The sequence below is a fragment of the Serratia sp. BIGb0163 genome, assembly GCF_024809935.1.
Lineage (GTDB): Bacteria > Pseudomonadota > Gammaproteobacteria > Enterobacterales > Enterobacteriaceae > Serratia > Serratia quinivorans.
Map to the genome: position 1 here is coordinate 284,358 of NZ_JANUDZ010000003.1, position 115,343 is coordinate 399,700.

General features: G+C 55.3%; 108 protein-coding genes and 1 pseudogene (1 of these 109 only partly in view). 78 read left to right on the plus strand and 31 right to left on the minus strand.

The genetic code is table 11. The features are described from left to right. The 4 genes in view from gspK to M2406_RS14435 are tightly spaced (at most 15 nt apart) and all read left to right on the plus strand, a layout consistent with a single transcriptional unit that may run on beyond the window. Positions 1–592: the 3' portion of a type II secretion system minor pseudopilin GspK gene (gene gspK, locus M2406_RS14420; RefSeq protein ID WP_259190397.1), read on the plus strand. 365 nt of this gene lie to the left of the window's left edge; 592 of the gene's 957 nt are visible here — the last part of the coding sequence; its start codon lies beyond the left edge, outside the window; its stop codon occupies positions 590–592. Continuing rightward, a complete protein-coding gene (gene gspL / locus M2406_RS14425) occupies positions 589–1,683 on the plus strand; it encodes a type II secretion system protein GspL (protein WP_259190398.1) in 1,095 nt (364 codons plus the stop codon). Before gspK ends, gspL begins: the two co-directional genes overlap by 4 nt. Continuing rightward, positions 1,680–2,132: a type II secretion system protein GspM gene (gene gspM, locus M2406_RS14430; protein ID WP_259190400.1), complete on the plus strand. Its 453-nt coding sequence runs from the start codon at positions 1,680–1,682 to the stop codon at positions 2,130–2,132. The genes gspL and gspM overlap by 4 nt, the downstream gene beginning before the upstream one ends. Positions 2,133–2,147: 15 nt before the next feature. Continuing rightward, a complete protein-coding gene (locus M2406_RS14435; RefSeq protein ID WP_259190401.1) occupies positions 2,148–3,011 on the plus strand; it encodes an A24 family peptidase in 864 nt (287 codons plus the stop codon). 2 nt (positions 3,012–3,013) lie between these two features. On the opposite strand, the gene gspS is transcribed toward M2406_RS14435, so the two are convergent. Continuing rightward, positions 3,014–3,397 (minus strand): type II secretion system pilot lipoprotein GspS, encoded by a 384-nt coding sequence (gene gspS, locus M2406_RS14440; RefSeq protein ID WP_259190403.1) that lies wholly within the window; start codon positions 3,395–3,397, stop codon positions 3,014–3,016. A 255-nt stretch (positions 3,398–3,652) separates the two neighbouring features. On the opposite strand from gspS, the gene gbpA reads away from it, so the two are divergent. The 3 genes from gbpA (at position 3,653) to M2406_RS14455 (ending at position 7,170) form a co-directional block, all read left to right on the plus strand. After that, on the plus strand, positions 3,653–5,068 hold the full coding sequence (gene gbpA / locus M2406_RS14445) for an N-acetylglucosamine-binding protein GbpA (RefSeq protein WP_012146938.1): 1,416 nt from the start codon (positions 3,653–3,655) through the stop codon (positions 5,066–5,068). A gap of 66 nt (positions 5,069–5,134) precedes the next feature. After that, positions 5,135–5,665, plus strand: coding sequence for a cytochrome b (locus M2406_RS14450; RefSeq protein ID WP_012146937.1), 531 nt, complete (start codon positions 5,135–5,137; stop codon positions 5,663–5,665). Positions 5,666–5,739: 74 nt separating this feature from the next. Continuing rightward, entirely contained in the window at positions 5,740–7,170 is a 1,431-nt protein-coding gene (locus M2406_RS14455; RefSeq protein WP_259190404.1) for a DUF1996 domain-containing protein, read from the plus strand. A 13-nt stretch (positions 7,171–7,183) separates the two neighbouring features. On the opposite strand, the gene M2406_RS14460 is transcribed toward M2406_RS14455, so the two are convergent. Both M2406_RS14460 and M2406_RS14465 read right to left on the minus strand, forming a co-directional pair. Next, a complete protein-coding gene (locus tag M2406_RS14460; RefSeq protein ID WP_012146935.1) occupies positions 7,184–8,041 on the minus strand; it encodes an AraC family transcriptional regulator in 858 nt (285 codons plus the stop codon). 222 nt (positions 8,042–8,263) lie between these two features. Continuing rightward, a complete protein-coding gene (locus M2406_RS14465) occupies positions 8,264–8,821 on the minus strand; it encodes a tyrosine-type DNA invertase (RefSeq protein ID WP_259190405.1) in 558 nt (185 codons plus the stop codon). 568 nt (positions 8,822–9,389) lie between these two features. Between M2406_RS14465 and M2406_RS14470 the strand changes: the two genes are divergently transcribed. Next, entirely contained in the window at positions 9,390–11,555 is a 2,166-nt protein-coding gene (locus tag M2406_RS14470) for a YgiQ family radical SAM protein (RefSeq protein WP_112364157.1), read from the plus strand. 63 nt (positions 11,556–11,618) lie between these two features. On the opposite strand, the gene M2406_RS14475 is transcribed toward M2406_RS14470, so the two are convergent. Further along, a complete protein-coding gene (locus M2406_RS14475; RefSeq protein WP_041418756.1) occupies positions 11,619–12,224 on the minus strand; it encodes a transglycosylase SLT domain-containing protein in 606 nt (201 codons plus the stop codon). A gap of 38 nt (positions 12,225–12,262) precedes the next feature. Beyond that, positions 12,263–13,465, minus strand: coding sequence for an ROK family protein (locus M2406_RS14480; protein ID WP_259190407.1), 1,203 nt, complete (start codon positions 13,463–13,465; stop codon positions 12,263–12,265). 107 nt (positions 13,466–13,572) lie between these two features. Between M2406_RS14480 and M2406_RS14485 the strand changes: the two genes are divergently transcribed. The 11 genes from M2406_RS14485 to M2406_RS14535 all read left to right on the plus strand — a co-directional run bounded on the left by M2406_RS14485 (position 13,573) and on the right by M2406_RS14535 (position 27,600). Beyond that, positions 13,573–16,863, plus strand: coding sequence for a DUF5107 domain-containing protein (locus M2406_RS14485; protein WP_259190409.1), 3,291 nt, complete (start codon positions 13,573–13,575; stop codon positions 16,861–16,863). Positions 16,864–16,881: 18 nt separating this feature from the next. Beyond that, a complete protein-coding gene (locus M2406_RS14490; protein ID WP_017894013.1) occupies positions 16,882–18,303 on the plus strand; it encodes a sugar porter family MFS transporter in 1,422 nt (473 codons plus the stop codon). A gap of 157 nt (positions 18,304–18,460) precedes the next feature. After that, positions 18,461–19,450, plus strand: coding sequence for a substrate-binding domain-containing protein (locus tag M2406_RS14495; protein WP_242507566.1), 990 nt, complete (start codon positions 18,461–18,463; stop codon positions 19,448–19,450). Then, positions 19,450–20,988 (plus strand): sugar ABC transporter ATP-binding protein, encoded by a 1,539-nt coding sequence (locus M2406_RS14500; protein ID WP_259190412.1) that lies wholly within the window; start codon positions 19,450–19,452, stop codon positions 20,986–20,988. Before M2406_RS14495 ends, M2406_RS14500 begins: the two co-directional genes overlap by 1 nt. Positions 20,989–21,018: 30 nt before the next feature. Further along, positions 21,019–22,005, plus strand: coding sequence for an ABC transporter permease (locus tag M2406_RS14505; RefSeq protein WP_026142532.1), 987 nt, complete (start codon positions 21,019–21,021; stop codon positions 22,003–22,005). A gap of 47 nt (positions 22,006–22,052) precedes the next feature. Continuing rightward, on the plus strand, positions 22,053–23,111 hold the full coding sequence (locus M2406_RS14510) for a zinc-binding dehydrogenase (protein ID WP_012146925.1): 1,059 nt from the start codon (positions 22,053–22,055) through the stop codon (positions 23,109–23,111). A 14-nt stretch (positions 23,112–23,125) separates the two neighbouring features. Beyond that, a complete protein-coding gene (locus tag M2406_RS14515) occupies positions 23,126–24,013 on the plus strand; it encodes an aldose 1-epimerase (RefSeq protein WP_259190414.1) in 888 nt (295 codons plus the stop codon). 144 nt (positions 24,014–24,157) lie between these two features. Continuing rightward, positions 24,158–24,469: a PTS sugar transporter subunit IIB gene (locus M2406_RS14520; protein WP_012146923.1), complete on the plus strand. Its 312-nt coding sequence runs from the start codon at positions 24,158–24,160 to the stop codon at positions 24,467–24,469. Between the two features lie 85 nt (positions 24,470–24,554). Then, a complete protein-coding gene (locus M2406_RS14525) occupies positions 24,555–25,874 on the plus strand; it encodes a PTS cellobiose transporter subunit IIC (RefSeq protein WP_012146922.1) in 1,320 nt (439 codons plus the stop codon). Further along, positions 25,871–26,200 carry a PTS lactose/cellobiose transporter subunit IIA gene (locus tag M2406_RS14530; RefSeq protein WP_012146921.1) on the plus strand — a complete coding sequence of 110 codons (330 nt, stop codon included), beginning with the start codon at positions 25,871–25,873 and terminating at the stop codon, positions 26,198–26,200. Before M2406_RS14525 ends, M2406_RS14530 begins: the two co-directional genes overlap by 4 nt. Then, a complete protein-coding gene (locus tag M2406_RS14535; protein WP_012146920.1) occupies positions 26,197–27,600 on the plus strand; it encodes a GH1 family beta-glucosidase in 1,404 nt (467 codons plus the stop codon). Before M2406_RS14530 ends, M2406_RS14535 begins: the two co-directional genes overlap by 4 nt. Positions 27,601–27,620: 20 nt before the next feature. Here M2406_RS14535 and M2406_RS14540 read toward each other — a convergent pair whose 3' ends face one another. Further along, positions 27,621–29,117 (minus strand): PLP-dependent aminotransferase family protein, encoded by a 1,497-nt coding sequence (locus M2406_RS14540; RefSeq protein WP_012146919.1) that lies wholly within the window; start codon positions 29,115–29,117, stop codon positions 27,621–27,623. Between the two features lie 179 nt (positions 29,118–29,296). Here M2406_RS14540 and torC point away from each other — a divergent pair, with 179 nt between their 5' ends. Genes torC through torD form a run of 3 tightly spaced genes read left to right on the plus strand, consistent with a single transcriptional unit; the run spans position 29,297 to position 33,583 of the window. After that, complete coding sequence (gene torC / locus M2406_RS14545) at positions 29,297–30,430, plus strand: pentaheme c-type cytochrome TorC (protein WP_041418754.1); 1,134 nt, start codon at positions 29,297–29,299, stop codon at positions 30,428–30,430. Positions 30,431–30,444: 14 nt separating this feature from the next. Beyond that, the gene (torA, locus tag M2406_RS14550; protein WP_012146917.1) at positions 30,445–32,958 is read left to right on the plus strand and encodes a trimethylamine-N-oxide reductase TorA; all 2,514 of its coding nucleotides are present in this window, start codon (positions 30,445–30,447) and stop codon (positions 32,956–32,958) included. Then, positions 32,945–33,583 (plus strand): molecular chaperone TorD, encoded by a 639-nt coding sequence (gene torD / locus M2406_RS14555; protein ID WP_012146916.1) that lies wholly within the window; start codon positions 32,945–32,947, stop codon positions 33,581–33,583. Before torA ends, torD begins: the two co-directional genes overlap by 14 nt. Positions 33,584–33,634: 51 nt before the next feature. Here torD and dkgA read toward each other — a convergent pair whose 3' ends face one another. Next, positions 33,635–34,459 (minus strand): 2,5-didehydrogluconate reductase DkgA, encoded by an 825-nt coding sequence (dkgA, locus tag M2406_RS14560; protein ID WP_259190415.1) that lies wholly within the window; start codon positions 34,457–34,459, stop codon positions 33,635–33,637. Between the two features lie 202 nt (positions 34,460–34,661). After that, positions 34,662–35,825 (minus strand): alcohol dehydrogenase, encoded by a 1,164-nt coding sequence (yqhD, locus tag M2406_RS14565; protein WP_218216666.1) that lies wholly within the window; start codon positions 35,823–35,825, stop codon positions 34,662–34,664. A gap of 223 nt (positions 35,826–36,048) precedes the next feature. Between yqhD and M2406_RS14570 the strand changes: the two genes are divergently transcribed. Further along, on the plus strand, positions 36,049–36,936 hold the full coding sequence (locus M2406_RS14570) for an AraC family transcriptional regulator N-terminal domain-containing protein (RefSeq protein WP_405050628.1): 888 nt from the start codon (positions 36,049–36,051) through the stop codon (positions 36,934–36,936). Between the two features lie 21 nt (positions 36,937–36,957). Here M2406_RS14570 and M2406_RS14575 read toward each other — a convergent pair whose 3' ends face one another. Then, complete coding sequence (locus M2406_RS14575) at positions 36,958–37,986, minus strand: NAD(P)-dependent alcohol dehydrogenase (RefSeq protein WP_259190417.1); 1,029 nt, start codon at positions 37,984–37,986, stop codon at positions 36,958–36,960. Positions 37,987–38,094: 108 nt separating this feature from the next. Between M2406_RS14575 and M2406_RS14580 the strand changes: the two genes are divergently transcribed. Then, positions 38,095–39,015, plus strand: coding sequence for a LysR family transcriptional regulator (locus M2406_RS14580; RefSeq protein ID WP_259190418.1), 921 nt, complete (start codon positions 38,095–38,097; stop codon positions 39,013–39,015). A 27-nt stretch (positions 39,016–39,042) separates the two neighbouring features. Here the strand turns inward: M2406_RS14580 and M2406_RS14585 are convergent, their stop codons facing one another. Further along, entirely contained in the window at positions 39,043–39,705 is a 663-nt protein-coding gene (locus M2406_RS14585; RefSeq protein ID WP_012146912.1) for a DedA family protein, read from the minus strand. Between the two features lie 153 nt (positions 39,706–39,858). Then, the gene (gene metC / locus M2406_RS14590) at positions 39,859–41,055 is read right to left on the minus strand and encodes a cystathionine beta-lyase (protein ID WP_259190419.1); all 1,197 of its coding nucleotides are present in this window, start codon (positions 41,053–41,055) and stop codon (positions 39,859–39,861) included. Between the two features lie 255 nt (positions 41,056–41,310). On the opposite strand from metC, the gene exbB reads away from it, so the two are divergent. Next, complete coding sequence (gene exbB / locus M2406_RS14595; protein ID WP_012146910.1) at positions 41,311–42,282, plus strand: tol-pal system-associated acyl-CoA thioesterase; 972 nt, start codon at positions 41,311–41,313, stop codon at positions 42,280–42,282. Positions 42,283–42,285: 3 nt separating this feature from the next. Beyond that, positions 42,286–42,714 carry a TonB system transport protein ExbD gene (exbD, locus tag M2406_RS14600; protein ID WP_012146909.1) on the plus strand — a complete coding sequence of 143 codons (429 nt, stop codon included), beginning with the start codon at positions 42,286–42,288 and terminating at the stop codon, positions 42,712–42,714. A 67-nt stretch (positions 42,715–42,781) separates the two neighbouring features. Here exbD and M2406_RS14605 read toward each other — a convergent pair whose 3' ends face one another. The 8 genes from M2406_RS14605 to M2406_RS14640 all read right to left on the minus strand — a co-directional run bounded on the left by M2406_RS14605 (position 42,782) and on the right by M2406_RS14640 (position 53,818). Continuing rightward, positions 42,782–43,825, minus strand: coding sequence for a substrate-binding domain-containing protein (locus M2406_RS14605; RefSeq protein ID WP_012146906.1), 1,044 nt, complete (start codon positions 43,823–43,825; stop codon positions 42,782–42,784). A gap of 21 nt (positions 43,826–43,846) precedes the next feature. Then, the gene (locus M2406_RS14610; RefSeq protein WP_259190420.1) at positions 43,847–45,256 is read right to left on the minus strand and encodes a sucrose-6-phosphate hydrolase; all 1,410 of its coding nucleotides are present in this window, start codon (positions 45,254–45,256) and stop codon (positions 43,847–43,849) included. Then, the gene (locus tag M2406_RS14615) at positions 45,256–46,626 is read right to left on the minus strand and encodes a sucrose-specific PTS transporter subunit IIBC (protein WP_012146904.1); all 1,371 of its coding nucleotides are present in this window, start codon (positions 46,624–46,626) and stop codon (positions 45,256–45,258) included. The genes M2406_RS14610 and M2406_RS14615 overlap by 1 nt, the downstream gene beginning before the upstream one ends. A gap of 65 nt (positions 46,627–46,691) precedes the next feature. Beyond that, positions 46,692–48,101, minus strand: coding sequence for a carbohydrate porin (locus M2406_RS14620; protein WP_012146903.1), 1,410 nt, complete (start codon positions 48,099–48,101; stop codon positions 46,692–46,694). Positions 48,102–48,316: 215 nt separating this feature from the next. Further along, on the minus strand, positions 48,317–49,246 hold the full coding sequence (locus M2406_RS14625; RefSeq protein WP_259190422.1) for an aminoimidazole riboside kinase: 930 nt from the start codon (positions 49,244–49,246) through the stop codon (positions 48,317–48,319). 176 nt (positions 49,247–49,422) lie between these two features. Beyond that, a complete protein-coding gene (abgT, locus tag M2406_RS14630) occupies positions 49,423–50,949 on the minus strand; it encodes a p-aminobenzoyl-glutamate transporter (protein WP_017893995.1) in 1,527 nt (508 codons plus the stop codon). A gap of 104 nt (positions 50,950–51,053) precedes the next feature. After that, complete coding sequence (locus M2406_RS14635) at positions 51,054–52,505, minus strand: M20 family metallopeptidase (RefSeq protein WP_259190423.1); 1,452 nt, start codon at positions 52,503–52,505, stop codon at positions 51,054–51,056. Continuing rightward, positions 52,502–53,818, minus strand: coding sequence for a M20 family metallo-hydrolase (locus tag M2406_RS14640; protein WP_012146899.1), 1,317 nt, complete (start codon positions 53,816–53,818; stop codon positions 52,502–52,504). The genes M2406_RS14635 and M2406_RS14640 overlap by 4 nt, the downstream gene beginning before the upstream one ends. Positions 53,819–54,089: 271 nt before the next feature. Between M2406_RS14640 and M2406_RS14645 the strand changes: the two genes are divergently transcribed. Next, complete coding sequence (locus M2406_RS14645; protein WP_012146898.1) at positions 54,090–54,986, plus strand: LysR family transcriptional regulator; 897 nt, start codon at positions 54,090–54,092, stop codon at positions 54,984–54,986. Between the two features lie 36 nt (positions 54,987–55,022). On the opposite strand, the gene M2406_RS14650 is transcribed toward M2406_RS14645, so the two are convergent. The 8 genes from M2406_RS14650 to M2406_RS14685 form a co-directional block, all read right to left on the minus strand. Beyond that, positions 55,023–57,170 (minus strand): phosphocholine-specific phospholipase C, encoded by a 2,148-nt coding sequence (locus M2406_RS14650; protein WP_259190424.1) that lies wholly within the window; start codon positions 57,168–57,170, stop codon positions 55,023–55,025. Positions 57,171–57,292: 122 nt separating this feature from the next. Continuing rightward, the gene (gene queF, locus M2406_RS14655) at positions 57,293–58,135 is read right to left on the minus strand and encodes an NADPH-dependent 7-cyano-7-deazaguanine reductase QueF (protein WP_012146896.1); all 843 of its coding nucleotides are present in this window, start codon (positions 58,133–58,135) and stop codon (positions 57,293–57,295) included. Beyond that, on the minus strand, positions 58,113–59,009 hold the full coding sequence (locus M2406_RS14660; RefSeq protein WP_012146895.1) for a queuosine precursor transporter: 897 nt from the start codon (positions 59,007–59,009) through the stop codon (positions 58,113–58,115). The genes queF and M2406_RS14660 overlap by 23 nt, the downstream gene beginning before the upstream one ends. Continuing rightward, a complete protein-coding gene (locus tag M2406_RS14665; protein ID WP_012146894.1) occupies positions 59,010–59,624 on the minus strand; it encodes a helix-turn-helix transcriptional regulator in 615 nt (204 codons plus the stop codon). 547 nt (positions 59,625–60,171) lie between these two features. Further along, positions 60,172–61,467 (minus strand): cytosine permease, encoded by a 1,296-nt coding sequence (locus M2406_RS14670; RefSeq protein WP_012146893.1) that lies wholly within the window; start codon positions 61,465–61,467, stop codon positions 60,172–60,174. 19 nt (positions 61,468–61,486) lie between these two features. Continuing rightward, entirely contained in the window at positions 61,487–62,176 is a 690-nt protein-coding gene (locus M2406_RS14675) for a PAS and helix-turn-helix domain-containing protein (protein WP_012146892.1), read from the minus strand. 25 nt (positions 62,177–62,201) lie between these two features. After that, positions 62,202–62,612 carry a GNAT family N-acetyltransferase gene (locus tag M2406_RS14680; protein WP_012146891.1) on the minus strand — a complete coding sequence of 137 codons (411 nt, stop codon included), beginning with the start codon at positions 62,610–62,612 and terminating at the stop codon, positions 62,202–62,204. Between the two features lie 464 nt (positions 62,613–63,076). Beyond that, positions 63,077–63,202, minus strand: coding sequence for a hypothetical protein (locus tag M2406_RS14685; RefSeq protein WP_259190425.1), 126 nt, complete (start codon positions 63,200–63,202; stop codon positions 63,077–63,079). A gap of 357 nt (positions 63,203–63,559) precedes the next feature. Between M2406_RS14685 and M2406_RS14690 the strand changes: the two genes are divergently transcribed. The 6 genes from M2406_RS14690 to M2406_RS14715 are packed head-to-tail and all read left to right on the plus strand — an operon-like array spanning position 63,560 to position 70,870. Continuing rightward, on the plus strand, positions 63,560–66,094 hold the full coding sequence (locus M2406_RS14690; protein ID WP_259190426.1) for a DUF2169 domain-containing protein: 2,535 nt from the start codon (positions 63,560–63,562) through the stop codon (positions 66,092–66,094). Continuing rightward, entirely contained in the window at positions 66,091–67,161 is a 1,071-nt protein-coding gene (locus M2406_RS14695; protein WP_259190427.1) for a pentapeptide repeat-containing protein, read from the plus strand. The genes M2406_RS14690 and M2406_RS14695 overlap by 4 nt, the downstream gene beginning before the upstream one ends. Before the next feature lie 9 nt (positions 67,162–67,170). After that, positions 67,171–67,776 (plus strand): DUF3540 domain-containing protein, encoded by a 606-nt coding sequence (locus tag M2406_RS14700; protein ID WP_012146888.1) that lies wholly within the window; start codon positions 67,171–67,173, stop codon positions 67,774–67,776. Between the two features lie 10 nt (positions 67,777–67,786). Continuing rightward, positions 67,787–68,179: a DUF4150 domain-containing protein gene (locus tag M2406_RS14705; RefSeq protein ID WP_259190428.1), complete on the plus strand. Its 393-nt coding sequence runs from the start codon at positions 67,787–67,789 to the stop codon at positions 68,177–68,179. Between the two features lie 46 nt (positions 68,180–68,225). Continuing rightward, complete coding sequence (locus M2406_RS14710; protein WP_259190429.1) at positions 68,226–70,535, plus strand: type VI secretion system Vgr family protein; 2,310 nt, start codon at positions 68,226–68,228, stop codon at positions 70,533–70,535. Positions 70,536–70,546: 11 nt separating this feature from the next. Beyond that, a complete protein-coding gene (locus tag M2406_RS14715; RefSeq protein WP_259190430.1) occupies positions 70,547–70,870 on the plus strand; it encodes a hypothetical protein in 324 nt (107 codons plus the stop codon). Positions 70,871–70,933: 63 nt separating this feature from the next. Here M2406_RS14715 and M2406_RS14720 read toward each other — a convergent pair whose 3' ends face one another. Further along, a complete protein-coding gene (locus M2406_RS14720; RefSeq protein ID WP_259190431.1) occupies positions 70,934–71,815 on the minus strand; it encodes an alpha/beta hydrolase in 882 nt (293 codons plus the stop codon). Positions 71,816–72,147: 332 nt separating this feature from the next. On the opposite strand from M2406_RS14720, the gene M2406_RS14725 reads away from it, so the two are divergent. From M2406_RS14725 to M2406_RS14915, 39 genes are all read left to right on the plus strand, one after another. Next, a complete protein-coding gene (locus M2406_RS14725) occupies positions 72,148–72,717 on the plus strand; it encodes a MepB family protein (RefSeq protein ID WP_259190432.1) in 570 nt (189 codons plus the stop codon). A 129-nt stretch (positions 72,718–72,846) separates the two neighbouring features. Beyond that, positions 72,847–73,035 (plus strand): hypothetical protein, encoded by a 189-nt coding sequence (locus tag M2406_RS14730; RefSeq protein ID WP_259190433.1) that lies wholly within the window; start codon positions 72,847–72,849, stop codon positions 73,033–73,035. A 251-nt stretch (positions 73,036–73,286) separates the two neighbouring features. Then, positions 73,287–73,658 carry a helix-turn-helix domain-containing protein gene (locus M2406_RS14735; RefSeq protein ID WP_259190434.1) on the plus strand — a complete coding sequence of 124 codons (372 nt, stop codon included), beginning with the start codon at positions 73,287–73,289 and terminating at the stop codon, positions 73,656–73,658. After that, positions 73,648–74,988: a type II toxin-antitoxin system HipA family toxin gene (locus M2406_RS14740; protein ID WP_259190435.1), complete on the plus strand. Its 1,341-nt coding sequence runs from the start codon at positions 73,648–73,650 to the stop codon at positions 74,986–74,988. The genes M2406_RS14735 and M2406_RS14740 overlap by 11 nt, the downstream gene beginning before the upstream one ends. Positions 74,989–75,038: 50 nt before the next feature. Beyond that, on the plus strand, positions 75,039–75,176 hold the full coding sequence (locus tag M2406_RS14745) for a hypothetical protein (RefSeq protein ID WP_259190437.1): 138 nt from the start codon (positions 75,039–75,041) through the stop codon (positions 75,174–75,176). Between the two features lie 243 nt (positions 75,177–75,419). After that, entirely contained in the window at positions 75,420–76,337 is a 918-nt protein-coding gene (locus tag M2406_RS14750; RefSeq protein WP_259190438.1) for a ParA family protein, read from the plus strand. Then, positions 76,334–76,999, plus strand: coding sequence for a hypothetical protein (locus tag M2406_RS14755; RefSeq protein ID WP_259190439.1), 666 nt, complete (start codon positions 76,334–76,336; stop codon positions 76,997–76,999). The genes M2406_RS14750 and M2406_RS14755 overlap by 4 nt, the downstream gene beginning before the upstream one ends. Further along, positions 76,992–78,341, plus strand: coding sequence for an SPI-7-type island replicative DNA helicase (dnaB-PI, locus tag M2406_RS14760; protein ID WP_259190440.1), 1,350 nt, complete (start codon positions 76,992–76,994; stop codon positions 78,339–78,341). The genes M2406_RS14755 and dnaB-PI overlap by 8 nt, the downstream gene beginning before the upstream one ends. 2 nt (positions 78,342–78,343) lie before the next feature. Then, a complete protein-coding gene (locus M2406_RS14765) occupies positions 78,344–80,086 on the plus strand; it encodes a ParB family protein (RefSeq protein WP_259190441.1) in 1,743 nt (580 codons plus the stop codon). Beyond that, positions 80,086–80,805 (plus strand): DUF2786 domain-containing protein, encoded by a 720-nt coding sequence (locus M2406_RS14770; protein ID WP_259190442.1) that lies wholly within the window; start codon positions 80,086–80,088, stop codon positions 80,803–80,805. Before M2406_RS14765 ends, M2406_RS14770 begins: the two co-directional genes overlap by 1 nt. 4 nt (positions 80,806–80,809) lie before the next feature. Then, positions 80,810–81,439, plus strand: coding sequence for a DUF2857 domain-containing protein (locus tag M2406_RS14775; RefSeq protein ID WP_259190443.1), 630 nt, complete (start codon positions 80,810–80,812; stop codon positions 81,437–81,439). Next, a complete protein-coding gene (locus tag M2406_RS14780; protein ID WP_259190444.1) occupies positions 81,436–81,699 on the plus strand; it encodes a hypothetical protein in 264 nt (87 codons plus the stop codon). Before M2406_RS14775 ends, M2406_RS14780 begins: the two co-directional genes overlap by 4 nt. 134 nt (positions 81,700–81,833) lie before the next feature. Then, the gene (locus tag M2406_RS14785; RefSeq protein WP_259190445.1) at positions 81,834–83,114 is read left to right on the plus strand and encodes an STY4528 family pathogenicity island replication protein; all 1,281 of its coding nucleotides are present in this window, start codon (positions 81,834–81,836) and stop codon (positions 83,112–83,114) included. Positions 83,115–83,384: 270 nt separating this feature from the next. Beyond that, complete coding sequence (locus M2406_RS14790; protein ID WP_259190446.1) at positions 83,385–84,146, plus strand: PFL_4669 family integrating conjugative element protein; 762 nt, start codon at positions 83,385–83,387, stop codon at positions 84,144–84,146. After that, positions 84,143–84,718 (plus strand): hypothetical protein, encoded by a 576-nt coding sequence (locus tag M2406_RS14795; protein WP_259190447.1) that lies wholly within the window; start codon positions 84,143–84,145, stop codon positions 84,716–84,718. The genes M2406_RS14790 and M2406_RS14795 overlap by 4 nt, the downstream gene beginning before the upstream one ends. A gap of 14 nt (positions 84,719–84,732) precedes the next feature. Continuing rightward, a complete protein-coding gene (locus tag M2406_RS14800; RefSeq protein WP_259190448.1) occupies positions 84,733–86,772 on the plus strand; it encodes a DNA topoisomerase III in 2,040 nt (679 codons plus the stop codon). 713 nt (positions 86,773–87,485) lie between these two features. Then, complete coding sequence (locus M2406_RS14805) at positions 87,486–87,953, plus strand: STY4534 family ICE replication protein (protein ID WP_115058011.1); 468 nt, start codon at positions 87,486–87,488, stop codon at positions 87,951–87,953. Between the two features lie 71 nt (positions 87,954–88,024). Beyond that, positions 88,025–88,576, plus strand: coding sequence for a single-stranded DNA-binding protein (locus M2406_RS14810; protein ID WP_259190449.1), 552 nt, complete (start codon positions 88,025–88,027; stop codon positions 88,574–88,576). 15 nt (positions 88,577–88,591) lie between these two features. Beyond that, a complete protein-coding gene (locus M2406_RS14815) occupies positions 88,592–88,828 on the plus strand; it encodes a DUF4160 domain-containing protein (protein WP_012146806.1) in 237 nt (78 codons plus the stop codon). Next, positions 88,809–89,081, plus strand: a complete 273-nt coding sequence (locus M2406_RS14820; protein WP_259190455.1) for a DUF2442 domain-containing protein — start codon at positions 88,809–88,811, stop codon at positions 89,079–89,081. The genes M2406_RS14815 and M2406_RS14820 overlap by 20 nt, the downstream gene beginning before the upstream one ends. 146 nt (positions 89,082–89,227) lie before the next feature. Further along, positions 89,228–89,860, plus strand: coding sequence for a PilL N-terminal domain-containing protein (locus M2406_RS14825; RefSeq protein ID WP_259190456.1), 633 nt, complete (start codon positions 89,228–89,230; stop codon positions 89,858–89,860). Beyond that, positions 89,857–90,600 (plus strand): hypothetical protein, encoded by a 744-nt coding sequence (locus tag M2406_RS14830; RefSeq protein WP_259190457.1) that lies wholly within the window; start codon positions 89,857–89,859, stop codon positions 90,598–90,600. The genes M2406_RS14825 and M2406_RS14830 overlap by 4 nt, the downstream gene beginning before the upstream one ends. A 10-nt stretch (positions 90,601–90,610) precedes the next feature. Next, on the plus strand, positions 90,611–91,321 hold the full coding sequence (locus M2406_RS14835; RefSeq protein WP_259190458.1) for a TIGR03759 family integrating conjugative element protein: 711 nt from the start codon (positions 90,611–90,613) through the stop codon (positions 91,319–91,321). Further along, on the plus strand, positions 91,300–91,992 hold the full coding sequence (locus M2406_RS14840) for a transglycosylase SLT domain-containing protein (RefSeq protein WP_259190459.1): 693 nt from the start codon (positions 91,300–91,302) through the stop codon (positions 91,990–91,992). The genes M2406_RS14835 and M2406_RS14840 overlap by 22 nt, the downstream gene beginning before the upstream one ends. Before the next feature lie 2 nt (positions 91,993–91,994). Continuing rightward, entirely contained in the window at positions 91,995–92,519 is a 525-nt protein-coding gene (locus M2406_RS14845) for an integrating conjugative element protein (RefSeq protein ID WP_259190460.1), read from the plus strand. Next, positions 92,516–93,142: a restriction endonuclease gene (locus M2406_RS14850; RefSeq protein ID WP_259190461.1), complete on the plus strand. Its 627-nt coding sequence runs from the start codon at positions 92,516–92,518 to the stop codon at positions 93,140–93,142. The genes M2406_RS14845 and M2406_RS14850 overlap by 4 nt, the downstream gene beginning before the upstream one ends. Further along, on the plus strand, positions 93,126–93,656 hold the full coding sequence (locus M2406_RS14855; RefSeq protein ID WP_259190462.1) for a hypothetical protein: 531 nt from the start codon (positions 93,126–93,128) through the stop codon (positions 93,654–93,656). The genes M2406_RS14850 and M2406_RS14855 overlap by 17 nt, the downstream gene beginning before the upstream one ends. Then, on the plus strand, positions 93,649–95,763 hold the full coding sequence (gene traD / locus M2406_RS14860) for a type IV conjugative transfer system coupling protein TraD (protein ID WP_259190463.1): 2,115 nt from the start codon (positions 93,649–93,651) through the stop codon (positions 95,761–95,763). Before M2406_RS14855 ends, traD begins: the two co-directional genes overlap by 8 nt. Further along, entirely contained in the window at positions 95,744–96,502 is a 759-nt protein-coding gene (locus M2406_RS14865) for a TIGR03747 family integrating conjugative element membrane protein (protein WP_259190464.1), read from the plus strand. The genes traD and M2406_RS14865 overlap by 20 nt, the downstream gene beginning before the upstream one ends. Before the next feature lie 479 nt (positions 96,503–96,981). Next, the gene (locus M2406_RS14870; RefSeq protein WP_012146796.1) at positions 96,982–97,311 is read left to right on the plus strand and encodes an RAQPRD family integrative conjugative element protein; all 330 of its coding nucleotides are present in this window, start codon (positions 96,982–96,984) and stop codon (positions 97,309–97,311) included. After that, positions 97,311–97,553: a TIGR03758 family integrating conjugative element protein gene (locus M2406_RS14875; protein WP_259190466.1), complete on the plus strand. Its 243-nt coding sequence runs from the start codon at positions 97,311–97,313 to the stop codon at positions 97,551–97,553. The genes M2406_RS14870 and M2406_RS14875 overlap by 1 nt, the downstream gene beginning before the upstream one ends. 68 nt (positions 97,554–97,621) lie before the next feature. Further along, a complete protein-coding gene (locus tag M2406_RS14880; protein ID WP_259190468.1) occupies positions 97,622–97,987 on the plus strand; it encodes a TIGR03745 family integrating conjugative element membrane protein in 366 nt (121 codons plus the stop codon). Positions 97,988–97,998: 11 nt separating this feature from the next. Next, on the plus strand, positions 97,999–98,364 hold the full coding sequence (locus M2406_RS14885) for a TIGR03750 family conjugal transfer protein (RefSeq protein ID WP_259190469.1): 366 nt from the start codon (positions 97,999–98,001) through the stop codon (positions 98,362–98,364). Beyond that, positions 98,361–99,032, plus strand: coding sequence for a PFL_4703 family integrating conjugative element protein (locus tag M2406_RS14890; protein WP_259190471.1), 672 nt, complete (start codon positions 98,361–98,363; stop codon positions 99,030–99,032). Before M2406_RS14885 ends, M2406_RS14890 begins: the two co-directional genes overlap by 4 nt. Then, positions 99,029–99,946 carry a TIGR03749 family integrating conjugative element protein gene (locus M2406_RS14895; protein WP_259190472.1) on the plus strand — a complete coding sequence of 306 codons (918 nt, stop codon included), beginning with the start codon at positions 99,029–99,031 and terminating at the stop codon, positions 99,944–99,946. Before M2406_RS14890 ends, M2406_RS14895 begins: the two co-directional genes overlap by 4 nt. Then, positions 99,939–101,435, plus strand: coding sequence for a TIGR03752 family integrating conjugative element protein (locus tag M2406_RS14900; RefSeq protein WP_259190474.1), 1,497 nt, complete (start codon positions 99,939–99,941; stop codon positions 101,433–101,435). The genes M2406_RS14895 and M2406_RS14900 overlap by 8 nt, the downstream gene beginning before the upstream one ends. 149 nt (positions 101,436–101,584) lie before the next feature. Further along, positions 101,585–102,010, plus strand: a complete 426-nt coding sequence (locus M2406_RS14905) for a TIGR03751 family conjugal transfer lipoprotein (protein WP_259190475.1) — start codon at positions 101,585–101,587, stop codon at positions 102,008–102,010. Beyond that, entirely contained in the window at positions 102,010–104,877 is a 2,868-nt protein-coding gene (locus M2406_RS14910) for a conjugative transfer ATPase (RefSeq protein ID WP_259190476.1), read from the plus strand. The genes M2406_RS14905 and M2406_RS14910 overlap by 1 nt, the downstream gene beginning before the upstream one ends. Beyond that, positions 104,874–105,278 (plus strand): acetyltransferase, encoded by a 405-nt coding sequence (locus tag M2406_RS14915; protein ID WP_259190477.1) that lies wholly within the window; start codon positions 104,874–104,876, stop codon positions 105,276–105,278. Before M2406_RS14910 ends, M2406_RS14915 begins: the two co-directional genes overlap by 4 nt. A gap of 114 nt (positions 105,279–105,392) precedes the next feature. On the opposite strand, the gene M2406_RS14920 is transcribed toward M2406_RS14915, so the two are convergent. Further along, positions 105,393–107,963, minus strand: coding sequence for an AAA family ATPase (locus tag M2406_RS14920; protein WP_259190478.1), 2,571 nt, complete (start codon positions 107,961–107,963; stop codon positions 105,393–105,395). A gap of 209 nt (positions 107,964–108,172) precedes the next feature. On the opposite strand from M2406_RS14920, the gene M2406_RS14925 reads away from it, so the two are divergent. The 5 genes from M2406_RS14925 to M2406_RS14945 all read left to right on the plus strand — a co-directional run bounded on the left by M2406_RS14925 (position 108,173) and on the right by M2406_RS14945 (position 112,971). Next, a complete protein-coding gene (locus tag M2406_RS14925) occupies positions 108,173–108,577 on the plus strand; it encodes a TIGR03757 family integrating conjugative element protein (protein ID WP_259190479.1) in 405 nt (134 codons plus the stop codon). 67 nt (positions 108,578–108,644) lie between these two features. After that, on the plus strand, positions 108,645–109,580 hold the full coding sequence (locus M2406_RS14930; RefSeq protein ID WP_405050626.1) for a TIGR03756 family integrating conjugative element protein: 936 nt from the start codon (positions 108,645–108,647) through the stop codon (positions 109,578–109,580). A gap of 10 nt (positions 109,581–109,590) precedes the next feature. Continuing rightward, positions 109,591–111,075: an integrating conjugative element protein gene (locus tag M2406_RS14935; RefSeq protein ID WP_259190481.1), complete on the plus strand. Its 1,485-nt coding sequence runs from the start codon at positions 109,591–109,593 to the stop codon at positions 111,073–111,075. Positions 111,076–111,091: 16 nt separating this feature from the next. Next, positions 111,092–111,463 (plus strand): hypothetical protein, encoded by a 372-nt coding sequence (locus tag M2406_RS14940; RefSeq protein ID WP_259190482.1) that lies wholly within the window; start codon positions 111,092–111,094, stop codon positions 111,461–111,463. Beyond that, entirely contained in the window at positions 111,460–112,971 is a 1,512-nt protein-coding gene (locus M2406_RS14945; protein ID WP_259190483.1) for a conjugal transfer protein TraG N-terminal domain-containing protein, read from the plus strand. The genes M2406_RS14940 and M2406_RS14945 overlap by 4 nt, the downstream gene beginning before the upstream one ends. Before the next feature lie 39 nt (positions 112,972–113,010). Here M2406_RS14945 and M2406_RS14950 read toward each other — a convergent pair whose 3' ends face one another. Beyond that, positions 113,011–113,412 carry a hypothetical protein gene (locus M2406_RS14950; protein ID WP_259190484.1) on the minus strand — a complete coding sequence of 134 codons (402 nt, stop codon included), beginning with the start codon at positions 113,410–113,412 and terminating at the stop codon, positions 113,011–113,013. Positions 113,413–113,560: 148 nt separating this feature from the next. Between M2406_RS14950 and M2406_RS14955 the strand changes: the two are divergent. Beyond that, positions 113,561–113,674 (plus strand): annotated as a pseudogene (locus M2406_RS14955) (transposase); the annotation flags it as partial. A 584-nt stretch (positions 113,675–114,258) separates the two neighbouring features. Here M2406_RS14955 and M2406_RS14960 read toward each other — a convergent pair. After that, entirely contained in the window at positions 114,259–115,212 is a 954-nt protein-coding gene (locus M2406_RS14960) for a LacI family DNA-binding transcriptional regulator (RefSeq protein WP_259190485.1), read from the minus strand. Between the last annotated feature and the right edge of the window lie 131 nt (positions 115,213–115,343).

The following is a 115,343-nucleotide window of genomic DNA, read 5'->3' on the forward strand; positions in this document are numbered from 1 at the left end:
GCCGCCGGCCCCACCGTCCGAGGTTAAAATCGACAGAGATATTGCCCGTCAGGTGTTCGGTGCTCTGTTATCGAATCTGGCGTTCACCGATGATGAAATCAAAGGCATCGGCAGTGCGATAGAACAGCGGCTGATGCCGGAGAATTCGCTTTTTACTGACGTTTCAGAATTGCGCACATTTCCCTTCATTGGCCGCCAGCAGTATCTGCGTTTACTGCCCTGGTTATGTGCATTGCCTGAACGCAAGCCGGCAATCAACATCAACACGCTGGATGAGGCTCACTTACCTCTGCTGCGCGCCTTGTTTCTGAACCAGGCCAGCGACACTCAATTGAAGAAATGGCTCAATGCCCGTCCCGAGGCAGGTTGGCGCGCGCTGGACGATCAGGATTGGCAAAAAGCACTGGCCGGGTTGCGCCTGCCCTCGTCGGCGGGGGAGAAAATGTTGGTGACGGAGAGCCGTTATTTTAACGTCCTGCTGCTGACTCAAGATGCAGACGCCGGTTATTACCTGCGCAGCAAATTGCATTATGAAAAAGGAAGGGTGACGGTGAAAGGCCGTCAAACCGGGCAGGGAGAGAAGGTTCAATGACGTGTTCAAAACCCTTGTTGGTGCTGGCATTAGGGGAGGCCGGAGCGCCAATCCTATGGTGTCAGGGGGATCCGAGTGAATCGCAATGGCGGCATGCGGGGGCAGATACCTTGCCGCCGACGCTGCCGATAAAGGCATCGCAATGCAGAGTCGTGGTCTGCGTGCCGGGCCAGTCGGTGACATTGCAGAGGGTGACATTCTCTGGCCCCAGCCGCGCGGCAACGCCTCTGGCCCTGGCTTATCAGTGTGAGGATAGCCTGCTGGAGGAGGTTGAGCAGTTGTATTGGGTAATCCTGGGTCGGCAGGACGACGACTATGCTCTCGCCGGTTATCGTCATGTGGATATGCAGCGCTGGCTGTCGCAATTGGAACGCTGGGGCATTGTTCCCGACAGCCTGTTGCCAGACACGCTTTGCGGACCGGTCAACGACCGTCATTTCTACCGTTGGCGGGGAAGGTTGTTGCGCAGGACGTCGCCGTGGTCAGGCTATTCGCTGCCGTCACAGTGGCTTTTGGCTCCGTCCGACGTCGTCGACGCCGTTCCCCTGTCACCTTGCGATGTGTTGTGGGACCGGGTTCGGGGAGAGGCCGAAACGGCGGTTTCACTCCTGCAGGGTAAATATAAGGCGCCGCCACGCTGGCAACGAAACCCGTTCTGGCGCCACTGGCCCAGCATCGCTGGGGCGGTGTTAACGCTATGCGCCCTGGCGATCGGTGGAGCGCATTATCACCAGCAGGTTAAGCAGGCCAACCAGCAACGTGACGCTTTATATCAGCGGCTTTTTGTTGGCCAGCCGATACCGGCGGAACCTGTGAGTGAGAGCGCGCGTTATATCCGAGCGCTACAAGAAGCAAAATCTCCGCGCCAATTCTTCGAACTTGCCGCGCAGGCGCAACGGGCCCTGCAGGGGATCCCGAAACACCGGGTCATTGGCCTGACTTTCGACGCCGACAGGTCAATGCTGGCCATCAGATTACAGGCGCCTGAATTGCAGCCCTCCACGCAAATAAATGATGAAGGTAACACCCTGGAGCTGCAGGTTAACCCGGCCAAACAGCAGGGGACGCTTACCCTGAAGGAAACTCAATGATGTCTCCAACAATGCGGCAGCGTGCGGGCAAAAAGAGCACGGCGCTTATCTTTTGCGGCATTCTCGTCGCGGTCAGCATTTTAGCATTTTATCTTCAGCAAAAAGGCCAGGCTCAGCAGGCGAACGCTGAACTGGCTCAAATGCAACGCAATGCGCAGCGCATTGTCATGCTGCGGCACCCTTTACCCCCGCCGCCGCCTGAAGGCACATCGCTCCAGACCCTGCTTAAGACCAGCGCTGAAAAACTCGGGGTGCGATTGGGGACCGTCCGCTCAGACAAAAATAACCTGGATGTGGCATTGCCCCCGCAACCCGTCAAGCCACTGCTGTTGTGGCTGGAGAACCTGCAACAGGCATATGGCATGGGGGTCAATTCGATTGATCTCAGCCTGCATGGGGATGAGGTCAGGGTGCAGGCATTGACTCTTCAAGTCATCTCAGTTCATTGATCAATAGGAATGACCATGGCGTTTTACACGGATACCTCTCTTTGGCTGGCGTTCTCGGGGCTGGTGGGGTTGTGCGTCGGCAGCTTGCTTAATGTGGTGATCTATCGCTTGCCGCTGATGATGCAGCAGGAAGAAACAACCTTCGTGATGGATTATTTGACCCGACACCCCAGCGCCGTACCAACGCCCGCCGGAAAGAGCATTTTCCCCGATAAAAACCGTGCAGCCCTGAACCTGTTTTTGCCGCGTTCACATTGCCCCAACTGCAAACATACCGTCGCCTGTTACGATAATATTCCACTGCTCGGTTGGTTGCTTTTGGCCGGGCGTTGTCGCCATTGCCGGCAGGCTATCGGTTGGGCGTACCCGGCGGTTGAGCTGGCGATGGCGGTTATCGCCACCCTGTTGGCCTGCTTTCTGCCTCCCGGAGCCGGCTGGGTGATGATGATGGTTTCTAGCGCCTTGCTGCTCTCGCTGGCCATCATCGATTTTCGCCATCAAATATTGCCGGATATCCTGACTTTGACGTTGTTGTGGTGCGGCCTGTTTTGGCACTGGCTGGAGCAGCGTGATTTTCTGGGTGATGCGGTGCTCGGCGCTATCGCCGGTTACCTGGTATTGTGGTTGCTCTATTGGAGTCTGCGGCTGATGACCGGGAAGGAAGGGCTGGGGTATGGCGATTTCAAGCTGCTGGCGGCGCTCGGTGCCTGGCTTGGCTGGCAGAAGTTGCCGGAAATCCTGCTGATAGCTTCGACGGCAACGCTGTTTGTTATCCTGTTGTTCGCGAAAAAACGAGCAGATAGCTGGAGCCAGCCCCAACCTTTCGGTCCGGGGCTGTGTGTTGCAGGGGCGATTTGCCTGATCTTACAGCTGAAATAGCGTTATTGTCGGCGAGAGGCCTCAATAAAAGCGGCTAACGATGAGTTAAAATAGGCACACTTCTGGGCAACCGGCGTGGGGTCTTGGTTCAGCTTGTTAATAATTTCACGGGCATTCAGCGGTAATGCGTCAGACAGGGTTTCATTGACCGGCCATTTTTTATTTTTCGCTTCTAATATCGCCGTTTTTGTTAATGCCGAAATAGCAGGAATGTCATTGCGTTGGCAATTTTCTTTTAGATACTGACTTCCGGCGATTAATGCCGCCAACTGTTGTTGATGTTCTGCATCCAGCTTGGTGGTGGGGTTATTGTCAGAACTTGTCGAACAACCCGTTAATAATGTGTTGCACAAAATAAAAGATAATAAAATCTGTTTTTTTACCACTGATAGGCCCCATGAAATTTCATAATGTCTGCGTCTTCCATGTCGAAAGACACGGAGGTGGAAGGTATTTTACGTCAGGGGGTATTATGGGCCGTCAGCGGCATTATGTCACTTATACTCCCTTATATTCAGCCTTTTTAAGGTGCCCGTGGCAGAAGAATAACTATGATATCGGCAGAGTAAATGAGCGGTTATCGGTGTATGGGATATACACCGTTTAACCAGTTAAATTTGAATGATAACTCTGGTGATAAAATGGAATTGAAAAAAATCGCGCTGGCAGTAGCTGCATTAACTCTCTCCAGTGGTGCTCTGGCGCATGGTTATGTTGAATCGCCGCAAAGCCGGGCCTATAAATGTAATTTGCAGGAAAATACCGATTGCGGCGCCGTGCAATACGAGCCGCAAAGCGTTGAGAAAGACTCCGGCTTCCCGACCGGGCCTTTACCGCGCGATGGCGAACTGGCCAGCGCCAGCATTCCTCATTATTCCCCGCTTGATAAGCAAAGTATGAATATGTGGGCAAAAAATCCCATCAAGGCGGGAATGAATACGTTTACCTGGTTCCATACTGCCATGCACAAAACCAATAACTGGCGGTATTACATCACCAAACAGAATTGGGACGCCAATCAGCCGCTGACTCGCGCGGCATTCGAAGCGACGCCTTTCTGCCAAGCTGAGGGCCATGGACAGATGCCGGCCCAGCGGGCAGTTCATGAATGTAACGTGCCGCAGCGCAGTGGTTATCAGGTGATTTACGGCGTCTGGGAAATTGCCGATACCGTAAACAGTTTCTATCAGGTCATTGACGTCGATTTTGGCGGAGGTGAAGGCATCACGTCACCATGGAGTAAGCAGCTTTCAGGGCAGGTGTCTGGTAAGGATTTGAAAAAAGGCGATAAGGTTATAGCTCGATTCTTTGACGATCAGGGAGAGGTAACGTCTCTGCGCAGCGAAATGACCATTGATAATCAGAAGCAGACGGATAAAAACCGTTGGTCACACGATCTGGCGGTATTGATTAATGCGAAACATGATGATGTACGTATTGGCGTAAAGGACACACAAGGAAGTGTGAATCCGGTTTACGGCAACAACAGTGCTTTCGTCAAGGATGACAGCCGTTTGAGCAAGGTGGTCATGTCTTATGAAGAACAGGCCCCAGGCATTGAAGAAGAAGTGGAAATCTCCGGCGTTCAGGTGGATAAAATCCAGGATGGTCACGCCAACGTGAGTTTCAACGTTAACGTCAAGGGGGAAGTCACCTTTGAAGCCCGGGTGTTCGATCACCATGGCAGTGAGAAAGGCTACCTGAAGCAAAGCGTAACCGATGACCGCCTATCGATGACTCTGCCGCTGAACGACGTTACTGCCGGGCACCATATGCTGAAATACTTCGCGACCAATAAAGAAGGTCAGTTGGTTAAACAGGATGTGATTAACCTGCAATTAGAAGATGCTTCTTCCGGCAACTATCAATATATCTTCCCCGAAGGTCTCGATAGCTACACGGCAGGGACGGTGGTGTTACAACCTAAAAATGGCAAAACCTATCAGTGCAAACCTTTCCCTTACAGCGGCTATTGCACACAATGGGCTAGCGGTAAGGCGCAATTTGAACCGGGTATCGGTGAACACTGGCAACAAGCCTGGATATTAAAAAACTAATAGCAACACTACTTTTTTGTCGGCCTGCCCCGGGCCGACTTTTTTTTATCAGTAATAAGGATATTAATGACCATGCAGAATAAGGCACCTCGCTCCCGCTACGATCGTTTTTCTCGCATATTACACTGGGTGCTGGCCGTCGGGATTATCTACGCCTCGCTGGTGGGATATGGCCTGCACTTTATTTCGGACCCCAAGATTTTCACCTTCTTCTCTGAGCTTAATATGTCATTGGCAACGGTGATGACGCTGCTGATGATTGTGCGTTTTACCTGGCGTTTTTTCAGACCCTCGGTGCCCTACGGTGAGCATATTCAGGGAAATAAAAAAGGATTGGTTATTTTACTTCATGAAATTTTCTACCTGATCATCTTTGTTGTTTTGATCAGTGGCTTCTTAATGTTGAAAGATGGCTACCTCTTTTTTGGCCTGTTGCCTGTCCCTCAGCCGCTCAATAACCTTGAAGTGAACCTCTTCTTTTTCAACGTTCATCGGTACAGTTGCATTGCTCTGGGGCTGATGTTGTTAATGCATGTCGCTGCGGTGATAAAACATCAGTTATTTGATAAGAAAAACATTCTCTCAAGAATGGTCTGACTGCCCTCTATCCATTATTTATCCGGGTTATGTACAACAGAAAATATTGTTTGTTCATTTCAAAAGGAAAAAACATGTTTAGCAATAACCTCACTTACCTTATTCCTTTGACTTTATTTATCCCTTGTTTGTCCCTGGCTTCGCCTCTGACGCCCGAATACACCCCTACCCAGGTGATTGACGGTGGTGATGTTGGCATCTTTAACGTGGTGTGCGACTATTCTCATACGTTGGCCGATGACGCGATTGTCATGCCGGGCTTGCCAGGGTTCTCGATGATCCATGATTTTTTTGGCAATACCGAGGCGGATGCGATGAGCACGACCGAGTCATTGCAAAAATCCCCGACCACCACCTGTACCTCGCCCTATGACAGCTCCTCTTATTGGGCGCCGCAGCTAAAACTAGCGGATGACAGCGTTGTTACACCCAGCTATATCAAGGTTTATTACCGTAACAATATACCGGAGCAGGCCGTTGCGCCTATCCCGCCGGGGTTGCAACTGTTGGTAGGTAACCACCATAGGTCGCCAGACGATTATGATCCTTATATTTGGTTTTACTGCCGCACATCGCTTGAGGGCGGGGTGCATTCCAACGATCCACCGGAGAGCTGCCCGCAGATAGCCGGGTTTGACGAAGGCGCAGAATTCAATATTTCGCTTAACTTCCCGGACTGCTGGAATGGCACCAGCCTGACCACTAACCCGCACAAACGCAATGCGGCTTACAGCGATAAATTAACCGGTCTATGCCCTGCGGCATATCCGGTGAAGCTCCCGCAGCTGAATATGCGTATCCATTATGCTTTGGGTGAAAATAGCAATCTTAAAGGGGCCAAATTGTCCATGAACCCCGTTTTGCAGGCTGACGGCAGTTTACTCCCTAAATGGGGCGATCTATATGCTGCGCACGCGGATTTCTTTGCCGCCTGGAGCTCGCGCGCCACGCGTTACAGCGTGGAAGAGTGCCTTAATCGCAAGATTGCCTGCGATAAGGATATTCCGGGCGATTTCGAGCGTAGCAGCGATGATGCCTGGGTTTCGGTGACCGATGGGCGTCTTCATGGTGATGAGGCGGTGATCAAGGTCGGGGGAGAGCAAAATATCGGCTTAATCAAATTTGACCTGCCGGAGCGTCTCGACAACCTGAATATCACCAAAGCCGACCTGCGTCTCTATGGCCGTCAGGTTAGCGGCGAAACCGGGCAGGTACGGTTATATGCACTGCCGGGAGTGAATTGGGATGAAAATCAGGGGCAACATGCCATCAAGAACTGTCCATCGGCCCAATTGGATCACGCGCAGATGTGGACCGATTCGGTGCAGAAAACCTTTGACGTCACTGCCGCCGTCACGCAAGCCCTACAGGCCGGGCAGCGTGAGGTGAGTTTTTGTCTGAGCGGCAGTCAAGACGCGGATGCCGAATTCAGCAGCAAAGAGGGGCCTCGCGGGCCGGTGTTGCGTTTCTATTTTACCCCCGAAAATAGCCATCAAAACCCTTAACCTTTTGCCGTCGCTAGGGACGCAGGGACGAAGGAGACCGGCCGAACTGGCGACGGAAGTGGGTACTGAATTGCGCCGGGGCGCTGAAACCGCATTGGGCGGAGATCTCGGTCAGAGATAACCGGCTGGTGATGACCAGTTGATAGGCTCGCTCCAGCCTTCGATGCAGAACATACTGATAGGGTGGCAGGCCAAAAACCTGTTTAAAAACCCGGGAAAAATGGAACAGGCTCAGCTCGGTGAGTTGAGCCAGAGCCTGAAGAGTGATGGTCTCACCCAGGTTATCTTCGATGTAGCAAGTCAGTTGCTCCATCTGCGTTTTGGTGAGCGCCTGGTGAGCGAGCGCCTGCGAGGACAACACTTGCAGGTGATGTGAGGTTTCAGTCAGCATCGTCAACATCAAGGACGTTGCATGTAATTCATCCGTACTGGTTTTCAGGCTGGCGCACAGTTGTCTGATTAACGGGCTGCGGATATTGGCGTTAGGCTCAATATTCAGCCCAGTGGCACCACCCGGAAGCGACGCGATGAGCTCGGGGGAAACGGAAATAGCGGTGTATTTGAGCGTGCCGTCGATATAAGTCACCGCCTCAAAACCGCAGCCGCAGGGGACGATATCCGCGACCTGGCCGATTGTGCGTCTGCAGGGAACCCGTTTGTGGTCAAACCAAATGTCGCCATGGATGGTGCTACCGCCGTCAGCAGCGTGAAAACTGTCATAGACAATCAGCGTGTGGCTGGGACGGGAAAGTTGAGCTTGATGAGCCCCGCTGACCGCAACGTTATCCACCTGACCGTATTCCCAATGCGTAGAGCTAACGGTTAATTCTGTCTGGTGACGGTAAACAAGCCCATTGTTATCTTTAGTCATGGTGTCGGAGGCCCTGAAAATTTTAAAAGCGACGGGTTAATGGTGAATAATCCTGTATCGGATGAATAAGTCCTGCGGTTGATTCATCTAATCTATGGATGCGAACTCAGGATGCGTAGGGTAGTAATGTGTTTCTAGTCACTTTAGTTATTAATAGTTCAATTTGGAAATATACTTTATTTCTATTTGTGAAGCGTTGTTATTATTTCTTGGGGAAATGAATCAGAATTCAATAGCCTGAAATCGCATGGCATTACTGGCGGTATAGAGTACGGTGTGGTGAATGTTTCGATGCCCAAGGTAGTCCTGAATCAAGCGGGTGTCCATGCCCAGATTTGCCAGAAAGTAGCCGCAGGCATGGCGTAACATATGAGGATGTGTCGGAACCTGGATGTTGGCGTTTTTACCGTAATCACGGATCAGACGGTAAATTTGCTGGCGGGTTATTGGCCCGCCTTTTCGTGAAAGAAACAGCCAGGGCTGATCGGCATAGTGCCAGCTTTTCCTTATTTCCAACCAATGATTCAGCATGACTATCTCATTTTCATGTAAAGGGTGTTGTACGGAAAGACCATTCTTCAAACGAGGGATGTAGATCCTCTTCGCATCCAGCTCGATATTATCTAATGTCAACCCCCGCAACTCACTGGCGCGTAAGCCGTGAATAAAGCACATGCTGATCATGCACCTGTCGCGCCAGGCATTCAGGCCTTTTTTAATATTCTCGATCATGCTGTTTATTTCTGACTCATCCAGATATTTTCTGATGTTCGGTTTCACACAGACCTCCGTTGTACTTATGTGTGGTGAGATTAAATGATCGAGTAATTATAAAATTTTTCTTAATGAACGTTCCGACTTAAGATAAATCTTATGTCGTTATGTTTGCATAAATAGACTCCCATCTTCTACTTGATTATTGCTGTGGCATTGTGATTTTTGCCATGCTTCGACCCTTGTCATCTATGTTATTAAAAAACAATTAGTTATGTGTTATTTATTTTTGCTTAATTTATTTTTTAATTATTAACATTGCTTGTGTTGATTTTTTGTTTAATAAGAATGCCTTTTGTTAAGTGCGGTTAATTATTTAATTGTCAGTATTATTCAGCGTTTTTTATTAAAATTGAGTAATGCGTTACGAGAATGAAGCACAGTGTGAGGTCCATTGCGGCCATCAGTGGCCTTAAAGGCCACTCTGACAAACCTGAGGGCTCGTTCCGGCTTGCCTTTCACCGGCGTAGCCCGCGCCGTGATGTGACCGATGTGTGAAATAACCATGCTCTTTTTGCAACTAGTGCGTATAATCGCCGCCCGGCGATTAATTAACCTGTGAAAGAGCACCAGAATGAGCACTACCAGTCTGATCCAACCCGACCGTGAATTGTTTTCCTATAAGCCTTATTGGGCCGAATGTTATGGCACCGCGCCGTTTTTACCGATGTCGCGCGAAGAGATGGATCAACTGGGCTGGGACAGCTGCGATGTGATCATTATCAGTGGTGACGCCTATGTCGATCACCCAAGTTTTGGCATGGCGATCATCGGCCGTATGTTGGAAGCGCAGGGCTTCCGCGTCGGTATCATCGCGCAGCCGGACTGGAGTAATAAAGAAGATTTCATGCGTTTGGGCAAACCGAACCTGTTTTTCGGCATCACCGCCGGCAATATGGATTCGATGATCAACCGCTATACCGCCGACCGCAAGCTGCGCCACGATGATGCCTATACCGCCGGCAACGTGGGGGGCAAACGCCCGGATCGCGCGACGCTGGTTTACAGCCAACGCTGTAAAGAAGCCTATAAAGATGTGCCGATCGTACTGGGCGGCATTGAAGCCAGCCTGCGCCGCATTGCTCACTACGATTACTGGTCGGATACCGTGCGCCGCTCGGTGCTGGTGGATTCCAAAGCCGACATGCTGATCTACGGCAACGGCGAACGGCCGTTGGTGGAAGTGGCGCACCGTCTGGCCGCCGGCGAAAAAATCAGTGAGATCCACGATATCCGCAATACGGCAGTGATGCGCAAGGGCGCGTTACCAGGCTGGACTGGCGTAGATTCTACCCGTCTGGATAAGCCGGGCCGCATTGAACCCATTCCAAACCCTTACGGCGACGATCTGCCCTGCGCCGACGGCGGCAAGCCGGAACCGGAAGCCAAGCCGGTCACCGTGCGCGCCGCCAAGCCCAAGCCGTGGGAAAAAACCTACGTGTTGCTGCCGTCCTTTGAAAAGGTGAAGGCCGACAAGGTCTTGTATGCGCACACCTCGCGTATTTTGCACCATGAAACCAACCCGGGCTGTGCCCGCGCGCTGATGCAGTCACATGGCGATCGCTACGTGTGGATCAACCCGCCGGCTATTCCGTTGACTACGCCGGAAATGGACAGCGTGTTTGCCCTGCCGTACCAGCGTATTCCGCACCCGTCCTACGGTAAGGAAACCATTCCGGCCTATGACATGATCCGCTTCTCGGTCAACATCATGCGCGGTTGCTACGGCGGTTGTTCATTCTGTTCGATCACCGAGCATGAAGGACGCATCATCCAGAGCCGTTCGGAAGACTCTATCATTCGTGAAATCGAAGAGATCCGTGACAAGGTGCCGGGCTTTACCGGCGTGATCTCCGATTTGGGTGGCCCGACGGCCAACATGTACATGCTGCGCTGCACCAACCCGCGCGCAGAGCAGACCTGCCGCCGCGCCTCGTGCGTGTATCCGGAAATCTGTACCTACATGGACACCAACCACGAGCCGACCATCAAGCTGTATCGCCGTGCGCGTTCACTGGAGGGCATCAAGAAGATCCTGATCGCCTCTGGCGTGCGTTACGATCTGGCGGTAGAGGATCCTCGCTATATCAAAGAGTTGGCTACCCATCACGTTGGCGGCTACCTGAAAATTGCCCCGGAACACACCGAGGAAGGTCCGCTGTCGAAAATGATGAAGCCGGGTATGGGCAGCTACGATCGGTTTAAACAACTGTTCGACCATTACTCCAAACTGGCGGGCAAAGAGCAGTATCTGATCCCGTATTTCATCTCCTCGCATCCGGGCACCCGCGATGAAGATATGGTGAACCTGGCGCTGTGGCTGAAGAAAAACCGTTTCCGCCTCGACCAGGTGCAGAACTTCTACCCGTCACCGATGGCTAACTCCACCACCATGTATTACAGCGGCAAAAACCCGTTGAGCCGGGTTGGCTACAAGAGTGAAGATGTGGTGATACCGAAGGGCGATCGTCAGCGTCGTCTGCACAAGGCGCTGTTGCGTTATCACGATCCGGCCAACTGGGCGATGATCCGCACCGCGCTGGAAGAGATGGGCATGAAGCACCTGATCGGCAGCCGTCGCGAGTGTCTGGTTCCTGCGCCAAGCATTGACGAGCAGCGTGAAGCCAAGCGTTTGCAGCGCCATACCCGCCCGGCGTTGACCAAACACACCGACATCACCCGTCAGCGTACGCCGTCCAATAAGCCGCCGCGCAAGCCTATCCGCAGCGGTAAACCCTAACGGTCGGGCAGTGCTCTTAAACGAAAAGGAGAACCCCCGGGTTCTCCTTTTTGCTGTTGAAAATCAAAGCTGCTCGTAGGCCGCTTCTACTTTCATCAAATGGCGCGGTGCCTGCGGGGCGGGATGATACTTGCGGACATGCCAGTTAAAGGCTTCCGGCGATAGATTGTTAATCATCGAAATGGCTTGCTGGCGGTTGCTGGAGAAGGTCCGCAGCAGCGCACCCGTGCCGTTTACGTACGCGATGATGGTGGCGTAACGAAGCGTGACGGGATCGTCGATCCCCTTAAGCTGCTGTTTTTGCAATACGGCAATATAGGCGGCACCGAGATCGATATTGGTATCCGGATCCAGCAAATCGTCTTCGTCCGGGCAGCCGCGTTTGCCTTTGTAGCGATAGGCGTCGCAACCTGCGGTATCGGCTTTCAGCTGCATTAACCCTATGGCATTTGACCGGCTGATTGCAGCCGGGTTAAAGCCGGATTCCACCTTAATCATCGCGGCGATCAGCTTTTGATCGACATCGTATTTATCCGCAGCATCTTCAATTGCGTCATCAAAAGCGTGAGCATCATAGCTGGTACGCGGTTTTTTGCTGGAACAACCGGCCAGGATCAGCATCAGGCAGACAATGCCTGCGCGTGACCAGAGTCGTAGAGTGGGGTTCATGGTGCTCCGTATTGTTTTTACTGGGATAAAGTCGGGCATCATAGCATCTCCGTCAGTGCCTGTTCGACATACAGATAGCCTATCCCCGTCACCTGCTGCGCGCGCGTCAGTTGGCCAAAGCCGATATGCGTGGCCTGGGCCTGGATCTGGTCGTGCCGGTCGAAAGGGTTAAAACCGGTCTGACTGATGATGGTGTCCAGCCAGACCTGACCAAATCCACAGCTGCGCCCGTACAGATAGATACGGTTGATATTGAGGATATTAAGGAAGTTATACAGGCTCAGGCCAATCGCCTGGGCGGCGCGTTGCACCAGCACCTGCAACGCAGCATCGCCCTGATGATAACGGGCAATCAGGTCGGCGGTGGTGGGGGTTTTAATCCTTTCGCCTTCCTGTTGTGCCCAGGGAGCGACCTTGAGCTGAATGCGGGCCTTTTTCTTCAGCGCCGACAGCGAAGCGATGGTTTCCAGACAGCCGTAACGGCCACAGGAGCAAAGGCCGCCATCGGGATCGACAATGGTATGGCCGATTTGACCGCTGCCAAACAGGCTGCCCCGGTAAATCTGCTGGTTAATCACAAATGATGAACCTATGCCGTAATCGACGTTAATCACGCAAAAGTCCTGCAGATTGGCGTTATTTTGCCACTTTTCCGCCAGCCCCAGCATCACGCAGTCGTTATCGATCAAAACCTCGGTCTTCAGACGCTCTTCCAGCAGGTATTTTATCTCTACCGGGCCTTCCCACGGGGCCTGCGGCATACGTTGGGACACCCCGGTCAGCGGATTGACCTGGCCGTGGATCGACAGCGCAATCTTCAGTGGCATGCCCTGCTGGCGGCTGTGCAGATGATAGATTTGCACCATTTCCTGCAGCATCGCCTGCGGCGTAGTGGCGACGATCGGCTGCGGGGTGAAGGCGCTGCAAGGTGTCATCAGGCCATCCACCACGATGCTTTCAATCAGATAAGGGGAGACATTCAGGCACAGGATGCGTTGCCCGGCGGCGGCGATGCGGTAACTGCCGCCACCCAAACCGCGGCTGTGCAGGTTGTGCGGGTCGTGTTCTACCCGCTGCTCTTCCTGCAGTTCGTCGAGAATTTTGCCGACCGCAGGAATAGACAGCTGCGAAAGCCGCGCCAGCGTCGACTTACTGGCGACCTTTTCCCGGTACAGCAGTGCACATAACACCCGTTTATTAAAATTACGCACCCGCTGGTTATTCAAACCTTGCAATGCCATTTATTAAACCCCGTTTAGTGTATTGCGTGATGGTAGCGCATAAAGTCATCAATTCCGTCATCTAGACTGCCTGAAACGCAATGTTCAGTATTTTTAGAGAGGAAAGCATGCACGGGACAGTCAAGGTTTGGCAAGAACAGGTTGAATTACCCACCTACGGTACCGGTGAGCAGGACTCGCACCCGATGTTCCTGGAAAACCGTGTCTATCAGGGATCTTCCGGCGCGGTTTACCCTTATGGCGTGATTGATACCCTAAGCGGTGAGAAAACCTTGCGCCGTTATCAGGCTGTCTATCTGGAAAACGACTACCTGCGCGTGATGCTGTTACCGGAGCTGGGTGGGCGCATTCATCGGGCCTACGACAAAGTGCAGCAGCGTGATTTTGTTTACCACAACGAGGTGGTCAAGCCGGCGTTGGTGGGGCTGCTGGGGCCGTGGATCTCCGGGGGCATTGAGTTTAACTGGCCACAGCACCACCGGCCGACCACTTACATGCCGGTGGACTGCCAGATTCAACAGCATGAAAACGGAGCGCAGACCGTCTGGCTGGGGGAAGTGGAACCGATGCGCGGCCTGCAGGTGATGGCCGGTTTCACTCTGTATCCCGACCGCGCGCTGATTGAAATCAGCGCCAGGATCTTTAACGCCAACCCGACACCGCGCCATTTCCTCTGGTGGGCCAACCCGGCAGTGAAGGGCGGGGACGATCACCAGAGCGTGTTCCCACCGGATGTGACCGCCGTTTTTGACCACGGCAAGCGCGATGTCTCCTCGTTCCCCATCGCTACTGGCACCTACTACAAGGTGGATTACTCGGCCGGTGTGGATATTTCACGCTACAAGAATATCCCGGTGCCGACGTCTTATATGGCGTATAAGTCGGACTATGACTTCGTCGGGGCCTACAGCCACGATGAGCAGGGCGGTTTGCTGCATATCGCCGATCATCATGTATCACCCGGCAAGAAACAATGGAGCTGGGGCCACGGCGAATTTGGTCAGGCCTGGGATCGCAATCTGACCGACAACAATGGCCCGTACATTGAGCTGATGACCGGGGTCTACACCGATAACCAGCCGGATTTCACCTGGCTCGATGCTTATGAAGAAAAATGCTTCGTGCAGAATTTCCTGCCTTACAACACCCTGGGCATGGTGCAGAACGCCAACACCCGGGCGGCGCTAAAGTTGGAAAGCGACGGACGACAGCTGGTGTGGGGGCTGTATGCGGTCGCGCCGCTGGCGCAGCATCGGCTGGTGGTCCGCAGCGATAGCGACCAACAGTTATTGCTCGATCGTCGTATCGATCTCAGCCCCGGAGCGGCCTTGATGGAGACCATGACCGGTGATTTCTCTGGTCGTCTGACGATTGAATTGTTGGACTCGCAGGGGGGCCGCGTACTCAGCTATCGTCAGCATCAGGCCGATCCGGCGGCAGAACTGCCGCAGCCGGCCAAAGCACCGCCGCTGGCCGGGCAAATTGACAGTGCCGATGAGGCCTGGTTTATCGGCCAGCATCTGGAGCAATACCATCACGCCAGCCGTTCGGCGTTCGATTACTACCAGAGAGGCTTGGCGCTGGATCCGCTCGATTACCGCTGCAATTTGGCCCTGGCGACGCTGGAATATAACCGCGCCAATTTTGCACGCGCCATTGCCTATGCTGACGAGGCGCTGGCACGTGCTCACCACCTAAACCGTAACCCACAGTGTGGCTTGGCCAGTCTGATCCGCGGCTGCGCGCATGAACAATTGGGTGACGACAGCGCGGCCTATGAAGATTTCTACCGCGCCATCTGGAGCGGCAATGGTAAACCGGGCGGCTTCTACGGCCTGGCTCGGGTCGCGGCGCGGCGCGGGAATTATTCGCAGGCGCTGGAATTTTGCGAAAGCAGCCTGAGCGTTAATGCCAGCCATTATCCGTTGATCGCTCTCAAGGCATGGTTGTTGCAATGCCTGGGGCAAGGGGAACAGAGCCTGGCCTATATTGCGCAGCAACTGGCTGTCCGCCCGTTGCATTACAGCCTGTATTACCTGCGTTATGCGCAAACCCGTGAGGCTGCCGATTTACAACGCTTGCGTGCGGTGACCGGTTGCCGTGGCATTAATGCGCTGACCATGGCCAACCAATTCTGTGAATGGGGGGCCAAACCGCAGGCGATCGAACTGCTGACGCTGCTGGACAGCCAGGAAAGCCTGCCGCTTTATCTGTTGGCCAGCTTGCGCAAGGGCGAGGCGGGCGATAGCGAATACCAGCAGTTGCTGGCGCAGGCGCGTGACAGCTTTAGCCGACAGGTACGCTTCCCCAATACCCTGAACGAAGTACAGATGCTGAGCCAATTGCCGGAGTGCGATTTTGCGCAGTACCTGCTGGGGTGTTTTCATTACAGCAAACGCAACTACTCGCAGGCGGTGGCACTGTGGCAGCGCTGCGTTGAGCGGCAGCCAGGGTTTGCCGATGCCTGGCGCAACCTGGGGATCTACAGCTTCAACAAGCTCCAGCAGCATGATGTTGCGCTGGAGTATCTGCAACGAGCGTTCAGGCTACAGCCCGACGATGCCCGGTTATTGTTCGAGCTGGATCAACTGAATAAGCATCTGCGAGTGGCTCCTGAACAACGGCTGGCCTTGCTGGAACAACATTTGGCGGTGGTGGCCAGGCGTGATGACCTCACAGCCGAACTGCTGAGCCTGTACAACCAGTGTGGCCGGTTGAGTGAGGCGCAACAGACTCTGCAACAGCGGCAGTTCCACCCGTGGGAAGGCGGTGAAGGCAAGGTCACCGGCCAGTACCTGATCAACCTGCAGCGCTTGGCGTTTCAGGCGCTACAGCAGGGGGATCCGCAGCAGGCGCATGAGTTGCTGCAGTCGGCGTTGCACTACCCGCACAATCTGGGGGAAGGCCGGCTGGCCGGGCAAAGTGACAACGATCTCTACTATTGGCTCGGCATCAGTGCCGCCCGGCAAGGTGATCTTGACGCTGCCACCGGCTACTGGCAGCAGGCCTGTGCCGGGCAGGGTGACCTGACGCAAAGCCGCTACTACAACGACCAACCGGTGGACTATCTGTTCTATCGCGGTATGGCACTCAAACAACTGGGGCAGTCGGCACAGGCCGAACAACAGTTCATGCAAATGCAGCAATGGGTGCGGCAACAGTCAGAGCTGGCGCCGGGTGCCGATTTCTTTGCCGTTTCGCTGCCGGATTTGATGGCGTTGGACAACGACCTGAACCAGGCGCATCAACAGCACTGCCTGCTGGTGACTGCTTTGGCGCTGCTGGGGTTAGGGCAGTTAACGGCGGCGCAGCAGACATTGGGCGAGTTGCTGGTGGTAAATCCTGCGCATGACAAAGCGCGTTTATTCAGCGTACTGGCCGAGGTTTTAGCCAACTGATGCCGCAAGGGGACGAATGTGACGAATAAACTGAACATGCCCTATGTCTGGACTATCTGCCTGGTCGCCGCTTGCGGTGGCCTGTTATTCGGCTATGACTGGGTAGTGATCGGTGGTGCCAAGCCGTTTTACGAGGCTTACTTCGGCATTACCGATCCTGCGCAGTCCGGCTGGGCGATGAGCTCAGCGCTGGTAGGCTGTATTTTTGGTGCCCTGATCTCGGGCCTGTTGTCGGATCGTTTTGGCCGCAAGTTGCCGTTGGCGATCGCCGCGCTAACCTTCGTGATCTCCGCCTGGGGCACCGCCATGGCCACCAGTTTCGACGCCTTTATTGTGTATCGCATTGTCGGTGGCGTCGGTATTGGCCTGGCCTCGGCGCTGTCGCCGATGTATATCGCCGAAGTCAGCCCGGCAGCCCAGCGTGGCCGCTTCGTGGCGGTGAACCAATTGACCATTGTGATTGGGGTGCTGGCGGCGCAGTTGATCAACCTGTTGATCGCCGATCCGGTGGTGGCCAATGCCAGCCAGGCCGATCTGTTAGCCAGCTGGAATGGACAAATTGGCTGGCGTTATATGTTCGGCGCCGAACTGGTTCCGGCACTGGCTTTCCTGCTGTTGATGCTGGTGGTGCCGGAATCCCCGCGCTGGCTGGCAAAAGCCGGACGTCATGAAAAGGCGCAACGGGTATTGCGGCGTATTGGCAACGAGCAATACGCACAGCAAACGCTGGCGGAGATCCGTCAGACTCTGGGCAAGGACAGTGGCAAGGTACCGTTCCGTGCGCTGTTGCGCAGCGACGTACGACCGGTGCTGGTGATTGGCATTGTGCTGGCAGTCTTCCAGCAGTGGTGTGGTATCAACGTGATCTTCAACTATGCGCAGGAGATCTTCGCGTCGGCAGGGTTTGATATTAACGACACCCTGAAATCGATCGTCGCCACCGGGTTGATCAACCTGATCTTCACCTTGCTGGCCCTGCCACTGGTGGATCGTATTGGTCGTCGCCGCTTGATGCTGATCGGTGCCTGTGGATTAACGGCGATCTACCTGCTGATGGCGGCGGCTTACGCCTATGGGCTGCTGGGTTTGCCGGTCCTGCTGCTGGTGTTGGTCGCCATCGCTATCTATGCCGTCACTCTTGCGCCGGTCACCTGGGTACTGCTGTCTGAAATCTTCCCCAACCGCATTCGCGGCGCGGCAATGGCCGCGGGCACTTTTGCCCTGTGGGTGGCCTGCTTTGTGCTGACCTACAGCTTCCCACTGCTGAATGCGGCGCTGGGTGCGGCGGGCAGTTTCCTGCTGTATGGCGGCATTTGTCTGGCCGGTGCGGTGTTTATCTACGCCCGGGTCCCGGAAACCAAAGGCATTACCCTGGAGGCGTTGGAAGAGCGGCTCAGCGCAGCAGGCGCTAGCGTCGCCAAGGCGAAAGAGTTTACTTAACGCCGTTTAGTTTAATGCGTGATCCTGTGGCGGTAAGTAATCAGCTTGATCATTTAGTGTAATGAGTCTGTGCCCCGTTGGATGGCAAACTGCGGTAAATCCCTCCGACGGGATAATAAAAATAGGCAGCAAGAGGTTAATGAACATTAACTGGAGAATAACGATGTTGCTAAAAAATATAAAACACATGCTGTTAGCCATTACCGGGGGCCTGATTATTTTCAGTGCAGGCGCACAGGCTAAAAACGATAAAACCACCATCGGCGCGATTTATCTCGATACCCAGGGGTATTACGCCGGGGTCCGCTGGGGTGTGCAGGATGGTGCCGCCAAGGGCGGAGGGAAAATCGAAATCATAGAAACCAATGCGCAGGGGGATGTTTCTAAAGAGAGTTCGTTTATCGATACCATGATCGCACGCGATGTAAATGCCGTGGTGCTTTCCGCCGTTTCGGTCAATGGCAGCGTGCGGGCCATCAAGCGTGCCAACGAAGCGAATATTCCGGTGATTTGTTACAACACCTGCATTAACGAGAAAGGCGTAGATAACTATGTTTATGCCTATCTGGTCGGTGATCCCTATGAGTTTGGCAAAAAACTGGGCAATACCGCCGCCGATTACTTTATAGAAAAGAAAATAACCGAACCCGCGATTGCGGTAATTAACTGCGAAGCCTTCGAGGTTTGCGTGCAGCGGCGTAAAGGTTTTGAAGATGCGCTAAAAGCGAAAGTGCCGGGCATGAAAATCGTCGCCAATCAGGAGGGTACCGTGCTGGATAAGGCGATCTCGGTCGGCGAGAAACTGTTGATCTCCTCCGGGAATGTCGATGCCATTTTCGGCGAGTCCGGCGGTGCCACGCTCGGCGCGGTTAAAGCCGTGCGCAATCAGAACAAGGTCGGGAAAACGGTGGTTTTCGGCTCGGATATGACCACTGAAATCGCGCAGGAGCTGGTTAACCGTCAGGTACTGCAAGCGGTGGTGGATATCTCGGGCAAGAAAATGGGGGCTTTGGTCTTCACGCAGGCAATGAATGCAATTAACCGCCAGCCGGTCGGCCAAAAGGTGGTGCAGGTACCGATAGATCTCTATGCCTCATCGCAGAGTGCCACTGATTGGCTGGCGACTCACAAAGACGGCTTACCTTAATGTCGGCGGCTACCCTGAGCGACAGGGCCTTAAACGAATTGGCGCAGCAGCCGGTGGTGGCCCGCATTCAATCCGGGCATAAGCGTTACCCGGGGGTAGTGGCGCTGCAAGATGTGAATTTCACCCTGCGGCGAGGTGAGGTACGTGCCCTGCTGGGGAAAAACGGCGCGGGCAAGTCTACCCTGATCCGCATGCTGACCGGCAGTGAGCGACCGGATGCCGGGCAAGTCTTTATCGGCGACCGGTTGTTGGATGGGCCAGAGGCGTTGTTGACGCGTCGTGCCGGTGAGCTTGGCGTGCGGGCGGTCTATCAGGAACTCAGCCTGGTGCAGGATATGAGCGTGGCGGAAAACCTGTGCCTGGGCGCCTGGCCACAGCGTGCCGGAGTGATTGACGTGCAATGCATGATGGCGCAGGCACGTGCTGCGCTGGCACTGCTTGGGGTAGATATCGATCCTCAGCAATGGGTACGCGATCTCAGCCCGGCGCAGCAGCAACTGGTGGAGATAGCCCGGGCCTGTCAGGGAGATCCCAAAGTGGTGATCCTCGACGAGCCGACCAGTTCGCTGGCCAACGCCGAGGCGGATCTGGTGGCTGCGGCGGTGATGCGCCTTTCTGCGGCGGGGATTGCGGTGGTGTATGTCAGCCACCGGATGAATGAAATCCGCCGGTTGGCGTCGTCCTGCACCATTATGCGCGACGGCCGCGTGGCGGGTGACGTGACGCTGGACAACACGACCACCCAGCAGATTGTCGATCTGATGCTGGGCCATCAGGAGCACCATACGCAAACCGTGACTGTTCCGGCGGGGGGCGAAACGGTATTTGAGGTAAGGCAGTTATCGCTGCCGCCCAAATTGCGGCAGGTCAGTTTTGAGCTGCGGCGCGGTGAGGTGCTGGGCATTGCCGGGTTGCTGGGGGCGGGCCGCAGCGAATTGCTGAAGGCCATTGTTGGCCTGACGCCGTTTACCGATGGCGAACTGGTGCTGGACGGGGAGACGCTGATCTGCCCGAATTATGCCGACATGCTCAAACGGGGTATGGCCTACACACCGGAGAACCGCAAGGCCGAGGGCATCATGCCGCTGCTGGGGGTGGATGAGAATACCGTGATGACCGACAGCCGCTCGGTAAGCCGCTTTGGCGTACTGAACTGGTCGAAGATCAAACAGGCAACCTCGGCCATCGTCAGCCGCATGCGGGTGAAAACCGCTGAAACCGGCACGCCGATCATGACGCTCTCCGGCGGTAACCAGCAGAAGGTGGTGATTGGCCGTTGGGTTTACGCCAGGAGCCGCATCTTGTTGCTGGATGAGCCGACGCGCGGCGTCGATGTAGAAGCGAAAAATCAAATCTATCGTATTGCGCGCGAACTGGCGGCCGAAGGGAAAAGCATTATTTTCGTGTCGAGCGAAGTGGAGGAATTGCCTCAGGTCTGCGATCGGATCTTATTGTTACAGCAGGGAACGATAGTGAAGGAGTTTATCTCGCCCGTGGATGTTGAACAGCTGATGTCCGAAGTGCTGATGATCCAATAATTCTGCCCGCATGTGAAGGCATCGGAGGTAATGACAATGTCCACTTTGGTACCGGATGTAAAAATAGCAAAAGCCCGTAAATTATCGAAGCACGCTAATGAACTTGGCCTGTTGGCAATTATTATCGTGCTGTACCTGGTGTTTTCCATTTACGCCACCGGGTTTATTTCTCTCAATAACCAAATGAATATTTTACGCGACGCCGCCACTATCGGTATTGCCGCCTGGGCAATGACGCTGATTATTATTTCCGGTGAGATCGACGTCAGCGTCGGCCCGATGGTGGCGTTTATTTCGGTGATCCTGGCTTATTTAATGCAATACCAAATCCCGCTGGCGTTCGCGCTGATACTGGCTCTGTGTCTGGGGGCGGCGTTGGGGTCGGTCGCCGGAGCGCTGCGCGGTTGGTTTAACGTGCCGAGCTTTGTCGCCACGCTGGGGCTTTGGAGCGCCTTGCGCGGCATGGGGCTGTTTATGACCAACGCCTTGCCGGTACCGATTGACGAAAACGCGGTGCTGGACTGGCTGGGCGGGCAGGTGTTGGGCCTGCCGGTTTCGGCGGTGATTATGCTGATCCTGTTTGTGGTCTTTCAGTTTATCAGCAAGAAAACTGCCTTTGGTCGCTCGGTGTATGCCATTGGCGGCAACGCCGGTGCCGCCCAGCTGTGCGGCATTAACGTCAAACGCATTCGCGTGCTGCTATTTACCCTGGCCGGCTTGCTGGCCGCCGTCACCGGTATTCTGCTGGCGGCGCGTCTTGGCTCCGGCAATGCCGGGGCGGCCAGCGGCCTGGAGTTTGACGTGATTGCCGCCGTGGTGGTGGGCGGTACCGCCTTGTCTGGCGGACGCGGTTCGATGCTCGGCACCCTGCTCGGCGTGCTGGTGATCACCCTGATTGGCAACGGCCTGGTCTTGCTGGGGATTAACTCCTTTTTCCAACAGGTGGTCAGAGGGGTGATTATCGTACTGGCGGTGCTGGCCAATATTATCGTGATGCAAAAGAACTCTAAGCAATAGCCTCACATGCCACACAAATAACTGATTAAAGCTGGAGGGAAAATAGTATGGGAAAAATGTTGGCGGCTTATTTGCCCGGAAACGCCACGGCAGAACTGCGTGAGGTGGATATTCCGCAACCGGGCATTGGCCAGGTATTAATTAAAATGAAATCGTCCGGTATTTGCGGCAGCGATATTCATTATATTTATCATCAGCACCGTGGTACGGCGGCCGCACCGGATCAACCCTTGTACCGGGGGTTTATTAACGGTCACGAGCCTTGTGGCCAGATCGTGGCGCTGGGGGCCGGCTGCCGCCACTTCCGCGAGAGCGATCGCGTGCTGGTGTACCATATTTCCGGCTGCGGCTTTTGCAGCAACTGCCGGCGAGGCTATCCGATTTCCTGCACCGGCGTTGGCAAGGCCGCCTATGGCTGGCAGCGGGATGGCGGCCATGCCGACTACCTGTTGGCGGAGGAAAAGGATTTGATTCATCTGCCGGATTCGCTCAGCTATGAAGACGGCGCTTTTATCTCCTGTGGGGTCGGCACGGCTTATGAAGGCATCGTGCGTGGCGAGGTCTCCGGCAGCGACCACGTACTGGTCGTGGGGTTGGGCCCGGTCGGTATGATGGCGATGATGCTGGCGAAGGGGCGTGGGGCAAAAACGGTGATTGGCGTTGATGTTATCCCGGAGCGTCTGGCGACCGCGAAACGCCTGGGGCTGATGGATCACGGCTTCCTGAGCGGTGACGACGTGACAGAACGCATTCGCCAATTGACCGCTGGCGGGGCCAACGTCACGCTCGACTGTTCCGGCAACGCCAAAGGGCGCCTGCTGGCGCTGCAGGCCTCTTCGGACTGGGGAAGAGTGATCTACATTGGCGAAACCGGCAAGGTGGAGTTCGAGGTCAGCGCAGACCTGATGCATCACCAGCGGCGGATCATCGGCTCTTGGGTCACCAGCCTGCACCACATGGAAAAATGCTGCACCGACCTGCACGACTGGAAAATGCACCCGCATCAGGCGATCACCCACCGTTTTAAACTCGGGCAGGCTGCCGAGGCCTATGCTCTGATGGCTTCTGGCCAGTGCGGCAAAGTGGTGATCAATTTCGCCGATTAATATCCGGGGGCACTATGGCATTGTTTGATATGGATAACGGCTGTCTCTCGCTGGTGGTTTCGTCGTTGGGCGGCAGCGTGTTGAAATTGGCCGCGCACGTGCCAGAGGGAGAGATCCCTCTGCTGCGGCCTGCGGTGTTGAGTGATACCACGTCGGCGCTGCAATCGGGGTGTTTTCCTCTGGTTCCTTTTGGCAATCGGGTGAATCAAAACCGCTTCAATTTCGAGGATCATGAATATCAGCTCAGCGCGAATACCGATTGGGATCGGCACTATCTGCATGGCGACGGTTGGCTGCAGGAGTGGCAATGTGTTGAACAGGGTAGCAATCACCTTCACTTGCGTTATCAGCATGAGGATGGCCCTTACCGTTATCAGGTAGAGCAATATTTCACCCTGCAGCAACATCAACTCAGTATTGAATTGGCGGTAGAACACCGTGGTGAAAGGCCGATGCCCTATGGGTTGGGTTGGCATCCGTATTTCCCGTTAACGGCGGATACCCGAGTACAGGCATCCGCCGGGGCCTACTGGTTGGAGGCCGAAGACTGGCTGGCGGGCGAGCAGGCGGCACTGACCGAGGAGTTGGATTTCTCCCAGCCAGGCCCGTTGCCGCGTCACTGGGTGAATAACGGTTTCAGCGGCTGGAACGGTGAGGTGCGGATCCAGTGGCCGGAACAAGGCGCTCGGTTACGGATGAACACTCAGCCGGCTTGCCCGGTTTACTTCCTGTTCGTCTCGGATCCGGCGTTTGAGCCGGGTTATCAGTTCGACTTCTTCTGCCTGGAACCGATGTCGCATGCCGCTAACGGCCATAACATGGCTGACCTTGGTGGGCTGCGCCGCTTGGCTAAAGGGCAGCGGTTTAGCCAGACGATGCTGCTCAGTTATTCCTCGTTTTAAGTCCGGAAATTAAAATTCGGATCTCCTTCACAGAACCCGTTTAAACCCTGCAACCGGTTACTGAAACCGGTTGCTGTTTTTTCGTTTTTGAAACCATACTCATTCATCGACTGTATGATTTGCACCTATATCTCAGGAGAGCGGATGAAAAAAATATTCTTATGCTGTGCCGCCGGAATGTCTACCAGCATGGTGGTAAATAAAATGAAAAAGTCGGCAGAACAACAGGGGATTGAGGTTGATATTATTGCCGTCGGTATGGATGAATTTGAATCTACGCTGGCAAATTATCAATGCTGCCTGCTTGGGCCGCAGGTTAAATATAAACTGGCCGATTTTAAAAAAATCGCCGACAGGGAAAATAAGCCCATTGCGGTTATCAACAGCATGGATTACGGCATGATGCGCGGTGATAAAATCCTCGCCGAAGCCTTACGGATGATCGCACAACACTAATTCCGCCGGGGCCACCTGCCGCCGCGCGTGGCGTCGGTTTGTTCGCCCCGTGACCATTGACTCAGAACGTCCCGAGGGTTGAACCATGAGTATCAGCCAGGCCGCATTCAATTTTATTGAAAACCGTATCAGCCCCATTGCCGGTAAATTATCGACCCAGCGACATATTATGGCGATCCGCGACGGTTTTATTTCCGCGATGCCCTTTATGATCGTCGGCTCATTCTTATTGGTATTTGCCTACCCGCCTTTTTCGGCCGACAGCAGTTGGGGAATAGCTCAATGGTGGCTGGGTGCTGCGGAGAAACATCAGGTCGCTATTCTCACCCCGTTTAATATGACCATGGGGATTATGTCGATTTATATTACTGCCGCCATCGCTTATAACCTGGCGCAGAGTTATAAGCTCGATCCCTTTATGGCGGCCATGCTGGCGCTGATGTCATTTTTGCTGGTCGCCGCGCCGCAGACCGAAAAGATGCTGCCGACCGCTGCGTTGGGCGGCGTGGGGATCTTCACCGCCATTTTGGTGGCGGTCTATACCACCGAACTGATCCGCTTTCTCAAGCAGCACAATATCGGTATCTCACTGCCGGAACAGGTGCCGGCCAAGATCAAACAGTCGTTTGATCTGCTGATCCCGATCCTGGCGGTGGTGATCACCCTGTATCCGCTCAGCCTGCTGGTGCAGCATCAGTTTAATTTACTGTTACCGCAGGCGATCATGGCGCTGTTCCAGCCGCTGATTTCCGCTGCGGATTCGCTGCCGGCGATCCTGCTGGCGGTGCTGATCGGCCATTTATTGTGGTTCGCCGGTATTCACGGCGCGGTGATCGTCTCCGGCATGCTGCAGGCATTCTGGCTGACCAATCTGGGCATCAATCAGGATGCGTTGGCCGCCGGCCACCCGATGCCGCACATCTTTATGGAGGCTTTCTGGACCTTCTTTATTGTCATTGGCGGATCCGGCGCCACCTTTGGGCTGGTGCTGCTTTATCTGCGCAGCCGTTCGGCGCACCTGCGTTCGATCGGCAAGCTGAGCCTGGTGCCGAGCTGCTTCAACATCAATGAACCGGTGATCTTCGGCACGCCGATCGTCATGAACCCGACCTTCTTTATCCCGTTTATTACCGCGCCGATCGTCAATTCGATCATTGCCTATGCGGCCGTGAAGCTGGATCTGATTGGCCGCGTGATCTCGGTAGTGCCCTGGACGGCACCGGCACCGATTGGCGCTGCCTGGGCCACCGGTTGGGACCTCCGTGCCGCACTGTTGGTGCTGCTGCTGGCGGCGGTATCGGCACTGATTTACTACCCGTTCTTCAAGGTCTATGAGCAGCAGTTGCTGGATCAGGAAGTGAGTGAGGCGGAGCAGATCGAACAGACACAAGGAGTCACCGAATGATCGACATGGAAACGGCGGTAATGGAATTGATCATCAACGCCGGTGAGGCTCGCAGTTGTGCCATGCAGGCGTTGTACGCAGCGCGCAAATACCAGTGGGATCAGGTAGATATTTTGCTGGCGGAGTCGCAGTTGGCGGCGAAGCGAGCGCATGCCACTCAAACCGAGCTGATCGGTTTTGACGAGGGGGAAGGCAAGCTGCCGGTCAATCTGATTATGGTGCACGCGCAGGACCACATCATGAACGCCATGCTGGCGCGCGATCTGGTGGAGGAACTGGTGAGAATTTACCGATTACTGGAGCAGAACGGGGTGAAAAACCAATGAGCGTATTTCCGAAGGATTTCCTGTGGGGCGCGGCGACCGCGTCTTACCAGGTTGAGGGCGGCTTTGATGCCGACGGCAAGGGCCTGTCCAACTGGGATTTGTTCTCCCACCTGCCCGGCACCACTTATCAGGGTACCAACGGCGACGTCGCGGTCGATCACTACCATCGCTTTCGCGAAGACGTAGCGCTGATGGCCGAATTGGGGATGCAGACCTACAGATTTTCGATCTCGTGGCCACGGTTGCTGCCGCAGGGGCGGGGCGAGGTGAATGAGGCCGGGATCCAATTCTACAGCGATCTGATCGACGAACTGTTGAAGCACAACATCAAACCGATGATCACCCTGTACCACTGGGATCTGCCGCAGGCGCTGCAAGAAGAGTTTGGCGGTTGGGAATCGCGTGAGATCGTCGATGCTTTCGATGAATATGCCCGTCTGTGTTATCAGCGTTTCGGCGACCGCGTCGAGCTGTGGTCCACCTTTAACGAAACCATCGTGTTTATCGGCATGGGCTATATCACCGGGGCGCATCCGCCCAAGTTGACCGATCCGAAGAAGGGCATTCAGGCCTGTCACCATGTGTTCCTGGCCAATGCCCGCGCGGTAAAAAGCTTCCGCGAAATGAAGATCAACGGTCAGATCGGCTTCGTCAACGTGCTGCAACCTAACGATCCGATCAGCGACTCGCCAGAAGATCGCCGCGCCTGCGAGTTAGCCGAGGGGATCTTCACCCACTGGCTGTACGATCCGGTGTTGAAGGGCGAATACCCGGCAGAGCTGTTGGCGATGGCGCAGCAGGCCTTTGGCGTACCCTATTTTGCACCGGGCGATGAGGCGTTGCTGAAGGGCAACATCGTCGATTTTATCGGTCTTAATTACTACAAGCGCGAAATGGTGGCGCATAACGACGACGTCGAGGGCTACGCGATCAACACCAGTGGCCAGAAGGGCAGCGGGCGTGAACTGGGCTTTAAGGGGCTGTTCAAACTGGTGCGCAACCCGAACGGTGTTTATACCGACTGGGACTGGGAGGTTTATCCGCAGGGGCTGACCGATGCCATTGGCCGCATCGTCAAACGCTACGGCAACATTCCGATCTACATTACCGAGAACGGGTTGGGTGCCAAGGATCCGATCGTCGAGGGGGAAGTGCGCGATCAACCGCGCATAGACTATTTGCGCGATCATATTCAGGCGATCGGTGCGGCGATCGAGCAGGGTGCCGATGTGCGCGGTTACTATCCCTGGTCGTTTATCGATCTGCTTTCCTGGCTCAACGGCTATCAAAAGCAGTACGGTTTTGTGTATGTCGATCACGACAATAATTTGGCCCGCAAGAAGAAGCAGAGTTTTGGCTGGTATCAGCGGGTGATCGCCAGCCACGGTGAGCAGCTGTAACTCGCGAACGGGGGGGCGGTTCAGTACAGCGATCCGTGCTCCTGATCCAGGTACAGTAACTGTTGCTCGATCACCAACAGGACTTTTTTCAACTGCTGCGAGTTCAGATTGCCAAAGCCAAAGAAAATGGGCGACGAGTGGCCACCCGCTCTCCAGGTGGTTTCCGAGCCGTTTTCCAGCTCACGCAAGGTGTCGAAGCGGACCCCGGCCTGGAGGCAGCGCTGCCGAAGCCGTTGAATAACATCGTCGGTCATGGATGTGATCAATGTCAGATGCAGCCCGGCGGCGTGACCCCATAGTTGCCCTTCGGGAAACAGACGTTTTAGCCCTTTACGCAATAGGGTCTGGCGCATCTCGTACTCGCAGGTCAATTTGCTCAAGTGGGTATAAAACACCTGACTGTGCATAAACTCCGCCAGGAATTGCTGCAATAACCAATTACTCCCGCTGTTGCTTAGTGCCTTCATATTCTGTACTGAGGGCAAAATGGCATCGGGACAGACCAAATAGCCCAAGCGGATCCCTGGCCCCAGGGTTTTTGAAAAGGTGCCGGCATAAATTACCCGATCCTGGCTGTCCATCGCTTTCAGCGGAGGCAGAGGTTTCTGTCCCCAGGAAAAAACCGCATCATAATCATCCTCGATGACGTAAGCGCCCACCCTTTGTGCCCAAAGCAGCAAGGTTTTGCGCCGCGAGAGAGAAAGTTGGCTACCCAGAGGATACTGGTGCGAGGGCGTGACATAGCACAATTGTGTGGAACGCTCCGGAAGATGTGATACGCACATGCCCTGTTTGTCGACGTCCAGCGTGGTGACCTGCGCACCGTAATAATTGAACAGATGCCAGGCGCCGGAATAACAGGGCGATTCGGTCACAATATGGCAGGGGATATGGGACGACGTCGTTCGCTTGAGAACAAAGAGCTGGCTCAAGAGTGATAACCCTTCCTGAACGCCATTGGTAATGATGATATTTTCTGGACGGATCTCGATGCTGCGAGAGAGGTGTAAATAGCGTGCGATCTCCTGGCGTAACGGCAGTAGCCCATGAGGAGAGTGATAGCGCGTCACCAGTTGTTCTTTGAGACAGGACGGTGAGTTGTTCCATTTGCGCCAGCTTGCCCAAGGGAAAGCGTTTGGATCGGGAATGCTCATGCGGCAATAAAGTTCGGACGTCGGCTGACTGTAGAGATCGCCGGGCACCTCTGCGGTCAACAGACGGGTGGGGGCCGGTCCTTTGAAGTAAGAGGGAATGTGCCGGACGGGTTTTACCTGACGGTCAAATACGACCTGGTAACCAATGCCCGGTCGGCTTTTAATGTAGCCGCCAATCACCAACTTTTCATAGGCCAGCACCACGGTGATGCGTGCAACCTGCAGCTTGCCGGCCAGCTTACGAATAGAAGGCAGCATATCACCGCAAACGTAGTTACCACGTGTGATGGCCTGATAATAGTATTGAAAAATCTGCAATTGCAGGGGCGTATCACAGACTCTGTCGAGCTCTAATTCCCACATAAAATCCCTTTGTCGCAAACTTTCAGCTCCTGCACCTTACGCTAACCGCGTACGGCAATAATTGACCCTAAACAAAATGTGTCATCTGGCCTTATTACTGAAACTGGCCGTATCTATTTGGCCACCTGCATTTTGCTTTAGCGTAGCCACTAAATAACGAGAATCGAGGCAATCTCATCATGTTGTGGATACGCAAGAAATCACTTTGGCTGATGGTAGCTGGGGCAGGGGTCATGTTGCTTCTGCTGTGGGCGGGATGGCAGGGCGTTCACCAAACCAGTTCGACGGCGTTCTGTTTGTCCTGCCATTCGATGAGTACCGTCGGGCAGGAATACCAGGAGAGTATTCATTTTAAAAATGCTTCCGGTGTGCGTGCCGAGTGCAAGGATTGCCATATTCCACCAGGGGTCATCCCGACGGTGGTACGCAAAATCGCCGCGCTGAACGATCTCTACCACGAGTTTATTTCCCCTTCTATCGCGACGCCGGAGGCGTTTGAGAGCAAACGCGCTGAACTGGCGCAGCGGGAGTGGGCGCGCATGACCGAGAACCGTTCTGCCGCTTGCAAGGCCTGTCACAGTTACGACGCCATGGATCACGATAAGCAATCTTCCGAAGCGGCAGCACAAATGACCGCGGCCGCGTTGAAAGACAGCAACTGTATTGATTGTCACAAGGGGATTGCGCACCACAAACCGGATATGAGCCAGGGATTCCGCAGCCAATTTAAAACGCTGCAGCAGCAAAGTACGGCTTTGCCTGCGGCGACCACGTTGTATTCCCTTGGCGAAAAATCCTTGAGCGCATCGGCCGACGAACCGGCTGACAAGGCACTGCTGATGCCCGCCACGCAGGTCAGCGTGCTGCAAAAACAGGGTGACAAAGTGCAAATCCAGATTGTGGGATGGCGTGAGAGCGCCGGTCGTGGGCGCGTGATCACGCAGTATCCAGGTAAACGGGTATTCGCCGCGGTCCTGGATGCTTCATTACTCCCCACGATCAAGATCCTGCAAACCCAGGTCGATCCGGCCTCACATCAGGAATGGCAGCAAATCAGCGTAGCAGCCTGGACCTCCAACGACGGATTTAATGCCAGCCTTGAGCCCGTGTGGCAATACGCCGACCAGATGCTGCAATCCACTTGCAGCGCCTGTCATAGCGTACCGCCCGCAACCCGTTATACCGCCAACGGCTGGATCGCCGGGCTAAAGGCCATGTCCACCTATTACCGTCTCAGTTCGCAAGAAGAGCGAACCCTGCTGAAATATTTGCAAACCCACGCCAGTGATACCGCTGACAGCGCAAAAAAATAGAATAAGGAGTCATCATGGATATTCACGATTTCAACCCTTCTCGCCGACGGTTTATAGCCGGCGTACTGGCCGCGGGGACTGCCAGCATGCTGGGCCCCAATCCTCTACTCGGCAAGGTGTGGGCGGCAGGCGAAAGCCCTGAGCGCTGGATCCAGTCGGGATCGCATTTTGGGGCTTTTGAGGCCAAGGTGGTCAACGGCGAATGGATCGACACCCGCCCGTTCAAACACGATAAATATCCGTGCGATATGCTCAAGGCGGTGCGCGAAATCGTCTATAACCCGTCGCGAGTACGGTACCCCATGGTTCGGCTGGACTGGTTGCGCAAACGCGAGCTGTCCGACCGCAGCCAACGTGGCGATAACCGTTTTGTGCGTGTGAGTTGGGATCAGGCGCTGGACCTGGTCTATCAGGAGTTGGAGCGGGTGCAAAAAAACCATGGCTCATCCGGCGTGTTTACCGGGCTGGCCGATTGGCAGATGGTGGGCAAGTTGCATAAGGCCGGGGGCGCAATGGATCGCGGGCTTGGCCTTCATGGTAGCTATGTCACCACCGTAGGTGACTATTCGGCCGCGGCGGCGCAGGTGATCTTGCCCCACGTAATAGGATCATTGGAGGTGTATGAGCAGCAAACCTCGCTGCCTTTGGTGATTGAAAATACCCAGACCATCGTGCTGTGGGGCTGCGATCCGATCAAAAACCTGCAGATCGAATACCTGGTTCCCGATCACGATCCCTTTGGCTACTGGCAGCAGATTAAAGAGCGCGTGCAACAAGGCAAAATACGGGTGATTAGCGTCGATCCGGTGTGCAGTAAAACGCAGAACTATCTCGGTTGCGAACAGTTGGCCTTGAACCCGCAGACGGACGTGGCCCTGATGCTGGGGCTGGCGCATACGCTGTACCAGGAAAAACTCTATGACGCTTCATTTATCAAAGATTATTGCGTGGGTTTCGAGCAGTTTCTGCCTTATTTGATGGGGGAGACGGATCAACAACCTAAAGACGCGGAGTGGGCCGCAGGCCTCTGTGGACTCACTCCCGAGCAGATCCGCGAATTTGCACGGCTGCTGGTCAAGGGGCGTACCCAGTTTATGGGGGGCTGGTGCGTTCAGCGCATGCATCACGGGGAACAATATCCGTGGATGTTGGTGATACTGGCCAGCATGGTGGGGCAGATAGGCCTTCCTGGCGGCGGTGTCGGTTTTGGCTGGCATTACAACGGTGGTGGCACTGTGACCTCATTGGGCCCGGTACTTTCCGGATTAGGTAGTCTGTCCAACCCTCCTGCACCCATCCATGCCGCCGATTTCCGCGGCGCTTCCGAGCATATCCCCGTGGCACGTTTCATCGATTGCCTGCTCTCGCCCGGCAAGACCCTGGCGTTTAATGGTGAGACGCTCACCTATCCTGATATCAGGTTGGCGCTCTTTAGTGCTGCCAATCCGTTCCATGCCCAACAGGATCGCAACCGAATGATCGAAGCCTGGAAGCGGCTGGAAACGGTGGTGGTGTTGGATCACCAATGGACGGCGTCCTGCCGTTTTGCCGATATTGTGCTGCCGGTGACCACGCGTTTTGAGCGTAACGATATCGAACAGTTCGGTACGCATTCCAACAAAGGGTTGATGGCGATTCGCCAGGTGGTGAAGCCGCAGTATGAGGCTCGCCACGACTTTGACGTGTTTAGCGAACTCTGCAAGCGTTTTGGCCGCGATCAGGTTTACACCGAAAGGCGCAACGAGATGCAGTGGATCAAGGCTATCTATGAAGAAGGGGTGAAGCAGGGGGCCGCGATGGGAGTGAAGATGCCCAGTTTTTCCACCTTCTGGGATGGGGAAGGTTATATCGAATATCCGGCAGGCCAACCTTGGGTGCGTCACGGTGATTTTCGCGAACAACCCGACCTCTATCCTTTGGGGACGCCATCCGGCCTGATTGAAATCTACAGTAAGACCATTGCCGCTTTTAACTACCGGGAATGCCCTGGCCATCCGCTGTGGATGGAGCCTTTTGAACGCAGCCACGGAGGCAAAGGTTCAGAGAAATATCCGCTGCACCTGCAATCCTGCCACCCGGACAAGCGGCTGCATTCGCAACTGTGTTCCAGCGATAACTACCGCGCGACCTATGCTGTAGCGGGGCGTGAACCCTTATATATAGGCCCAGAGGATGCTAAAGCTCGCGGTTTGAAAGCCGGTGACGTAGTACGCGTTTTTAATGCGCGCGGGCAAGTGCTTGCCGGGGTAGTCATTAGTCCAGACTACTCACCTGGCGTTGTGCGTATCCATGAGGGGGCATGGTATTCCCCTCTGGTGGGGGGGAAAGCCGGAACGCTTTGCACCTATGGCGATCCTAACGTCTTAAGTGCCGATATTGGAACGTCTCAATTGGCACAAGGGACTTCGGCTCATTCTGCGTTGGTTCAGGTGGAGCTTTATCAGGGCGAGCTTCCGCCGGTAACGGGTTTCGGTGGGCCACAGGAAATTAAACCGGACACCAAAGAGGCCTCTCATGCCATTACTTAACGAGGTGGCCCGGCAACGGGCCATCATTTACCGTTGGTTTTCTCAGTTGCTGTTTCAGGAACTGTCTGACGAAGGGCTGCTCAGGCTACGAGACAAAGAGAACCTGGCATTATTGAACGCCCTAAAATTGATTCCCGAACTTTCGTTGCTCGTTACGCATTTTCAGCGACGGTTACGGGCGATGTTAAAGCGGGAAGAGTGCCGACTGGAGCTGGCGGCCGATTTCGCCTCCCTGTTTTTACTGCCTGCCCCTTCGGGAGTCTCGCCTTATGCCGGGCATTATCCGCATACGAACTCACCCGAAGAGCGACAAGCGTTGCGGCAAAAGCTGGTTGAACACCGTCTTGCGCCACAAAACAATGAAGCAGTTGACCATATCGCTATCCAACTTGCATTAATGACAGCGTTGATCGAAGAGGGCGTTGAACGGGAGCAGCAGGATCTGTTTTTGAATCGGCATCTGCTGAGTTGGTTGCCACTTTGTACCAAACGTTGCTACCAGCGCGATCGTTTTGGTTTCTATGCTGCCGCTATGGGGTTGCTGACCGGGTTTGTGCAGCAAGATTCCGAATGGCTTATTGCCTGCCGACTTGCTACCCATCCAGCACGGCCTGGACAATCATAACCCCCCTTTACGGGGCCATGCAGCGCCCGGCGGAAGCCGGGCGCTGGGACATTACAGTGAGTCGGGATCCGGCCCCAGACGGTTGCCGATATCCAGTTGGGCGATATCGCTCAGTTCGTCTTTATCCAGTTTGAAATCAAACACCTCGAAGTTCTCGCGAATGCGTGATGGTGTGACCGATTTCGGGATCACGATAAGACCGCTGTCCAGGTGCCAGCGCACCACGATTTGCGCCGGGGTCTTCTCGTATTTTTCCGCCAGCTGTTTGATGACCGGCTGGTCGAACACCCCTTCGCCGCCCTGCGCCAGTGGGCTCCATGATTCGGTAGCGATATGATGCGTTGCGTTCCAGGCGCGCAACTGACGTTGTTGCAGCAACGGATGCAGCTCAATCTGGTTAATCACCGGTGCGATATTGGTTTCGTCCAGCAGGCGCTGCAGATGCGGGGTATGGAAATTGCAGACCCCTATACTCTTCACCAGCCCCTGTTCGCGCAGCTTGATCAGCCCGCGCCAGGCTTCCACGTATTGATCCTGTTGCGGTTTTGGCCAGTGGATCAGATACAGATCGACGTAGTCCAGCTTGAGTTTTTCCAGGCTGGTTTCCAGGGCGGCCTGTGGGTCGCCCTGATCGTCGTTCCACAGTTTGGTGGTAATAAACAGTTCATCGCGCGGCACCGAGGCGGATTGCAGTGCAGCACCGACCCCTTCCTCGTTCTTGTAAATCGCAGCGGTATCGATCGAACGATATCCCACCTCCAGCGCCTTGAGCACCGCCTGGGTGGTGTCTGGAATACTCGCCTGCCAAACGCCGAGACCCAACTGCGGCATCAGATTACCATCGTGGAGTTTGATGATGGGTTGTTGCGTTGTCATGCGTATCTCCTTGTTAACGGATTGCCCGGTGCTGCATGCACCAGGAACGGCTATCAATAAATTCTAGTTGGCAAACTGGGGTGGTGCTGAGTTTGCTAAGCAAATTTCAGCGATATCAGAATAGTGCTTGGCACTGCGCCCGAGGACAGCTCGGGCGCAAGAGACTGAAATTAAAGCCTGACAGGTAACCGCGGGTTTGCGATTAACGTGCCGCCTCATAAATACGTTGGCTGACTTCCAGGGTGATGTCCTGATGCTCACCCAGCGCGGTCATGCCGTGCTGATGCAGCTTATCAAGCAGTGCCGGGATCGAGCTGCCGTCGAGCTGGTAATCGGCCATGCGGGTTGGCACGCCCATCTGTTCGAAGAAGGCACGGGTGGCGGCAATGGCCCCGTCAATACGGTTGTCTTCGCTGCCCTCACGCAGACCCCAGACGCGGTCGGCGTACTGCAGCAGTTTTTCGCGTTTCTGCGCTTTTTTCTCGTTCAGCAGCGCCGGCAGGACGATGGCCAGCGTCTGGGCATGATCCAGACCGTGCATGGCGGTTAACTCGTGGCCCAGCATATGGGTTGCCCAGTCTTGCGGCACACCGGCACCGATCAGACCGTTCAATGCCATGGTGGCGCTCCACATCACGTTGGCGCGTACGGCATAGTTTTCCGGCTCGGCCAGCGCACGCGGGCCATCTTCCAGCAGCGTCAGCAGCAGGCCTTCGGCAAAGCGATCCTGCACTTTCGCATCGACCGGGTAGGTCAGGTACTGCTCAATGGTGTGGATAAAGGCATCGACCACGCCGTTGGCGATCTGGCGCGGTGGCAGCGAATAGGTCACTACCGGATCCAGTACCGCAAACAGTGGCTGAACGTATGGCGAGAAGAAATGCTGTTTGTCGCCGCTGCTTTTACGGGTGATCACCGCGCCGCTGTTGGATTCAGAACCGGTAGCCGGCAGTGTCAGCACGCAACCCATCGGCACTGCGCCTTTGATTTCGCTGCCGACGGTTTTCAGGATATGCCATGGATCGCTATCCGCCTGATAATGGGCCGCTGCGGCGATGAACTTGGTGCCATCGACCACCGAACCGCCACCGACGGCCAGCAGGAAATCGATGTTCTCTGCACGCACGACCTCGACCGCTTTCATCAGCGTTTCGTAGGTTGGGTTAGGTTCAATACCGGAGAACTCCTGCACGTTACGACCCGCCAGTGCGGAATAAACCTGATCCAGCACGCCGTTCTTCTTCACGCTGCCGCCACCGTAGGTGATCAGAATGCGTGCATCGGCAGGGATCTGCTGCGCCAGGCCGGCAATTTGGTCTTGACCGAACAGGATTTTGGTTGGGGTATGGAGAATAAAGTTTTGCATGGCTGATTTCTCTTCTGCATGAGGCAAGCGCCGGATGGCGCAAAATATCTGGGGTGTATTGTCAGTAACCTGGCCCCGCAGCACAATGCTCATTCCTGCCCGAGTCTTGCCTATTCCTACAAAGCGTTGTAGAAAAACAGAGTTTTAAACTATTATTTATGCCGAATTGTTCTTAGTGTAAGAGGGTTTTTTCGTGAGTGAAATCGATGAACTGCGCGGCCGGATGGCGCGCCAGGCGGCCGGCTTTGCCGAGAGTAACGGTTATACCCCTTCGCCGGTGCCACTGGTGAAAATCCTCTATGTGGATCGCCATTGTCCGCGTCAGCCGGTGATGTACGAACCTGGGGTGGTGATCATTTTCCAGGGCCACAAAGTGGGTTACTGCGGCAATCGGGTGTTTCAGTACGATCCGCGTAACTATCTGTTGATGACGGTACCGCTGCCGTTCGAATGTGAAACCTTTGCCAGCCCGGAACTGCCGCTGGTGGGGCTGTCAGTGAATATCGATAGCCAAATGCTGCAGGATTTGTTGATCGACATCGGCGATGACGACTACCTGATGAAACCGCGCAGAGAAAGCAGCGGGGTTAATCTGGCCGAGCTGTCGGAAGAGTTGTTGTGCGCCACCGAACGCCTGCTGGACGTGATGGGCAAACCGCTCGATGCACGGGTATTGGGGCCGCAGATTGTGCGCGAAATTCTGTACCACGTGCTGCGTGGCAGCTGCGGGACGTCGTTGCAGGAACTGGTCAATCGCCATACCCACTTTAGCCAAATCGCCAAGGCGCTGCGACGCATCGAGAACCAATATGCCGACAGCCTCAACGTTGAGCAGTTGGCGGGGGAGGTGAATATGAGTATTTCGGCGTTTCACCATAACTTTAAGGCGGTGACCAATACCTCGCCGTTGCAGTATGTGAAGTCCTATCGGCTGCACAAGGCGCGCCTGCTGATGGTCCACGACGGTCTGAAGGCCAGCACCGCTGCGCTGCGCGTCGGCTATGAGAGTGCTTCGCAGTTCAGTCGTGAATTCAAACGCTTCTTTGGCGTGACGCCAAGCGACGAAGTGGCCCGACTGCGTGATAACCCTCCTTTAATGATGGAGGGTTAAGCATGCAGCCGGGGCGGCAATTCAGCGCGTCAGTACAATTTTGCCAAACGCCCCGCGATCGAGATGGTCGAGTGCCTGCTGCAGTTGGTCAAAGCGATAGCGTTGATCAATCACCGGTTGCAAGCCATTGGCATCCACCGCCCGCACCAGATCTTCCAGTGCGCGGCGGTGGCCGACGCCAATTCCCTGGATCACCGGTGATTTTAGCAGCAGCGGTCCGGCAGGGGCTGAGACCTCAAAGCCCTCCAGCGCACCGATCACCGAGATGCGTCCCTGCACGGCGACGGCACGAACCGAATTACCGAGGTTAGGGCCGCCAACGGTGTCGACCACGTGGTCTATGCCGTGATCCTGTGTTAACCGATACACCGCCTCCACCCAATCGCCATCCAGGCGATTAATGCCGTGATCGGCCCCCAACGCCTTGGCACGCGCCAGTTTTTCGTTGCTGCTGGAAGTGACGTACACCTCGGCACCCTGCAGTTTGGCGATCTGCAGCGCGAACAGCGCCACGCCGCCGGTGCCCTGTACCAGCACAGATTGGCCAGAGAACAGGTGGCCCTGTTCCACCAAAGCGAACCAGGCGGTCAGCCCGGCGCAGGGTAGGGTGCTGGCTTGCGCGTCGTCCAGCGAGGTGGGGGCCGCTACCAGCCAGTCCTCATGCAGCACCACATATTCCGCCAACATGCCCTGATAAAAACCGCCCAGCGTACGGTAAGGCGGGGTGCGCGCATTGCCATACGGCTTCTGTTTGCCATCTATCCAACCGGGGCTAAAGGTGGAAATTACTCGTTCACCCGGTTGGAAACGGCTGACATCGGCACCAACTGCGTCGACTTCACCAGCCATGTCGGAGGCGGGAGTAAACGATTGTGGCAGTTCCAGCCCCATACCAGTTTCGATCACCAACTTGTCGCGGTAATTAAGCGCTACCGCATTCACTTTCACCCTAATCTCATGTGGCCCCGGTTGCGGAATGGCGCTTTCGCTCAGTTTCAGGTGCTGACGCCCGAGGGCATCCATTGTCCAGCGTTGCATTGTTTCGGCCATGATTGACTCCAAAGTCAGTGATAAACAGACCTTTGGATATTATCGTTGATTGAGGTTCGCCAGTGGCGATAAGATTTCCATTGATTGTTTCTCTAAAGGCTACAAATCATGACCGACCGATTGAACGGTATTTCGGTGTTTGTCACCGCCGTGGAGGCGGGCAGCTTCGCGCTGGCGGCCAGTCGGCTGCACCTTTCACGATCGGCGGTGGGGAAAACCATCGCCCGTCTGGAGCAGCGATTGGCTGTGCGCCTGTTCCACCGAACTACCCGCAGTTTGAGTCTGACCGACGACGGCGCTCTGTTCTATGAACGTTGCTTACGGGCGCTGGAGGAGATCCGCACCGCAGAAACGCTGCTGGAGTCGGGCAAACAGCAAGTCAGCGGCAGGCTACGGGTGTCGATGCCGGTGCTGTTTGGCCGCATGTGCATTGCGCCGCTGTTGACCAGCCTGGCGCGTGAGCACCCGGGGCTGGAGCTGGAACTGTCGTTCAACGACCGCGTGGTGGATCTGATTGAGGATGGTTTTGATCTGGCGGTCCGTAACGGGGCGTTGCCCAGCAGCAGCGGACTGGTGGCGCGGAGCATTGGCGATCACCGTATGACGTTGTGTGCGGCGCCGGAATACCTGCGGCAGCATGGCGAGCCGAAAAACCTTGAACAGCTGACTCAACATGATGCGGTGACCTACATGCGCGCCGGTGTGGTGCGTAATTGGCTGATCCCGGATAGCGACGGCAAAGTGCAGGAAGTGATGCCGAACAAGCGGCTGCAGATGGATGACCTGCAGGCGATGGCGGACGCCACGGTGGCCGGGTTTGGTATCGCCTGGTTACCATGCTGGCTGGTGCGAGAAGCGTTGTTGAAAGGGGAATTGGTCAGGCTGATGCGCGATCGGCCCGGCATGTCATTTGAGGCGCACGCAGTATGGCCGCAAACGCCACATCTGCCGTTGAAGGTACGACTGGCGGTGGATACGCTGGTGAGCAAGTTGCCCCCCAGTCTGGCACAGGTTGAAAAAGCTTTGTAGGGGCGGCTACTGCCGCCCGCAAGCCGATCAGGAAGAGGCGGCGCGCTTTTTACGCCAGATAACCAGCATGGCGCCTAGCAGACCCACCAGCAGCAGTAGCAGCGGCAGGATCATCAGCCCGGTCATTACCTGGCTTTCGTAGCGTTTCACCAGTGGGATCTGGCTGAAAGCGTAGCCAAGACCGACCACCGCGCCAACCCAAATCACGGCGCTCAGCCAGTTAAATATCTGGAAACGCGTGCTGTTCAGGCCTGAGATACCGGCCATGGTCGGCAGCAGGGTACGAACAAAACCCAGAAAACGGCCGATCACTAATGCCATTAGCCCATGACGGTTAAACAGATTATGCGCACGTTGATGATATTGGGCAGGCAGTTGCAGCAGCCAGCCTTTGACCAGACTGGTGTGACCCAGCCAGCGCCCTTGCACGTAGCTCAGCCAACAGCCGAGGCTGGCGGCAACGGTTAAAATGATCAGCGTTGGCACAAAGGCCATCACGCCTTTGGCGATCAGGGCACCGGATAACAGCAGCAGGCTGTCGCCGGGCAAGAAGGAGGCTGGCAGTAGTCCGTTTTCCAAAAATAGAGTGGTGAAAAGTACCGCATAAACCACCCAAATTACGCTGGGATCAGCAAGGGCAATAAAGTCCTGCTGCCAAAGCGCATGAACAATCTCTCGTAATACATCCATTATATATCCTGTTGCATGCCGGTTGCGCCTGGGGTTGGCTTCCCCAGGATGCGGTGTTGACCGTATCTGACAGTTACCCGGCTAGTGTAACGCTAATAGCTTAAGCACACATTAAACAAGGCGAATAAAGTTGCCATTGCAACAGGTGGCGCGTCAGTGCGCGTTGGCGATACGCTCGAATCCGGCGGCGAGGTCGTCAATCAGATCCTGCACGTTCTCCAGTCCGATATGCAGGCGCACCAGGGTGCCGGAGAAGTCGACGCCGCCGGCCGGACGGATGGCTTCCAGCTCTTCCGGTTGGTTGGCCAGGATCAACGATTCATAACCGCCCCAGGAATAGGCCATGCTGAAATGGCTGAAGTTGTCCAGATACGCGGCCAACTGTGCGTCGCTCAGACGTTGTTTCAGCACGAAAGAGAACAGGCCGTTGCAGCCGCTGAAATCGCGGCGGTAAAATTCGTGGCCCTTGCAGCTGGGCAGCTCCGGGTGATTGACCACCGCCACCTCCGGCCGTTCGGCCAGCCAGTTGGCGACTTCGATGCTGCCTTGCTGATGTTGCTTCAGGCGTACGCCCAGCGTGCGCAGGCCACGGCTGGCCATATAGGCGGTATCGGCGTCCACCATCTGGCCCATCAGATAAGAGTATTCGCGCAGTTGATCCCAACAGCGCTGGTTTGCCACGGCGGTGCCGAGCATGTAATCGGAGTGGCCGATAATGTATTTGGTCCCAGCCTGAATCGAAATATCAATGTCGAAGTCCAGCGCCTTGAACAGCACACCGGCCGCCCAGGTATTGTCGATCATGATCACCACTTCCGGTGCCACCGCGCGAATGGCCTGCACCATGGCCGGGATATCCTGAACTTCCATGGTGATCGATCCGGGCGATTCAAGGAACACCACGCGGGTATTGGGCTGAATAAGCCCGGCGATATCGGCACCGATCAGCGGGTCGAAATAGGTGGTTGCCACGTTCATGCGGCTCAGAATATGGCTGCAAAAATCCTGCGTGGGTTCATACACCGAGCCGGTCATCAGCAGGTGATCGCCGGCGCTGACAAACGAAAGGATAGCGTTGGAGACCGCAGCCGCGCCGCAAGGGTAAAGGACACAACCTGCGCCGCCTTCCAGCTCAACCATCGCATCCTGTAACGCGAAGTGGGTCAGGGTGCCGCGCCGGCCATAAAACAGTTCGCCATGGGCCCGCCTGGCAGTGGCGTGCTTTTTGGCCGCCACCGAATCAAATACCAGTGAAGAAGCGCGTTGGGTGACGGGATTGACGGAGCCCTGGGTATAGCGCTTGCTGCGTCCTGCGCCGATCAGGGTGGTTTCGATGTTTTTTGACGTCATAGGAGCAGGCTCACCTTTGGCTGGGTCTTCACGGGATGTTTGCGATAGCCCTTACGTTAGCATGACATATGATAGCCATCCAGACGTTTTAACCGCCAAATGTAAAAGCGTTGCCGATTTACCCGTTCTTGGCACGTCGTTTTGCCGATTATTTGGTAAATAATAATGAGAACTACTATCAATCCCTGATTGGTTTGATATGATCGCACGCTGAATTATTCCTCAATTTTGATCGGTAACGGGTGGAGGCACAGCGTGAAAACGGCTGGCAAGAATTTAAATCAAGGATCGTTCGGTCAGGGCCGGGCGCAATGGGGCCAGGCATTTGGCCGCGGTCTGTTAGCTTCAATGGTATTGGTAGTGGGTCTGGCCGGTAGCGCTCAGGCTGCTCCGGCGACTAATCCGGCCGTTACCCAGAGCGTTGCTCCGGCCTCTGCGCCTGCCGCAGCCGCGCCTGAAAGTATCACTCCGCTGAATCCGCAACCGACCATCCTGCCGCCGGAAACTCGCGGTATGGACCTGTCCGTCTGGGGCATGTACCAGCATGCGGACATCGTGGTGAAAATCGTGATGATCGGCCTGGTGCTGGCGTCTATCGTCACCTGGACCATCCTGTTCTCCAAGGGCAGCGAACTGTTCCGCGCCAAGCGCCGTCTGCGCCGCGAACAGCTGGCGCTGGCCAATGTGCGCTCGCTGGATGAAGCCTCCGAGCTGGCACAGAACTTCTCGGACGAGAGCATCAGTTCCGTATTACTGAATGATGCGCAAAACGAACTGGAGCTGTCGGCAGAGTCTAACGACAACAACGGCATCAAGGAACGTACCGGTTTCCGTCTGGAGCGTCGCGTTGCGGGCTACAGCCGTAACATGGGCCGTGGTAACGGTTTCTTGGCAACCATCGGTGCCATTTCGCCGTTTGTCGGCCTGTTCGGCACCGTCTGGGGCATCATGAACAGCTTTATCGGCATCGCCCATTCGCAAACCACCAACCTGGCTGTGGTTGCACCCGGCATCGCAGAAGCGCTGTTGGCAACCGCATTGGGGCTGGTGGCCGCTATCCCGGCGGTGGTGATTTATAACATCTTTGCCCGTGTAATCAGCGGTCATCGCGCTCAGGTTGGCGACGTGGCTGCTCAGGTGCTGCTGCTGCTGGGTCGCGATTTGGATCTGGCCGCCACGGCACAAGCCAAACGTTCACAGCATTCACAGCAACTGCGGGTGGGGTGAGTTATGGCGATGCGCTTAAATGAAGATCTGGACGACAGCGGCGAACTGCATGAAATCAACGTGACGCCGTTTATCGACGTCATGCTGGTGCTGTTGATCATCTTTATGGTGGCCGCGCCGCTGGCAACGGTAGATATCCGTGTCGATCTCCCGGCTTCCTCAGCCAAACCGCAGCCGCGCCCGGAAAAACCGGTGTTCCTGTCGGTGAAAGCGGATAAGCAGCTGTACGTTGGCGAACAGGCGGTCAGTGCAGATCAACTGACGTCGGTGCTGGATCAGCAAACTCAGGCTAACAAAGAGACCACTATCTTCTTCCAGGCGGACAAGACCGTGGACTACGAGACGCTGATGAGCGTGATGGATACGCTGCGTAAAGCCGGCTACCTGAAAGTGGGGCTGGTGGGGATGGAAGGCACCGCCAAAGCGGGCTGACATCACCAACGATAAAAAAGGCGCTCAGGCGCCTTTTTTATTGGCCGAGTTTTTTACGAAGAAAAGCCTAAGGCTGGCCGAGCAATGCCTTCGAACCGGCGTGGCGCCAGTGGATGCTGCCCGGCAGGTACAGCGCGTTTTGCTCTAATGGCCGCTCGTCAATCAGCGCACTAACCATGTCGAAACTGTGTTGGGCCAGGGCGCGGCAGTCTTGCGCCACGGTGTCGATTTTCAGCGTCAGTCCGTCGAACAGGTAGTGGTCGTCAAAGCTGCACAGATGCAGATCGCTTTCCATCAACTGGTGCTGATTCAGGTAACGCAGCACCCCTTCCAGCAGGCCGCAGGCGGCGGTAAACAGCGCCTTGGGCGGTCGGCCCAGTTGCGCGCAGAGTTGGGCGAACATCTCGTAGCCGGAGCTGGGGTGATAATTACCGTTGATGATCCACTCCGGTTTACACACCACCCCGGCACGTTCCAGACCGAGTTGGAAACCGGCCAGCCGATCGCGCGTGGGTGAAATGCGGGGTTGGCCGCCAAGGAAGTAGAATTCGTCCGGATGCTGACGCGCGACGTTTTCCACCAGCGTGGCGGTCGAGGTCAGCGAGTCGGTGATCACCAGCGGCAGGTCGGAGCCGACGATCAGACGGTCCATCTGCACTACCGGCAGGCCGGCGTTAATCTTTTGGTATTCCGCATCGTTAAGCTGGCTGGAGGCGACGATCAGACCGTCGACCTGACGTTGTACCAGACTGTTCACCGCCATCATTTCCTGAGCCGGGTTTTCATCGGTACAGGCGATCAGCAACTGCAAACCGGCCTCGCGGCACAGGGTTTCCAGCTCGCGTGAAATCACCGCAAAACCGTAGTTGGTCATTTCCGGCACCACCAGCCCCAGGGTATGGCTGCGGGAAGAACGCAGTGAACGGGCGTGGAAGCTGGGCTGGTAGTGGTGCTCACCGGCCAGTGCCAGGATACGATCGCGGGTGTCGTCGGACACCCGATATTCCTTGCTGCGACCGTTAAGCACCAGGCTGGCGGTCGATTTCGACACGCCGGCCAGTGCGGCAATATCACTGATGGTAATGCGTTTATTTTTTTTCACTGACGGCATCTGAATTCATCGAAGGATGCGTCATTCTAGCATGCATGGCGTCAGCGACCAGTGCTCGAGCGCCAGTTGGGTTTTACCGCTCAGGTGCAGTTGTGGTTGTGGGCCGGGGAAGTAGCGTGAGCTCATCACTGCCTCGCCGTGGTTGATAAAAATCTCCACGCTGGAGCGGTCAAACAGGATCTGCAGCTGGCTCAGGTTGCCGCGCCAGTAGCGATGTTCCGGCTGCCCGTTACGCAGATTATTACGCGTCAGTCGTAGCAAGGCACCGTCCCAGAGCAGCATCATTGCCCCGCCAAAATCGGCGCTGAATGCCCCTTCTGGCGTTAGCAGCAGTTCCGCGCTGCCGACGGGCCAACATGGCGCTTCGTCGGCGATCCCCTGCCATTGCCGGCTTTCACCGCGCAATTGTTGCAGTTCGCGCGCTGGCCGTTGGTAAAGCTTGCCCTGATGCAGCGACAGTTCGCGCGGGCAGGTCAGGATGTGGATCCAGCCGTACTGCAGCGTCGGGTGATAATCCTCGTCCTGCTCCGGCACGCCCATCCAGCCGACCAGCAACCGGCGGCCGTCTTCGGCCTGGGTGGTCTGCGGCGCATAGAATTCGAACCCGAGATCCAGCTCGTGGAAGGCGCCATGTTCGAAACTGGCCTGCCGATAATCCAGTTTGCCAGTGAAATAGCCCGCCTGATAAACGTTGAGATACAGCTCGGCCTGCGCCGCCAGCCCCTGTGGGCAACAGATCAGTATCTCGACCCCGTCCAGTGTGAACAGGTCCGGGCATTCCCACATATAGCCGAAATCGCCGATGCCATTCAGCTGTGAACCGGTAATCTCTCCCAGCAACTGCCAACCGCGCAGATCGGCGGAGCGCAACAGCAGCACTTTGCCACGGTCTTGCAGGTCGCGAGCGCCGAGCACCATGTACCAGTCGTCCTGATGACGCCAAACCTTCGGATCGCGCACGTGGCCGCTATAGCCCGGCGGCAGCGGTAATACCGGGCCAAGTTTGTCATAGCCACCCTGGGTATTTTCTTGCGCCAGGCACTGGTAGGCGGTGCGGGAGCCGTCGGGGTATTTGACGTTGCCGGTATACGCCAGCATGATTTTGCCGTCCGCCACCACTGCCGATCCGGAATAACAGCCGTGGCTGTCGTAGCAGGCTCCCGGCACCAGTGCCACCGGCTGATGCTGCCAGTTGACCAGATCCGTCGACTGCCAATGGCCCCAACACTTGTTGCGGTGATCGCAACCCAGCGGGTTCCACTGATAAAACAGGTGGAAGACGCCGTTATGCTGAATGAATCCGTTGGGATCGTTGAGTAACCCGACGCTGGGCGCCAGATGCCACGCCGGGCGGTGCGGCGCACGCAGTACCTTTGGCATGTCGCGCATCAACGCCTGAACGGCCTGTTTCATCAAATTCAATTCTTCCATTATTCGCTGTCCGTTTTGTATTTCAGCAGCAACGAGATAATAAAGGCGCTGCCGAAGGCGATCACCAAACCAATGATATAGCTGACCAGCGAACTGGCCTGCACAATGGCCATCCCCGGGATTGCCGTCAGCCCGACCGCGTTCATGCCGACGTGATTGGCCACCACCCAGGCACCGCCGAGCGCTCCGCCGGCCAGCGCCGCCAGGAAGGGTTTCACAAAGCGCAGGTTAATGCCGAACAGTGCCGCTTCGGTAATGCCGAGCATGGCGGAAAAGGCCGAAGGCACCGCGATGGCTTTGATCTTGGCGTCGCGGGTTTTGAAATAGACCGCCAGACAGGCGCCGCCCTGAGCGATATTGGCCATCGACCAGATCGGCAACAGGAAGTTAACGCCGATATTCGGGTTGCCGAGCAGTCCGGCTTCGACGGCATGGAAACTGTGGTGGATACCGGTGATGACGATGGCGGAATACAGGCCACCGAACAGCAAGCCGGCAAACCAACCGGCGTGGGCGATCAGCGTGCTGAGCACCAGGGAGATGCCATCACCCAGCGCGCGACCGGCCGGGCCGATAAACAGCATGGCGACGAAGCCGGAGATCACCACCGTCAGGAACGGCGTCAGGATCAGATCCAGCGAATTGGGGATCACTCTGCGCAGCTGTTTTTCCAGCATGCTCATAAACCACACCGTCAAAAGCACCGGGAACACCGTGCCCTGATAGCCGATCATGGCAATCTGCAACCCGAAGAAATCCATGGTGTGAAAACCGCTGGCGACGCCCCAGGCGTTGGTCAGAGCCGGATGGGTCAGAATGCCGCCGAGCGTAGCGCCCAGATAGGGGTTACCACCAAATTCACGCGCGGCGGTGAAGCCGATCAGGATTGGTAAAATAATAAATGCCGCCGAGCTGAACATATCCAGCATCACGAAAACGGCGCTGTTGGCATCGGCCCAGCCGTAGGTTTTCACCATGCCGAGCAGACCCATCAGCAGGCCGGAGGCGACGATAGCCGGGATGATTGGCACAAAGATATTCGACAGCAGGCGGGCAATGCGCTGCAGCGGGTTGAGTTTTTTCGCCGCGATATCGGCGGCCTCAGACTTGCTGGACTCGCTGACGCCGGCCGCCTTGATAAACTCCGCGTGCACCTTGTTGACCAGCCCGGTACCGAAAATCACCTGGATTTGCCCGGCGTTGCTAAAGCAGCCTTTCACCCCTTCCAGCTTGCCGATCGCCACTTTGTCCACCTTGCTGTCATCGAGCAACACCAGGCGCAAGCGTGTGGCGCAGTGGGCGGCACTGGCTATGTTTTCTTTGCCGCCGAGCAACGGCAATAGCGCGTTAGCGGTTGCGGTAATGTCCATGTTCACTCCCTTAATCAATAAAAATGCCGCCGCGGTGTTTCGCGGCGGAAATCAGTTCATCAGCGTCAGAAGAAGTACTTGAACCGGGCACGTACGCCGTAGCGCTGATCGTTGCTGGAGTTGGCAATTTTGTTATCTGCATTGGCCTCCAGCATCGAGACGTAGGCCCCGAGATACAGGTTAAAGTTCTTCATATTCATGATGTTTGGTATTTGGTACGAGGTATGAATGGTATGAATATCATATTTGCCCGGCTCGCTGAGCGGGTTGCTGATGTCGGCGCTCATACCGGCGGTATTGAACTCTTTGATGTTGTTGTGGGCATAGATGTAACCCACTTCAAAGCGACGCCACAGTACGTTGATACCGGCGGTCAGGTCCTGCTCGCCGGAGGCGTCCAGGTAGGCGGTGCTCAGGTTGGCAACCACGCCGTTGTCCGGGTTGGCGGCGGTATTGTTCCAACTGAGAGTCATGCCGTAGCCGTTACGTTTGGACTGGTCGACGAATTGCCCCTGGCTGTCGTGATAGCCGTAGGCATTGTTGACCACATTGCTTTCCATCGCCACTGCCGCACTGAGCTGGTCTTTTTTCCAGGCGATCACCGGCCGCAGGTAGGCGACATTTTTCTTATTATCCAGGCTATTGCCGTGGTAGGCGTCGTCCTGGAACAGGGAGGTACCGTCCTCCACCAGCGTATTGAGTTCGAAGTAGAAGTTACCGGCATACTTGCTCAGCATCAGGTTGCCGCCGCTGCTGCTACGCCCACGACCTTCTTTCATCATGTAGATATAGCCAAAACCGTCGGCATACAGATCGTTGGCGGTATTGCCGGAATACTGGATGAAGGTGTCCTGATTGAGCGGGAACATGTCGTAGGCTTCAAAACGGCCAATCTTGGTCTGCCAGTTCTTTTCGTTACCGAAGAAGAAGGCGGCATCGTCGAGGTTCATTTTACCGGTCATGTCGGCCAGCGGCTGCACGCTGAAACCGGAGAAGTTGCCGTCCGGGTTGCGTCGGTAGCCGTCTACACCGACCAGAATGCGGCCGTTGATATCCCAACGTTCTTTGTTGCCCGGCTTCCAGTCTTTGTTGTCGCTGCTTTTCAGCGAGGTGAGCTGGCCGCTGCGGCTGGCGCCGTCCAGGTTGAACTCGACGTCGCCGTACAGTTTCAGGTCGGTTAATCCGGTGAGTTGCAGCTTGCCGGCCGGTGCGGCGTGGGTTTCCAGCGTCGCGGTGCGCTGAACAACCTGTTGGGTTTGCTGCTCGGTGTTGGCGGTACGTAATTCCAACTGTTGTGCCTTGCGTTCCGCCGCCGTGGCACGCGTTTCCGCCTGGACAGCTCGCTGCTCGGCCTGTTGCAGCCGTTGTTCCAGCGCATTCAGACGGGCTTCGATACTGGTATTGGTACCAGTCGCGGCCGCAGAGGTAGAGATGAGAAGCCCTGTAGTGACTGCCAGATAGCCAAGTTTTTTCATGATTTTCTATCATCCGGGGTGGTTGTTATTATTTTTTGCTAAATTGCTAAACCGGTTTTTCAGGATGAAAGATAGTGAGTTGAGCGACGGCTGGCAATCAAGTTTGCTAACCCGATTCAGCTATTGTGATCAAGTCCGCAAATTATGTTCCGGAGATGAAAAGTGGGGAGGTACCCAATGCCCTGTGGCATTGGGCCTGAATCATAGCTATCGGGTTAGCGTCGCAGGAAGTCCTGCAACTCGTCGGCATGCGGCAGGGCGGTCATCGCGCCTTTGGCGGTGGTGGCCAGCGCCCCGCAGGCCTGGGCCTGGGCGATCACTGCCGGCCATTGGGCTTCCTGCGGTAAAGCGCCCAGGTGTGCCAGTGCGGCCAGCAGACCGGCGACAAAGGCGTCACCTGCACCGGTGGTATCGACCGGGGTGATTGAAGGGGCGCGGAAATGGCGGATCTGTTTGCCGTCATGCACGCAGACACCGTCGCCGCCCAGCGTCACCAGCAACAAACGCAGCGGATAGCGCTGCATCATCCAATCGATACCGCTCTCCAACTCGCCGATATTGCTGATAAAACTCAGTTCTTCCAGCGAGATCTTCACCACATCCGCCAGCAATAACGCCTTTTGCAAGCAGGGGCGCAGCGCTTCCGGCTGGCGCCAAACGTCTTCACGAATATTTGGGTCAAAGCTGACCCAGCCACCGGCCGCCTTGATGTTCTCCATTGCGGTGAAGGTGGTGCTGCGGCTGGGTTCCTGTGACAGAGCGATAGAGCAGACGTGCAGCCATTCATCCGCTTTGAAATCAGGCAGATCCTCGGGTTGCAGGAACAGATCGGCGCTTGGGCTGACCATGAAGGTGAAGGAGCGTTCACCCATCAGATCAAGATCCACCACCACGGTAGAGGTGTGGTGGTCTGGATCCTGTGACATATGGCCGATGTCGACCTGCTCTTCGCTCAGTACCTGCTGCAGGAAAGCGCCGAAACTATCTTGGCCTACCCGGCCGATAAAGGCGCTGTTGCCGCCCAGGCGGGCGATGCCGACCGCCACATTGGCCGGAGCGCCACCGGGGCATTTAAGGTAACTGTTTGAATTTTCAGGTACCAGGTCGACAACTGCATCACCCAGCACCCATACGCGATTAACCATGTTCGATCCCCGTTTTCATCGGTGTCTGATGGCGAGCTAAAATAGAAGAACCGGTTTAGCAAAGCAATAAAATAATGTTTCGAGTAGCGAAAGGAAGGGGTAAAGAGTAGCGACAGCGAGCAAAAGCGCAGGAGGGAATGCCCGCCCTGGTGTGGTTCAGGGCGGGGTCAGCAGGGTTACCCCATCTTTGGATAAACCCCCGGGCCAATCGGCAGGCCGAGCGCGTACCAGGCCAGCAGCAGCAAAATCCACACGGCAAAGAACACCAGCGGATAGGGCAGGATCAGCACGTAATAGGTGCCGAGCTGGGCGTCTTTGCGGTAACGCTGCAGGAAACCGAGGAACAGCGGCAGGAAGGGGGACATCGGTGCCAGCGGCAGCACCGAGGAGTCGGCGATGCGGAAAATCATCTGGGCGAAAGCCGGATGAAAGCCCAGCAGCATAAACATCGGTACAAAGATCGGCGCCAGAATCGACCAGATGGCAGAGCCACTGGCGATAAACATGCACAGGAAGGCCGAGAGGAACATCAGCCCGAGAAACGCCGGGGCACCGCTCATACCGGCGGCCTCCAGCATATCGGTCAGGCCGATGGCCATAAACTTGCCCATGTTGCTCCAGTTAAAGAACGCCACGAACTGCGACAGCGGGAACACCATCACGATAAAGCCGGCCATGCTTTTCATCGGTTCTATCAGGTGGTTGGGAATATCGTCCGGCCGTTTGATCTGTTTGGTGACCACGCCATAGGTAATGCCAACGGTGAAGAAGAACAGGATGATGATCGGCACAATGCCTTTAATAAACGGCGATGGGATCACCGAGCCGGTTTTCGGATCGCGCAGCGGGGCCGCTTCGGGTACCACCAGGGCGGCGATAATCGCTATAAACACCAGCGCGGCAATGCCGCTCATCATAAGCCCACGGTTTTGTAGTGGGGTTAGCGTCTCAATTTTGTCCTCGGCGCTGCCCTGCCATTTGGGCAGGCGCGGTTCGATAAACTTATCGGTCAACAGTGCCCCGGCGAAGGTCAGCACTACGACCGAGGTGGCCATAAAGTACCAGTTGTCGATCACGCTGACGTGAACGGCGGCGTCCACCGCCTTGGTGGCCTCGGTACTGATGCCGGAGAGCAGTACGTCGGTGGTGACGATCAGCAGGTTGGCGGTAAAGCCGGAGGCAACCCCGGCAATCGCGGCCAGCAGCCCGGCTACCGGGTGGCGGCCCACGGCCAGAAACATCAGCGCGCCGAGCGGCGGCATCACCACCAGTGCGGCGTCAGAAGAGATATGGCTGAAAAAGGCGATAAACAGCACCAGATAGCTGGCATAGCGGGCGCTAACGCGTGAGGCCATCTTGTACATCAATGCCTGTAGCAGCCCGACCTTTTCGGCCAGCCCGGCACCGATCACCAGCGCCAAAATTGCACCCAGCGGGGCAAAACTGCTGAAGTTATGAATGATATTCGGGAAGATCCACTGCATGCCCGCCACGCTCATCAGGTTATTTACCTTGATCAACTCGCCGGTGGCCGGGTTTTTTACCGCCATGTCGAGCCAGGAGAACAGCGCGGTAGCCAGCATTAAAACAACGATTAAATAGACGAACAGTAAAAATGGATTGGGGATTTTATTCCCGATGCGCTCTACCCAGTAAAAAACGCGACCGGGGCTTTTATTGGCTGAAGTTGTGACCTCACTCATTGTCTTACCCTCTGTGTTTGTCCTGTTGTGTTTATTTTTTATTATTTGATTTAATTATAATTATTATGACTGGCCCGCTATTGCGGGCCTTGGCAGCATAGTGGTTACTTTAACGGTGAAGGCTTGATGTCTTTAGGGAGCGGGCAGCTATAAGGCTGTTCGGCGCGCTGGCGTTCGAACTCGCGGCGGCAGTCCGCCAGCAGGGCGCTGTCGCTCAGCAGTTCGACAGCGGTGGCCGCCATCACCTTGCCGGCCAGGCACATGCCTTTGTGGGCGATCGAAGTGCGACCCTGTGCCACCAGTTGCCAGGTATGCAGCGGAGTGCCGAACGCAAAGCAGGGGCTGAAGCACTGGGCGGTCGGCGCGACCCAACTGACATCGCCGACGTCGGTAGAGCCGTACAGCAGATCTTCCGATGCCACATAAGGGGCGACCTGGTCCATCAACACCTTGTCGCCCAAATTCTGAACCCACTCGCGGCCCGCCGCGCCGCCGGTACGGGCGATATTTAACCTGGCATTACGCAGGTCGTCTTTGTCGAGCGTTTGGCGGATTTCCGTGGCGAATTTGCGTTCCGCCTCACTGTATTCCGGCAGGCCGAAGTCGCAGACATAGCGATACATCACCTGCTCCATGCTGCGGTTTGGCACGTAGTTGGAGCAAGCCTTGTCGAAACGCACCGTCATCTGGGTATCGGTCATCAGCGCTGCGCCTTTGGCGATGTTGATCACCCGTTGGTAAATATCCTGCGCCTGATCGAGCTGTGGCGCGCGGATCAGGTACAGCACCTCGGCATCGGCTTGCACCACATTGGGTGAACTGCCACCGGTATTGGTGACGGCATAGTGCAGCCGGGCTTCCTGTACGATGTGCTCACGCAGGAAGTTGGCACCGGTGTTCATCAGCGTTACCGCATCCAGCGCGCTGCGGCCAAGGTGCGGTGAGTTGGCGGCGTGAGCAGCGATGCCCTTGAACTGAAACGCCGCCTGAATGTTGGCCAAAGTGCTGGTATTGAACATGCCGCTGAAGCCTTCCGGATGCCAGGTGAGGGCGGCATCAACGTCATCGAACAGGCCTTCACGCACCATAAAGGTTTTGCCGGAGCCGCCTTCTTCACCCGGGCAGCCGTAGAAACGCACGGTGCCGGTCAGGTGCTGCTGTTGCATCCAGGCCTTCACCGCGAATGCCCCCGCCAGCGCGGCGGTGCCCAGCAGATTGTGGCCGCAGCCGTGGCCGTTGCCGTTTTCCACCAGCGGCTGTGGCGTGGCGCAGCCGGCCTGTTGGCTCAGTCCGGCGAGAGCGTCGTACTCGCCCAGCAGCGCGATCACCGGCTGGCCGCTGCCGTAGCTGGCGATAAACGCGGTTTCAATGCCGCCAACGCCGCGCTCAAGCCGAAAACCTTCCTGCTCCAGCGCGTCGGCCAGCAGATTGGCAGAATAGGTTTCGGTAAAGCGCGTCTCCGGGTGATCCCAGATGCTGTCGCTCAGTGCGCTGAACTGCGGCTGGTGTTGGTCAATGTACTGATTGATAAACGTAAGCAGTTGCGGGTTACTCATGCTTTGCTCCCGAAAGTCGGCAGGTTCAGTGCCAGCGACGCCAGCGTTTTCACCGCCACCGCCATCACCTGTTCGTTAAAATCGAACTTCTCGTTGTGGTGCCCGGCGCTCAGTTCGGTACCGAAAATCACGTAAGAGGCCTGGCCGCCGTGGGATTTCACCCGTTCCATCATATAAGTGGCGTCTTCGGAACCGGCGGCCTGCTCGCGGCGATCGACGACCGAAGTCAGTTCGGCTATCTCCTGCGCCTGGCGGTGAATGTAGTCCACCCAGGGCTGGGTCGGTTTACTGCTCTGCGCTGCCCCCATCAGGGCGATGTCGTATTCCACGCCGTGCATTTTGGCCGCGCCTTCGATCACGTTCAGCGCCTGCTGGTAAACAAATTCGTTGATGGCGTTGGTGGCCCCGCGGGTTTCCACCTTCATAAACGCCCGATCGGCAATCACGTTGCGGCCGGTTCCGCCCTGCAGTACGCCGACGTTAATGCGTGAGCTGCCCTCGCTGTGGCGTGGGATGGCGTACAGCCCCACGGTGGCCTGCGCCGCCGCCAGTAGGGCATTACGGCCGTCCTCCGGTTTGGCACCGGCGTGAGAGGCAACGCCACGGTAGGTGACGTCCAGCTTGCTGGTGGCCATAAAGCTGTCGCTACCGCACACCAGTTCCCCGGCCGGTACGCCGGTGCCGATGTGTACGGCGGTGAAGAAATCCACGTCGTCCACCACGCCGGCTTCCACCATGGATTTTGCGCCACGGGTGCCTTCTTCTGCCGGCTGGAAAATCAGTTTGATAGTGCCGCTCAGCTGCGCCTCCAGGCTCTTGAACACCCGTGCCAACCCCAGCCCAATGGTGGTGTGGCCGTCATGACCGCATGCATGCATCATGCCGCTGTTGCAGGAAGCGAAGCCTTCACGGAACGGCAGGTGATCCGGCTGCAGTTTTTCGTTGAGATCGAGCGCATCCATGTCAACGCGATAGGCGATCACCGGGCCGGGACGGCCGGTGTCCAGCGTGGCGACAATACCGGCGAAGCCGCCGGAAAAGTGTGGTAACCACTTCTCCAGTGCCCCCTGTTCGCGGGCGCGCTGCTCCTGTTGCTGCAGAGCTTCGGCGGAAGGCAACCCCATGCGGGCATCGGCATTAATGACTTCGCGGCCCAGTTGCAGGCGGTAGCCCAGCCGATCCAGTTCTTCCGCCACCAGCGTAGCGGTGCGGAACTCAAACCAGCCGGACTCGGCATAGCGGTGAAAGTCGCGGCGCCAGGCCTGCAGTTGCGGGGATAAATCTGACACCAACATCGAAAGCGGATTATTCATTGGGAGATCTCATTGGTTATCGCGCCCAGGCAAACGCCGGGCAGCAGTGGTGCGCTGAACTGAGGTCAGACGGTGGAACTGTTTAATGAAAAAGACGTATTTAGTGACTAACTGCCGTGAAATGCGCTTATTGGCGCAGAAAATGCGTTTAATTAAGCGAAATAAGAATTTGGTTATTTATTATGTTTTTTTCGAATGTACACAATGGAATCGGGCTAAATAAGATGCCAATATCTTGCTATTGATAAACAACGGTTATCACCATTCGCCTATGCCAGCCTCAATAAAATTGCACCAATTACGTGCGTTTGTAGAAGTCAGCCGTCAGGGCAGTATTCGCGCCGCCAGCCGGACTTCACAGCTTTCGCAGCCTGCGCTGACCAAGTCGATTCAGGAGCTGGAGACGGTGCTGGGGGCCAAGCTGTTTATCCGCCGTAGCCAGGGCGTGGTGCTGACCGACTGCGGCGATAACTTTTTCCAGCATGCCAGCCTGATCCTCGAAGAGCTGCGGGTGGCACAGGAGGATATCCAGCAACGGCTGGGGCTGGCGGGCGGCTCGGTGAATATCGGCGTCGGCGGCAGCATTGCGCGCACCGTGATGCCGCAGGTGATCAATCAGTTCCACCGTGAATACCCAAAGGTCAAAGTGCGGATTGTCGAAGGGCAACTGGTGTCGATGATCCCGGAACTGCGTCAGGGGGAACTGGATTTCACGGTCAATACCTATTACCCCAGCAGCCTGGACAATGAATTGCAGTACGAACGGCTGATGGAGAAAGAATACAAGGTAGTGGTGCGCAAGGGGCATCCGATGGAGGGGGCGACGTCACTCAGGCAACTGCAGCACTGCGACTGGACCATGCCGACGCCAAAGGGCAGCTACTACCGGCTACTGCACGACTTGTTCGGGGATTTGGGAATGGCGCCGTCTATCAGCGTCACCTGCGAGACTTTTATGGCCTGCACCAGCCTGGTGGCGCAGAGCGACTTTGTCAGCATTCTGTCGGTAGATGTGATCTCCGACCCGATATTGGGTAAACATCTGGTGCCGCTGGCGCTGGAGGAGAGCCTGCCAAAAGCGACGTTTTATCTGATCCAGCGTAAAGACACCACGCTGACGCCGATGGGCGCACACCTGGCGCGCCTGTTCCGCTTGTACTGCCGCTAAAGGGAATTCTCCTTTCGAACACCCTGCACGGAAATCTCAGGCTTTACCCATTAACGGATCGCTGACGCTGTGGTCGCCGTTCTCCAGCCGGCCTGCCAGTCGGCGTTGCCAGCCCTGTGACCCCTGTAGTGAAAGATCGTACCAGCCACCGCTGGATTTGGTAGCAAAGGCCTGCTGATGGCGGCCACCCGCCGGCAGTTCAATCTGCCACGGGCCTTTTTGCGTATAAGGGCAGCGGGCGATGGTCACGTTCGTCGCCTGAGCGCCGGGATTGGTCAACGTCAGCGACAGGCGGTCGCTCTGCGGGGTCAGCCGCACTTCCGGCTGCGGCTGTTGAACGCTGCCACCCAGCTCACGATGGAAACCATTGGGGCCTAGCAACCACAAGTGGTAGCGATCCGCCGTTAGCCAGTTATCACTGACCGCTTTACCGGCCTCGACGGTATAGCGCCGTGGGATCTGCTCCAGACTCAGCAGGTCATACACATGAAAGACCGCGCCCTGTTCGCCAGTGTTGTACAGGTTGAGCGTCAGCATTTTTTGCTCGGGGTTACTGCTGGCCTCAACGTGCAGCTGGTAAGGCAGCGCACGCGATGGGCGTGCCAGTCGCGACTGATGCGGTAACTGTTGCCTGTCCACCGGCGGCAAGGGCACCTGCGGTAACTGTTCTTGTCGCTGGCGCAGACTATCGGCGGCGTGGCGACTGGTGGTGGGCAGACGAGGCAAGGTTTCCTCATTAGGGTCGACAAAGTTGAAGGCGGAAGTGAGGTCACCACAGACCGCCCGTCGCCAGGCGCTGATGTTCGGTTCATGCACCTGGAAACGTTTTTCTAAAAATTGCAGTACCGAGGTGTGGTCGAATACCTGTGAATTGACCCAGCCGCCACGGCTCCAGGGAGACAGCACCAACATCGGAACCCGTGGGCCGGGGCCATAGATACGGCCGTCCGGTGGGGGTTGCTCCTGAGAACCGGGTGGGGCGACATGCTGAAAGATTTCACTGTCGAACGGCACCGTCGATTTACCGGCGAAGCTGCCGTCTTCACGCAGTGACGGGGCCGAGGGCGAAGGCATATGGTCGAAGAAACCGTCGTTTTCGTCGTAATTGACCAGCAGCACGGTCTTGCTCCACACCTCCGGGTTATCCGTCAGCGCATTGAGGATCTCCTGGGTAAACCAGCCGCCCTGCACCGGACTGGAAGGCCCGGGGTGTTCCGAGTAGGCGGCCGGGGCGATAATCCAGCTCACCTGCGGCAACTTGCCCTGCTGTACGTCGTTGCGAAAGCCGGTCAGCATCGCATCCAGATCGTTGCCGTCGGCTGCCGGCAGCGTATTGCCATTGCCCTTGTACAGCGGGGCTTCAACGTTCAATTCATCGCTATAGGGTACAAAAGCGGTGAAGTCTTTTGGCGGCTGTGCCGGGTTGCCGACCTTAACGCTGGCGGCACGGTACTGGCGGAATCCCGCCAGTGGGTTGTCGGTGAAGTTATCAGGCAAAAACTGATAGACCTTCCAACTGACGCCGCCGGCCTCCAGCCGCTCCGGATAGGTCTGCCACTGGTAGCCGACTTCCGCCGGGCCGGGGCTGTCCCACTCGTTGACCACCACCGCGACCTCGGCCGCCGTCGGGCCATTGGTGCCGGTCCAGTGGAACAGGCGGTTGGTGTTAGTCCCGGCGTGGATCGAGCAATGGTAGGCGTCGCACAGGGTGAAGGTTTCGGCCAGCGCAAACTGGAACGGCAATTCGTGCCGACGGTAATAGCCCATCGAGGTGGGCGTTTTGTAGGTCGGCCAGGCGCTCATGCGGCCGTTATCCCAGGCGGATTGTTCATCTACCCACGAATGCGGCGTGCCGCTTACCCGTTGGGCATTGCCGAGCTTGCTGTCGAGATGATAGGGCAGCACCAGCCGATGTTCCCCCTGCTGTTGCCAGACGTGACGGCCGCCGGGCAAAGGAATGGTGATGCGATCGCTAAAGCCGCGTACGCCGGGCAGAGTGCCAAAGTAATGGTCGAAGGAGCGGTTTTCCTGCATCAGGATCACCACGTGTTCGACATCGTTAAGAGTACCGGTGCGATTATTGGCGGGGATTGCCAGCGCTTTGCGGATCGAGGCGGGTAACAGTGAAAAAGCCGATCCGATGGCGGCAGCCCGCAGTATTTCTCTGCGCGAAAAATCAGGCATGCGTCGTTAATCTCCCTGAGGGTTGTTTTGAAGATAGTTGTTAACGACGGTAATGGCGAAAAATAACAGGGAGATGACGGGGAGAAATAATGCCCCCGGGCGGGGGCATGACAAGTGGAGCGTTATTGCCTGATCAAACGGCCCAGGGTCGGCGCCGTTTCAAAATCGCTGCGGAACGGGTTGATGTCCAGACCGCCGCGGCGGGTATAGCGGGCGAACACGCTGAGTTTCTCCGGCTGGCAGCTTTGTTTAATGTCGTTAAAAATACGCTCGACACACTGTTCGTGGAACTCATTATGCTGGCGGAAGGAGATCAGATAGCGCAGCAGGCGCTCGCGATCGATTTTACGGCCCTGATAGTGGATCACCACGCTGCCCCAGTCCGGCTGATTGGTCACCAGACAGTTGGATTTCAGCAGGTTGGAGGACAGTGTCTCCGTCACTATTTCCGCCTGTTCGCTGGTGGCACCAATCAGATATTCCGGCTTGAAGTCAAAATCATCCACGGCGATATCCAGGTCATCGATATTGATGCCCGGCAGGGCGTCGATCTGCGCTGAATAACCGTCCAACCCCGGATACAGCTTCACCCCAACCTGACCATTGGCGGCCTGCGACAGATCTTTTTGCATCGCGGCGCTGACCTGTTCCACGCTGTCGAAGCGCGTCTGGTTAAAGCTGTTGAGATAAAGTTTGAATGATTTGGACTCGATCAGGTTGGTGGACGAATGGGGCAGGGTAAATTCACCAATACCCACCACCGGTTTGCCTTTGGCGTTGAGCCAGGAAAGTTCGAAGGCGGTCCACAGGTCGAAGCCGCTGAATGGCAGTTTGCGTTCATCCACGCCGATCAGATCGCGACCGCGTGCGCGCGGCAGGGCTTCGAGCAATTCGGGAGCATACTGGTCCGGATAATCGGAGTTGGCGCCAAGATGGGTGATTTTATCTTGTTTTTTGATATGCATATTCATTGCTCCTTGCAAGATCGGTATTGATATAACGGTTAAACAGGCTACGGGCGGCGTATATCGGCCCGACGCCCACCAGGGCGTAGACCACCTTAATCAGGAACTGCGACAGGATCATGGTTTTGATGATGTCCCAGCTCAAAACGTTGTAGAACGCCAGGGTACAGAACACCAGGCTGTCGATGGCCGAGGCCACCACGGTGCTGGTGATTACCCGTACAAACAGATAGCGGGAGTTGGTCAGCTCTTTGATTTTGCACAGCAGCCAGGAGTTGACGTTCTCGGAGATTAAATAGGCGGCAGATGAGGCTACCAGCACCGCCATGATGCTGTGGACGATACCGTCATAAGTCTGGCTGAACTCCCACTGTGGAATGCTCGGTACCAGCGTGGTTGCCCAAACGCCCAGCACAAAAATCAGGTTGGCCATAAACGAGATGATAATGGTGCGCCTGGCCAGCCGCAGCCCATAAAATTCGTTCAGAATATCCACCAGGATAAAGGTCAGGGGGTAAATAAATATCGCCGGGGGCGTGATGATGTTCAATGCAGCAATTTCAATCGGTTTGACGCCGCACAGGGTTGAGAAGATATAAATCACGCTGAGCGCCACGGTAATAATCAGATAGGCATACCAGGAGCGTTCATGACGATCGCTGAGCTCATAGGCGGTTTGCTGCTGATTGTTGCCGTAGATTTTGCGATACAGCGCCTGTAGCTCATGGCGGCTCAGATCTTCCGATATGTCGCTGTCGGCCAGTTCATTGAGCCCCATGGTAATGGTTTTGCCGGTGGCTAATACCATGACATTGGCAGCCAGAGTGCCATGTCGGGTAAAGCCCAATAGCTTGAACTTTTGATTCGGTTCCATTTATAGCCTTTCTCCAAAGATATAACCCAGGAATTGCACGGTATCCTGATGATTTTTCTCCATGCTGCTTTCTTCTTTGTCGTTAACCACAAAGAAGCCGTATTTTCCCGAGTGATACAATAAAGGCGAATCGCAAACTAATACCGGCGGGCGTTTTATAATAATGACCTCGCCTGGGATAAATGAACCTTTTATTTCGGTCTCTATGCGCATTGCTACCATATTTGACTCATCGCCGAAGAAATAAGTCAAAGGGAACTCTGTGACCAGTTGGCCGATCTTCTTGCCGGCAACCGCTAAATAACGCGACTGCGGAATAACAGGAATTGCGGAAGGATTTTTATTACCTTCGGTGGACAGGGTTTCATTGAGCAGCTCCAGTTTTTCCAGATCATAGTCTTCGATCTCTTCGCAGGAAACGCCGAAGAAATCTGAAATCCGGTTAACCGTGGCTTGCTGCACATTGTTGACCCGTCCATCGAGGATCTTGTAGATAGTGGTACGCGTCAGGCCAGTACGGTTAGAGAAGGATGCCTTGGTTTCGCCACGGGTGCGCATCAGATATTCAATATTCTTAATGATGTTGCTTTTGCGCTGGGCGTTAGTGGTCTTCATAAGCATTCCTTACAATATTCTGGCCGGCTTTACTATATCGTACGCGCTGACATTGTCCAGAATTGCCATTGGAAGAGGGAGGGTAACCGGCTGATTAATCTTTGAAAACGTATGTTAAACGGCTCCGTATCACCCCTAATGATACTTTCACCCTGTTGAGTGAAAAGTGGAATGAAAGTAATTAAATACAAATCAATCGCTTAGATGGTGAATCCATAAAAGTGAACACAAAAGTGGGTTTTGTGTCTACTTTTGTGTTGACCATGGTGCTTTTTGTGAGCTACTGTTCATCCATACTGAAGTGTTTCTTGACGGTCAAAACAGTTAATAACCGATTGTCTGACAACTTCTATAATAAAAAACTCAGGGAGGGAGGCGTTTCCATTCTCTGGGTAATAAAGGATGTTTTAGCTACCGACACCAGGGAATTCCAATCAGGTTTCAGTTTTAAAACCGCAGTTTTTAGTCCACTAAATCCTCATTCTATAGTATTACCACTCACCCGTTGCAGGAGAGTGGTAATAGCATTTCGTCGCTGGCAACCGAATCAGCTTTGCGCCGGGGCCGGTTTCTGCGAACGATTCAGCGCCAACTTGAATACCCAATACAACAGGCTGGCGGCCAACAATGAGTTGATGGTCGGCACGCCCCACTCGGTCACTAACCCGACGATGCTGCCGGCAATGCTGGCGACGATCGCTGCCCAGCCAATGGTCGGCGTCTGGTCGGGCAGTTTGCCTTCCCGGCGGCTGTCATCCAGAATTTTACGGTGAGTCCGCAGTAAGTAATAATCCACCAGCATCACGCCGATAATCGGCGGGAACACCACGCCCAGTACCGTCAGGAAGTCGACGAACCGATCCAGGATCCCCAGCACCGAAAGCGTTGTGCCCAACACGCCAATCACCAGCGTGGTGGCGGTGTATTTCAGCCTTTTACCGGTCATGCCTTCAACCGCGTTGACGATGCCCAGTGAAGATGAGTACAGGTTGAGGTCATTGACCCTTAAGGTGGAGAACACCACCACCAGCAGGCCAGCCCCTCCGGCGACTTGCGACATGATGGTCACGACATCCGCCGTGCCGAGCGTTTTGGCGATCAGCAGCGCCAGACCGTTAACCACGAACTCCCCGGCGACAATGGTGAGCAGGGTCACGCCAAACACGTGCTTGCCGTTTTTGGAATAACGCGTCAGATCGGGGGTCATCAGGCTGGCAACGATGGCGCCACCGACCACGATGGTGATGCCGGCACTGATCGACAGTGGCTCACCTGGCGGCATTAATTGAATAATTTCCGGCAGATTATGGCCGGTGAGGGTGATGTAAGAGATATAGGCTACCAGCATAATAAACATCGGTACCGCAATTCGGGCGGCGATACGTAATGCCTTGAAGCCAAAGGCCACCAGTATGGTCAGCAGGGTACCGGACAGGCCAGCCGCCAGCCCAAAGCCCAGCTTATTGCCCAGCGCGAAATCCAGCGACTTGGCGAAAATGGCGTTCTGTATGCCAAACCAGCCCAGCAGGCTGACGGCTACCACCACGCCGATCAGCACCGAACCCAGTCGGCCAAAGCCGCACCAGCGGGCCAGCAGGCTGCCGGAGATCCCTTCGCGCATCCCCGCCAGCCCGAGGCCGTAGGTGACTACGCCAAAGATCAGGCTGCCGACGAAAATGGCGGTAAAGGCATCGAACAGCGTCATTGAGTGGCCCAATACGGCGCCGAGCATAAACTGATCCAGCGCGGTCAGCATGCCCATATGCACAATGGCCACGCTTAAAAACGAGACTCTTTTATCCTGAGGTACCCGGGTTAACGGATAGTCTTCAATTTTGATCACGGTGAGGTATTCCTTGCTATTAAATAAACTGAATGCCTTTAGCTATCAGGCGATCGGGAATGTAATTGTCCAGATGCGCATATTTGCAAAATTCTTCAAACTGCTGCTGTGTATGGACGTCAGATTTTTGATAGATGTTATATATTCTGTTTTCTATGGTTTTATTGCTGATATTGTATATTTTGGCGATCTCTTTCACCGACAGCCGTTGCAACATTAAAAATATCACGTCAAGTTCGGCTCGGGTGAAAATAGTGCTATTGGTTTCTGTGGTCAGAACGCTGGGTTTTTGTTGATTGATAAATTTCAGCGGAGATAAGGTGTTGAGCGGTTTGGCGTTCCACATCACCCCAACCACTTCTTTTTTATCGTTGTAGATCGGCAGTTTTTCGCTGATAAACGGGGTCAGACTGTCTTTCCCGTACCAATAATGCGTTTCTATCACCGCAACCCGCTCCCGCGAGACCTCTGTCATTTTGTCATGTTCGACAAAATCAGCCGCGCATTCGGCCCAGTCGGCGGGAAACTCGTCGTCCAGCTTACCGGCTACATCAAAATCAAGCGGCGTATTGGTATAGAGGTAAGCGGCGTGGTTCATATAAATATGACGGGATGCCAGATCCTTAATGCCCCATGGCTCACTTAAGTGCTCCATCATGGCAATCAGACCTTTCAAATAAAATTCATTATTTTTATCGGACGAATCCATTCTGACCTCTCCGATGACAACCGGATTAAATCTCTTTTGCCAGGTAGTGGCGCGTATGCTTCTTGGCATAGCCGCCCAGGTTGCCGTACAGCTGATAGCCCAATTTTTCGTAAAAGCCGCGGGCCTGGAAGTCGAAGGTATCGACATAGGCCATGTGGCAGCCGCGCTTCCTGGCCTCTTCTTCTGCCTGGAGCATCAGTTGACGGCCATAGCCGCTTTTACGATGCTGGTCGCTGACCCAAAGATATTGCACTTCAAGCCCGCCCCACCAGGTTCTGGCCACCAGTCCGGCAACGATTTTACCTTGCTCATCGGTCACGGTCAGGAACAAGGGGTGGATATCAACGTGTTCGGTTTTTTCATTATGAGCCCAAAGGCTGTCGATAACGAACTCTTCATCCTGTGGATTTGGCTGGTCGGTAATATTGATTTTCATGGATGTGATATGATTCCCTGTGATAATAATGTCTTATGGCAACTAATTTGGGGCTTGCCAACGGCTTTAACTATCACTTTTCGTAATGTATTTCAAGGGTGTTTTTCACCCGTTCCCGTCAGGGGGCCAAACGTTTATATTAACTGTGACGAGGCTAGAAAATAGCGTAATACGTGGTAATAAATAGCCGTTAGCCTTGCTCAGTCAATCTATTCCTATTGTGCCTCACCAGGGCCCCATCCAGGAAATACATTAGCCTTTCAGGCTCCACCGGTAGAGCAAGTCAACTTGCCAAAGGGGAGCCGCTATCTTCAGCCTTCCGATGAATCTGCGTTGAAATTTGCTGCTGTGCGTCGTCGACCGTCGGTCGAGAAAGTGCAGGGTCTTGGCGGCGGCTTGTCAGAGGGGGAGCAGAGGAGGTTGAGGCTATTGTATTGTTTTAATACGGGGATAACACCGACGGCTCAATTCAGCTCGCCGTATTTCAAAATAACCTGTATGGCTTTATCAATCAGGGCTTGAACGATGTGTGATTCAATCCTTTGCTTTTCCTCCACGTCTTCCAGTTTAAAATCTATATCAATATCCATGGAACACCACCTTATATTGATAATATAAGGGAATGACGCTTATTAGTAATAGAAGCCACTTTGGGTTAATGCAAAAAAATATCTGTTTAACACCGCTAATTAGGAATAATCTTAATTCTGGGTTTGCCAGTCTCCGCCTTTTGAGACAAGGGCTGAGCGCCATAAGGCGTTAGCCCCGCTGGCGCTTGGCCTGAGAGCGCCTGGCGTAGTGGCTGTCTTTTATTCTCTGACATTGGGGAATAATTGTTTCTAACATCCATCTTGCACTGATTAGGTTAATGCGATAGAAAACCTAGACAGATGTATTATCCCCCTTTTTAAGCGCGTTCATTAACTGGCTGCCTAAAGGCGCATTATATGAAGATTATTAAGCCGCTGCGTCTGAGCGTATTAAATCGACCTTTCCGCCAGCAGGGTAAAAATTATCTCGGCGTTTCTGTGATGGCACTGCTGGATATGGGCACAACGCCCCAGCTGCGTCCGGAAGTGGAATTATGGCAACTGGCGGCGGAAGAACTGCAAACCAGTGGCGGCGTCATTGATGTGGCCATTCCGAAAGTCCGGGCTGAATTTCTGGCGACGGGTAATGCTTATACCCGTTATCAGAAGGAAAAAAACAGCTGCGCAGTGCGCATTGACGTGGGCAGCCTCAGCAAAACCCTGGTGGCTTTTGGCGATCGTTTCTGGTCTGGTTCGCAGCCGACCCCGCCACGCAATTTTGAGTCGATGCGCCTTGACTGGAGCCGTGCTTTTGGCGGCGCAGGATACGAAGAGAATCCTCATGGTATTGGCGCCGTGGAAGAGCAGCACAACGGCGCGGCTTATCGTCGCCTGCCGAATATCGAACCGCTACATCAACGTATGACCTCACCGCGGCAGCAGCCCGAGCCGGTAAGTTTTGGGCCGCTGGACATGACCTGGCCGCGTCGTTTTAAGCGCATGGGCAAAGCCTATGATGCCAACTGGCTGAAGAATGACTTTCCAGGCCTGGCCCGCGACGCCGACTGGCGTGTATTCAATGCCGCCAGCCCGGATCAATGGTGGCCGGAACAAGATGAGCTGCCGCCTGAGGCCGAGTGGCGCATTTGGAATATGCATCCGGAAATACCGCTACAGTCGGGCAAACTGCCGCCATGGCGGGCGCGCTGTTTTATCAATCGTCAGCGTGGGGATGAAACGCTGTTTGAAGAGATTAGGTTGCGTGCCACCACGGTCTGGTTCTTCCCGCATCGGCAACAGATGATGCTGATCTGGCAGGGCAGTTGCCGCATTAACGAGGATGATGCGGCGGATGTGCTGCAACTGATGCCGGCGCTGGAGAAAAACGGCGCCACTCGTTCGGCCAATCACTATCGCAAAGTGTTGGCCCAGCGGCTGGATAAAGGGAAGGGGGCGCTGTTTGCCTTCCGTGAAAAAGATCTGTTGCCGGAAGAGCTTATCGGTCCCTGGATTGACAGCGAAATGCAGCAAACAGAAAGCCCGATGCAAAACAATATGCAAAACCGGGTAAGTAAAATACGCGAACAGCACCGCGCCAGGCTTGAGGCTGAAGGGCGGGATGTTAACGAGCTACTGGCGGATATGTCGCAGCCAGAGATGCCGAGGCTGGATGAACTGCCGGAGTTTGTCGAACGACTGGAGCGCCAGGCTGAGGAGATGAAAGCGCAGGCCGAGGCGCGCCAGGCTGAAGTGGAAGCCCGCCAGGGTGCCAAACAGGACTCTCGGCCGCGTGGCCCGGAATCAATGCACCGTATGCAGGAGATGCTGCATCAACATGCGGACAGCATGACGGCGAAGAAATTGGCGCAGAGCCGCGAATCGCTGCACCAGATGTATCTGATGGCAGCCCAGCATCAACCGCCGGCACAACGCATGACGGGGGATATTGCCCGGATTATTCGCCAGCGCGCTTCGAACACCATGGCGTGCGGAGGGGACTTTAGCGAGTTGGATTTCACCGGCGCGGACCTCTCCGGCATGGATTTTCGCGGCGCTAATTTCCGTAAGGCGTTGCTGGAAAGTGCCGATCTCAGCGGTTGCCAGTTGGACGGCGCTGATTTTAGCGAGGCGATGCTGGCGCGAACCGATTTGCGCAACAGTTCGCTGCGTGAATGCAATCTGACCAAAGCCAGCCTGGTGTTGGCCCAGTGCCGACAGACCGATTTTAGCGGCGCTAACCTGACGGAAACCCAACTGGAAGACGCCCTGTTTGAAGACTGTGACTTCAGCCGTGCCACACTAAAAATGCTATTGCTGCGCCAGGTCGGTATTAGCCATTGCCGTTTCCACCGTGCCGAGCTGGAGGAGTGTATCGTTATGAATTTAACGCTGCCGCAGCTCGATTTCAGCGAGGCCAGGCTGCGTAAGACCGTCTTCCAACAGTGCGAGTTGCAGGCTGCGGTCTTCAACGGTGCGTGGCTTGAGAGCTGTAACTGGGTGGAGAGCAAACTGCCGTACGCCCAGTTTAAAGCGGCCAGCCTGCTGACCTGCGCGGCCGTAATGGAGAGTGACTTAAGCGGCGCGGACTTTAGCGAAGCAACGCTGAAAGAAAGTAACCTGCGCCAGGCTTTGCTTACGCAGGCGAACTTTACGTTGGCGAAGGTGGAGAACAGCGATCTCAGCGAGGCGGACTGTCAGAGGGCGAATTTCACCCGCGCCAACCTGGTCGGGAGCCTGTTGATCCGCACTGATTTCCGTCAGGTCAATTTCACCGGAGCCAACCTGATGGGCGCACTGATGCAGAAAACCCAACTGGGCGGCGCGGACTTTACCGCGGCCAATCTGTTCCGCGCCGATCTGTCACAATCCTTTATTAATATGGAGACGCGGCTGGACAACGCCTATACCAGCCGGGTGAAGACTCTGCCGAAGCGGGATGAGGAACTGTCATGACGACGCTGAGCGCGGCAGAGCTACAGCAGAAAATAAAAAATGGCGAGATGATTAACGCCTGCAACCTCGATGGTCTCGAGCTGCAAGGATACGACCTGTCCGGCGGAATTTTTCAGGATGTCTCACTGCTGGGGGCGAACCTGCAGGCGGCCAATTTACATGAAACGGTATTTAATGAGTGTCTGTTGAATGGGGTGACGCTGAGCGGCGCCCGCATGCAGCAGAGCGTGTTTAACGACTGTGAAATGACGGCAATCAGCGCCTGCGACACGCTAATGGCGCAGTGCATCTTTAATCATTGCGAGCTTGGCAACGGCGATTTCTCCCGCAGTAGGTTCGACGCTTGCCAATTCATGCGCAGCCCGCTATCCGGCAGCACCTTCAACCAGTCCACGCTGGAACGTACTACCTTCTTCGAAAGCTCGCTGGATGAGGCGCAACTGGAGCAGTGCCAGTGCCTGCTGACGACCTTTTTCAAAATTGACTTGCGCACGACCCGTTTGGGCCACAGCCAATTCGACCGTACGGTCTTTTTCAACTGCGATCAGCGTGGAAAAAACTATGCCCAGCAGCGCTTTAGCGGCTGTCAGTTTACCGATAATCAGCTCGACGCGGTCGATTTTAACGGGGCGCAGCTGACGCAGTGCAATTTCAAAGGCGCTTCGCTGAGAAAGGCTCAACTCCGTAAGGTGAACGCCAGCCAGGCGCTGTTTATGAGTGCGGACCTTAGCGGAGCCAACTGTCAGGGCAGTTTGTTTGATCAGGCGTTGTTTATCGGTGCCAGGTTACAACAGGCCGATTTTAGCCACAGCCGCCTGTTCCAGAGCATTTTGCAGCAGGTGAAGGCCGAAGACAGCAACTTTGCCCTGTGCGACCTGACCTACAGCGATTTCACCCATGCTGATTTACGCCGGGCCGATTTCCGCAGTGCCACATTTTCCCGCACCCGGTTCCATCGGGCGCAGCAGGAGGGAGCCCATTTTTCCGATCGCCGGGGCATCCTTGAGTATGACGAAGAGTTACTGGCTGCGGAGGCCTGGAGCCTTCAGCATCAGAGCCGCCGTTAAGGAGAGAAGATGAACAATATCAATCACAAACTGCTACAAGCGGCAGCACCGCCACTACAGAGTGCGGGGGTGGTGACCCACTGCTTTTCCAACGGCAGCCTGAGCGTGGAGAGTGAAGGGCGCGGCTGGCACTGCCGGCGTGCTACCAGCTGCGTTATTGCTCCTCAGACCGGGGATCTGGTGCTTATTACCAGCGTGGATAATCAGGTGTGGCTGCTGGCGGTGCTGGAGCGTGCCAACCCGGAAATGGCCGAACTGAGCGTACCGGGCGATCTGCATATCCGCAGCAGCGGCGAAATCAGCCTCAGCAGCGAAGCGTTGCGCGTCAGCGCCAGCCAGGGCGACTGCCATATCAGCGAAATGCAGTACAGCGGCGATAAGCTTTCCGCCTGGGTAAGCCTTTCGCGCATGGTGGGCAAGCACAGCGAGTCAATCTGGCAAACCATCACCCAGGTGAGCCATAACCTGCTGCGCACTACGCGCCAGACGGAGCAGGTACGCGCCGGCCAACTGGATATGCAGGCTGAAGATTACGCGCGTCTGCATGCGCAAAATACCGTTATTACTTCGAAGGCAATCACCAAAGTGGATGCCGAACAGATCCATATGGGCTGAGGAGGCCGCGATGTTTGCCAACTGTCAACTGATGGGCACCGATTTGGCCTTTCCCGACGTCTGCATGACGCCGATGCCGACCCCAACGCCGATACCTTATCCGGATATCGCGCTTGGGCCAACGGCCGTCCCCAACGCGCTAAATATTCTGTTTATGGGCATGCCTGCCCATAACATGGCCACGGTGACGCCGCTGACCAACGGGGATAATCCCGGTGTTGCCACCGGCGTGGCGTCAGGCACCGTGATGGGGCCGTCGCGGCATCTCACCGGTTCCTTCACCGTGCTGCTCAAAGGCACTCCGGCGACGCGCCTGACCAGCGTCAGCCTGCAGAATTCAACCAATGCCGTGGGGATACGTGTGGTACCCAGCCAGTTCAAAGTACTGATGCTGGCACCATGAGTGGCAGAGCGGCATAACGCAGTCTTAGTTACAGGGGTAAGAAGCTATGTTTGACCGTATCACGGCAACAACGCCTGCGGGTGAGGGAACGCTGAAGTTCTGGAAACTTAGCGGAGAGGAAGTGGTTTCACGCTCATTTGAATTGAGCGTGACGATGCTCAGCACCAACGCCCGCCTGGACCGCAGGGCCATGCTTGGCCAGCCGATTACCCTGACTATCCCGACTCAGGGGCTGCTCGCTGCGCCACGCTATCTCAACGGAAAAATCACCAGGGTCAACGTTCATAGTGCGGATATTAATGGTGAGCGCTACGTGGTTTACACGCTGACCATGGAGTCGGACCTGTGGCCGCTGAAGCGGGACCGCAACCAACGGATATTCCAGAACCAGCGGGTGCCGGACATCATCAAAACGGTGCTCGACGAATATGGCGTGCAGATGGAGAACCAGCTCACCGGTAACTACCGCAATTGGGAATATTGCGTGCAGTACCAGGAGAGCAGCTACGACTTTATTTCGCGTCTGATGGAGCTGGAAGGCATTTATTTCTTTTTCCGCCACGAGTCGGGTAAACACACCATGGTGCTGTACGACGCCTCTCAGCAGCACCAGCCGTTTAGCGGTTATGAGGCCATTCCTTACCACGCTACGCCTTCCGGTGGCAGCACCAGCGAAGAGGGGATCGGCCAGTGGGCGATATCCGAGCGGGTGACGCCGGGGATCTACAGCATCGACGACTACGATTTCCGCAAGCCCAACGCATGGCTGTTCCAGGCGCGACAGAACCCAACCTCACCCTCACCGGGCCAGATTGACTACTACGACTGGCCGGGGCACTTCGTGGAACACAGCCACGGTGAAACCTACGCCCGGGTGCGCCAGGAGGAGTGGCAGGCGGAGCATCAGCGCATCGACGCAACGGCTACCGCGCTGGGTATCGTACCGGGGTGTACCTTTGCACTGCTCAACCCACCGTTTGCCAGTGACGGCGGAGAGTATCTGGTGCTGAGTGCGCGTTACGATTTTGAAGAGAACAGCTACGCCAGCGGGGGCGAAGAGGCGGTGCATCGCACCGATTTTGTGGTGATCCCGGCGAGCACGTCGTTCCGCTCAGCGCAGCGTACCCCGTGGCCGCGGACCCATGGCCCGCAAACGGCCCGGGTGGTGGGGCCGCAGGGAGAGTCGATCTGGACCGATAAATACGGTCGGGTGAAGGTGAAATTCCACTGGGATCGCCTGGCGAAAGGGGATGAAAGCAGTTCCTGCTGGGTGCGAGTGTCCAGCGCCTGGGCAGGCCAGGGCTTCGGCGGTGTACAGATCCCGCGAGTGGGGGATGAAGTGGTGATTGATTTTATCAATGGCGATCCGGACCGCCCGATGGTTACCGGCCGGGTGTATAACGAAGCCTGTATGCCGCCGTGGACGCTGCCCGCCGGTGCGACCATGATGGGCTTTATGACGCGCTCCAAAGACGGCCACAGTGACAATTCCAGCCACCTGTTCTTTGAAGATAAGGCGGGCTCGGAGATGGTGCAGCTGCATGCCGAAAAAGATATGAATATTTCGGTGGAGAACGATAAAACGGTGACCGTGGACGGCAATCGCACCACCACCATTCAAAAAGATCAGAAGGATGAGGTGTTCGGTAACGCTATCTTCCAATTCCACGGTATGCGCACCACGACGGTCGACAAACCGGAAACCAAAACCTTTAAGGACGGCGAAAAGGTCACTATCACCAATGGCCGGACGTCGGATATTACCAGCGGCGGAGAAACGCTAACCATTAAGGGAAAGCGGAGCATCGATACGGACGGTACAGAAAATCAACATGTTACCGGCAAGGTAACCCGCACTTATGACGCAGGCATGGACTCCTTCCTCACAGGGGATCGCTATGACAAGGTCACGGGGAAACGCCATAATATCGTCACCCAGGACGTTACTGACGAAATCTTGGGGGGACGGGTACAAACCATCACCAAGGATGCCAAGACGGACATCCTGGGCAGTTGGAAGCAGACGGTGCAAGGCGGGGTATCCATCACCTCACCGAAAATGATCACCATCGACAGTGCGGAAAAAGTGAGCATCAAGACGCCGCATGCTTTTGAATACAAAGATCATAAAGAGTCCGCTTCCATGTTTTCCTTTGATTTCACGGCGGCGAAAATTGTTACGGAAGGCTATTCTATGAGCGTGACTGCGAGCGGCAAGCTCGGGTTGACCAATATGAAATTTGATAAGACAGCCTTTGATCTTACCACCACCGAGGGGCGTGTAGCTTTTATCGATGCGATGGCTCATGTCGGGAAGATAATGTCATCATTTAACGGTCTGACCATGTTCGGCTAAGGGACGAATCGATGAAGTTTGCGATTATTATTTCAGTGATTCTTACAGTAGGCGTCATTGCCTATATTGTTTATCTGTTTAACCGTGACCATAAAATCCAGACGCTGGGGCGGGATATTCAGGCTCGGGTGGAGGAGATCCATTACATCAGTTCAAATGATAACGGGAGCACCAACATAAAATACCGCCTTTCATGGCATGAAAAGGGGATAACCAAGCAGGTAGAAGGCAAGGAAACCATTCCCGCCTTTTACTCTTCAAAGGTCCAGAAAGGCTGTGAGGTTGAGATCAAGTATCTGGACGATGACCATATTTCGTTTGTTTTCGATAAGTAGATAATAAAACTTCTTCGTAAACAGAAAATTAAGATCATCGCCAGATTAGCGGCATGGTGTTATTCAGTCGCCTGCTGCTACCTCATCCAATGCCGGTGCGATGGCCGCATTGAACATGGCACCGTGATCCAGGCCTGGCCATTCCCGGAAATCTACCTTAAGCCCGTTCAGCGTCGCCAGCCGTTCGGCCAGACGCTGAGCGGCGTCGGCGGGGAGAGGTTGCTGTTTGATATTGGGCGGCGCACTACGCATTTTCTCACCGCCGCCGGTCCACAGCCACAGATGGGCGGAGATGGCGGGATGCCGTTCAATAACCCGCTGTGCTTCCTGCAGAATAAAGCCCTTTCCCCACCACAGTGAAGGTTCGACGGCGACGTAATTTTGGAATGCGGTTGGCTGGGTTAACAGAGTATGCAGAACGAACAGACCGCCATAAGAGTGCCCCCACAGCGTTTGCCGTTGAGAGTTAATGGCCACCTTCGCCGCCACTGCCGGTTTAATCTGGCTTTCGATCAATTTCAGAAAGGCATCCGCCCCGCCATTGGCCGGCGTGTAATCTTGGCTGCGGCCTTTGGCATCGATACGCAGATCGTTGTCATAACTGAGCAGCACCAATACCGGCGGCTGTTTTTGCGCTGCAAGCCGGGCCAATAAGCTGGCATTCAATTCCATCAGCACCGCATTACCGTCCAGCAGGTATACCACCGGATAGCCGGCCGTCGGCGGGGCAATACGCGGCAGCGCTATGCGAATGCGATAACGGCGTTGGCCGTCCGCCGAAGTGATCGGCAGGTCGCTGAACTGGTAATCAGGCGAACTCGTATCGGCGACGGTCACGCCAATCTTACGTTCCAGATCGGGCCTGGCCTGCGCCAGCATAGGTGAGCCCACGCCGATAACCAGCATGATAACAAGGGTGAGAAAGCGACGATAAGAGGATGGCATGCTGGATTCGGTTTATGAGAAAAAGGGGATATTAGCATTACAAGAAATGATGTCGTCATTTCTTTTTCGCATTTTTTACCGTCATCAAAACTGTTACCGAACTTTGTCCCTGAGGAGTTAAAATATATCTTCCCGGTGTTGGTTTCTGAAAAACTGGCGGAGCAGATCCTATTCTTTAGCCCGATATCCATGTTTACGCTCACAGTCAGGTTGTATGCGACTGTGGTAGTGTTACGAGCAGGTTTTTATTCTGTGCGCATCTTTCTGAGCAAGCAGGGAATATACAATATTATTGGAGAGAGAGTCTCTGATACTAAATAAGGAAATAAAATATGTTGGGAAGTAGTAAAGACATTGAGGGTGTTTGGTTTGCCGATCCGGCGAAAGGGAAAATTCCGGTTCAACTTTCTGACATAATAAACGATATATTATTGCCTGCCGGAATTCGCATCTCGGAACCCCAACGAGAATCTGAGAGCAGCGAATATGGCGCCTGTCAGTTTGAGGTGGAAGGTAAGCGAGCATTATTCCGTGTCGCCAATACGACTCCAACTAAGCTCGGGCAATTTGTTACTATGTGGAAAAGACCGCATATACAAGATGAGATTATGCCCATCGATTTTGACGATGGCATTGAGTTCGTATTGGTGAGCGTTTTTGATCATACTCATCGAGGATTCTTTATATTCAACAGACATGCGCTGGCGAAAAAAGGGGTCATGTCAGTTAAGGGGAAAGAGGGAAAAAGAGCTATCCGCGTTTATGCCCCTTGGGTTAAACCTATTGTAAAACAAGCTATCACAACGCAAAAGTGGCAGTTACAGTACTTTGTCCCAGTCACTTCTGGTGAGGTGAATGCCAACAAACTTAAGGCGCTTTTAACAATAGATAGCCTTTTCTAACCCTATTTTTTGGAAAAAAGGAAGCGTTAATACGAATTATATCCAGCATAAAGAACAACGAAAAATGACACTGGAGGAGTTGATTGGCGTATATCAAAAAAATACTGTATCGAGCGATTAGAGAGAGAAATGGCGGCAGTTCAGATTGATAGCGAAAAATTAAGTGATGATTATGGTGGTAATAATCTTAAGTTGGTTATTATAAAATCACATATAACGAAGATCCTTGATAATGCTAAGGTATTGCATTGGTTGATGGATAATAATCCAGAATATCTCTCTCAATTGAAAAAACTATCGGAAATACGCACTCTTTGAATTAAATAATCCACTGTAGGCTGCAAACCTCAAAACGCGGGTGAGCAAAGGGCATATGGGCGCGGCTTAGCCGCAAGATGGCTTCTCAGAGAAATGGCATGACAATAAGGGACGCGGACACAAATAACGCACCTTAAAACTAGCATAAACCACCAGTTGCGTGTTTTAAGGTGCAGTCTTGATAATATCCGAACGGCCATCAGAATTCTTTTCGATTGAAATTTCCTCATTAGCACCTAAAATGAAGCGTAATGATATTAATGATTGTTTTAAGGTGCGACGTGAAGCGAAAACAGCAGGAACTACTCTCTTCAGAACAACAACTCCAGCTGGTCACCTTGGGTCGAACGCTGGCACATAGCCGAATTGCACGCAAAATGCCTCAGTCAGAAGCTGCCGTACGTGCAAATCTTAGCCGTAACACGGTGAGCCGCATTGAAAATGGCGATGCAGGGGTTGCAATCGGGCAGATCCTGCGTTACCTCAGCGTTATTCGTCCAGGCGCGACGCTGGCGGACGTTTTGACTCAAAAAGATAACGTGGTCGAGGCTCAGGAAGCCGCGAGTCGCCCCCGTCGTGCAAGGCTGCTAAGTCATCAGGAACTGGAAAAATATGACTTCTGAACAGACGTTAATGGTGCACGCGTTTCTACCGGGATCAACTCAGTCGGTCCCTGCCGGTAAATTGCATTTGCAGGAAGACGGCGTTGATCTCCGGACATCGCGTTTTGTCTATGGTCTGAAGTACCTGAAACGAAATGGGGCAATTGAAGTCGATCCTGTCGGGCTGGGTATGCTGCAAGGGCAGGAAGTGGCCGGGCAGGCGTTGTTTGCGCAAGAATCTGCGCTGTTTGGCGGAATTCGTGATGCCGCACCTGATGCGTGGGGTCGTCGTGTTATTGAAGCCAAAAAGCGGGTTCCGGCGAACTCATTACCAGAATCCGTGTACCTGCTTGAGGCCGGGCCAAACCGGACTGGGGCGTTAGATATCACGCCCGATGGTGAACAGGCCAGAGCGTTGGGCGCGTCGACGGATATCAAATCACTGGGATATCTTTTAGAAGCCGCCGGGAGAATTGAGAACGGCTTGCCTTTGCCTGCAAATCTGCACGGGATATTTGATGCGGGATCCAGCATGGGAGGAATGCGCCCAAAAGCGACCGTGGTGGTTGAGGATGGCAGTCACTGGCTGGCGAAGTTTTCTTCCAGCACTGACCGAGGTTTTTGTTACCCGGCAGTTGAATATGCCACCTTACGGCTTGCACATGCGGCAGGGCTCTATGTTCCGGAAACTCGCCTCGAAGAGATTGGTACGGGACGCTTTGCGATGCTGATTAAGCGTTTTGACCGTGTGGGGGCAGGGGAGATCACCGGGCGACGTCATTTTGTATCGGCACTAACGCTGATGAACCTTCATGAGATGGCATCGATAGAAAGCAGTTATGCGGAACTGGCAGATGCTATGCGCCGCCATCTTTCTGCGGCCAGCCTTGCTGACGATTTGAAAGAACTTTACCGCCGGATGGTCTTCAATATTTTGGTCAACAATGATGATGATCATTTACGCAACCATGGCTTTGTCCTGATGGAGTCACCAGAGCAAACTCCGGTAAAAGGAGCGCAAGAGCCTCAGCGTGTCGTCAATCTCGCATGGCGTATTAGCCCGTTATACGATGTGGTTCCTCACCCCGTTCATTCTCACCATCGTCGCCTGCACCTTGGCGTAGGCGCGTTTGGTAAAGAGGCAACGCTGGTGAATGCGCTTTCCTGGTGTGAGCGTTTTGGTTTAAACCGGATGGATGCTATTGCGGAGATTGACAGTATCTGGAGAGTAGTAAGGGAATGGCGTAATCATTTTGAGGAGCTCGGTGTAGCTGGAAACGATATTGATGCAGTCAGCTCTGCATTTTTGCATGCTCGTTATCTGGGTGGGGGTGAGGCAGGGATCTGCTGAAATATCCTTTATCCAGCTATGCCAGAAGAGGGTAGAAGATAGGGAATACGATGAAATTTACCGAAGATACTCGCGTCAAAATCGCCGTCCTGCTGCATTTGATAAGGCTGGGTTACAGTTACCTGTCGCTCAAAACGCTTCTAAATATGGTGCCCGGACTCGGACAACCGGCGCTTGCGCCGGGTTGAACAACGCTTCAGCGTTGGCCCGCAGGGTGAGGCCTTTGGCCGAATAATCGAACGTGTTCGATGAAGAGTCCCTACGCTAGAAAGCAAAAAACCCGCCATAGGCGGGTTCTTCTAAATATGGTGCCCGGACTCGGAATCGAACCAAGGACACGGGGATTTTCAATCCCTGTGTTTGTTGATAAATTGTTAAAAGATATATAATTTAACCGTTTACACGCGAATTGATAAATTCGAGTGTAAAACATGCATACATTAGCTAAATCCACATCTATGGGTGTTAGCCACCCAGCACCTCGTGTTATCCCTATGGTCTCAACCAAAGGGGGCGAAGGTAAATCTACCCAAAGCGCCAACCTTGCCGGCTTCCTTGCCGATGCAGGTAAAAAGACTCTCCTCATCGATGGTGACCACTCCCAACCCACCGCAAGCAGCATTTTCTCCCTAGAATATGAGGCACCCAACGGTTTGTATGAACTGTTGATGAAGACGGTCGACCTCCATCACCCCGAGCAAATCATCTCCCGTTCCGCTATCCCAAACTTGGACATCATTGTTTCCAACGATCCCCACGACCGTTTATCTTCCGCCATGCTGCATGCCCCTGATGGTCGTATGCGGCTGAAGAATGTTCTGCAGCACCCTTTGTTCAACGAGTACGACGTCATCATCATTGACTCTAAAGGTGCGGCGTCTGTGATGCTCGAACTGATCCTGGTTGCCAGTACGGAATTCGCTGTCGGGGTTATCAAGCCTATACTGCCGGATACGCGAGAGTTTCTGCGTGGCACATTGGGGTTGATGGAAGGATTATTGCCGCTGACCAGCTACGGTATTGCGTTACCCCGTATCCGTATCCTGACCAACTGCATGGAGTACACCAATCTGGACTGGCAGACCCTGAATAGTCTGCGCGGCATTATCGCAAACGGCCAATATCTGCGTGCAGATGCCTTCGATGTCTCCCTCCTCGACACCATCATCCCCAAGCTGGAAATTTACAAAATGGGGCATGCTTCCGGTCAACCCGTTCACCGCCTCGAAAGAACCACCACACGTACATCAACGCTCGCTGCAGCTGACACCATGTATGAGCTGGCTTCCGAACTGTTCCCTCACTGGGGTGCCGACTTCGACGTTCTGCGTCAGGAGGCGAACCAATGAATATTGAACAACTTGTGATCTTTCTTAACGAACAACGCGAATTAGCCGCACCAGTACCCTGGCAGGCTCTTGAGCTCTACAGCGATGCAGTCACTGTCGTGGATGCCAACGGCTTTGAGCATCTGGAAATCCCTAACGTTGCGATTATTCCTGATTGGGAAAAGCTCGGCCTGGAGCACTGGTCGGAGGATGGCGGAAGCCGTGAGGTCAGCGCTGAGGAGCAAAAGGCCAATGGTTATTTGTCCGCCGCTGCTCCGCTGCTATTGGCCCGTATTAATGTTCTTAACCGTGACCTTGAAACTGCGGGGAATGCGCTACGTCGCATGTTGGGAATGCATGAGCTGATGATGGCAAAAATCAATCATGCTGCAAGCTTCTATGATGCCGAATGTCTTCACGAAATGGCCGAGGCTCCATATGAGACCTCCGCGGTTCTTGAGCACATCTGCGGCGCCGATGACGAGAATACACACCTTAAAGAGGCAACTTGCGTAGGGTGTGGTTGTACAGATGGCCACGCCTGCCTGGATGAAAACAGCAAGCCATGCAGTTGGTTTAAGGTCAATCGTGAAACTGGTATGGGTGTATGTTCTTCCTGCCCGACTTTTCTTGAGTGCCCGCTGACAACGGGCAGTGAAGAGCCGGAGGTTCGCCATGACTGACTTGAATATCCCTTATTCCTCCGATGCCGAGCAGGCCGTTCTCGGTGGTTTGATGCTGGATAACGAACGGTGGGACGACGTTATCCCATTGGTTGGCGAGCGTGATTTTCATCTGGCAGCGCATCGCCGAATCTTCCAAGCCATGGCTCGCCTGATGGCTGTCCAGCAGCCGATTGATCTGATTACGCTCCATGAATCACTGGAACAAAATGGTGCACTCGAGCAGGTGGGTGGTTTTGCCTATTTGGCGGAGTTGTCTAAAAACACGCCGAGCGCAGCCAATATCGTCGCCTATGCCGAGATTGTCGCTGAACGCAGTCGACTGCGCAGCCTGTTACAACTCGGGCGTGAATTGAGCGCTGATGCCGCTAATCCCCGTGCAGAATCTGCTGCCCTGACCGAACGAGCAGAACAGCAATTGTTTCAGCTCTCGGAGCAAACCCAGTCACAGCAGAATGTCAGCCTGACGGATGGGTTGAATGCTGTGGTGACCTATCTGGAGACGGTGAACGGCGGCAATGGTATCACCGGTACCCCGACCGGTTTCTCAGAGCTTGATGTGATGACGTGTGGTCTGCAGCCCGGCGATTTGGTTTTGCTTGCTGCGCGGCCGTCGATGGGTAAAACCGCCTTTGCATTGAGCGCTTACACCGGCGCGCTTCGTGGCACGGAGAAACCTGCATTCTTCTTCAGCCTGGAAATGCCGCGGGAGCAACTGCTTCAACGCCTGATTGCTGTAGATGGGCGGGTTGAACTTTCAAGACTGCGCAGTGGCCAGTTGGATGATGAAGATTGGGCGCGTATTTCCAAAGCGCTGGAGCAGTTGTTGCCATTGGAAAATCGCCTGATTATTGACGATGAATCGTATTTGACCCCCGCACTGTTGCGTTCCAGGGCGCGGCGCTACTCCCGATTGTATGGTAAGCCGGGTTTAATCATGGTCGATTACCTGCAATTGATGCGTTGCCCTGGACAGGAAAATCGCACTCAGGAAATTGCGGAAATCTCCCGCAGTCTGAAAGCGTTGGCCAAAGAACTCGACTGTCCCGTCGTAGCGCTGTCTCAGCTGAACCGTCAGCTGGAAAGCCGTGCTGACAAACGCCCGTTCAATGGTGATCTGCGTGACTCCGGTGCATTGGAGCAGGATGCTGATGTGATCGCGTTCATCTACCGTGATGAGGTGTATTACGCGGATTCTGATGATGCTGGCACGGCAGAAATTATCATTGGTAAACAGCGGCAGGGGGCAACGGGTACCGTTCGCGTCAAGTTTGAAGGGCAATTCACCGCGTTTAGTGATCTCCGCGACGGTCAGTATGACCAATACTCGGGGAGGGCGTAACCATGGCGCGTCCTAAAACCAAGATCCTCGATCTGAACAGTGCTTTGCTCCAGCAGGGCAAGACTGCAGCAGGCACACAACCTTTAACCTCCGTGGTGGCGGAGATCCCCGTCAGTGAAATGCCATTGGTGCTGACACTGGATGAGGTCAACCCTAACCCGGATAACCCGCGTACCACCCGCAACCCAAAATATGATGATATTAAAGCGTCAATTCGGGTGCGCGGGTTGGACACGGTGCCAAAAGTAACCCGTGATCCGGAGCGCCCTGAGCTGGGGTACTTCTTCAGTGATGGGGGGAATACGCGTTATGCTATTCTTTCCGAGCTCTGGCAGGAAACGGGGGAAGTACGATTTTATCGCTTCTCTTGTGTGTTCAAACCCTGGCCAGGACGATTATCCTGCGTGATAGGCCACCTGGCTGAAAATGAAGTGCGGGGAGATCTGACATTTATCGAGAAAGCGTTTGGGATCAAGCAGGCACGCACGCTTTTTGAAGAGCAATTGGGCAAAACCGTCTCTTTACGCGAACTTTCAACGCTGCTAGGTGAGTCCGGCTATCCGGTTCATAACTCCAATATCAGTCGTATGGAAGATACGATCCAATATTTATACCCTTATATTCCACGTTTACTCGAGTCAGGTTTAGGACGTCCACAGATTCAACTCTTGTTAGCTTTACGTGGGAATGCTGACAAAACATGGCAGCGTTTTATCATTGATGTTGAAGTAACCTGTACCTTCGATGCGGTCTTCGGATCAGTCTGCAGTCACTTTGATGACCCCGAAGTCTACTCGCTGGATATGTTCCGTGATGAGTTGATTGGGGCACTCATCAACGCATTACCACACCCGTTACTCAATTATGACCGCTGGTTACTGGAACTCGATCCCAAAGAGCAAAACCGGCGCAAGCACCTCGGCGAACCGACGTTAACACCTGAGTTGTCAGGCAAGGGCAATACTGTCGAGTTGGCGCCAGCACTGCAACAGGAAGATACCGATGGGCAAACGGCACCTGAAATGTTGGGTGGTGGAGGTTCTTCTTTGGTGCTGGACAGCGTGTTGCTTGAGTCGACGGGGGATGCTGAGAATGAATCACAGGGTGTTCAGGACGAGGAAATCCCCTCAACCCAAACTGAACCGCGTGTTGAGACTCAACCTGATTTATACGGTTCTCCTTCGGTGTTATCAGGTGACGTTGAAACGCTTGTAGACGGTGAGAATACCACTGTCAATGACCCCCTCCTGCCTGGATCTCATGAGTCGACCGCCCCTCACAACAATACCGAGACACAGCCAAAGCAAGCTGTAGCCCCTGCGGCAGAGGTGCCTTTTGCGGAGGTGGGACTTGAGCCGGTGTCCTCCATTTGGGTTATTTCTGCCCTGCAGGACGATATCGAGCACCTGCAGGTGATCACCTTCCGGTTGGCATTTGAACTGGCCGAAGTGGCGGGTTGCGAGGCTGAAATCAAAGCCGACAAAGCCGACCTGCAGGCTTCCGGCTACGCATTAACTGCCGAACGCCCATCCCGCTTCACCGCGTTACTCCTGACCCTTGCCGGCAACAGCCCGGACGGTGCCTCATCCAGCTCGCTCAATGAGGCCCTTATCGGTTCGGAAAATGCGGCTGACTGGCCTTTGCTTGACGATATTCATGCCGTGAAATTGATGCGCCTCATTCGTGTTTTGCGTCGTTTGCGTGAACTGCAGCGTGACTTACCTGAAACAGAGGAGACAGCCTGATGAGCCATTTACAACGACAGGCACGCCTGGTGAAGCTGGTACGCAAACTGCTTGAGTTGGCCCGCAGCAACAGCAATGCGCATGAGGCTGGGTTGGCGTTAGCCCGGGCGCAAAAACTGATGCAGAAATACGGCATCAGCGAGCTGGAAGCCAGCCTTTCCTCTATTCAGACGGCGCCGAGCCGTGGAGCGCCTTCCGAAGCGAAACAAAAATTGCCTGAATGGATGTCTGGGCTGGCATGGGCGATTGCCCGCGCCTTTGGATGCCGTTTGTATTTTTCCTGGCGGGATACCGCTTCGGGCCCGCGCCGCAACGTGACGTTTTACGGCTTCAGTGAGCGGCCGGCCGTTGCGGCTTATGCGTTCGATGTGCTGAGCCGGCAGTTGAAAGATGCTACTGCAGGTTACCTGAAAACCCAGAATAAGCGCCTGAAAATGAGCACGCGCCGTGCACGAGCAGACCAGTTTCGTGCCGGCTGGGTTGCCGGTGTCCGACGAGTTATCACGACGTTTACCGTTACTGAACAGGAATGTGACCTGATGGGGACCTGGCTGGAAAATCAAAAGATGGGCGAGTTGAAGACGCGCGCTCCGAAGGCCTGCCGCGGTGATGATATTGCCCGTTTACGTGGATACGAGGCAGGTCAGAACGCCCGATTGCATCAAGGTGTTCACAGTGACGGACCTGCGGCTATCGCACACAGAGTTGGGGGGGAATAGGACAATGAGTAATAGCTTATCGCAGGCAACGAACAGCCTGCTCACACAGTTGGTGATGGAGCTTAAATCAGGCTATATCCGCCGTTGTGAGTCCCTGGGGCTGACCACGGAAGAGATGCAACTGCTGCACGGTGTGACCATTGAAGATCTTCATTACCTGATGAACAGCTCGGTATCGGTGCTGACCTTTCAAATCCATCACGAGAATTTCTCATTGATGTTGCAACACGCACGCCGTGAACAGCAGCGCATGCAGCGGATTGACCGGGCTTTGGCGTTGGGGGGCTCTATCGAAATGATGCAGCATTATTTCGGCCTCTCCACCGTTGAAGTTGCCGCCCGCCGGCGTATGACCGGTATCAACATTCGTCAGGGGCGTTGTGCTGCGCTCAGCGACGACGAGAACGCGGCATTGTGGCGTCAGTGGCAAAAAGCGGACATCGATGATGCCTCCAGTGCTGATGGACTGGACGTCATGATGCTGGCCGCCGAGCAGATGGATGTTTCTCTGACGGCTGTCTGGCACGCGGTCCGCAGCTTCGATGCCCCTCAGACCGCTACCGCCAGAAAAGCCATTCAGGCCGTGCGTACGCCACGCGGTACACCGGGAGGAAATGCAAGGAGGCTCGCATGAAGCCCATGATGTTAATGCCGGGTTTGCAGGCCCCCCGTTCGGCCCCGCCGTCCTATCAGAAAAAGGCGAAGGAGCAGGTCAGGCGCTTTCGTCGTGGGGAACGTAACTACAAGCACCTGCATGTTAAAGGCAAGCACGCCCCCGGGCGTGCCTGGATGAAGATTGATATCGGTACCAGTTGGCGACTGCTTAGCCGAAATAGTGGCGATGACTGGGAGTTGTTGACCCACGAACGCTACAACAACGAACTGTGGAAGTGATGACACTCACCCTGTACCTGATTGTCGGGTACAGGCCTGAGTGCCGTTAGGCCGGGTGCAGCAACGTCTGCATGACAATCGCTTGATGTCTTCGCCCTGTGGGCGGGGGCAGCGTAAAAGGATGCGCAAAATCGATGAGCATAAATAAAACACCTGATGACAGCCTGATCACCTTTACGCTCGAACAAATGAATGCCCGCCTGGCGGAACGAATAGGTGCCGAAAAGCACGCGGGGACCACCGATGTCACGAATCTGCGCAGTGGTCTGCTGTTTATGGGCAATGTGCATGATTCCATCCCCCGCCGGTTGCTCCTGGACACCCGTTTGTCACCGCTGGATAAAACCGCGTGGATAATGATCCGTCTGTACGCACAACAGAACCAGGGCGCCGTGTTTCCGACCTATGACGAGCTGCAACTGCAACTCGCCTCGCCGTTTAACGGTAAGGCGTCACGCGAGACCGTCAGCCGCGTGCTGTTGATGTTACGCCTGACCGGCTGGCTCAGCTTGTGCCGGCGTGTGCGTGACGACAAGGGCCGGGTGAAGGGCAATATCTATGCCCAACACGATGAGCCGCTCTCGGCCCGAGATGCGGAGACGTTGGATCCGACCTGGCTGGATACGGTCGCCATGGGTTGCGCGCATAAGAACCGTACCGTCAGCCAGACGGCCTGGTCAGTACTGTCCGATATTCAACATGACCCGACAATGCGTCATCAGCATTCCCAGATGGCGGCGATTGCTGAACGGCTGGGGTCGCCACAAACCCCGCAACAGATGGCTGGCAGAGTGTCTCAACGACAGGAAAATATCCCCAGTTCGGACGCCGAACTCAGTAAAAAATCCCCGGATTCGGATACCGAACTGAGTCAAATTAAGCCCAGTTCGGATACTGAACTCAGTGTAAAACAGGAAGGCAAAACACCGAGTTCGCTTTCCGAACTCATGCTGAAATCAGTCATTTACGGTGCATCAACGAAACCGAACTGTAACGTACGTTCTTTCACACAGAGTGTGAATAAAACAACGTACGTACCTGAGTTACCGGTCGAACTGCAGAACAGCATAGCGATGGATGATCAGCGCCAGATTGGTGTCCAGCTTAAAGCATTGCCTGCAGAGGTTGCCCGTCAGGTGCTGGAGAGTCTTGAGCAGGCGATGGCCAAAGGCAGCCTGAATAATCCCACTGGCTGGCTGCTGGCGGTGATCAAGCGCGCCCGAAACGGTGAGCTGTATGCGAGTGCCAAATTCCCAGAACCTGCCAGGCCTGTACCGCGACGCCAAATACCTTGCTCTGCGTCGCCAGGAAAACCAACAGATCCAGCCCGCCAACACCTGGCGTCGCGGGACCATGTAAGCGGTGTTGTGGCCAAACTGCGCCAGCAAATGATGCGGGCAAAAAATGAGTCGTGAGTGCAAAAAAACTAGGTCTGTTCAAAAAACGCACGCAGCTGACAGTGTCAGCAGTATATGAAAATCGTACAGATTTGTTTGTGGCTCTGCTGAGGAATTTGGCTCTGGTTAAATAATGCTCACTGCTGACAGTGTCAGCACTGACCAAAATATAGGCAATTGTAGGCTTGGGAACTTTTCCTTTAGAAACCAAAAAGAGTTTTGGATTGCTGCGAATGGTGTCTGCCGAGACTATTTCAAGCCACACACGTTCCCGGAAGGATGCTTCTAATGGCTGAATCAGCAAAGAATAATGAACAAAAACCGGCGGCTGCACGCGCTGGTGCATTAAAATCCACTCTTATCGTAGAGCTTCATACCCTCTATGCCATTCGTTTATGGGAAGGGCGACGTAGCCAAAACGCCGATCCTGAAACGTCGGGGAAGCGACGCCCTGATATTTATAGTATGCCCCGCTTTATTCTACGAGCAGGGCAGATCAATGAGGCTTCTGGTGAAGATAACCCTTATGCCGATGCTGCGATGGTCGCCCTGGAAGAGACCTTAAATAAAGGTACGCAGTTACTTCAACAGGCTGTTGCCGAGCTGGACAAAACACTGGCAAACATCCCTGCTCAAATTTCTCTTTCAGACGTTGCGTCTGTGTCTCCTTTAAATATTGGTGTATTTAGCCGCACCCCGGTGGGTTATCGCTGCGTTTTCCTCTTGGTCGGCTATGACCAACTGGCGATGAAAGCCTTTCAGGCCTGGCACTATGGGCTTATATCACGTTCGCAACGTGACACATTATTAGATCGGGGTGGGCATTGGATCCGTAGCGTTTACGGTGTCGTCCAACACTATCGTCCCGTCAATGTGACTCGTGATGATATTCGTCTCGAAACCCCCGCAGGTAAGGACGCGATCATTCGTTTTGGTATGCCTGACGACGACATTATGTCGGGCGCGTCACGTTCCGCCTTTTCGCCGCCACTCAATAAAACGTCGGTGTTAACGCCGTCCACTTCTTCAAAAAAAGGAGCCAAAGCATGAGCATGAATCGACAGGTAAAGTCTCTTTTGATGCCGGGTGTTCTCTGCACCGCGTTATTGTTAACGGGGTGTGCAGGCACCGAGCTGGGTGAATGGAACCAAAAAATCAGTGATGCTGCACATTCCCTGGCAAGCGGTGGCAGCGGTGGCGCCAGCGAAGGCGGTATGCCCTGGATGACCCGTACCGGTATTTCCGGGCCTTGGCAGGATGTGCGTCATACGTATACGCTCCCGGTGGACGTTGATACCGCTGCGGCGCGGCTGAAAAGCCATTATCAGTTTATCTCCTCCGAAGAGCTGGAAAGTCTGCGTCAGCGTGATCAGCACGGCGACTGGAGCGCGAGCTCCATTGATGAAGCGCGCCCGGTCTGGTCAGCAAACCAGGGCAGTTATTACAAGATGGGGCAGGAATGGAAAGGCAATGATCGCCTTGAGCTCGAAGTGGTCAAGTCCGGCGCTGGCAGTCGCCTGAAAGTGACGTACAGCTCACCGGATGCGTCGCACCTGACCGATGCTTACCTCGGGCGTTTGATGACGCAGTTGCAGCAGGTCGCTAAAGGTCAGCTGGGCTGACGGGGGGCTATCTGATGCAACTCTACCTGTGCGAGAAACCCAGCCAGGGTAAAGATATCGGCGCCATACTCGGGGCGACGCAGCGTAAGCAGGGTTACCTGGCGGGCGCCGGCGTCATCGTAACCTGGGCTATCGGGCATCTGCTGGAACAGGCCCAGCCGGAGACCTACGGTGAGCAGTTCGGCAGCCCCTGGCGGGAGTCCGTTCTTCCTATCGTCCCTGCCCAGTGGAAAATGGCGGTCAAAAAAGAGACTGCCGATCAGTTCGCTGTCATCCGCGGGTTACTCAAACAGGTTGATTCTGTGGTGATTGCGACCGATGCGGATCGCGAGGGGGAAGTGATCGCGCGGGAGTTACTGGAACATTGCCACTTTACCGGCCCGGTCCAGCGGCTCTGGTTGTCAGCGCTGGACGAGGCCAGTATTCGGCACGCCCTGGCGAACAAGCTCCCAGGCGAGAAGACTGCGCCCCTGTATGAAGCTGGCCTGGCGCGATCACGGGCTGACTGGATGACGGGGATGAATTTAACCCGACTTTACACGCTCAAAGCCCGTGAGCAGGGATACGGCGAGGTGTTATCGATTGGGCGGGTGCAGACCCCTACGCTGGCGCTGGTCGTGAACCGTGACCGCGACATTGCCAACTTCATTTCCAAACCGTACTGGCAAGTCAAGAGTACCCTGCAGAAGGGCGGGATCGCTTTTCCGGCAAGCTGGGTTCCTGCCGCCAACTACTGTGATGAGGAGAAGCGCTGTATTCAACAGAATGTGGCTCAAGCCGTTGTTCAGCTGTGTCAGCAAACAGGTCATGCCGTTGTGCTTGAGGTGGGGACCGAGCGAAAGAAAGAGTCCGCGCCGTTGGCCTTTGACCTGGGCACCCTGCAGCAGGCTTGCTCACGCAAGTGGGGGATGAGCGCCAACCAGGTCCTGAGTATCGCGCAATCACTGTATGAGACGTACAAGGCCACCACGTATCCCCGGACGGATTGCGGCTATCTGCCGACATCGATGCGGGAAGAGGTTGCCGACGTGCTGAGCGCTGTTACCCGCACGGACCCAACGCAGAGCGAAAGCGTGGCCGGGCTCGACAGGACTTTTGTTTCCCGTATCTGGAACGACAAAAAAATCACGGCGCACCACGGGATTATCCCAACCAAACAGCCGTTCGACCTGAGCAAGCTGTCTGCCGACGAGCTCAAGGTCTATCAGCTGGTCCGTCAGCATTACCTGGCACAGTTCCTGCCGTTACATGAAGTGGATGTCACGGAAGCGACATTCAATATCGGCGGGCAACTGTTCCGCACCCGCGGCAAGATCGAAGCGGTAGCAGGATGGAAAGTGCTGTTCCAGCATGACGCGAGCGAGGCGAAAGAGGAACCGGCTGACACGGATGATGTTCGGCTGCCAGCCCTGGTAAAAGGTGAAACCGTCTCGGTTGCCGGCGCTGAGCTCAAAACGCTGCAGACGAAGCCCCCAGGACATTTCACCGACGGGACACTGATCGCCGCCATGAAAAATGCAGCGGCGTTCGTCAGTGATCCGCAACTGAAGAAAGTGTTGAAAGAGAACGCAGGGCTGGGTACTGAAGCGACGCGTGCCGGTATTCTGGAAACGCTGTTTAAACGCGGGTACCTGGAGAAGAAGGGCAAATTTCTACTTTCCACGCCGATCGCCGGCGAACTGATTGATGCGTTACCGACTGCACTGACCAATCCAGGGATGACGGCGTTGTGGGAGCAGGCGCTGGACGAGATTGCCCAGGGGCAGATGACACTCGACACATTCATGAGCCGTCAGGCCCAGTGGACAGGGCATCTGGTGGAGAAAGGAAAGGCGCAAGCCGTGAAGTTTACCGCGCCACCTTCCCCACCTTGCCCGACCTGTAGCGGCACGATGCGCCGGCGTGCCGGCAAGAAAGGCAGTGGCGCTTTCTGGGGCTGTAGTAATTACCCCACTTGCCAGGGCATCATTAACATCGATGCAAAAGGTGGGCGCAAGGCTAAGCGCTATAAAGCAAAATCACTGGCTAAAAATAAAGCAACCGGAATGGAGTAAGAGATTGTCTGATGTTTATCGCAAAAAGTTTTGCTAATGTGGGCGGGCTTTGATGCAGAGTACCCCGTGGCTGCGGATGGCAGGAAAGTTTAATGCATGGACAATTCTGCTTCAGCCCGTATCAATGGCCTCCACACTCGGGTTGATTGATTAAGCGCATGCGACTTCGTGAAAAGCGCGCCAGGAGTCTACTACCCCTCCTCGAAGTCAGATGAGATCTACTACCAGTTATGGTGCAAACTCCGCGGCGCAGTCTTTGACTGTGCCGTTTTTGTTTTCTCAATTCACAAAATTGATATTCCAGGTTGACAGCAGCAGCACCTGAATTAAAAATGAACAGGCTTACTTGTTGTCTTAGGACAACCACCAATGCTCAGTGGGTCTGTGATGAGCGCTTTCGGGTGACCCTGCTGTTAATTGACAGCCACTAATGATCCCGTTGCCTGTGAGGATCGCCTTCGGGTGGTAACAAAAAACACTTCCTGAGCCTGAGAGGGAGTACACAGTTTAACTGTGTGGTACATCTGCCCGCCTTTGAGAGTAGATATCGTTGATAGTGAACGCGACTTTGCGCAACGATTAAGGCTTATTCAATCTGATCAGACTGTCAGGCTATGGCGTATACCCATACCTGGCTCCCGACGGGAAATACTTTTCCCGTCGGGGAAGGTGTATTTCTCCGTCACCGAATCTACACTCCTGGAGAAAACATCATGTCTAGCCAAACTCAACAAGCTTCCACCAAAACTGAATACTTCAACCTGACTATCAAGGGCATGGGGTACCTCAGCAATATTCGTCAAGTAAATGGCCCGAATGGCACCTTTATCAGCTGTGTCGTCAATGGACTCTCCGGTCCTACCGATAACGCCAGTTACACGCGTTTCGATGTGACGGTCGCCGGTAAAGAAGCCAGCAGCCTGATCAACCGCTGTCAAAAGTCGGTTGATGAAGACAAGAAGGTCCTGATTGGATTTGTGCTCAGCAATCCCAAAACGGACATCTTCACGCTCAACAGCGGCGAACATGCCGGTGAACAGCGCGTCAGCCTTAAAGCCCGCCTTATCAAGGTCGATTGGATTAAGATCGGTCAGGAGAAGGTCTTCCAGGCTGAGAAATCCGACTCTACGCCGCCTCAGCAAGGTTCTGCACAGCAACAGTATGCGGAAAACTCTTTCTGATAACGCCCTCTACGCCTCGGTTTTCGGGGCGTTTTTCCCTTTCTAATTCCATTCCCTATGAGGATTCGATTATGGCGTCTCGCGGCGTAAACAAAGTCATACTTGTCGGTCATCTCGGCCAAGATCCGGAAGTCCGTTACATGCCAAATGGCGGTGCTGTTGCTAACATTACCCTGGCGACCTCAGAGAGCTGGCGCGATAAGGCGACCGGTGAGCAGAAAGAAAAAACCGAATGGCACCGTGTCGTGCTGTTTGGCAAGCTTGCCGAAATTGCCGGTGAATATTTGCGTAAGGGCTCGCAGGTTTACATTGAAGGCTCCCTGCAGACACGCAAATGGACCGATCAGGCCGGTGTGGAAAAATACACCACTGAAATCGTCGTCAACATTGGCGGCACTCTGCAAATGTTGGGGGGGCGCTCGCAACCAGCCAACGCCGGACAATCAGGCCAGGGCAGTTGGGGGAAACCTCAGCAACCGCAACCTTCGCACAGCGGTACGTCGGCCCAGCAACCCCAGCCAGCTCAATCGGGTGAGAATGCCGCGCCGATGGATTTTGACGATGACATACCTTTCCTTGGGTTTGGTTACGGTATCGCAAAATCAGCCATTTACGCTCTGTGATTGTCGGGAGACATTATGCCGACAATTCTTAGAGTAGGTGGTTTTCGCTTTTACTTTTACAGTCATGAACCTAACGAACCGGCGCATGTTCATATTGATAAGGGCAATGCAACCGCTAAAATATGGTTACATGATGTCAGTATTGCGCGTAGTGTGGGGTTTGCATCACATGAACTGCGTATACTGCAGCGTCTGGTAACTGAACATCGGACACTTTTACAGGAGGCCTGGGATGCTTACTTTACACAATGAAAATGATCTGCGTGTAATGAATGTCCGCATCGATGATGACCGTTTGTCGGTTGATTTGATGGATGGCCGTACTATTTCGGCACCATTAGCCTGGTATCCCCGGCTTGCGGCAGGTACGCCAGCGCAACGGGATAACTGGGAACTCTGCGGGGCTGGAATGGGTATACACTGGCCAGATTTGGATGAGGACTTAAGTACGGAAGGGTTATTGATGGGGGCAAAGGGCATTAGCCGTACCCCTTCATTATCCTGACGTTGTTCCTCAACATCTGACACTAAACGCTGACCTTCGGGTTGGCGTTTTTTTTTGAATAGCAATAAAGAGTTGTTAATTGAGCGTCCCGGACGGTAACCGCACAGTGACACCTGTCAATTGTCACTGAACAGGAAACCTTCCGGATGAAAAAAACATTTCTCGCCTCTTCCCTGGTAGCACTGATGCTGACCGGGTGCGTTACTCAGCAGCCTCTGCAGCAGCGTGATATTTCCCCTGTTACGCCGTCTGTCACCGTCAACCGCAATGTTCAGCCGGTCAGCCCGGATGCCTACGGGCAGGCGCCTGAGGTGGTGCGCTACGACCGTTATTTACTGGTCAGCACTGATCCGGCGGCCGTTCAGCGTGATCCGCTTTCGCAAATCATCGATATCCGTATTCCGGCGTCAGTAAAATCGACGGTTGCTGATGCATTGCGTTATGCGCTGCGCCAGTCGGGCTATTCCCTGTGCGCGACCGGACCGGCAAACGGCGTGTTGTACCGCCAGGCGTTGCCGGCGGTGCAGTACCAACTGGGGCCGATGCGTTTGCGTACCGCGCTGCAGGTACTGGCAGGCCCCGCGTGGCAGCTCGAGGTAGACGACGTGCAACGTGTTGTCTGCCACAGCCTGCGCGACGGGTACCAGTTGCCGGCGACACAGCTGCCGCCGGTGACGGTGGCGCCAGCCAGGGCGGTTTCAGCAGGTCCTGCTGCGACGGTCATTGCACCTCAAGCCGTTAACGCGGTACCGGCAACCGGCGGGTGGTTGAAAAAATGACAGAGCATAATGACGAAATGGTGCCGATGACACCGGCAAAAAAAGGGTTGCTGCGAAGCCAAACCTTCTGGGGGGCAACTGCCGGCGTCGTTGTCGTCCTGGTGGCTGGTCTCGTCGGTTCAGGGGCTATCAGGCATGTCGACCAGCGTATTGCCCAGCTTGAGCAGGCACAGAAAGCACTGGCGCCGCAGGATGGCATGAACTCTATGGCCGATGTAGTGCAGGCGCAGGCAAAACAGCTTAAAAGCCTGGCTGAACGCCAGGAATCGCTCACGCGACAGGTTGGGGCGCTGACGCTAACCCATGGGCTACCGGAGAAACTTGAGCAGCAGCTGCAGGCTCAACAGGTTGAGCTGAATGCGCTGAAAGACAGCATTGAGTCCGTGAAAAAGTCAGCAACTGAAAAGCCTGTATCCACTGTGACACCGTCAACGGCTGTACCCGCAGCCCCTTCTGCGACAGCCAAAATCACCCCAAAGCACAAACCTACGCCGGTGACCGCTTCCCCGCGTAATGCGGTAACCCATGTGGCGCGTAAAGCGCCATTCGTGCTGACCGGGGTGGAGCAGCGTGGGACGTCGGCCTTTGCGGCCGTGGCGCCGCAGGGATTCAGTGATTTATCGCAGGTGCGGTTAATCGGGGAAGGGGAGTCGGTCGCCGGCTGGACCCTGGTCAGTGCCGGCTACGGACAGGCGACGTTTCGTGTGAACGGCCGTTTGCAGACCGTCAGCGCCCAATAAGGAGAGCGTGATGAAACTGAAATACAGCGTGATTGCCCTTGTGCTGCTGAGCCCGTTATCACAGGCGGCGCAACAGACGGCCATAGAGAACAGCCAGTCTGCCCTGAGCCAGCTTCAGCAGAGCCAGGCCAACAAAACGGCGCAGCAGAGCAAGCAGTGGGGGCTCAGCGGGAAAGAGTACCAGCGTTACCAGCAGTTGATGGATGGCCCCCGCGGGACCCAATCTCCGGGGCTTGATCCGTTAACCGCTCTTGGTATTGAGGCGCAGAGCGATGCCGAACGTAAAAAGTACGCAGACCAGTGGGTAAAACAAGAGTTTGCCCGCACCGAGAAAGAACTCAAGTTCCAGCGTGAGGTGGATGCGGCCTGGCAACGCCTGGGCGTGCTGCCGGTCAATATGGGCAACGCCGCGGGTATTGCCCATGACACCGGCGGGCGGCTGGCGCTGTTCGTGAAAGCGAAAGACTGCGGTCAGTGTGATGCACGACTGGCGGCGGTGCTGGCAGATAACCGGCCGGTCGATATTTACCTGGTCGACAGCAAGGGAAATGACAGGCTGCTGCGTGACTGGGCCCGGGCGCATCACATTCCCATCGACAAGGTGCGCGCACGTCAAATCACGTTGAATCACGACGGTGGCCGCTGGATGAAATTCGGCAACGGCCTGATGCCGGTGGTGCTGCAGCAAGGGGAAAACGGATGGACACTCGCCGCATTCTGACCCGGGGGCTATTGCCCCTGTTCGCCCTCCTGAGTTGCGGGGGAGCGGCAACCGTTCATGCGTCCACCCAGCAGGTCCCTTCCGGCTACCGGGAGGTGGCGCTGCGCCACGGGGTGCCGCCGGAGTCCCTGTACTCGGTGGCGCTGGCCGAAACCTCGATGGCGCCGAAAAGCATTGTTTCGGTGACCCGCGGGGCCGGTCCGGCCCCGGATGTGGAGCGCCCCTGGCCCTGGACAATAAACGTGGCAGGCAAAGGGTACCGCTACGCCAGCCGTCTGCAGGCCTGGGAAGCCCTGCAGCGCTTTTTGAAAACACATCCTCGCAAACGTATTGATGTCGGGATTGCCCAGGTCAATCTGGGCTGGAACGGCCATCACTTCACGTCGACCTGGGCGGCGTTTGATCCGTACACCAACCTCAACGCGGCGGCGACCATCCTGCGGGAATGTTATGACCGCAACCCCGGGAGTTGGCTGGTTGCTGCCGGGTGTTACCACCACCCTGCCGGCGGTGCCCCGGCAGCCCGGTATAAATCCATTGTGAGCGGCAAGCTGGCACGCCTGAACGGCAGGGCATCTGCCCCGACCCGGGTGGCCAGTTCAACCCCCACGCCCACGGCATTACCGGCACAAACGGCAGCGCTGACCTGGATTGAACCACGGAGCCAATAATCATGAAAAAAGTGAATTTTCTGCTGTTCGGCCTGAGTCTGGTGACCACCACGGCGCTGGCCAACCTGAACGTGATCGCGGATGTCGGTGGTGAGGATGCTTCGCCGTATTTTGAGGGGATCAATCGGCAGGGCGATGTGGTGGCTCCGCCGGTCATGACGCAAGCCCCCACATCTGCCGATGAGGTTGAAGGAGCGGTCTTGCCGGTGACGACACCGGAACTGACACCGGGTCCGGTAGAGGAGCGTCCGTTGCAACTGCCCGGGATTGGCGCGCTGTTTATTGTGGGGGATGACGATGAGAGCCGGCTCTGGCTGCAGGCGAACGCGGAACAACTCAAATCCCGGCACGCTGCGGGTCTGGTTGTTAACGTCAGCAACCTGCCTGCACTGCAGGCGCTGCGTGAGATGGCTCCGGGTGTGCCAATGGCGCCCGCGTCCGGCAGTGAGTTGGCGCGCCGGCTACAGCTGTCGAAATACCCGGTACTCATCACCGATACCGGTCTGTCTCAGCAGGTCGCACCATGATGTCTCCGCAGCATGTCGGTATCGCGCTGATGGCGGATCCGGTGCTGGCTGCCCTGTTGATAGGGCTGTTTATTGCGGTGATGGCCGGGTTTAATCTGCATGGCCGCGAGTCGGCCTCCGCACGGCGCCACCGGCGTTATCGTGCGACGGCCGCCCGTGTTCTGCAGCGGCTGCCGCAACTGGGTGGCGATGCTCAGCGTCTGGCGTACCTGCGCAAAATCAATCCCTATGTCTTTGAAGAGCTGCTGCTCCTGGCATTTGAGCGCCAGGGGTACGCGGTTATCCGCAATGCTTCCTACAGCGGTGACGGTGGTCTGGATGGTCAGGTCATCATCGGTGACCAAAAATATCTTATCCAGGCCAAGCGTTACGGTCGGGCTATAACGCCGTCCCATATCAAGAGTTTTGGTGCGTTGCTGCGACATCACCATTGCGAAGGGTTTTTCATTCATACCGGCCGTACTGGCCACCTTAGTCGGGCATTGCTGCAAAACCATCCCCACGTTCACCTGGTCAGTGGCCAGAAGCTGCTTGCATTGCCTGCCGGCAATGCGGAGTGGTTGTCATTTCTGACTGGGAGCACGGTAACCAAACGGAGTACCTCACATGTTTCATCAGTCTAATTATGTTGTCGTCGCTACCCGCTTTTTGTCAGCGATACTCAGAGTTCTGTTGGTCTGGCCAGGTGTGGTTCTGGCGATTTTTGGCTTCATGTTTTTTATGTCAACACTCGGTGATGACGGCGGGCAGCGGGCGGCATCACTGATGGCCGCCACCGCTCAGAGTTACCGTACAGCGCCCGCAGGCATGGTGATAATTCAGCCATGCCCACATCCGGACGCCCCTGAGTCAAAACTATTCTTGGCACCGTCGGTGGCGCCGGTTAAAAAGCAGGACTGTCGACCTTATCCAAAGACGTTTACTGACGTTGCAGTGAAGGAGCGACGGATTATTCTCGGCATTGGGAGCACCTTGCTCGCATTTGGTGTGTTGGTCGAGCTGTGTTCATTGCTGATCAGATGCCGTCAGAATAATCGGAGTGCTGTTCACTATGGAAGTATCAATGCGCGAGGGGAGCGCAGCATGCACTTCCAATATGACGAGCCTGCGAATGATAAGGAAGGTCGCAATGAGTAACCGGCATGTAATGGAAGCCTTGTTGCGCCCGGCCGTGGAGCTCAACACGGCGATTGTGGCCGGAGGCGCGGCTGTGGTTTGTGCGATAGCGCCCTGGTCGGTAGCGCTGGCGCCAGAGGTGAGCTATGTCACCGCCGGCAGCTTTGCAGTGTTGTCTGCCGTACGTGCGCGCCAGGGGATGCGAGTGATCCGCTATCGCCGTAACCTGCGCCGGTTGCCGCGCTATGTCATGGAAAGCCGACAGATCCCGGTGAGCCGGCAGCGACTGTTCCTGGGGCGGGGTTTTCGCTGGCAGCAAAAGCACACCCAGCGCCTGATGGACACCCGTCGTCCAGAGGTTGAGAAGTATGTTCAGCCGCCAAAAATGTACCAGATGGCGCGGCGCCTGGAGCTAAAAACCGAATACACTCTGCCATGGTTGTCCCAACTGCTGCGCAAGGACTCCCCGCTCAATCCGGTCAGGCCGCTGCCACCGGTCGGGGGGAACCCGGCGATCCACGGTATTGAACCCGATGAGCTCGATGTCTCGATGGCGCTTGGCGAACGCGTAGGGCATAGCCTGGTGCTGGGGACCACCCGTGTGGGCAAAACGCGTCTCGCCGAGTTACTGATCACCCAAGATATTCGCCGCGGTGATATCACCATCGTGTTTGATCCAAAAGGTGATGCAGACTTGCTGCGGCGGGTCTGGGCTGAAGCTCACCGTGCCGGCCGCGGGGATGAGCTGTTCATCTTCCACCTGGGCTGGCCGGATATCTCGGCACGCTATAACGCCGTGGGGCGTTTTGAGCGGGTGTCAGAGGTGGCTGGTCGTATCTCTGGTCAGTTAAGCGGGGAGGGCAACAGTGCGGCGTTCCGTGAGTTTGCCTGGCGATTCGTCAACATCGTCGCGCGTGCCCTGGTTGCGTTGGGGCAGCGCCCGGACTACACCCTGATCACCCGGTATGTGAACAACATCAGTGAACTGTATGAGACCTACGCGAAGAAAGTGATTGAAACGCGTATGCCGGCACTGCAGCAGCAAATCGACAATAACCTGCAGGTGCTGACGGAAGAGGATGTGCCGCGCAATATGCAGGGACAACCGAACGCGGTCAAAATATTTGCAGTCGAAATGGCCCTGAGCTCGGAGGCCGGCAAGCAGCTGTATGATCCTATCCTGGATGGCCTGCGCTCAGCCGTGCGCTATGACCGTACCTACTTCGATAAAATCGTCGCCTCCCTGCTGCCGCTGCTGGAGAAACTCACCACGGGCAAGACTGCGGAGCTGTTGGCACCGAACTACATGGACATGAACGATCCCCGGCCGATATTTGACTGGGAACAGGTCATCCGCAAGCGCGGCATTGTCTATGTCGGGCTGGATGCTTTGTCAGACGGCGTGGTCGCCTCTGCCGTCGGCAACAGCATGTTTGCTGATCTGGTGTCCGTGGCCGGCCATATCTATAAGCACGGCATGCATGGAGGGTTGCCGACCCGTGCCGATGGCAAACTGCCTATCAACCTGCATTGCGATGAATTTAACGAGCTCATGGGCGACGAGTTCATCCCCCTCATCAACAAAGGCGGGGGCGCCGGTATGCAGGTGACGGCCTACACGCAAACCGAGTCGGATATCGAGGCCCGCATCGGCAGTACCGCCAAAGCGGCCCAGGTGACGGGGAACTTCAATACCCTGATCATGCTGCGCGTGCGCGAGAACCGGACAGCGCAGTTGCTGACGACACAGCTCCCGGAAGTCGATGTCTATACCAAAACCCTGGTGTCGGGGCACGCCGATACGGCAGACGTCGAGAAAGGGCAGGACTTCACGTCCAGTACTCAGGATCGCGTCGGTACGGTAAAAACGCCGCTGTTGATGCCGGCGGATGTAATTAATCTGCCGAAGGGGCAGGCGTTCGCGCTGCTGGAAGGTGGGCAATTATGGAAAATCAGGATGCCTTTACCGAGTGGCGACGGCGATGATGCGTTGATGCCACCCAACCTGCAGAAGATTGCCGAGGAGATGCAACGCAATTACCGGACCAGTGAGTCCTGGTGGTCAGCCAGCACAGTCATGCCAGATGCGGTCATGAAAGGGGGGCTGAATGTCACAAGCGGTGAATAATCAGCCTCAGCAGCCCGTACAGCCCCGCAAACATGGGCTGTTATACAACCTGCTGTGGGGCTGGCCATGGATGCTGATCGGGATGTTCTTTGCCTCGTTGTTCGTGAGCCTGGTGATTGAATATGTCGGGATGGCCTTCTTCTGGCCAGAGCTGGGTGCGTCGCACAGTGAAGGCGTGATGAACACCGAGTTGGGGTACCTGTCATCGGAGTTTACGCGCAGTTTGCTGCTGTCTGAACCTTCGGTGGCTGTCACCCGCTGGATTATGATGGCGTATCAATGGACCTTCGTGGACAGCGGCTTTTTGGACTGGATCCAACGTGCGTATGACACGCAGGTGCACAGCCAGAATGCCGTGGCCAGGGAGCTGAACAGTTGGAGTGGTTGGTTGGCCGCTACGCTCAAAGAGTACCTGGTGGCGACGGTCTATGTCACCGTCATCACCCTGGTGCGGACGACTATTTTGGTGCTGTCCATCCCGCTGTTTGTCCTGGTGGTGTTGGTCGCGTTGACGGAAGGCCTGGGGCGGCGTGATGTTCGGCGTTATGGCGCCGGCTATGAATCGAGCTTTGTCTACCATCATGCTAAACGCATGGTAAAGCCAGCAGTGTACATCCCCTGCATGCTGTATCTGTCGTGGCCAACGGCGGTATACCCCAATCTGCTGTTGTTGCCAGCCGCTATCCTGCTCGGTATTGCGGTGACTGTGACCACGGCCAGCTTTAAAAAATATTTATAGGCCCAAACCGGGCTGGACGGCAGCGTACAAAACTGGCTTTTGTGCGCTGCCGTCAGCAGACAAGCCCTGTAACTACGCTTACGGGCGCGCCAGGTTAAGCTAACGTGTTAATATATATCTATATTGTGGGGTTGGGTAGGGGGTAAAAGTAAAGGCTCCGCCGTGTTACCACTGGTGGAGCCTTTTTATCCCCTGGTGTTGGGTTGTGGGTCTTTCTTATAGTCTTTTCACTCTAACGATTTGATCGAAACCTGTACAATTGGAATGACAGATCAATTATTTGAAATTGATCGGTTAAACAGATCACATGACAAAACTAATTATCCCCTCATGTATCACTTTTTCTGCCTTTTCTTCCCCTCGATTGTTAGCTGAGATGTGAACAAAATTATCAAAATTCCATAAAGAGTTATCCACTGACCTCCCGCCCCATCTATCGCACCCTGACAGCACCCTAAATCGTTAAGGAGTGCTTGTGTATGACTATCTCCGTTGTTCGCGGTCTCGGTGCCGGCTGTTTGCTGGGACTGACTCTCCTGACCGCACTGCCTGCCCAGGCTGCTGAAAAAGATGAACTGGCTTCTGCCCAGCGCATGTTGATTCAGGTGCAGGCGGCGCTTGAACGTGCACGCGTTGCCGCCGTTCAGGCTGACCCGTCTGAGCGTGGCCGTTTCTTCTTTGACTATGCCCGCGCCACTGCCGACCTCAAGACCATCAATGCCGGTATCGATCGTTACCTCGAGCCTTCACGCGCGCAACCCCGTGATGGCAGCGCCGTGGCCGGCAACTACCGGCGGGAGCGTCCCTGATGGCCATGACCGGTGCACAGGAACAGGCCTTCAATGCGGCGAGCGGTGGGGTTGAAGTCAATATCCTGTCGCTGATTTGCATCGGCGGCTTGCTGGCTACGCTGTTTGTCTGGGCGGCCTGGGCACTGATCGATGTGTACCAGGGGTGGAGCAACGAAAAAGTACGGAATGGGGCGCTGGTTCACTTCGTCATCAAAATCGTTCTTTTGTTGGTTGTCTCGATTTGGATGTTTGCCAGCTGACCTGACCTGAGCGCGACGCTGGACAGTTTTACACGTTGTTATTTTCATACTGCAAAAAGGAAAGTTTTATGAATGCTGTAGTTAGTTTTTTCCGTCATTTATCTGCCCGAGTCACGGTGGCGACTTCCCTGGCCTATGCCGCCTGTCAGCCGGCACAAGCGGCCTTACCCTCTGTTGAACCCCCGTCCTCCGGTGGTGGCGGTGGTCTGATGGATACCATCAAAGGCTATTTCCAGGATGGGATCATCATTATTGGTTTGGTCGCTGCTGCGGTGGCCTTCCTGATTGTCGCCAATGCCGCCATTCACACCTTTGCTGAAGTACGTGATGGCAAAGCAACCTGGGCCAAGTTCGGCGCCATTGTGTTGGTCGGTGTGGTGCTGTTGGTGACTGTTATTTGGCTGGTCGGCAAGTCCGCTGAAATCCTGTTCTAAGGTCGTTCGCTATGCAGACTATCCGTTTTTTGCCTGACCGTCTTAACGCTGAACCTGTCGTCTTCCGGGGCTTTACCACCCCGGAGATGGGGTTGGCGGCGTTGGCGGGTGTAGGGCTGGGTCTGCTCGTGTCGTTGCCTTTTTTCCCCCTTGCCGGCTGGGTTGTGATACCCACCGGCATGCTGGTAACCCCTCTCCTCGTCATCTGGTTTGGTGGCAGCCAGCTGACGCGCCTCAAGCGCGGTAAACCGGAGAATTATATCTGGCAGCGCCTCGAGGCGCGTAAACGTCGCATGGGGTGGGGTGATCCCACCCTGATTATCGACAAACAGGGCTGGTCGTTGCGTCGCAGCCGCGTTGTAAAGAGGTCCCAATGAGCCGTTTCAGACATGCGGTTAAAAACCGCGACCAGCACATTCTCACGTTGCGCATTGCCTGCGGCGTGCTGGTTGTTTTCCTTCTGGTGGCCAGCATCGGCTGGATGCGGGCGCCGGATAACCTGACTATCCATAATCCTCCCGACCTGCGCAGCGGCTCTACCCGTGCCTGGTGGGAGGTTCCTCCCTCCACGGTTTACAGTTTTGGTTTCTACATTTTCCAACAGCTCAATGCCTGGCCAAAGAATGGTGAGGCGGATTACCCGGCCAAGATTGCCGCGCTGTCCCCTTATTTGACGGACTCCTGCGCACGCTTCCTGAAGGCGGACGCCAAAAAGCGCAGCGAAAGCGGCGAGCTTGCCGGCAGGACGCGCGTGGTGTTCGAAATTCCCGAGCATGGTTACAACGGCCGTTATAACCAGAGTCCGGTGACGGTGAAAGGCCGTGATAATTGGGTGGTACGCCTTGACCTGGTGGCGGACGAGTCCTTTGCCGGCGAACCGGTGAAGCGCGCACTGACACGCTACCCGCTGAAAGTGGTGCGCGCAGAAGGGGACCCGGAGCGCAATGAGTTTGGCCTGGCCCTGGATTGTTACGACAGCATGCCTCAGCGTCTGGCTGCGGCGCCGGCGGAACCCACGCCTGAGAAAAAAGGAGTATTCCAATGATGAAAGCACGCGTACTGGCGCTTTCCCTGAGCGTGCTTCCCCTGGCGGCAATGTTCACCGTGCCGGTTGTCCAGGCGGAAGAGCTGATGAAATGGGAGCGTATCCCGTTGCAAATTCCGCTGGCCGTCGGTAAGGAGCGGGTGTTGTTTGCCGACAAAAATGTCCGCGTCGGTTTCCCGCCGGCGCTGAACGGCAAGCTGCGGGTGCAAAGCAGCGGTGGCGCGGTTTATCTGAAAGCCGATGCGGCATTCCCGCCAACGCGGCTGCAGCTGCAGGACGTGGAGAACGGGGAGGTCATCCTCCTCGATGTGATGGCATCGGACAAAGGCTCCGCCGAGCCGGTGCGTATTGTCTACAGCGGTGATGTGTCGTCGGTCAGCAGCAGTAATGATACCTCCTCCTCGTCAGCCGGCAACAGTCCGGGGTCGGCAGCGCTTGGGGCGGATGATGGCACTCAGGCGAAGCGTAAAAAAATCAAGTACAACGCCCCGCTGCCGGTGGTACTGACACGCTACGCGGCACAAAGTCTGTACGGTCCGGTGCGTACGGTTGAAGCGGTGCCCGGCATTCATCCGGTTAATCCGCACCTGCCGAAACGCATCACCACTCTGTACCCGTCAGAGCCGGTGGCCATCACGCCGCTGGGCGGCTGGGGCATTGGCAGTCGCAACGTGGTGGCGCTGAAGGTGCAGAACACCGCCAGCCGTAAAATCACACTCGATCCACGGGTGCTCCAGGGGCAATTTGTGACGGCCACCTTCCAGCACCGTTACCTGGGACCCGTTGGAACGCCGGAGGACACCACCACGCTGTACCTGGTCACCGCCGGTCGCCCGGATGGCGCCTTTGTCGCGGAGCCGTCGGCGGTTCGCAAGGCCGTAAAAGCAGTGAAGACGGGGGAAAACCATGGCTGACGTGAAATCTAACATGCTGCCGAAAGTGATTGTGATCGGCGTGCTGGCAGCGTCCATTGTCGTTGGGCTCAAAGCCTGCAAAGACGATAAAACGCCGGAGAAGCCCCAGCAGGCGCATAACGTCTTGGCCAACATGTCGCCGGAGGAGTTGCGCGCCCTGGGCGTTGAAGGGGATACCCCGGAAGACACACTGCGTACCCTGGTCGGCACCCTGCGCACCACCCGAACCCAGCAGGCCGAGCTGCAGAGCAACATCGACAAAGTGTTGAAAGAAAACGAAGAACTGAGAAAACGCAATACCAATGTCTCCGGCCAGGTCAACGAGGCCGTGGCCGGCTACCAGAAACAGGCGCAGCAACGTCAGCAGCAGCTTCAGCAGGAGCAGCAAACGCTGATGGGGAAAATCCAGACGCTGACCGAACAATTGGCCGGAAACAAAGACAAGGCGAAGAGCGACAGCGATATCCCGCTCGGTCTGGGGCTGGATGGCATGGGGGCCGGCGAGGGCAGTGCGGCGCCTGGCCAGGACGGGTTGATGTGGGTCGGTCCGAAGGACATGAAAGAACCCGATCCGCGCAATCCGAACAGCGTCAAAGACGGCCCGCAGTTCCCAACATCGTTCCTCTCGGATAACGCCATCACGCGCCAGAAAGCCGCCTATGAGCAGCAGGTCAAAGGCCACACCAATGAAAAAGGGGCGGAGGAGAACGCCGAGCCGGTGTTCACCCTGCCCGAGAACTCGACCCTGGTGGGCAGTCGTTCGATGACGGCGCTGCTGGGCCGGGTGCCAATCAACGGCACGGTGACCGACCCCTACCCGTTCAAACTGATGATTGGCAAAGACAACCTGACCGCCAACGGCATCGAGCTGCCGGACGTGGAAGGGGCGATTGTCTCTGGGACGGCCAGCGGCGACTGGACGTTGTCCTGCGTACGTGGCCAGGTCAACAGCATTACGTTTGTGTTTGCGGACGGTACGGTACGCACCTTGCCGCATCCTGACACCAATATGAAGGCCAACAGCAACAACAATAGCGGCAACACTGGCAAAGACGTCAGCACCACCGCCGGTATCGGCTGGATCTCCGATGACAACGGCATTCCGTGCATCGGTGGGGAGCGTAAATCCAATGCCTCGACCTATCTGCCGACCATTGCCGCGTTGTCTGCCGCCAGTGCTGCCGGTGAGGGGATTAGCCAGGGGCAATACACCACCCAAAACAATGTGAATGGTATCACTGCCACCATGACCGGTAATGCCGGCCAGGCGGTGCTGGGCAAAGCCCTGTCCGGCGGGATGAAAGAGACCGCCGACTGGGTACGTGAGCGCTACGGCATGATGTTCGACGCCGTCTACGTCCCTCCGGGCCAGAAACTGGCCGTGCACATTACCCGCCAGCTGGCGATAGATTTTGAGACCAAAGGGCGCAAGGTGCGTTACGACTTCAGCCTGCCCGGCGAAGACGGCAGCACCGGCGGAATGGATTAACACGTCATTCAGAGGAGGAGAAGCATGCTGTGGCGTCAATGCGAAAAGATGAGTCGCCCACAGAGTTGGGCGCTGGTCTTGCTGTCCTGCAGCGCGTTTTGGCTGAGTGTGCTGCTTCTGCTGTGTTTGCTTATAAGAGAATGATAATCATGCGGAAAAACTTATTTAACCGAGTCCTGGCTACCGCTGTTATGGTCGGCGCCATCGCACTGACCGGCTGTTCGACGTCGAAAGAGGAACTGCTGCCACCGGGCGACAGCTCGATGCTGGAGTTGTGGCAGGGTGAAGACGGCGGCGGTTCAGCGCGTAATGCGGTGGCGGCCCGCGACAGTCTGCGCCGGCCGCTCACCGACAACGAACGCCAGGCGACAGCGGCGGACGATCGCAGCTACAGCCGCACCCAGGAAAGCGAAATCAGCCAGCAGTTCCCACGGTTGCCGAACCCCGACCTGGTGATGTACGTGTTCCCGCACCTGGCGGACGGAAACGCGCCGGTGCCGGGGTACAGCACCGTGTTCCCGTTATACAGCCAGGTGCAGTATGCGATGCCGGGTGAACGGACGGAGGCCTATTGATGCGATTTTCCCTGTTTGATAAAAAGCGCCTGACGCGCAAGACGCCGGCGGTGCTGGCTACGGGTGTCCAGGACACCCTGACCGCAACCGAGGACGGCGTGCCACTAGCCGCCTGCGGACGTGAACCGTTAAGGCGCCCGGGCAAGATGACGGTAAAAGATGAGCAGCAGGTGTATCACGCCAACCCGTCCATCATTGATTACCTGCCCTGGGCGGAATTTCTCGACCGCGAACAGTGTATTTTGCTCGATGATGGGGTGTCCGTCGGGGCTGTTTTTGATATTACGCCGGTGGCCACCGAGGGACGCACTGACGATCGCCTGGAGCAAATGCGCGACACGGTGGAAGACGCCCTGCAGGATTCGTTTGACGAGCATGACGAAAACCCCTGGGTGGTGCAGTTCTTCTGCCAGGATGAGAACAACGTCGATGCGTATCTTGACCGGCTGAGAGGGTATATCAAGCCGCATGCGCAGGGCTCTCAACTGTCTGAGTCCTGGCTGAAAGAAACCGAGCGCCATATGCGCGGTATTGCCCGTCCGGAAGGCCTGTTCAAGGACACGCTGATCACCGATCAACCATGGCGTGGGCAGCAACGCCGGACCCGCATGGTGGTGTATCGCTGGATTGGCAAGGGCAATACCGACCCGATGCCGCCGATCGCCATGCTGAATCAGACCTGTGAGCGCGTGACGGGGGCGCTGAACGGGGCAGGTGTGGTGTGTGTGCGGCAAAATGGCGGCCAGGTTCACGACTGGCTGCTGCGTCATTTCAATCCCAGCCCTGAGTGGGTGAATAAAGGGACGCTGTACCGTGACGCCGCCTATTTTGACAGCCGTGACACGCCGGAAGGCGCCATGCCGGTGCAGAACGATTTTGCCGAAACCCTCCTGTTCACCCCGCCCGTGTCCGATCCGGACCAGGGGGTGTGGTGGTTCGATAATCAGGCGTATTGTGCCATTCCGGTCGAGAAGTTGCGTCGTCCACCGGAGCCGGGGACGATCACCGGTGAAATGAAGCGCGGCGAGAAGAAAATCAACGCGCTGATGGATATGTTCCCGGAAGGGACGATGCTGTGCATGACCATTGTGGTCCAGCCGCAGGACACGCTGGAGAACGATTTTAACAAGCTGTCCAAGAACGCCGTTGGTGAAAATACCGAATCCGGGCGCGTACGTCAGGACGTGGCACAGGTGAAAGAGTACTTGGGCAATCGCCACAAGCTGTACCGTGCCGGCATTACCTTCTTATTGCGTGCCGGTGACCTGACCACGCTCAATCACAAACGTGTAGACCTGACCAATGTGCTGCTCGGCGCCGGGCTGCAGCCGGTAAGGCCGGAGTTTGATGTGGCACCGCTCAATACCTATCTGCGGGCGCTGCCGATGTGCTTTAACCCGGAGACGGACAAGAAACACTGGTACACCCGCCTGACCTGGGTACAGCACCTTGCAGGGTTGCTGCCGGTCACCGGGCGTGAAACGGGAACGGGCAACCCCGGACTGAGTTTTTTCAACCGCGGTGGCGATATTCTGACGGTTGACCCGCTCAACAAGCATGACCGCAGTCAGAATGCCCATATGCTGTATTTTGGGCCGACCGGTGCGGGAAAGTCTGCGACATTGTGTGCCACTTTGACGCAAACCATGGCGGTACATCGACCGCGTCTGTTCATTGCTGAGGCAGGTAACTCGTTTGGGTTGTTGGCGGATTACTTTGAAAGCCAGGGGCTCAGCGTCAACAAGGTGAGCATCAAGCCGGGCAGTGGTGTCTCGCTGCCACCGTTCTCCTACGCGCACAAGCTGGTCGAGGACGCGTTAACGACGCTGGCCCTGGATGAAAATGACCTGCCGGACATCGATGCTGATGTTGACGAGGAGGATGACGAAAAGCGTGATTACCTCGGCGAGATGGAGATCTCGGCGCGCATGATGATCACCGGCGGTGATGCGAAGGAAGAGCACGAGCTGAAGCGTGCCGACCGCGCGATGATCCGTGAAGCCCTGTTGATGGCAGCGCGTCAGACCTATGACGACGGGCGGCAGATGTTGCCGGCAGACCTGCAGCAAGCGCTGTACATCATTTCCAAGGATGAAGGGAGTGATATCCGTAATGAGCAGCGCCGGGCCAAGGCGGCTGAAATGGCCGAGTCGCTCGGGATGTTTACCCAGGCCGGCAGTTTCGAGGCGGAGCTGTTTAACCGCGAGGGCAGCCTGTGGCCAGAAGCCGATGTGACCCTGATTGACCTGGGACATCTGGCGCGTGAGGGGTATGAGGCGCAGATGGCGCTGACGATGGTGAGCCTGACCAACACCATCAACAACATTGCCGAACGAGATCAGTACTTGGAGCGGGACATCGTGTTCGCGGTGGATGAAGCGCATATCGTGACGGTAAACCCCCTGCTGGCGCCGTACATGACCAAAATCGTCAAAATGTGGCGTAAGCTCGGCGCCTGGCTGTGGCTGGCCACACAGAACCTGAAGGACTTCCCGGACATTGCCGAGAAGATGCTGAACATGGCGGAGTGGTGGGTCTGTCTGACCATGCCGCCAGAGGAAGTCAACGACATTGCCCGCTTCAAGGCGCTGACCGAGGAGCAAAAAGCGGTGTTGCTGTCTGCCAGTAAGCTGTCCGGTTGCTATACCGAAGGCGTGGTGCTGTCGAAAAAACTCGAGGCGCTGTTCCGGGCGGTACCGCCGAGCCTGTACCTGGCACTGGGGATGACCGAGAAAGAAGAGAAGGCCGAGCGCCGCGCGCTGATGCAGGAATTTGGCTGCAGCGAGCTCGAGGCGGCCCGCAAGGTGGCGCAAAAACTTGACCGCCTGCGTGGCCTGGTGGCTAACGGGGAGGCAGCGGTAGCATGATGACCCTGAAATACCCGGAACCTGTTGTTCGACTGCACGGCCAGGTCTGTCGTGAGCCGTCGTTGTTCACCCTTCCTCCACAGGGTGTGGCTACCTTAAGCGAAACGGATGCGCGGCAGCTTGAGACGTTCTGTGCGGCTATCCGCGATCGGCTCTTGGGGCTGGTCCAACTTACGGCCCACCCGCATCGCATCGGGAGTCGTACCAGCGTTGCGTTGCATCTGGAGGGCCGACTGGGGCGTTGCATTGATGTGTTGATCACGGTGACTGGCAGTACGCTGTGGCCCCTGCCGGAAGAGTATGATCATCCGCGTTGGTATGTCACCGTACCGGATGCCGCTGATGTGGTGTATCTGTTGCTTCATCTGAGTGACTTGTGCGGGCGGTTTCGGGTTAATTAATGGAGGAGTGATAAATATAGAACAGAAATAATCCGGTTATTCTGTTCGAGAATATTCCGGATTATTTCACTTATAAAATCAGCAATGAAATAGTAATTTCGACTATTAATCTTACTAAGCTGTGATGATTTTATCTCGCTTGGCTTTCAAATTATCTCGCCACGTCTTGAGCGACTCGATATCAGCGCGAAGTTCTGGCTCTTCTGGAATTATAACAGGTACTTCGGATGACTGGCTGTGCTCATAGCAACTGTACTTGGTCATGAGGTCATCGATCAACTTGCAGTCCTCGACAGATATTTGACGAACTCCGCTAAGACGGCCATCAGTTGTCACACTCCTTCGATGTCGTAGAACTACCTTATTGAGTAAGTCTTCTTCTACAGAGCGCTCTACCAGTTTACGAAAATCGCTGCAAACTCCTTGGGCCAAAGCCCTATATGCTACCCCACCCCCAGCTTCACCGGCTTTTCTTGCGGCATCTAGCCGCGTGAGAAGAATATTATTGGCTTTCTTAGTATTCGCATTCCAGACGTCTTGCGCTGCTGGATGACCTGCGATGCCTGCATAAGCCTCGATACACATAGGGTGATAATGAGCATCCTTCCACGCTTCTCCAGCTTTTTTTGCCACATCTTCCAATGCACCATATAGCGATAGTCGGTGAGTAAGGACAAGAACTTGCCGACTTTTGGCTAGTTCAACTAGCCTGCAGGCTACATGCCACTCAAAATCATTATCGAGAGATGAAATTGGATCGTCGAATACAAATGGCGCAGCGCCTGGTTTGTCCGAAACATCGGCCAGAAAAGCTGCAAGGGAAATAATTCTTCTTTCACCTTCACTGAGTATATTCTGAGGTTTGTCGTTTTGAACACCTTTCAGGCGTAGTTGGTGAAGCACTCGGGCATTTTGTGTTCTAGTTTTTACTAGTTCGACTTGTATTCGGGGAGCTCCGAGGGATTGTAATTCGCGATTAAATCTTGCAACGTACGCTTCAGTGACGACTTTTTGCGTTATTTCCGCAGATTTCAGCGACACAGGTCGGGAACCTGTAAGTGCTTTCCATGTATCATAAGCCGCATGTTTTTTGAACCGCTCAACCTCGGTTTCAATAGCATCTTTTTGCTCCGCTACCCATTTTTTCGCTTCTAATCCGAGCTTTTCATTACTTGCTTTAACCCTGTCGAATTTCTGCGCATCTAATTCATGCTGAATAGCCTGAGCTTCTAAGCTGTCACGATAAGTTACAAGGTTGGCTAAACTTTCCCTCAGGTCCTCAACTGGTTGAGCACGTTGAGTATTTTCGTGGGACTGTAACGCAAGAAGCGATTGTGAGGTATGCTGCCAAATTTTCCAGAGATAATTTTTCCAATCATCTGACAGACCTGTTGCGATACATAGAGTATGAACTTGCTGTTCAGTGATAGCAGAAGGAAGCTGTTTCAATGCTGATTGATAGAGAGTTTCAGCAGTTTTTGCGTCTCCTTCGAGCTTGGTGTTAACAAATGTCTCGAAGTCCGTAAGCCGTTGTTGTGCCTCTGTTGTGAGCTCTTGTTGGCAAAGAATGCAACGGGCATCGACTGTAACTGGAAATTGTGAACCTGGGTAAGGTATAGCTGAGAATTCTCTTGCTGCTTCCCACATTGCACGCCATGTCGGCGTACCTATTCCATCAAGTACTGAGGCCTGTACTTTACCACTCTCAATGGCAATGTTTCGTTTTTCTATTGCCGACTTTCTGAGGGCTCGGATTGCCTCCAAATTATCAATCCCATATTCTCTTGAGGTTTGTGTGAGCTTGGTAATAAGTTGCTGTACTTCAGTTTTAGTCGCGCGCTTTTGCCTGGCCAGCGCTATAGGATCTTGAGCTTTAAGGCGTTCATCTAAGTCTTTGAGTTGCTGTTCTTGTTCAGCGGTCCAATTAGTAATTGCAGCAATCGTAGCTTGGGCCGCGTTAGCTAGCACTTTATAAGTACTGGCAATTTCACACTGTTGATATATGGGTGGGAGAGTTGGTAATGAGCTAATAAGTTTTGCTTGTTCAGCATCCAGCAGCACTCTGATTTTCTCAATTTCTACGGCAAGTCTTTCGAACAATCCTACGATCGAAGGGATATAGGTCGCTGTACTTTCAGCGCTGAGATAATGGTTTGCTTCGTCACTATCAAATATGTCTATGGCCTTTAGCTCCTCGATTGGCGCGCTTCCTACGTGCCATTCGGTAGTGCTAGTTACACCATTCAATTGATACGTGATTTGGCATTTGCGTTCCTGTGGTGGTTGCAGAAACACATTCGCTTTCAAGTCAACGGCTCGTGGCTTACCTGAAACTTTTTTCAATACTCGTGTATAGCTGGATTTGCCTGAGCCATTATGACCATAAATTACGGTCAGATTTCCCGTTCCGAAGTCAAAAGGCTGCCGTGGCCCTAGGTTTTCAATACCATAAACACCTTCAATACTTGTTAAACGAAGCTCTTCAACTATAAGTGAGGGTTGCATCAGACTTGCAAAGGTGCGGTGTTTAGTCACCTTTTGGCCTTCAGGTGTTTTCAACAGTGCAACGAGATCTGACAAATCCGTTGCAGTTAATGGACCATTATTTATGAGTCTATCGGCTGCTTCTTGAAACCATTCCTGTTGTCCTAACAACCACGAACGAATTTCGTCTTGAACGTCCATAGCTTAACTCCCTTTAGAAAGTATGTGTATTGGCAAGCTAGCAAAACCCTACCTCAATATCTATAGAAGAACTCTGCTCTAAAGTGAATTACTGTTGATTTTGTTGTGTTGAGCAATAAATTTTCATAATCCAATAAAGACTTCTTTGCTGCCTTCTTGAACTGCCCATAGCACCCTGTATGGATTCTATCCACGCAGGAGTGCAGGCCATGAAAATCAGCACGTTGCTGACGTTGTTCCCTCTGCTGATGCCGGCGTCGGTGCTTGCCGGCACGGTACTCTATACCGATTCCCACCATCCCCCGACTAACGTCGATGCCTCGGTATCCGTTATTTATCTTGACGGTCCTGAACAGCTGCAGGCGCAGACGTATGGAGAGATGTCGTCGAACCCGGATGAAGCCGAACGCCAAGCTAAAACCGTGCTGCAGTCACCGCAATGGCAGGCCCATGAACAGGAACTGGCCACGGTCTATCGTGCAGTGGTACGAGCCTGGGAACTGGGCGTGACAAAAGTGCCGGCCGTTGTGTTTGACGGTAGGGATGTGGTGTATGGCACGGCTGATGTAGCCCAGGCCATGGCGTTGCGTGCCCAGTCACAAGGGGGGCAGTGATATGCAGCGAATCCCTTTAATACCTCCGGAGCAACCCCGCCTTACCCTTAAATCCCTCTGTGTGGCCATGATGTTGTCCGCGGCCAGCGTGCCGGCAGCGAACGCTGCGCTAAACAGCGCGCAGATTGTCGCGAGTGCTGTATCGCAGGCTTGTATCAGCTGGCGCGTCAGCGGCATTTGTTATTGGCTGCTGTGCACGCCGTTTGGCTGCAAGGTGCGGACCTCCGTCAAAGTCACCCACTTTATCCCGGAAGCCGTAGTGTCGGCGTACAACACTCAGGGAGGTAATCCCTGGCGTGAAATGTCGATGGTGAGCCAGGCTGCCGGCGGGCTGGAAAACAGTATCACCAGCGCGCTGAGTGGCGTGTCTGCCGGTGGTGGCAATAACGAGCTGAAAACCCCCGGGGAACGTAAAACCAATCTCCACTTCAAGTATGCCGATGCCATTGGTCATCCGGCAACGTCCCTGATTGGCGGCAGCATTGCCGGCTATTCGTGCCGCAGCGCGGCGACCCCTTTTGTACCGTATTTCCTCAGCACGCTGGACAGCCTGGCGTGGCGTACCGGTATTCCCGAATCCCTCTACCCGGAGGCGTTGGTGCCGGGGATGCGTGAGGTTGGCAGTCAGGCGGCCGCGAATATGTGGGGCAACGTCTATCCCCGCTCGGGGTTTGTGACCCAGGTCGATGACGACAAGGCCGGTGCCCTGGTGGCACAGCGGGTGGCGGACATCATCACCCGTTCTGGCCAGCCCCACGTCTATCAACCCCTGATGGGGCAGCGCTCTGAGGGGTACTGGCCTCCAGGCGCTGTGACGGAGAACACGGGTACCAGTAACCACAAGTGGCAACGTCTGGCACCGCAGCTCAGCCAGTCTTGTGCCGTGTTCCCGGACGGCGACCATCCGCCGGCAGCGGATGCGAACGCTGCCTTTGCCCTGTGGCAACCCTACAGCTGCTGCCAGCGCCGCGGGCAGCGTTTCCTCGCCAGCACGGACTTTTGAGGCATGAACGATGAATAACACGATGAATAAACGCACTTTCCGAGGGCGGCGCAGCCTGCTGTCTCTGTGGGTTGTCAGCAGTCTGATGCTGGTCGGTATGAACGCGCACGCTGACGACAATGATGATAACGGTACTTTGTTTGGCATTTCGTTGCCCCAGGTGAATGACAGCAATATCGGTTACGGGAAGAATGCCAGCGGCGCGGTCTCGGACAAGCTGTTTTATTCCCTGGGCGGTGGCTCGGTGATCTCACAGCCGGCGACACGCGGCAACATGCAACGCCTGGGCATGAACCTGGGCTGGAGCTCGGATTTGATGTGCGGCAACTTCGACCTGAAGACCACCATTGGCAACCAGCTCAATGGGGTGACGGACGGTTTCAAGAACCTGATGGGCAGCGTTATTCAGGGGGCCACCGGCGCGGTGGCCAGCCTGCCGGCGATGGCGATCCAACGTGCTAACCCGGGGTTGTATGAAATGCTGACCAACGGAGTGCTGCAGGGTGGCGTCGCGTTCGACAAAGCGCAGCTGAACTGTCAGAACCTCTCGAAGCGCATGATGGACATGGCGGATACCGGCGGCTGGAGCCAGGCGGCAGCGATGGAGGAAGCCAAGAGTCTGGTCAATAACGGGGATGCGGATGCGGTGCGTTCAATGAACGCGACGGAGAAGGTGACCGGGCAATCCGGCCAGACCTGGATCGGCGGTCAGAAGCGAGGTGGCTCCGGTCAGCCGGCCATCAAACCGACGCACGACCTGGCGGCCGCCGGCTACAACATGATGAATGCGCTGCCGGTCACCAGTACCTCCAGCGTATCCGGCAGTAGCTGCACCGGCGGTGCCTGTGCCAAATATGCCAGCAGTGAAGAAGCGGCAGCTGCCGTGGTGAAGGTGTTGGGGGATTCCTCCCTGCGCACCTGTAAAGATGCGGCGCAATGCACCAGTGGTGAAGACAGTGAGCAACCAGGCAGTACCGTGGCCGGCACCGGTTTTGCCCCGATGCTGGAAGAGGCGACTAAAGCAAATAATGAGCAGTTGGCCAAACTGGTCAACGGCGCAGAGAAACCCACCACGGGCAACCTGGCCAAGCTCAAGACGGGCAGCCTGGCGGTGACCGCCGGGGTTATCAAGGCGCTGCAGCGTGACCCGGATAATGCTGCCCTGGTCGGCCGCCTGGCCAGCGAACTGGCGATGGCTGACACCATTGAAACGGCCTTTATCATGCGCCGTATGGTCACCACCGGCATGTCAGAGCCCAATGCTGCTGTCCAGAAAATGGCGATGGAAGAGGGCGATCGGCGTATCGAGTCGCTGGACCGCGAAATCACGGCGCTGAAAAACGAGATGGAGATGAAACGCGAGATTTCCCGTAACGCGGTGCTGACCATCATCGATCGCGAGAACAACCGTGCGGAAACCAACCCGCAGCGTCAGTCGGTTGACAGCCCGGACACCAAGTTCAACCAGTTGGCCGTACCGGAAAGCGACCAGTAACCGTGGGGATGTATCAATGACTGGAACAGAGAAACAAGGTATGTCGCCGCGCAGGGGCGGCCGGCTCGGTCATCGGGCAAAGCGTGTCCTGCAGATGTTGGGCATGCTGGTGATTGCGATGATAGTGGCGCTGGGCATGGCCCACTGGGGTGTCAATCACCCAGGAGAGAGTACCGCGCTGCGTGACTGGGTGCACAGCACTCGTTATGGCTGGCTGAGCTGGCGTCTGGCGCTTTACGCCGTGCTGACCTGGGGATTCTGGAAAATCTGGCACGCGCCGGGCTGCAAACCGGAATACCGGCAGCCCCTCAAGCGCATGGCCATCGCCTGCGCGGTATTTGCTCTGGCATGTGAATACAGTCTCTTTGGCGGAGGGTTGACGTTATGATGACCAACAGCTATCTGGAGTATTTCCTGACGCTGCTCGGCTGGCTGATTAACAACGGCCTGTGGGAGCTGCTGGTCAGCACGGGGCTGTTTGTGCTGCCATTGCTGTTCAAGGTGGCGGCCATCTGGCTGAAGGTCCGGGAGGAAGGGGAAGATGAGGGCAACAAAGGGATACTGTCCCTGCCGCGCATCGAGAATCTGCTCTACGGCGCGTTTTTTGTGATGCTTGCCTGCTGCCTGCCGCTAATGAATGTCAGTCTGGACACCATCAAATATGACAGCAGCCGGGCAGTGACCTGCGGTACCTGGACACCCAAAAAACCGGATGAAACGGGTTACGCCAACATCATGTCGAGCATGAACGGCCAGACGGCGAAGGTGCCGGTGTGGTGGTTGGTGGTGCATAAGCTGTCGAAGGGGATCACGTCGGCGGCAGTGGCCACCATTCCGTGCCGGCCGGATCTACGGCAGGTCCGTTTTGAGGTCCAGCACAGTCGGGTCAACAACCCAGCACTGGCAAAGGAGCTGCAGGACTTCACCAACGACTGCTACGCGTTGGCGCTGTATACCTGGCAGAACCGCGACCAGGGACAAACGACGGATAAGGCGACGCTGCGTGATATCGAGTGGCTGGGGTCGAAGACCTTCCTGAACGGCGGGTACTACAGCAACTTGCAGTCGAAAACGCCGCGCGCCAGTTTCCCGTGGAATGAAGCGAGAGACAGCGGCCGAGCAAACACCGGACGGGGTGGGTACCCGACCTGCAGCGAGTGGTGGTCAGCCGGCGAGACGGGCCTGGAGGCCCGCGTGGTGAAACAGGTCGACCCCGGCGTGATGCTGCGGATGTCCGCTGCGCTGAAAATGATGGGGCAATCTGACGCGGACTATAAAGAAGCGGTGGTGCGTCGTCTGGTCAGCCCGGATAACCTGACGGTCTCCCAGGGCGGACGGGCGTATGCCGGCTATGGCGGTAACGCTGACTTTACCCTGGACAACTCGGTTAACCGTATTGCATCGATGGGCGGGACCGCACTGGGGAGCCTGGCGGCGTATCCGGCATTTGATGCGATGCGTCAGGCGCTGCCGATGGTGCAGGCGGTACTGTTGATGGCGGTGTACATCATGGTGCCACTTATCCTGGCATTCGCAGCCTACGAGTATAAGACGGTAATCACCGTGACGTTTGTGGTGTTTGCGCTGAATTTCCTGACGTTCTGGTGGGAACTGGCGCGCTGGCTGGACAGCTGGCTGCTGGAGGCGCTATACGGCTCGGATACACATAGCCGATGGAACGTGGCTGGTTTTCAGAACAGTTCTGACGACTTGATCATGAATCTGGTGATGGGGTGTATGTTCATCGTGTTACCGACAGTATGGATGGCCGCGTTGTCGTGGGCCGGTATCAGTGCAGGACAAGCAATTGGTAATGCGATAAATGCGGGTTCAAAGAAAGCTCATGATGCAGGAGGACAGGCTGTCGACACCCTGAAAAAATCAGTAAAACTGTAAGTTACAAAAATCTTGAGAGGGCTGATTAGCTCAGCCTTCTTATTCATCATCTAGATCCATCCTATACGATCCGCAATATAATCCGTAACCTTGGTCACCATCCCTATATTCTGTTAAAGACTCACTATTAGTATTTGAATCAAAATACTCAGAGTCATTTTCTTGGGAGTCCGCCTGACCAAATTGTTGAAGTATGAACGCGATTGCCCAAATAAAAAACATGCAACCTGCGATGACAATACCACCGAAAAGTATTGCTGTGACTGAACCTAGAAACGCAACAGCAATGGGTACATGCCCAATCCAGCCAGGAAGCTTGTGCTTATGAGCTTTAGACACACAGAATGTATCCCATCTCAAAATCGTCCCTTTAAGACGCTTCCACACGCGGGCTGCCAAAATGCCTCGTTGGTAGGCTAACTGGTTTCGGGTTTGGTTCATAACCCCCCTATATCTTATTAGGTCTTCCCCCCATCATAGCTTAAATAACAACCAACGACTACTTGCCATGACATGCTCCCCGTTGGTTAACACGCCCCATGTTAGTAATGTCTTCATCAGCAACATGAGGGCATCCCATGAATAAGCGTTTTCTGACGAACAGTTCATCAGTATTCTCCGCGAAGCTGAGGTCGGGGTTTGCGTCCGCGAGCTTTGTCGTAAGCATGCGATCTCTGAAGCTGCCTTTTACACTTGGAACAGGTGTTGGTAACGAATATTACCGATCTTCCATTGCAGACGGGAGGAGGATAAGTGATTTGAGTTTGGTAGCAGATATCCTGTGAAGAGTTTACTTTGCACCGTGTCCACTATTGCTGGGTAAGATCACTCGGGGGGAGTTTTCCCTGGTAGACAGTGCTGACTCGGCAATGCCCGCCGATGAACGCCAGTGGTAAAGAGTTTTGAATACCTTCCTGTCGTGCTATTTGATTAACTGACTGATTATGCGGAGGTAACATTCTGGCGATCACCGCGGCTTTACGTTCTGTTGGATAAATACCCATACAACATCTCCAGCCCCCGGATAATTTTTCCGAAGGGGACGACAACTACCCTGACATGGGGGGACCTGGCCAAAGTGCCGACTTTGAGCTGACGTATGCCTTGCTGAAAGATACTGAACAGGTGAAGCTGTACCAGGACAAGATCAAGGCGCTGCTGGGGAACAATCAACCCAAACTGTTTGAGACGCCTAACACAGTAGAATAAGCGTCAGCAGTGGGAAATGTATCGATCGCGGGCCAACCTTGTTGGCCCGTTTTGTTTTCCGGCGGCACCGGAAATCGCTTAACGTTTGTGCCTATCCGGGATAATCAAATCCCCGCGCAGCACGCAGGCACCGAGCATATCCCGGGTTTTCTCCGTCAACCAACTGACGATACGCGCCGCCATGGCGTCCATTGAATATTCAATAGACGGGATCGCCGGAATGCCAGGTAAATGCAGCGAACCGGCCAGGCTAAAGACCATAATGTCGTCCGGTAAGGATTTATTGAATGCCTGTAGTTGGGTAATCACCTGCTGTGCTTCTTGCTCGTCTGCCACCAGAAGCGCGTTGAAATTGAGCGTGGTGGCGTTATTGAGCAGCACCTGTACCGCAACGGAAGAGGTGGTCGAATCCATAAACACCAGGTTGCGATTGAACGGCAAAAAGTTGTTTTCCAGCGCAAGCTTATAGCCCAGCAGCACCTGATCGGCACAGCCGCTGGCATCAGGCTGGATCAACGCTATTTGGCGTCGCCCCTGGCTAATCAAATAATTGCAGGCGCTTTCGGCGGCGAAAGCGTGGTCGAACTGAATGCTGTTGGGCGTATCGGCCTCAACGCAATCGACCAGGATCACGTTGTCGTTCGGGATGCTGAGCGGGAAACGGGCGCCGATAATCAGCACGTCGTCGCACAACCCGCAGGTGAGTTCATCCAGTGCGTTCATTACGCCCGCTTTGGTGTTGGCGAAACGCAGCAGCAGATGCTTTTGATGCTGACTGAGCTGTTTTTCCAGCGCATAAAGATAACCTGTGGTCTGGTTAATATTTTCCTGTGCGCAGATAACCCCGATGCAGCCCGTTGATTGGCTAAGCAATGATTGCGCGATCACATTGGGCCGGTAATTTAGCTCTTCTGCTGCCTGCAATACCGCAAGACGACTGGCTTCCTTAACGCCGCGTGATCCACTCAACACCCGCGAGACTGTGGCTTTTGATACCCCAGCTAAACGTGATACATCGTTGATTGTTGACATCTTTCTCTCCTGACAGACCCACGCTGCAGCCTGTAAAAAACATCCGGTAATGGCTCACTTTATCGCCGTCAGCAGTATAACCGTTTTCTTTTTTTCATGGAAACCGATTTTCCATACCATCTCAAAACACC

What these genes read in the sequence shown, in the direction of transcription:
- gspL (WP_259190398.1), top strand. Translation starts at nt 589, where the DNA reads ATGACGTGTTCAAAACCCTTGTTGGTGCTGGCATTAGGGGAGGCCGGA.
- gspM (WP_259190400.1), top strand. Translation starts at nt 1,680, where the DNA reads ATGATGTCTCCAACAATGCGGCAGCGTGCGGGCAAAAAGAGCACGGCG.
- M2406_RS14435 (WP_259190401.1), top strand. Translation starts at nt 2,148, where the DNA reads ATGGCGTTTTACACGGATACCTCTCTTTGGCTGGCGTTCTCGGGGCTG.
- gbpA (WP_012146938.1), top strand. Translation starts at nt 3,653, where the DNA reads ATGGAATTGAAAAAAATCGCGCTGGCAGTAGCTGCATTAACTCTCTCC.
- M2406_RS14450 (WP_012146937.1), top strand. Translation starts at nt 5,135, where the DNA reads ATGACCATGCAGAATAAGGCACCTCGCTCCCGCTACGATCGTTTTTCT.
- M2406_RS14455 (WP_259190404.1), top strand. Translation starts at nt 5,740, where the DNA reads ATGTTTAGCAATAACCTCACTTACCTTATTCCTTTGACTTTATTTATC.
- M2406_RS14460 (WP_012146935.1), bottom strand. Translation starts at nt 8,041, where the DNA reads ATGACTAAAGATAACAATGGGCTTGTTTACCGTCACCAGACAGAATTA.
- M2406_RS14470 (WP_112364157.1), top strand. Translation starts at nt 9,390, where the DNA reads ATGAGCACTACCAGTCTGATCCAACCCGACCGTGAATTGTTTTCCTAT.
- M2406_RS14475 (WP_041418756.1), bottom strand. Translation starts at nt 12,224, where the DNA reads ATGAACCCCACTCTACGACTCTGGTCACGCGCAGGCATTGTCTGCCTG.
- M2406_RS14480 (WP_259190407.1), bottom strand. Translation starts at nt 13,465, where the DNA reads ATGGCATTGCAAGGTTTGAATAACCAGCGGGTGCGTAATTTTAATAAA.
- M2406_RS14485 (WP_259190409.1), top strand. Translation starts at nt 13,573, where the DNA reads ATGCACGGGACAGTCAAGGTTTGGCAAGAACAGGTTGAATTACCCACC.
- M2406_RS14500 (WP_259190412.1), top strand. Translation starts at nt 19,450, where the DNA reads ATGTCGGCGGCTACCCTGAGCGACAGGGCCTTAAACGAATTGGCGCAG.
- M2406_RS14505 (WP_026142532.1), top strand. Translation starts at nt 21,019, where the DNA reads ATGACAATGTCCACTTTGGTACCGGATGTAAAAATAGCAAAAGCCCGT.
- M2406_RS14510 (WP_012146925.1), top strand. Translation starts at nt 22,053, where the DNA reads ATGGGAAAAATGTTGGCGGCTTATTTGCCCGGAAACGCCACGGCAGAA.
- M2406_RS14515 (WP_259190414.1), top strand. Translation starts at nt 23,126, where the DNA reads ATGGCATTGTTTGATATGGATAACGGCTGTCTCTCGCTGGTGGTTTCG.
- M2406_RS14520 (WP_012146923.1), top strand. Translation starts at nt 24,158, where the DNA reads ATGAAAAAAATATTCTTATGCTGTGCCGCCGGAATGTCTACCAGCATG.
- M2406_RS14525 (WP_012146922.1), top strand. Translation starts at nt 24,555, where the DNA reads ATGAGTATCAGCCAGGCCGCATTCAATTTTATTGAAAACCGTATCAGC.
- M2406_RS14530 (WP_012146921.1), top strand. Translation starts at nt 25,871, where the DNA reads ATGATCGACATGGAAACGGCGGTAATGGAATTGATCATCAACGCCGGT.
- M2406_RS14535 (WP_012146920.1), top strand. Translation starts at nt 26,197, where the DNA reads ATGAGCGTATTTCCGAAGGATTTCCTGTGGGGCGCGGCGACCGCGTCT.
- M2406_RS14540 (WP_012146919.1), bottom strand. Translation starts at nt 29,117, where the DNA reads ATGTGGGAATTAGAGCTCGACAGAGTCTGTGATACGCCCCTGCAATTG.
- torC (WP_041418754.1), top strand. Translation starts at nt 29,297, where the DNA reads ATGTTGTGGATACGCAAGAAATCACTTTGGCTGATGGTAGCTGGGGCA.
- torA (WP_012146917.1), top strand. Translation starts at nt 30,445, where the DNA reads ATGGATATTCACGATTTCAACCCTTCTCGCCGACGGTTTATAGCCGGC.
- torD (WP_012146916.1), top strand. Translation starts at nt 32,945, where the DNA reads ATGCCATTACTTAACGAGGTGGCCCGGCAACGGGCCATCATTTACCGT.
- dkgA (WP_259190415.1), bottom strand. Translation starts at nt 34,459, where the DNA reads ATGACAACGCAACAACCCATCATCAAACTCCACGATGGTAATCTGATG.
- yqhD (WP_218216666.1), bottom strand. Translation starts at nt 35,825, where the DNA reads ATGCAAAACTTTATTCTCCATACCCCAACCAAAATCCTGTTCGGTCAA.
- M2406_RS14570 (WP_405050628.1), top strand. Translation starts at nt 36,049, where the DNA reads ATGGCGCGCCAGGCGGCCGGCTTTGCCGAGAGTAACGGTTATACCCCT.
- M2406_RS14575 (WP_259190417.1), bottom strand. Translation starts at nt 37,986, where the DNA reads ATGGCCGAAACAATGCAACGCTGGACAATGGATGCCCTCGGGCGTCAG.
- M2406_RS14580 (WP_259190418.1), top strand. Translation starts at nt 38,095, where the DNA reads ATGACCGACCGATTGAACGGTATTTCGGTGTTTGTCACCGCCGTGGAG.
- M2406_RS14585 (WP_012146912.1), bottom strand. Translation starts at nt 39,705, where the DNA reads ATGGATGTATTACGAGAGATTGTTCATGCGCTTTGGCAGCAGGACTTT.
- metC (WP_259190419.1), bottom strand. Translation starts at nt 41,055, where the DNA reads ATGACGTCAAAAAACATCGAAACCACCCTGATCGGCGCAGGACGCAGC.
- exbD (WP_012146909.1), top strand. Translation starts at nt 42,286, where the DNA reads ATGGCGATGCGCTTAAATGAAGATCTGGACGACAGCGGCGAACTGCAT.
- M2406_RS14605 (WP_012146906.1), bottom strand. Translation starts at nt 43,825, where the DNA reads ATGCCGTCAGTGAAAAAAAATAAACGCATTACCATCAGTGATATTGCC.
- M2406_RS14610 (WP_259190420.1), bottom strand. Translation starts at nt 45,256, where the DNA reads ATGGAAGAATTGAATTTGATGAAACAGGCCGTTCAGGCGTTGATGCGC.
- M2406_RS14615 (WP_012146904.1), bottom strand. Translation starts at nt 46,626, where the DNA reads ATGGACATTACCGCAACCGCTAACGCGCTATTGCCGTTGCTCGGCGGC.
- M2406_RS14620 (WP_012146903.1), bottom strand. Translation starts at nt 48,101, where the DNA reads ATGAAAAAACTTGGCTATCTGGCAGTCACTACAGGGCTTCTCATCTCT.
- M2406_RS14625 (WP_259190422.1), bottom strand. Translation starts at nt 49,246, where the DNA reads ATGGTTAATCGCGTATGGGTGCTGGGTGATGCAGTTGTCGACCTGGTA.
- abgT (WP_017893995.1), bottom strand. Translation starts at nt 50,949, where the DNA reads ATGAGTGAGGTCACAACTTCAGCCAATAAAAGCCCCGGTCGCGTTTTT.
- M2406_RS14635 (WP_259190423.1), bottom strand. Translation starts at nt 52,505, where the DNA reads ATGAGTAACCCGCAACTGCTTACGTTTATCAATCAGTACATTGACCAA.
- M2406_RS14640 (WP_012146899.1), bottom strand. Translation starts at nt 53,818, where the DNA reads ATGAATAATCCGCTTTCGATGTTGGTGTCAGATTTATCCCCGCAACTG.
- M2406_RS14645 (WP_012146898.1), top strand. Translation starts at nt 54,090, where the DNA reads ATGCCAGCCTCAATAAAATTGCACCAATTACGTGCGTTTGTAGAAGTC.
- M2406_RS14650 (WP_259190424.1), bottom strand. Translation starts at nt 57,170, where the DNA reads ATGCCTGATTTTTCGCGCAGAGAAATACTGCGGGCTGCCGCCATCGGA.
- queF (WP_012146896.1), bottom strand. Translation starts at nt 58,135, where the DNA reads ATGCATATCAAAAAACAAGATAAAATCACCCATCTTGGCGCCAACTCC.
- M2406_RS14660 (WP_012146895.1), bottom strand. Translation starts at nt 59,009, where the DNA reads ATGGAACCGAATCAAAAGTTCAAGCTATTGGGCTTTACCCGACATGGC.
- M2406_RS14665 (WP_012146894.1), bottom strand. Translation starts at nt 59,624, where the DNA reads ATGAAGACCACTAACGCCCAGCGCAAAAGCAACATCATTAAGAATATT.
- M2406_RS14675 (WP_012146892.1), bottom strand. Translation starts at nt 62,176, where the DNA reads ATGGATTCGTCCGATAAAAATAATGAATTTTATTTGAAAGGTCTGATT.
- M2406_RS14680 (WP_012146891.1), bottom strand. Translation starts at nt 62,612, where the DNA reads ATGAAAATCAATATTACCGACCAGCCAAATCCACAGGATGAAGAGTTC.
- M2406_RS14685 (WP_259190425.1), bottom strand. Translation starts at nt 63,202, where the DNA reads ATGGATATTGATATAGATTTTAAACTGGAAGACGTGGAGGAAAAGCAA.
- M2406_RS14690 (WP_259190426.1), top strand. Translation starts at nt 63,560, where the DNA reads ATGAAGATTATTAAGCCGCTGCGTCTGAGCGTATTAAATCGACCTTTC.
- M2406_RS14695 (WP_259190427.1), top strand. Translation starts at nt 66,091, where the DNA reads ATGACGACGCTGAGCGCGGCAGAGCTACAGCAGAAAATAAAAAATGGC.
- M2406_RS14700 (WP_012146888.1), top strand. Translation starts at nt 67,171, where the DNA reads ATGAACAATATCAATCACAAACTGCTACAAGCGGCAGCACCGCCACTA.
- M2406_RS14705 (WP_259190428.1), top strand. Translation starts at nt 67,787, where the DNA reads ATGTTTGCCAACTGTCAACTGATGGGCACCGATTTGGCCTTTCCCGAC.
- M2406_RS14710 (WP_259190429.1), top strand. Translation starts at nt 68,226, where the DNA reads ATGTTTGACCGTATCACGGCAACAACGCCTGCGGGTGAGGGAACGCTG.
- M2406_RS14715 (WP_259190430.1), top strand. Translation starts at nt 70,547, where the DNA reads ATGAAGTTTGCGATTATTATTTCAGTGATTCTTACAGTAGGCGTCATT.
- M2406_RS14720 (WP_259190431.1), bottom strand. Translation starts at nt 71,815, where the DNA reads ATGCCATCCTCTTATCGTCGCTTTCTCACCCTTGTTATCATGCTGGTT.
- M2406_RS14725 (WP_259190432.1), top strand. Translation starts at nt 72,148, where the DNA reads ATGTTGGGAAGTAGTAAAGACATTGAGGGTGTTTGGTTTGCCGATCCG.
- M2406_RS14730 (WP_259190433.1), top strand. Translation starts at nt 72,847, where the DNA reads ATGGCGGCAGTTCAGATTGATAGCGAAAAATTAAGTGATGATTATGGT.
- M2406_RS14735 (WP_259190434.1), top strand. Translation starts at nt 73,287, where the DNA reads ATGATATTAATGATTGTTTTAAGGTGCGACGTGAAGCGAAAACAGCAG.
- M2406_RS14740 (WP_259190435.1), top strand. Translation starts at nt 73,648, where the DNA reads ATGACTTCTGAACAGACGTTAATGGTGCACGCGTTTCTACCGGGATCA.
- M2406_RS14745 (WP_259190437.1), top strand. Translation starts at nt 75,039, where the DNA reads ATGAAATTTACCGAAGATACTCGCGTCAAAATCGCCGTCCTGCTGCAT.
- M2406_RS14750 (WP_259190438.1), top strand. Translation starts at nt 75,420, where the DNA reads ATGCATACATTAGCTAAATCCACATCTATGGGTGTTAGCCACCCAGCA.
- M2406_RS14755 (WP_259190439.1), top strand. Translation starts at nt 76,334, where the DNA reads ATGAATATTGAACAACTTGTGATCTTTCTTAACGAACAACGCGAATTA.
- dnaB-PI (WP_259190440.1), top strand. Translation starts at nt 76,992, where the DNA reads ATGACTGACTTGAATATCCCTTATTCCTCCGATGCCGAGCAGGCCGTT.
- M2406_RS14765 (WP_259190441.1), top strand. Translation starts at nt 78,344, where the DNA reads ATGGCGCGTCCTAAAACCAAGATCCTCGATCTGAACAGTGCTTTGCTC.
- M2406_RS14770 (WP_259190442.1), top strand. Translation starts at nt 80,086, where the DNA reads ATGAGCCATTTACAACGACAGGCACGCCTGGTGAAGCTGGTACGCAAA.
- M2406_RS14775 (WP_259190443.1), top strand. Translation starts at nt 80,810, where the DNA reads ATGAGTAATAGCTTATCGCAGGCAACGAACAGCCTGCTCACACAGTTG.
- M2406_RS14780 (WP_259190444.1), top strand. Translation starts at nt 81,436, where the DNA reads ATGAAGCCCATGATGTTAATGCCGGGTTTGCAGGCCCCCCGTTCGGCC.
- M2406_RS14785 (WP_259190445.1), top strand. Translation starts at nt 81,834, where the DNA reads ATGAGCATAAATAAAACACCTGATGACAGCCTGATCACCTTTACGCTC.
- M2406_RS14790 (WP_259190446.1), top strand. Translation starts at nt 83,385, where the DNA reads ATGGCTGAATCAGCAAAGAATAATGAACAAAAACCGGCGGCTGCACGC.
- M2406_RS14795 (WP_259190447.1), top strand. Translation starts at nt 84,143, where the DNA reads ATGAGCATGAATCGACAGGTAAAGTCTCTTTTGATGCCGGGTGTTCTC.
- M2406_RS14800 (WP_259190448.1), top strand. Translation starts at nt 84,733, where the DNA reads ATGCAACTCTACCTGTGCGAGAAACCCAGCCAGGGTAAAGATATCGGC.
- M2406_RS14805 (WP_115058011.1), top strand. Translation starts at nt 87,486, where the DNA reads ATGTCTAGCCAAACTCAACAAGCTTCCACCAAAACTGAATACTTCAAC.
- M2406_RS14810 (WP_259190449.1), top strand. Translation starts at nt 88,025, where the DNA reads ATGGCGTCTCGCGGCGTAAACAAAGTCATACTTGTCGGTCATCTCGGC.
- M2406_RS14815 (WP_012146806.1), top strand. Translation starts at nt 88,592, where the DNA reads ATGCCGACAATTCTTAGAGTAGGTGGTTTTCGCTTTTACTTTTACAGT.
- M2406_RS14820 (WP_259190455.1), top strand. Translation starts at nt 88,809, where the DNA reads ATGCTTACTTTACACAATGAAAATGATCTGCGTGTAATGAATGTCCGC.
- M2406_RS14825 (WP_259190456.1), top strand. Translation starts at nt 89,228, where the DNA reads ATGAAAAAAACATTTCTCGCCTCTTCCCTGGTAGCACTGATGCTGACC.
- M2406_RS14830 (WP_259190457.1), top strand. Translation starts at nt 89,857, where the DNA reads ATGACAGAGCATAATGACGAAATGGTGCCGATGACACCGGCAAAAAAA.
- M2406_RS14835 (WP_259190458.1), top strand. Translation starts at nt 90,611, where the DNA reads ATGAAACTGAAATACAGCGTGATTGCCCTTGTGCTGCTGAGCCCGTTA.
- M2406_RS14840 (WP_259190459.1), top strand. Translation starts at nt 91,300, where the DNA reads ATGGACACTCGCCGCATTCTGACCCGGGGGCTATTGCCCCTGTTCGCC.
- M2406_RS14845 (WP_259190460.1), top strand. Translation starts at nt 91,995, where the DNA reads ATGAAAAAAGTGAATTTTCTGCTGTTCGGCCTGAGTCTGGTGACCACC.
- M2406_RS14850 (WP_259190461.1), top strand. Translation starts at nt 92,516, where the DNA reads ATGATGTCTCCGCAGCATGTCGGTATCGCGCTGATGGCGGATCCGGTG.
- M2406_RS14855 (WP_259190462.1), top strand. Translation starts at nt 93,126, where the DNA reads ATGTTTCATCAGTCTAATTATGTTGTCGTCGCTACCCGCTTTTTGTCA.
- traD (WP_259190463.1), top strand. Translation starts at nt 93,649, where the DNA reads ATGAGTAACCGGCATGTAATGGAAGCCTTGTTGCGCCCGGCCGTGGAG.
- M2406_RS14865 (WP_259190464.1), top strand. Translation starts at nt 95,744, where the DNA reads ATGTCACAAGCGGTGAATAATCAGCCTCAGCAGCCCGTACAGCCCCGC.
- M2406_RS14870 (WP_012146796.1), top strand. Translation starts at nt 96,982, where the DNA reads ATGACTATCTCCGTTGTTCGCGGTCTCGGTGCCGGCTGTTTGCTGGGA.
- M2406_RS14875 (WP_259190466.1), top strand. Translation starts at nt 97,311, where the DNA reads ATGGCCATGACCGGTGCACAGGAACAGGCCTTCAATGCGGCGAGCGGT.
- M2406_RS14880 (WP_259190468.1), top strand. Translation starts at nt 97,622, where the DNA reads ATGAATGCTGTAGTTAGTTTTTTCCGTCATTTATCTGCCCGAGTCACG.
- M2406_RS14885 (WP_259190469.1), top strand. Translation starts at nt 97,999, where the DNA reads ATGCAGACTATCCGTTTTTTGCCTGACCGTCTTAACGCTGAACCTGTC.
- M2406_RS14890 (WP_259190471.1), top strand. Translation starts at nt 98,361, where the DNA reads ATGAGCCGTTTCAGACATGCGGTTAAAAACCGCGACCAGCACATTCTC.
- M2406_RS14895 (WP_259190472.1), top strand. Translation starts at nt 99,029, where the DNA reads ATGATGAAAGCACGCGTACTGGCGCTTTCCCTGAGCGTGCTTCCCCTG.
- M2406_RS14900 (WP_259190474.1), top strand. Translation starts at nt 99,939, where the DNA reads ATGGCTGACGTGAAATCTAACATGCTGCCGAAAGTGATTGTGATCGGC.
- M2406_RS14905 (WP_259190475.1), top strand. Translation starts at nt 101,585, where the DNA reads ATGCGGAAAAACTTATTTAACCGAGTCCTGGCTACCGCTGTTATGGTC.
- M2406_RS14910 (WP_259190476.1), top strand. Translation starts at nt 102,010, where the DNA reads ATGCGATTTTCCCTGTTTGATAAAAAGCGCCTGACGCGCAAGACGCCG.
- M2406_RS14915 (WP_259190477.1), top strand. Translation starts at nt 104,874, where the DNA reads ATGATGACCCTGAAATACCCGGAACCTGTTGTTCGACTGCACGGCCAG.
- M2406_RS14920 (WP_259190478.1), bottom strand. Translation starts at nt 107,963, where the DNA reads ATGGACGTTCAAGACGAAATTCGTTCGTGGTTGTTAGGACAACAGGAA.
- M2406_RS14925 (WP_259190479.1), top strand. Translation starts at nt 108,173, where the DNA reads ATGAAAATCAGCACGTTGCTGACGTTGTTCCCTCTGCTGATGCCGGCG.
- M2406_RS14930 (WP_405050626.1), top strand. Translation starts at nt 108,645, where the DNA reads ATGATGTTGTCCGCGGCCAGCGTGCCGGCAGCGAACGCTGCGCTAAAC.
- M2406_RS14935 (WP_259190481.1), top strand. Translation starts at nt 109,591, where the DNA reads ATGAATAACACGATGAATAAACGCACTTTCCGAGGGCGGCGCAGCCTG.
- M2406_RS14940 (WP_259190482.1), top strand. Translation starts at nt 111,092, where the DNA reads ATGACTGGAACAGAGAAACAAGGTATGTCGCCGCGCAGGGGCGGCCGG.
- M2406_RS14945 (WP_259190483.1), top strand. Translation starts at nt 111,460, where the DNA reads ATGATGACCAACAGCTATCTGGAGTATTTCCTGACGCTGCTCGGCTGG.
- M2406_RS14950 (WP_259190484.1), bottom strand. Translation starts at nt 113,412, where the DNA reads ATGAACCAAACCCGAAACCAGTTAGCCTACCAACGAGGCATTTTGGCA.
- M2406_RS14960 (WP_259190485.1), bottom strand. Translation starts at nt 115,212, where the DNA reads ATGTCAACAATCAACGATGTATCACGTTTAGCTGGGGTATCAAAAGCC.